At 50.1% G+C, this 113,537-nt stretch carries 110 protein-coding genes and 1 tRNA gene (1 of these 111 only partly in view); 47 read left to right on the top strand and 64 right to left on the bottom strand.

The window, feature by feature from the left end; genetic code table 11:
* Positions 1-277 precede the first annotated feature (277 nt).
* The 7 genes from kdsB to Q0499_RS17150 all read right to left on the bottom strand — a co-directional run bounded on the left by kdsB (position 278) and on the right by Q0499_RS17150 (position 8,248).
* Positions 278-1,042, bottom strand: a complete 765-nt coding sequence (kdsB, locus tag Q0499_RS17180) for a 3-deoxy-manno-octulosonate cytidylyltransferase (RefSeq protein WP_299201838.1) — start codon at positions 1,040-1,042, stop codon at positions 278-280.
* 8 nt (positions 1,043-1,050) lie between these two features.
* Positions 1,051-1,236, bottom strand: coding sequence for a Trm112 family protein (locus Q0499_RS17175; protein WP_299201835.1), 186 nt, complete (start codon positions 1,234-1,236; stop codon positions 1,051-1,053).
* Positions 1,237-1,271: 35 nt separating this feature from the next.
* The gene (lpxK, locus tag Q0499_RS17170; protein WP_299201832.1) at positions 1,272-2,294 is read right to left on the bottom strand and encodes a tetraacyldisaccharide 4'-kinase; all 1,023 of its coding nucleotides are present in this window, start codon (positions 2,292-2,294) and stop codon (positions 1,272-1,274) included.
* Positions 2,295-2,296: 2 nt separating this feature from the next.
* Positions 2,297-2,716 (bottom strand): biopolymer transporter ExbD, encoded by a 420-nt coding sequence (locus Q0499_RS17165; RefSeq protein ID WP_299201844.1) that lies wholly within the window; start codon positions 2,714-2,716, stop codon positions 2,297-2,299.
* 12 nt (positions 2,717-2,728) lie between these two features.
* Complete coding sequence (locus Q0499_RS17160) at positions 2,729-3,349, bottom strand: MotA/TolQ/ExbB proton channel family protein (protein ID WP_299201829.1); 621 nt, start codon at positions 3,347-3,349, stop codon at positions 2,729-2,731.
* A 319-nt stretch (positions 3,350-3,668) separates the two neighbouring features.
* Positions 3,669-5,795, bottom strand: coding sequence for a methyl-accepting chemotaxis protein (locus Q0499_RS17155; protein WP_299201826.1), 2,127 nt, complete (start codon positions 5,793-5,795; stop codon positions 3,669-3,671).
* 149 nt (positions 5,796-5,944) lie between these two features.
* On the bottom strand, positions 5,945-8,248 hold the full coding sequence (locus tag Q0499_RS17150; RefSeq protein ID WP_299201823.1) for a DNA internalization-related competence protein ComEC/Rec2: 2,304 nt from the start codon (positions 8,246-8,248) through the stop codon (positions 5,945-5,947).
* Between the two features lie 78 nt (positions 8,249-8,326).
* On the opposite strand from Q0499_RS17150, the gene Q0499_RS17145 reads away from it, so the two are divergent.
* Entirely contained in the window at positions 8,327-9,025 is a 699-nt protein-coding gene (locus Q0499_RS17145) for a DUF2062 domain-containing protein (RefSeq protein ID WP_299201820.1), read from the top strand.
* A gap of 43 nt (positions 9,026-9,068) precedes the next feature.
* Here Q0499_RS17145 and lolD read toward each other — a convergent pair whose 3' ends face one another.
* Positions 9,069-9,755 (bottom strand): lipoprotein-releasing ABC transporter ATP-binding protein LolD, encoded by a 687-nt coding sequence (gene lolD, locus Q0499_RS17140; RefSeq protein ID WP_299201817.1) that lies wholly within the window; start codon positions 9,753-9,755, stop codon positions 9,069-9,071.
* Positions 9,748-10,992, bottom strand: coding sequence for a lipoprotein-releasing ABC transporter permease subunit (locus tag Q0499_RS17135; protein ID WP_299201814.1), 1,245 nt, complete (start codon positions 10,990-10,992; stop codon positions 9,748-9,750). The genes lolD and Q0499_RS17135 overlap by 8 nt, the downstream gene beginning before the upstream one ends.
* A gap of 96 nt (positions 10,993-11,088) precedes the next feature.
* On the opposite strand from Q0499_RS17135, the gene Q0499_RS17130 reads away from it, so the two are divergent.
* The 3 genes from Q0499_RS17130 to Q0499_RS17120 are packed head-to-tail and all read left to right on the top strand — an operon-like array spanning position 11,089 to position 12,840.
* Positions 11,089-11,658, top strand: coding sequence for a PilZ domain-containing protein (locus Q0499_RS17130; protein WP_299201811.1), 570 nt, complete (start codon positions 11,089-11,091; stop codon positions 11,656-11,658).
* Entirely contained in the window at positions 11,648-12,496 is an 849-nt protein-coding gene (locus tag Q0499_RS17125; protein WP_299201808.1) for a DNA replication terminus site-binding protein, read from the top strand. Before Q0499_RS17130 ends, Q0499_RS17125 begins: the two co-directional genes overlap by 11 nt.
* An 8-nt stretch (positions 12,497-12,504) precedes the next feature.
* Positions 12,505-12,840, top strand: coding sequence for a hypothetical protein (locus tag Q0499_RS17120; protein ID WP_299201805.1), 336 nt, complete (start codon positions 12,505-12,507; stop codon positions 12,838-12,840).
* Between the two features lie 113 nt (positions 12,841-12,953).
* Here Q0499_RS17120 and sthA read toward each other — a convergent pair whose 3' ends face one another.
* The 10 genes from sthA to Q0499_RS17070 all read right to left on the bottom strand — a co-directional run bounded on the left by sthA (position 12,954) and on the right by Q0499_RS17070 (position 23,369).
* On the bottom strand, positions 12,954-14,354 hold the full coding sequence (gene sthA / locus Q0499_RS17115; protein ID WP_299201803.1) for a Si-specific NAD(P)(+) transhydrogenase: 1,401 nt from the start codon (positions 14,352-14,354) through the stop codon (positions 12,954-12,956).
* Between the two features lie 87 nt (positions 14,355-14,441).
* A complete protein-coding gene (gene nqrM, locus Q0499_RS17110) occupies positions 14,442-14,693 on the bottom strand; it encodes a (Na+)-NQR maturation NqrM (RefSeq protein ID WP_299201800.1) in 252 nt (83 codons plus the stop codon).
* Positions 14,694-14,703: 10 nt separating this feature from the next.
* Positions 14,704-15,612, bottom strand: a complete 909-nt coding sequence (locus tag Q0499_RS17105; RefSeq protein ID WP_363317822.1) for an FAD:protein FMN transferase — start codon at positions 15,610-15,612, stop codon at positions 14,704-14,706.
* A gap of 132 nt (positions 15,613-15,744) precedes the next feature.
* The gene (gene nqrF, locus Q0499_RS17100; RefSeq protein ID WP_299201794.1) at positions 15,745-16,971 is read right to left on the bottom strand and encodes an NADH:ubiquinone reductase (Na(+)-transporting) subunit F; all 1,227 of its coding nucleotides are present in this window, start codon (positions 16,969-16,971) and stop codon (positions 15,745-15,747) included.
* Between the two features lie 37 nt (positions 16,972-17,008).
* Positions 17,009-17,617: an NADH:ubiquinone reductase (Na(+)-transporting) subunit E gene (gene nqrE / locus Q0499_RS17095; protein WP_299201791.1), complete on the bottom strand. Its 609-nt coding sequence runs from the start codon at positions 17,615-17,617 to the stop codon at positions 17,009-17,011.
* Complete coding sequence (locus Q0499_RS17090) at positions 17,617-18,276, bottom strand: NADH:ubiquinone reductase (Na(+)-transporting) subunit D (protein ID WP_299201788.1); 660 nt, start codon at positions 18,274-18,276, stop codon at positions 17,617-17,619. Before Q0499_RS17090 ends, nqrE begins: the two co-directional genes overlap by 1 nt.
* Before the next feature lie 3 nt (positions 18,277-18,279).
* Positions 18,280-19,068: a Na(+)-translocating NADH-quinone reductase subunit C gene (locus tag Q0499_RS17085; protein WP_299201785.1), complete on the bottom strand. Its 789-nt coding sequence runs from the start codon at positions 19,066-19,068 to the stop codon at positions 18,280-18,282.
* Complete coding sequence (locus tag Q0499_RS17080; RefSeq protein WP_299201782.1) at positions 19,055-20,266, bottom strand: NADH:ubiquinone reductase (Na(+)-transporting) subunit B; 1,212 nt, start codon at positions 20,264-20,266, stop codon at positions 19,055-19,057. The genes Q0499_RS17085 and Q0499_RS17080 overlap by 14 nt, the downstream gene beginning before the upstream one ends.
* 2 nt (positions 20,267-20,268) lie before the next feature.
* Positions 20,269-21,606: a Na(+)-translocating NADH-quinone reductase subunit A gene (locus Q0499_RS17075; protein WP_299201779.1), complete on the bottom strand. Its 1,338-nt coding sequence runs from the start codon at positions 21,604-21,606 to the stop codon at positions 20,269-20,271.
* A 326-nt stretch (positions 21,607-21,932) separates the two neighbouring features.
* Positions 21,933-23,369, bottom strand: a complete 1,437-nt coding sequence (locus Q0499_RS17070; protein ID WP_299201776.1) for a glyceraldehyde-3-phosphate dehydrogenase — start codon at positions 23,367-23,369, stop codon at positions 21,933-21,935.
* Between the two features lie 275 nt (positions 23,370-23,644).
* On the opposite strand from Q0499_RS17070, the gene mfd reads away from it, so the two are divergent.
* Together mfd and Q0499_RS17060 are read left to right on the top strand one after the other, a co-directional pair.
* A complete protein-coding gene (gene mfd, locus Q0499_RS17065) occupies positions 23,645-27,091 on the top strand; it encodes a transcription-repair coupling factor (RefSeq protein ID WP_299201773.1) in 3,447 nt (1,148 codons plus the stop codon).
* Positions 27,092-27,093: 2 nt separating this feature from the next.
* On the top strand, positions 27,094-27,837 hold the full coding sequence (locus tag Q0499_RS17060) for a CsiV family protein (protein ID WP_299201770.1): 744 nt from the start codon (positions 27,094-27,096) through the stop codon (positions 27,835-27,837).
* Between the two features lie 92 nt (positions 27,838-27,929).
* On the opposite strand, the gene Q0499_RS17055 is transcribed toward Q0499_RS17060, so the two are convergent.
* The 6 genes from Q0499_RS17055 to sohB form a co-directional block, all read right to left on the bottom strand.
* Positions 27,930-28,334, bottom strand: a complete 405-nt coding sequence (locus Q0499_RS17055; RefSeq protein WP_299201767.1) for a DUF2750 domain-containing protein — start codon at positions 28,332-28,334, stop codon at positions 27,930-27,932.
* Positions 28,335-28,396: 62 nt separating this feature from the next.
* Entirely contained in the window at positions 28,397-29,503 is a 1,107-nt protein-coding gene (locus Q0499_RS17050; protein WP_299201764.1) for a mechanosensitive ion channel family protein, read from the bottom strand.
* Between the two features lie 18 nt (positions 29,504-29,521).
* Entirely contained in the window at positions 29,522-30,526 is a 1,005-nt protein-coding gene (gene nagZ / locus Q0499_RS17045; RefSeq protein ID WP_363317821.1) for a beta-N-acetylhexosaminidase, read from the bottom strand.
* A gap of 68 nt (positions 30,527-30,594) precedes the next feature.
* Positions 30,595-31,068, bottom strand: coding sequence for a L,D-transpeptidase (locus Q0499_RS17040; protein WP_299201758.1), 474 nt, complete (start codon positions 31,066-31,068; stop codon positions 30,595-30,597).
* A 20-nt stretch (positions 31,069-31,088) separates the two neighbouring features.
* Complete coding sequence (locus Q0499_RS17035; protein ID WP_299201755.1) at positions 31,089-31,748, bottom strand: TetR/AcrR family transcriptional regulator; 660 nt, start codon at positions 31,746-31,748, stop codon at positions 31,089-31,091.
* A gap of 131 nt (positions 31,749-31,879) precedes the next feature.
* Complete coding sequence (gene sohB / locus Q0499_RS17030; protein WP_299201753.1) at positions 31,880-32,956, bottom strand: protease SohB; 1,077 nt, start codon at positions 32,954-32,956, stop codon at positions 31,880-31,882.
* Between the two features lie 123 nt (positions 32,957-33,079).
* On the opposite strand from sohB, the gene Q0499_RS17025 reads away from it, so the two are divergent.
* Positions 33,080-33,415, top strand: a complete 336-nt coding sequence (locus Q0499_RS17025) for an SCP2 sterol-binding domain-containing protein (RefSeq protein ID WP_299201751.1) — start codon at positions 33,080-33,082, stop codon at positions 33,413-33,415.
* Here Q0499_RS17025 and nudC read toward each other — a convergent pair.
* Positions 33,412-34,185: an NAD(+) diphosphatase gene (nudC, locus tag Q0499_RS17020; RefSeq protein ID WP_299201749.1), complete on the bottom strand. Its 774-nt coding sequence runs from the start codon at positions 34,183-34,185 to the stop codon at positions 33,412-33,414. The genes Q0499_RS17025 and nudC overlap by 4 nt on opposite strands.
* 270 nt (positions 34,186-34,455) lie before the next feature.
* Between nudC and nhaB the strand changes: the two genes are divergently transcribed.
* Positions 34,456-35,955, top strand: a complete 1,500-nt coding sequence (gene nhaB / locus Q0499_RS17015; protein WP_299201745.1) for a sodium/proton antiporter NhaB — start codon at positions 34,456-34,458, stop codon at positions 35,953-35,955.
* A gap of 61 nt (positions 35,956-36,016) precedes the next feature.
* Here the strand turns inward: nhaB and dnaQ are convergent, their stop codons facing one another.
* The 3 genes from dnaQ to Q0499_RS17000 are packed head-to-tail and all read right to left on the bottom strand — an operon-like array spanning position 36,017 to position 37,973.
* Positions 36,017-36,742 (bottom strand): DNA polymerase III subunit epsilon, encoded by a 726-nt coding sequence (dnaQ, locus tag Q0499_RS17010; RefSeq protein WP_299201742.1) that lies wholly within the window; start codon positions 36,740-36,742, stop codon positions 36,017-36,019.
* 15 nt (positions 36,743-36,757) lie between these two features.
* Positions 36,758-37,204, bottom strand: coding sequence for a ribonuclease HI (gene rnhA / locus Q0499_RS17005; protein WP_299201739.1), 447 nt, complete (start codon positions 37,202-37,204; stop codon positions 36,758-36,760).
* Positions 37,188-37,973, bottom strand: coding sequence for a class I SAM-dependent methyltransferase (locus tag Q0499_RS17000; protein ID WP_299201736.1), 786 nt, complete (start codon positions 37,971-37,973; stop codon positions 37,188-37,190). Before Q0499_RS17000 ends, rnhA begins: the two co-directional genes overlap by 17 nt.
* Before the next feature lie 139 nt (positions 37,974-38,112).
* Here Q0499_RS17000 and gloB point away from each other — a divergent pair, with 139 nt between their 5' ends.
* The 7 genes from gloB (at position 38,113) to Q0499_RS16965 (ending at position 46,559) form a co-directional block, all read left to right on the top strand.
* On the top strand, positions 38,113-38,874 hold the full coding sequence (gloB, locus tag Q0499_RS16995) for a hydroxyacylglutathione hydrolase (protein ID WP_363317819.1): 762 nt from the start codon (positions 38,113-38,115) through the stop codon (positions 38,872-38,874).
* A 128-nt stretch (positions 38,875-39,002) separates the two neighbouring features.
* On the top strand, positions 39,003-40,613 hold the full coding sequence (locus Q0499_RS16990; protein ID WP_299201731.1) for a LysM peptidoglycan-binding domain-containing protein: 1,611 nt from the start codon (positions 39,003-39,005) through the stop codon (positions 40,611-40,613).
* A gap of 48 nt (positions 40,614-40,661) precedes the next feature.
* Positions 40,662-40,910 (top strand): hypothetical protein, encoded by a 249-nt coding sequence (locus tag Q0499_RS16985; RefSeq protein WP_299201728.1) that lies wholly within the window; start codon positions 40,662-40,664, stop codon positions 40,908-40,910.
* Between the two features lie 79 nt (positions 40,911-40,989).
* Positions 40,990-42,810 (top strand): extracellular solute-binding protein, encoded by a 1,821-nt coding sequence (locus Q0499_RS16980; protein WP_299201725.1) that lies wholly within the window; start codon positions 40,990-40,992, stop codon positions 42,808-42,810.
* 5 nt (positions 42,811-42,815) lie between these two features.
* Positions 42,816-43,910 (top strand): microcin C ABC transporter permease YejB, encoded by a 1,095-nt coding sequence (locus Q0499_RS16975; RefSeq protein WP_299201722.1) that lies wholly within the window; start codon positions 42,816-42,818, stop codon positions 43,908-43,910.
* A 5-nt stretch (positions 43,911-43,915) separates the two neighbouring features.
* A complete protein-coding gene (locus tag Q0499_RS16970; protein ID WP_299201719.1) occupies positions 43,916-44,968 on the top strand; it encodes an ABC transporter permease in 1,053 nt (350 codons plus the stop codon).
* Complete coding sequence (locus Q0499_RS16965; protein WP_299201716.1) at positions 44,961-46,559, top strand: ABC transporter ATP-binding protein; 1,599 nt, start codon at positions 44,961-44,963, stop codon at positions 46,557-46,559. Before Q0499_RS16970 ends, Q0499_RS16965 begins: the two co-directional genes overlap by 8 nt.
* Before the next feature lie 192 nt (positions 46,560-46,751).
* On the opposite strand, the gene Q0499_RS16960 is transcribed toward Q0499_RS16965, so the two are convergent.
* From Q0499_RS16960 to nfuA, 8 genes are all read right to left on the bottom strand, one after another.
* Positions 46,752-47,876: a hypothetical protein gene (locus Q0499_RS16960; RefSeq protein ID WP_299201713.1), complete on the bottom strand. Its 1,125-nt coding sequence runs from the start codon at positions 47,874-47,876 to the stop codon at positions 46,752-46,754.
* A 4-nt stretch (positions 47,877-47,880) separates the two neighbouring features.
* On the bottom strand, positions 47,881-48,618 hold the full coding sequence (locus tag Q0499_RS16955) for a hypothetical protein (RefSeq protein ID WP_299201710.1): 738 nt from the start codon (positions 48,616-48,618) through the stop codon (positions 47,881-47,883).
* A 69-nt stretch (positions 48,619-48,687) separates the two neighbouring features.
* A complete protein-coding gene (locus Q0499_RS16950) occupies positions 48,688-49,704 on the bottom strand; it encodes a glycosyltransferase family 2 protein (RefSeq protein ID WP_299201707.1) in 1,017 nt (338 codons plus the stop codon).
* 401 nt (positions 49,705-50,105) lie between these two features.
* The gene (locus Q0499_RS16945; RefSeq protein WP_299201704.1) at positions 50,106-51,986 is read right to left on the bottom strand and encodes a SurA N-terminal domain-containing protein; all 1,881 of its coding nucleotides are present in this window, start codon (positions 51,984-51,986) and stop codon (positions 50,106-50,108) included.
* Positions 51,987-52,139: 153 nt separating this feature from the next.
* A tRNA-Asp gene (locus tag Q0499_RS16940) sits at positions 52,140-52,216 on the bottom strand.
* 39 nt (positions 52,217-52,255) lie between these two features.
* Positions 52,256-52,531 carry an HU family DNA-binding protein gene (locus Q0499_RS16935; protein WP_091358245.1) on the bottom strand — a complete coding sequence of 92 codons (276 nt, stop codon included), beginning with the start codon at positions 52,529-52,531 and terminating at the stop codon, positions 52,256-52,258.
* A 127-nt stretch (positions 52,532-52,658) separates the two neighbouring features.
* On the bottom strand, positions 52,659-55,088 hold the full coding sequence (gene lon / locus Q0499_RS16930; RefSeq protein ID WP_299201701.1) for an endopeptidase La: 2,430 nt from the start codon (positions 55,086-55,088) through the stop codon (positions 52,659-52,661).
* A gap of 269 nt (positions 55,089-55,357) precedes the next feature.
* On the bottom strand, positions 55,358-55,951 hold the full coding sequence (gene nfuA, locus Q0499_RS16925; RefSeq protein ID WP_299201698.1) for a Fe-S biogenesis protein NfuA: 594 nt from the start codon (positions 55,949-55,951) through the stop codon (positions 55,358-55,360).
* Between the two features lie 198 nt (positions 55,952-56,149).
* Here nfuA and Q0499_RS16920 point away from each other — a divergent pair, with 198 nt between their 5' ends.
* On the top strand, positions 56,150-57,478 hold the full coding sequence (locus Q0499_RS16920) for an MATE family efflux transporter (protein WP_299201695.1): 1,329 nt from the start codon (positions 56,150-56,152) through the stop codon (positions 57,476-57,478).
* An 80-nt stretch (positions 57,479-57,558) separates the two neighbouring features.
* Positions 57,559-58,728: a cation:proton antiporter gene (locus tag Q0499_RS16915; RefSeq protein ID WP_299201692.1), complete on the top strand. Its 1,170-nt coding sequence runs from the start codon at positions 57,559-57,561 to the stop codon at positions 58,726-58,728.
* A 57-nt stretch (positions 58,729-58,785) separates the two neighbouring features.
* Here Q0499_RS16915 and Q0499_RS16910 read toward each other — a convergent pair whose 3' ends face one another.
* Entirely contained in the window at positions 58,786-59,769 is a 984-nt protein-coding gene (locus Q0499_RS16910; RefSeq protein ID WP_299201689.1) for a glycosyl transferase family protein, read from the bottom strand.
* Positions 59,770-59,966: 197 nt separating this feature from the next.
* Between Q0499_RS16910 and rlmD the strand changes: the two genes are divergently transcribed.
* Together rlmD and Q0499_RS16900 are read left to right on the top strand one after the other, a co-directional pair.
* Entirely contained in the window at positions 59,967-61,361 is a 1,395-nt protein-coding gene (gene rlmD / locus Q0499_RS16905) for a 23S rRNA (uracil(1939)-C(5))-methyltransferase RlmD (RefSeq protein ID WP_299201686.1), read from the top strand.
* Between the two features lies 1 nt (position 61,362).
* On the top strand, positions 61,363-62,001 hold the full coding sequence (locus Q0499_RS16900; RefSeq protein ID WP_299201683.1) for an RluA family pseudouridine synthase: 639 nt from the start codon (positions 61,363-61,365) through the stop codon (positions 61,999-62,001).
* Between the two features lie 8 nt (positions 62,002-62,009).
* Here Q0499_RS16900 and Q0499_RS16895 read toward each other — a convergent pair whose 3' ends face one another.
* From Q0499_RS16895 to dapA, 3 genes are all read right to left on the bottom strand, one after another.
* Positions 62,010-62,963: a 2-hydroxyacid dehydrogenase gene (locus tag Q0499_RS16895; protein ID WP_299201680.1), complete on the bottom strand. Its 954-nt coding sequence runs from the start codon at positions 62,961-62,963 to the stop codon at positions 62,010-62,012.
* Between the two features lie 148 nt (positions 62,964-63,111).
* Entirely contained in the window at positions 63,112-64,509 is a 1,398-nt protein-coding gene (bamC, locus tag Q0499_RS16890) for an outer membrane protein assembly factor BamC (protein ID WP_299201677.1), read from the bottom strand.
* Positions 64,510-64,527: 18 nt separating this feature from the next.
* Entirely contained in the window at positions 64,528-65,403 is an 876-nt protein-coding gene (dapA, locus tag Q0499_RS16885) for a 4-hydroxy-tetrahydrodipicolinate synthase (RefSeq protein ID WP_299201674.1), read from the bottom strand.
* A 226-nt stretch (positions 65,404-65,629) separates the two neighbouring features.
* Between dapA and Q0499_RS16880 the strand changes: the two genes are divergently transcribed.
* A complete protein-coding gene (locus Q0499_RS16880; protein WP_299201671.1) occupies positions 65,630-66,097 on the top strand; it encodes a peroxiredoxin in 468 nt (155 codons plus the stop codon).
* A 94-nt stretch (positions 66,098-66,191) separates the two neighbouring features.
* Here Q0499_RS16880 and Q0499_RS16875 read toward each other — a convergent pair whose 3' ends face one another.
* Positions 66,192-67,271 (bottom strand): AI-2E family transporter, encoded by a 1,080-nt coding sequence (locus Q0499_RS16875; RefSeq protein WP_299201668.1) that lies wholly within the window; start codon positions 67,269-67,271, stop codon positions 66,192-66,194.
* Positions 67,272-67,283: 12 nt separating this feature from the next.
* Positions 67,284-67,520, bottom strand: a complete 237-nt coding sequence (locus Q0499_RS16870) for a sulfurtransferase TusA family protein (protein ID WP_299201665.1) — start codon at positions 67,518-67,520, stop codon at positions 67,284-67,286.
* Positions 67,521-67,640: 120 nt separating this feature from the next.
* On the opposite strand from Q0499_RS16870, the gene Q0499_RS16865 reads away from it, so the two are divergent.
* Entirely contained in the window at positions 67,641-69,071 is a 1,431-nt protein-coding gene (locus Q0499_RS16865) for a M48 family metalloprotease (RefSeq protein WP_299201661.1), read from the top strand.
* A gap of 99 nt (positions 69,072-69,170) precedes the next feature.
* Entirely contained in the window at positions 69,171-69,782 is a 612-nt protein-coding gene (locus tag Q0499_RS16860) for a CBS domain-containing protein (protein WP_299201658.1), read from the top strand.
* A 108-nt stretch (positions 69,783-69,890) separates the two neighbouring features.
* On the opposite strand, the gene Q0499_RS16855 is transcribed toward Q0499_RS16860, so the two are convergent.
* Positions 69,891-71,519 (bottom strand): acyl-CoA synthetase, encoded by a 1,629-nt coding sequence (locus Q0499_RS16855; RefSeq protein ID WP_299201655.1) that lies wholly within the window; start codon positions 71,517-71,519, stop codon positions 69,891-69,893.
* A 224-nt stretch (positions 71,520-71,743) separates the two neighbouring features.
* On the opposite strand from Q0499_RS16855, the gene Q0499_RS16850 reads away from it, so the two are divergent.
* Both Q0499_RS16850 and Q0499_RS16845 read left to right on the top strand, forming a co-directional pair.
* Positions 71,744-73,258: an ATP-binding protein gene (locus Q0499_RS16850; protein ID WP_299201652.1), complete on the top strand. Its 1,515-nt coding sequence runs from the start codon at positions 71,744-71,746 to the stop codon at positions 73,256-73,258.
* Between the two features lie 12 nt (positions 73,259-73,270).
* The gene (locus Q0499_RS16845; RefSeq protein ID WP_299201649.1) at positions 73,271-73,879 is read left to right on the top strand and encodes a response regulator; all 609 of its coding nucleotides are present in this window, start codon (positions 73,271-73,273) and stop codon (positions 73,877-73,879) included.
* A 16-nt stretch (positions 73,880-73,895) separates the two neighbouring features.
* Here the strand turns inward: Q0499_RS16845 and Q0499_RS16840 are convergent, their stop codons facing one another.
* Positions 73,896-74,975, bottom strand: coding sequence for a diguanylate cyclase (locus Q0499_RS16840; RefSeq protein WP_299201646.1), 1,080 nt, complete (start codon positions 74,973-74,975; stop codon positions 73,896-73,898).
* Positions 74,976-75,321: 346 nt separating this feature from the next.
* Between Q0499_RS16840 and Q0499_RS16835 the strand changes: the two genes are divergently transcribed.
* The 3 genes from Q0499_RS16835 (at position 75,322) to Q0499_RS16825 (ending at position 79,898) form a co-directional block, all read left to right on the top strand.
* Positions 75,322-75,510 (top strand): DUF6435 family protein, encoded by a 189-nt coding sequence (locus Q0499_RS16835; protein WP_299201643.1) that lies wholly within the window; start codon positions 75,322-75,324, stop codon positions 75,508-75,510.
* 526 nt (positions 75,511-76,036) lie between these two features.
* A complete protein-coding gene (locus tag Q0499_RS16830; RefSeq protein ID WP_299201640.1) occupies positions 76,037-76,897 on the top strand; it encodes a glycosyltransferase family A protein in 861 nt (286 codons plus the stop codon).
* Positions 76,869-79,898 (top strand): glycosyltransferase, encoded by a 3,030-nt coding sequence (locus Q0499_RS16825; RefSeq protein ID WP_299201637.1) that lies wholly within the window; start codon positions 76,869-76,871, stop codon positions 79,896-79,898. The genes Q0499_RS16830 and Q0499_RS16825 overlap by 29 nt, the downstream gene beginning before the upstream one ends.
* Here the strand turns inward: Q0499_RS16825 and Q0499_RS16820 are convergent.
* A complete protein-coding gene (locus tag Q0499_RS16820) occupies positions 79,831-80,652 on the bottom strand; it encodes a hypothetical protein (protein ID WP_299201634.1) in 822 nt (273 codons plus the stop codon). The two genes, Q0499_RS16825 and Q0499_RS16820, sit on opposite strands and share 68 nt — an antisense overlap.
* 15 nt (positions 80,653-80,667) lie before the next feature.
* Between Q0499_RS16820 and Q0499_RS16815 the strand changes: the two genes are divergently transcribed.
* Positions 80,668-81,609 (top strand): radical SAM protein, encoded by a 942-nt coding sequence (locus Q0499_RS16815; protein ID WP_299201632.1) that lies wholly within the window; start codon positions 80,668-80,670, stop codon positions 81,607-81,609.
* Here the strand turns inward: Q0499_RS16815 and Q0499_RS16810 are convergent.
* From Q0499_RS16810 to Q0499_RS16785, 6 genes are all read right to left on the bottom strand, one after another.
* Positions 81,580-82,383: an alpha/beta hydrolase gene (locus Q0499_RS16810; protein WP_299201629.1), complete on the bottom strand. Its 804-nt coding sequence runs from the start codon at positions 82,381-82,383 to the stop codon at positions 81,580-81,582. The genes Q0499_RS16815 and Q0499_RS16810 overlap by 30 nt on opposite strands.
* A 2-nt stretch (positions 82,384-82,385) precedes the next feature.
* Positions 82,386-82,805 (bottom strand): PaaI family thioesterase, encoded by a 420-nt coding sequence (locus Q0499_RS16805; RefSeq protein WP_299201627.1) that lies wholly within the window; start codon positions 82,803-82,805, stop codon positions 82,386-82,388.
* 30 nt (positions 82,806-82,835) lie between these two features.
* Positions 82,836-83,303, bottom strand: coding sequence for a PaaI family thioesterase (locus tag Q0499_RS16800; protein ID WP_299201624.1), 468 nt, complete (start codon positions 83,301-83,303; stop codon positions 82,836-82,838).
* 2 nt (positions 83,304-83,305) lie between these two features.
* Complete coding sequence (locus Q0499_RS16795; RefSeq protein ID WP_299201621.1) at positions 83,306-84,964, bottom strand: AMP-binding protein; 1,659 nt, start codon at positions 84,962-84,964, stop codon at positions 83,306-83,308.
* Positions 84,965-85,120: 156 nt separating this feature from the next.
* On the bottom strand, positions 85,121-86,260 hold the full coding sequence (locus Q0499_RS16790; protein WP_299201617.1) for a CaiB/BaiF CoA-transferase family protein: 1,140 nt from the start codon (positions 86,258-86,260) through the stop codon (positions 85,121-85,123).
* A gap of 9 nt (positions 86,261-86,269) precedes the next feature.
* Positions 86,270-87,427, bottom strand: coding sequence for an acyl-CoA dehydrogenase family protein (locus Q0499_RS16785; RefSeq protein WP_299201614.1), 1,158 nt, complete (start codon positions 87,425-87,427; stop codon positions 86,270-86,272).
* 272 nt (positions 87,428-87,699) lie between these two features.
* Here Q0499_RS16785 and Q0499_RS16780 point away from each other — a divergent pair, with 272 nt between their 5' ends.
* The 3 genes from Q0499_RS16780 (at position 87,700) to Q0499_RS16770 (ending at position 89,719) form a co-directional block, all read left to right on the top strand.
* Positions 87,700-88,209 (top strand): DUF523 domain-containing protein, encoded by a 510-nt coding sequence (locus Q0499_RS16780; RefSeq protein ID WP_299201611.1) that lies wholly within the window; start codon positions 87,700-87,702, stop codon positions 88,207-88,209.
* Positions 88,210-88,286: 77 nt separating this feature from the next.
* On the top strand, positions 88,287-89,138 hold the full coding sequence (locus tag Q0499_RS16775; protein ID WP_299201608.1) for a mechanosensitive ion channel domain-containing protein: 852 nt from the start codon (positions 88,287-88,289) through the stop codon (positions 89,136-89,138).
* A gap of 128 nt (positions 89,139-89,266) precedes the next feature.
* Positions 89,267-89,719, top strand: a complete 453-nt coding sequence (locus tag Q0499_RS16770) for a GFA family protein (protein ID WP_299201605.1) — start codon at positions 89,267-89,269, stop codon at positions 89,717-89,719.
* A gap of 70 nt (positions 89,720-89,789) precedes the next feature.
* Here the strand turns inward: Q0499_RS16770 and Q0499_RS16765 are convergent, their stop codons facing one another.
* Positions 89,790-90,296 carry a DUF3087 family protein gene (locus Q0499_RS16765; protein ID WP_299201600.1) on the bottom strand — a complete coding sequence of 169 codons (507 nt, stop codon included), beginning with the start codon at positions 90,294-90,296 and terminating at the stop codon, positions 89,790-89,792.
* Positions 90,297-90,443: 147 nt separating this feature from the next.
* On the opposite strand from Q0499_RS16765, the gene Q0499_RS16760 reads away from it, so the two are divergent.
* The 5 genes from Q0499_RS16760 to Q0499_RS16740 all read left to right on the top strand — a co-directional run bounded on the left by Q0499_RS16760 (position 90,444) and on the right by Q0499_RS16740 (position 95,574).
* Positions 90,444-91,859, top strand: a complete 1,416-nt coding sequence (locus tag Q0499_RS16760; RefSeq protein ID WP_299201598.1) for a hypothetical protein — start codon at positions 90,444-90,446, stop codon at positions 91,857-91,859.
* A gap of 138 nt (positions 91,860-91,997) precedes the next feature.
* Positions 91,998-93,719 (top strand): proline--tRNA ligase, encoded by a 1,722-nt coding sequence (locus Q0499_RS16755; RefSeq protein ID WP_299201595.1) that lies wholly within the window; start codon positions 91,998-92,000, stop codon positions 93,717-93,719.
* Positions 93,720-93,824: 105 nt separating this feature from the next.
* Positions 93,825-94,553, top strand: a complete 729-nt coding sequence (locus tag Q0499_RS16750; RefSeq protein ID WP_299201592.1) for a PhnD/SsuA/transferrin family substrate-binding protein — start codon at positions 93,825-93,827, stop codon at positions 94,551-94,553.
* 60 nt (positions 94,554-94,613) lie between these two features.
* Positions 94,614-94,916, top strand: coding sequence for an antibiotic biosynthesis monooxygenase (locus tag Q0499_RS16745; RefSeq protein WP_299201589.1), 303 nt, complete (start codon positions 94,614-94,616; stop codon positions 94,914-94,916).
* Positions 94,917-95,016: 100 nt separating this feature from the next.
* Complete coding sequence (locus Q0499_RS16740) at positions 95,017-95,574, top strand: lytic transglycosylase domain-containing protein (protein ID WP_299201586.1); 558 nt, start codon at positions 95,017-95,019, stop codon at positions 95,572-95,574.
* A 59-nt stretch (positions 95,575-95,633) separates the two neighbouring features.
* Here Q0499_RS16740 and Q0499_RS16735 read toward each other — a convergent pair whose 3' ends face one another.
* Together Q0499_RS16735 and Q0499_RS16730 are read right to left on the bottom strand one after the other, a co-directional pair.
* Entirely contained in the window at positions 95,634-95,903 is a 270-nt protein-coding gene (locus Q0499_RS16735; RefSeq protein WP_299201583.1) for an acylphosphatase, read from the bottom strand.
* 62 nt (positions 95,904-95,965) lie between these two features.
* Entirely contained in the window at positions 95,966-97,189 is a 1,224-nt protein-coding gene (locus tag Q0499_RS16730; RefSeq protein WP_299201580.1) for a YihY family inner membrane protein, read from the bottom strand.
* A gap of 124 nt (positions 97,190-97,313) precedes the next feature.
* Between Q0499_RS16730 and arsC the strand changes: the two genes are divergently transcribed.
* Genes arsC through Q0499_RS16710 form a run of 4 tightly spaced genes read left to right on the top strand, consistent with a single transcriptional unit; the run spans position 97,314 to position 100,433 of the window.
* On the top strand, positions 97,314-97,661 hold the full coding sequence (gene arsC, locus Q0499_RS16725; RefSeq protein ID WP_299201575.1) for an arsenate reductase (glutaredoxin): 348 nt from the start codon (positions 97,314-97,316) through the stop codon (positions 97,659-97,661).
* The gene (wrbA, locus tag Q0499_RS16720; protein WP_299201572.1) at positions 97,662-98,258 is read left to right on the top strand and encodes an NAD(P)H:quinone oxidoreductase; all 597 of its coding nucleotides are present in this window, start codon (positions 97,662-97,664) and stop codon (positions 98,256-98,258) included.
* An 18-nt stretch (positions 98,259-98,276) separates the two neighbouring features.
* The gene (locus tag Q0499_RS16715) at positions 98,277-98,726 is read left to right on the top strand and encodes a DUF2069 domain-containing protein (protein ID WP_299201569.1); all 450 of its coding nucleotides are present in this window, start codon (positions 98,277-98,279) and stop codon (positions 98,724-98,726) included.
* Between the two features lie 15 nt (positions 98,727-98,741).
* Entirely contained in the window at positions 98,742-100,433 is a 1,692-nt protein-coding gene (locus Q0499_RS16710; protein WP_299201566.1) for a SufS family cysteine desulfurase, read from the top strand.
* 21 nt (positions 100,434-100,454) lie between these two features.
* Here Q0499_RS16710 and Q0499_RS16705 read toward each other — a convergent pair whose 3' ends face one another.
* The 8 genes from Q0499_RS16705 to Q0499_RS16670 all read right to left on the bottom strand — a co-directional run bounded on the left by Q0499_RS16705 (position 100,455) and on the right by Q0499_RS16670 (position 106,978).
* The gene (locus tag Q0499_RS16705) at positions 100,455-101,756 is read right to left on the bottom strand and encodes a sensor domain-containing diguanylate cyclase (protein WP_299201564.1); all 1,302 of its coding nucleotides are present in this window, start codon (positions 101,754-101,756) and stop codon (positions 100,455-100,457) included.
* A gap of 111 nt (positions 101,757-101,867) precedes the next feature.
* A complete protein-coding gene (gene tcdA, locus Q0499_RS16700; protein WP_299201561.1) occupies positions 101,868-102,713 on the bottom strand; it encodes a tRNA cyclic N6-threonylcarbamoyladenosine(37) synthase TcdA in 846 nt (281 codons plus the stop codon).
* 15 nt (positions 102,714-102,728) lie between these two features.
* Entirely contained in the window at positions 102,729-102,944 is a 216-nt protein-coding gene (locus tag Q0499_RS16695; RefSeq protein WP_299201558.1) for a hypothetical protein, read from the bottom strand.
* Between the two features lie 29 nt (positions 102,945-102,973).
* Positions 102,974-103,717 (bottom strand): TIGR01621 family pseudouridine synthase, encoded by a 744-nt coding sequence (locus Q0499_RS16690; RefSeq protein ID WP_299201555.1) that lies wholly within the window; start codon positions 103,715-103,717, stop codon positions 102,974-102,976.
* Positions 103,680-103,916: a hypothetical protein gene (locus tag Q0499_RS16685; RefSeq protein WP_299201549.1), complete on the bottom strand. Its 237-nt coding sequence runs from the start codon at positions 103,914-103,916 to the stop codon at positions 103,680-103,682. Before Q0499_RS16685 ends, Q0499_RS16690 begins: the two co-directional genes overlap by 38 nt.
* 32 nt (positions 103,917-103,948) lie before the next feature.
* Positions 103,949-104,653 carry a DnaA regulatory inactivator Hda gene (gene hda, locus Q0499_RS16680; RefSeq protein WP_299201546.1) on the bottom strand — a complete coding sequence of 235 codons (705 nt, stop codon included), beginning with the start codon at positions 104,651-104,653 and terminating at the stop codon, positions 103,949-103,951.
* Between the two features lie 149 nt (positions 104,654-104,802).
* On the bottom strand, positions 104,803-105,855 hold the full coding sequence (locus Q0499_RS16675) for an AI-2E family transporter (protein ID WP_299201543.1): 1,053 nt from the start codon (positions 105,853-105,855) through the stop codon (positions 104,803-104,805).
* Between the two features lie 28 nt (positions 105,856-105,883).
* Positions 105,884-106,978: a DUF2066 domain-containing protein gene (locus Q0499_RS16670; protein WP_299201540.1), complete on the bottom strand. Its 1,095-nt coding sequence runs from the start codon at positions 106,976-106,978 to the stop codon at positions 105,884-105,886.
* Between the two features lie 162 nt (positions 106,979-107,140).
* Here Q0499_RS16670 and purM point away from each other — a divergent pair, with 162 nt between their 5' ends.
* Genes purM through Q0499_RS16645 form a run of 5 tightly spaced genes read left to right on the top strand, consistent with a single transcriptional unit; the run spans position 107,141 to position 110,222 of the window.
* On the top strand, positions 107,141-108,199 hold the full coding sequence (purM, locus tag Q0499_RS16665; RefSeq protein WP_299201537.1) for a phosphoribosylformylglycinamidine cyclo-ligase: 1,059 nt from the start codon (positions 107,141-107,143) through the stop codon (positions 108,197-108,199).
* Between the two features lie 2 nt (positions 108,200-108,201).
* Entirely contained in the window at positions 108,202-108,855 is a 654-nt protein-coding gene (purN, locus tag Q0499_RS16660) for a phosphoribosylglycinamide formyltransferase (RefSeq protein ID WP_299201534.1), read from the top strand.
* A gap of 4 nt (positions 108,856-108,859) precedes the next feature.
* A complete protein-coding gene (locus Q0499_RS16655) occupies positions 108,860-109,564 on the top strand; it encodes a DUF3108 domain-containing protein (protein ID WP_299201531.1) in 705 nt (234 codons plus the stop codon).
* Positions 109,564-109,830, top strand: a complete 267-nt coding sequence (locus tag Q0499_RS16650; protein WP_299201528.1) for a YfcL family protein — start codon at positions 109,564-109,566, stop codon at positions 109,828-109,830. The genes Q0499_RS16655 and Q0499_RS16650 overlap by 1 nt, the downstream gene beginning before the upstream one ends.
* Positions 109,827-110,222, top strand: a complete 396-nt coding sequence (locus Q0499_RS16645; protein WP_299201525.1) for an immunity 22 family protein — start codon at positions 109,827-109,829, stop codon at positions 110,220-110,222. Before Q0499_RS16650 ends, Q0499_RS16645 begins: the two co-directional genes overlap by 4 nt.
* Before the next feature lie 140 nt (positions 110,223-110,362).
* Here Q0499_RS16645 and Q0499_RS16640 read toward each other — a convergent pair whose 3' ends face one another.
* Positions 110,363-110,644: an MGMT family protein gene (locus Q0499_RS16640; RefSeq protein ID WP_363317823.1), complete on the bottom strand. Its 282-nt coding sequence runs from the start codon at positions 110,642-110,644 to the stop codon at positions 110,363-110,365.
* Positions 110,645-111,176: 532 nt separating this feature from the next.
* Here Q0499_RS16640 and Q0499_RS16635 point away from each other — a divergent pair.
* Both Q0499_RS16635 and Q0499_RS16630 read left to right on the top strand, forming a co-directional pair.
* Positions 111,177-111,722, top strand: coding sequence for a DUF3047 domain-containing protein (locus Q0499_RS16635; protein WP_299201519.1), 546 nt, complete (start codon positions 111,177-111,179; stop codon positions 111,720-111,722).
* A 98-nt stretch (positions 111,723-111,820) separates the two neighbouring features.
* Positions 111,821-113,537, top strand: partial view of a DEAD/DEAH box helicase gene (locus Q0499_RS16630; protein ID WP_299201516.1) — the 5' portion only. It continues 50 nt past the right edge of the window; only the first 1,717 of its 1,767 coding nucleotides appear in the window; it begins with the start codon at positions 111,821-111,823; its stop codon lies beyond the right edge, outside the window.

Raw genomic sequence — 113,537 nt, 5'->3', positions numbered from 1 at the left:
TGCTGAAGCCGAATAACTACGTGGGGTGTAGTGGTAGGACTAGGCGGATTCGAACCGCCGACCTCTACCATGTCAAGATAGTAGGGACATACCCACAAAATCGATCTTATCTATCTGTTTCAACTCAGGTAATCAGCACACCATTTTTAAGAGTTCTGAAAAGTGCGAAGGCACTTGCCTGTCATTTATTTTAAATATCAACACCACCCCTCCCGAACGCTGAAAACCAACGTTTCGGGGGGATCTTCATTGCCATCAAAAAAATGCTTTATATTGCTTACTGCTCAAACAGATGACGAATACGCTCAAGGTCTTCAGGTGTATCAACACCCGCAGGAGGCAGTTCATCCGCTTCTTCAACATGGATAACCGCACCATTCCACATCGCCCGCAACTGCTCGAGACACTCCGTCTGCTCAATTGGCGCTGGCGCCCACTGGACGAAGTCATTAAGAAGCTTAACGCGATAGGCATAGATGCCAATGTGGCGCTGAAAATTAACACATGAAGGCATCACTTCACGCCCTGATGGGGTGGCAAACGGATCTCTTGGCCAGGGGATTGGCGCCCGGCTAAAGTAAAGCGCCCGGCCTGCACGATCAGCAACCACTTTAACCACGTTAGGGTTCAGCAGTGACTCGATATCATTGATCGGCTCACACAGCGTTGCAATACTCGCCTCAGTCACCGCACTGAGATTATGTGCTACCTGATTGATCACCCGTGGTGGAATCAACGGCTCATCACCCTGCACATTGACAACAATATCATCCGCATAGAAGCCCAGCGAGTGAACCACCTCCTGCAGCCGGTCTGTGCCAGAAGGATGATCTGCTGACGTCATACAGACCTCTGCACCAAAGCCTTTAGCTACATCCGCAATGCGTTGATCATCGGTGGCAATAATGACCCGCTGAGCCTCGCTCTGAATCGCCCGTTCATAGACATGCTGAACCATCGGCTTACCGGCAATCTCCGCCAGCGGTTTGCCAGGAAAACGGGACGAACCAAATCGCGCAGGGATAACAACAGAAAAAGCCATAGCGTAACCTACTTTGCCAGACGTTCGTCAGTGGTCAATGTACGCGCTTCGCTTTCCAGCATTACCGGAATATCATCGCGAATCGGATATGCCAGACCTGAGCTCCGGCAGATCAGCTCATTGGTCTCTTTGTTCCATTCAACCGGTGCTTTAGATACCGGACAAACCAGGATATCCAGAAGTTTCTTATCCATCGTTAGTGCCTCTGTGTGACGTACTTTAATATTCGTTACTCTGCGCGCTTATGCGCAGCCAGCCAATCGCCAAGCATCCGGTCGAGCGAAGCGCTGAACCCCTCCCCCAGCGCCGCGTTAACCTGCAGGTACCAGGCATTTTCAAGTGCTATATGATCGCATTTTACCGCATCTTTTTCAGTCATTATCAGCGGCAGACTCCGCTCAAAAGATAGATCAGTGTCAGTATAGTGGTGGTGATCCGCAAAGCAGTGCAACCGCGGCTTAAATCCTAAGGCTACAAGAGTATCGCTAAAACGTGCGGGGTTGCCGATGGCCGCAACAGCATTAACCTCTCTGTCGTCCGTCCAGCAATCGGCTGCCACAGCGCAGCCTGTGCTTAATGACACCAGATCGCCGGGCTGCAGCGCCATAGGAAACGCTTTCTCTGCATGACCGGCTTCGAGCACCGTTTTCGGTGACGCCCCATTTACGACAATAAGATCAACCTCATTTAATCGCTCAACCGGCTCCCGCAGTGGCCCTTCAGGCAGGCAGCGACGGTTGCCAAAACCTCTGACGCCATCAATGACAGCGATCTCAATACTACGATTCAGCGCATAGTGCTGCAGACCATCATCGCTGATGATCAGATCGCATTCGGTTTTTTCCAACAATAATCTTGCTGCAGCAACACGATCAGGAGATATGACCAGCGCCACCCCGGTACGACGAACAATCATCAGCGGTTCATCGCCTGCTTCAGCGGCCGATGAGACAGCGGTAACAAAATAGGGAGTTGTCGGTGGCTCAGCCCGATAACCGCGGCTGATCACACCGGGCTTATAGCCCTGCTGACGCAGATGTTCCACCAGCCAGATGACCAGCGGCGATTTACCGGTCCCGCCCACAGTAATATTGCCAACCACGATAACCGGCACTGGGGCGGTCCAGCTCTGGCGGGTACCATGAGCGAATTGCTGCCGCCGACGACGAGCGAGGCTGCGAAACAACAGCTCCAGCGGGCGAAACAGGACCAGCCAGCGGCTACCGTTATACCAGGCCTGTTCCAGCCCCATCGTTACTGCTCAGCCGGTTGCTGAGTGGTAATACTGAGTGCAGCAAACCCCAGCTTCCCGGCGACATCCATAACAGTAACCACAGACTGATGCGGTGTTTTAGCATCGGCAGAGATAATAAAGGGGAGCTTGCGGTTTTCACCGGCCTGATCAATTAGCGCCCGGCGCAGGGTTTCCGGCTGGCTGTTCAGCAGACTCTGACCGTTGACTGTAAATCCGCCATCAACACCGATCAGCACCTCAAGGCTCTCAGCCTGAGTTTCTAAGGCTTCGCCGTCGGCCTCAGGCAGACTGATCTGCAGATGCGATTCATTTGTGAAGGTAGTGGATACCATGAAAAAAATCAGCAACAGGAAAACCACGTCGATCAACGGCGTCAGGTTTACTGCAACCTCTTCCTTTGGCTTACGCCTGAATTTCAATCGACTCATCGGTTACTCGAAATCTACTTCACGTTCACCGTGAACTACTTCAACCAGTTTCTGACACTCCTGCTCCATCTCGATCAGCAGCGTTTCAACACGACGCTGAAAATAGCGATGAAAGACCAGCGTGGGAATAGCCACTGACAAACCTGCAGCGGTTGTAATCAGTGCTTCAGAAATACCACCAGCCAGTACATTGGCATTACCAGTACCCTGCAGCATGATTTCAGCAAACACTTTGATCATACCAATAACGGTACCCAGCAAACCCAACAGAGGAGAGATCGCCGCAATGGTGCCCAGCGAATTCAGAAACCGCTCCATCTGATGCATGACATGCTGTGCAGCTTCCTGGATGCTCTCCCGCATAATCTCCCGACCATGGTTTGAGTTATTCAGTCCGGCGACCATAATCTGGCCGAGCAAACTTTCATTACGGATCAACTGCAACCGCTCAGGGGTCATTTCACCACTGCGAACCAGCATCCATACCTCAGATAACAGATTAGCCGGCGATACCCGCTTCTTCTGCAGCACCCAGAAACGCTCCAGACAAATAGCCAGAGACAATATAGAACAGGCGATAATTGGCACCATCAGCCAACCACCGGATTGTATCAACTCAAACACCAGCATTCCTCCTTAAAACCGGCCCATACTCTAGCATAGAGTCACACGCCAGAGTAGTGATTAACCCGCTGAGCAGTAACGCTTTTTTGTGAGTATGAAATTTGCTGTCACCCTATGGACACAGAAGTTACAAGCCCAGGATAACGGCACCTCAAGCAGCACCATCTTTTCGAAGACAAGACCTGTTTTCGAATTACCCTTATCGAAGATGTCTTTCTGATTCGGCAGCATCATGAAACTACTGCCGAATAAAAAAACCGGGAATACAGCAGGGTAAAAGAGGGAAATAGGGCCCTTATTGAGAGCCCTATAGGAAGAGTCACACTTTGAACTGATTCGCTATCAAATTCAGCTCTTCTGCTGCGGCTGCAACTTCATTGCTGGCACCCGACAGCTGCTCAGCTCCGGATGAAGTTTGCAGTGACAGATCCTTGATATAGGTAATGCTTTTATTTACCTCTTCAGCCACAAATGACTGCTCTTCAGAGGCAGTAGCGACCTGTATCGTCATTCCGCCTATCTGCTCAATAACATTTGTAATCGCGATGAAAGCTTCAGTCGTTTTCTGCGCCTGCTCTGAAGTCAGTAACGCCTTGTCTTTACCACGACTCATTGTTTCAGCTGCAGACTCTGCAGCCGATTGCATAGAGGTAATCATATCGTTGATATTAGACGCAGATTCCTGAGTGCGCTGCGAAAGAGATCTGACTTCATCAGCAACCACGGCAAACCCTCGTCCCATATCTCCCGCACGTGCTGCTTCAATAGCAGCATTAAGCGCTAACAAGTTGGTCTGTTCAGCAATCCCTTTAATCACCTCAAGCACATTACCTACCTCAATACTCTTCTCTTTAAGCGCCGACATCTCTGCGCTCGCCGAAACGACATATTCGACCAGACCGGAAATCGACTGAGTAGCATCGGCCAATGTGCTCATCCCTATATTACTTTGATGCTGGGCCTCTTCGGCAGCACTGGCTGTTTTTGATGTATTTTGCGCAATATCCTGTGTGGTAGCCGACATTTCATTGACAGCAACAGCTACCTGATCAGTTTCACCATGCTGCTGATTAACCGCCAATTTAGTTTGCTCAGACACCGCAGAGGTTTCTTCAGCCGTCACTGCAAGACGCGAACTGGACTGAATTATTTCAGAAATCATTCCCCGCAGGTTTTCACTCATATCTTTCATAGAGCCATAAACACTGTCATGACCCGCTGTAGCGGAAAAACGTTGTGTCATGTCTCCATCAGCTATACAACGGGCGATCTTCATCATCTCCTCAGGCTCTCCACCGAGCGGCAGCATGATAGAACGCGTGATAAGCACGCTGAGAACGATTGCGATAACGATAGAGATCAGGCCTATAGTGATAACCAGGTTGAGAGAACTGGATGAAGCATCCCGTCCAGCCTGTTGAGCAGCCTGCATCTCCATATTTGACAACCCCTCTATCTGACCGATCAGCAAAGATGCCTTTTCTCCTATGGCATCCAGGTTGTTCATAGCGGCCTCTGCAGCGGTCGATGTTTGCAACAAAAGCAATCGACTATCGATCATTTTTTTACCGTCACGCTGCATCGCTGAGTGCTGTTCATCTAACTGTTTTACAAGATCAACAACCTGAGTACCGGGTAGCGCATCAGCATAACTGATCAGCTCAACCGATAGCTCATCAAAGCGTGTAATAGAAGCATCATAAACAGCGACCACGTTACTGATGCTCTCCTGACTCAGAGCGTGAGCAATCTCCTCTAACGCAATACGACTTTCTTGAATGGCAACCTTAATTTCATTAACCGCATCAAGCATTGGAATTCCCTGTTCTATAACCGAAAACTCCCTACTATCTTCTACAGACAAACGCTTAACTATTTTATCTAACTCTGCTTCCAGGTGGTTCGCTCCTGCTAAAACTGCATTAACTGTTTTTTCCATATCTAACATAGCAAGATCAGAACTTTCTTTAGCTTTAACAAGCTGATTACCGCTTTCAAAGAGTGTCTGTGCTGCAACCTGAAACTCATTATTATGTAGCGCATCAGCGTCACGCACCAACTGCGCTAACTCTTTATTATTAGTTGCGATGACGACGCCACCACCGTCGATTGCGCCACCGTTAAGAATGGCTTCGACAAGCTTATCAAACGTTTTTACAGTAACAGCAAAACCGGCTTTGGATTCATCAATAGCGCTGCCCTTCTGATTGAAAATAACAGCGGTTGCACCTTTAAACTCCTCCATTCTGTTTCGACCTTCCATCAATGCAACCTTCATTTCGTTTGCTGCATCAATTAAGGGAGCCTCCTCCTCACTAACAACATGTAATGCTTCTGAAATATTACTGATACCCCTATATCCGGTGAAATTCGTGATAACTAATAAAAGCGCGAGCAGCCCAAAACCGAGCATTAACCGCTGAGAGACTTTCAGAGAACTCAACATAATCCTTACATCCTTGATCACTAAAATATAAGGATAATGAAACCAAGATTTAGCAAGGTATACAACGCCCAGGAGGGTAACAACCTCCCAGTCTGATTACTATTTATATTGATACAAGTCAATACCTTACAATAAAAAATTAATGCTTTTTACTCAGGTGCTTTATCCGCCAACCAATACCTCATTTTTGTGTCTCTATAGCCTTCAGTAAGACACCGCCCTGCTGTGCTCTGAAGCATCAAAGCCCCCTTCTCAGAGGTATTCAGCCAGTTCAGCTGCAGATGTCTCAGCCGCTCGATAACATCGACTGCGGGATGTCCGTATGAGTTATCAAAACCCGCGCTGAACAGTACCCACTCAGGTTTTAATGCAGCCAGCCATTCATGACTACTGGAAAAGCGACTGCCATGGTGAGCAGCAACCAGCCAGTCAACCTGCAGTCCCGGATTGTCGCTGAGGATCTGCTGTTCAACACCACTTTCTATATCTCCAGGAATCAATACCGAGCAATTTTTCGATTGCACCAACAGCACACAGGATCGATTATTCTCATTCACAGGCACTGGCCTGACGGGCTGAATATAACTAAAGCGAATACCGTCCCACTCCCATGTGTCGCCGGATACACAGGGTTTAGCAGCGTCACTACGCCGTACCGCAGGACTACCCGAGTTCAGCTCAGCAACAACAAACGCGGCTGCCAGACTCGGGTAGCCTCCGGCATGATCATTATCTTTATGACTAATAATTACGCGATCCAGATGGCTAATATTTCGACTTTCCAGCAATGGCAACAGGGTAAAACGCGCAGTACTGCTGCCCCTGAAAGCAGCCCCGGTATCAAACAGCAGCACCTTGTTGCGAGTTTCGAGCAACACAGCAAGTCCCTGACCGATATCAACCACTGTGGTACGAAAATCGCCATGCTCAATAGAGGGTTTAGGCTGAAAAATCAGGACTGTGAGAATAAACAAAGAAAAGTATCCCATTCCAGTCCAGCGGGGCAGATTCAGCAGCACTGCGGCCAACACCCCTAAAAAGACGGTCATTAGTGATGGGCGACTGGTAAACAACCCTACACCTTCGGGCGGCATGCAAAGCTGCAACAACCACCAGAATGTATCCGACAAGCCAGAGAGAAAAACCGCCCCAGTATCCGCATCAACCAGACAAAGCAGCATCCCCAACAGCACTCCAGGGATAAGGATAAAACTCAGCAAAGGGATTGCCACCAGGTTAACCAGGGGTGCAAACAGTGCAACCTGTCCAAGCCAGAGCAGCAACAACGGAAACAGGCCGATAAATACCGACCATTGGGTTGCAAAAATGGTCCTGATTCGCCGCTTCTCTCCAGTTTCCGAAACCGCCAGCAGCAGTGCTGCAACAGCCGCAAAAGACAACCAGAAGCCCGGCTGAAAGAAGCTTAGCGGTTGCATCAGCAACACCAGCACCAGGGCGAGCTGATAACGTTTCCAGACCCCCAAATGGCGATTCAGCAGCGGCGGTAACAACATTGCCACAGCCATAATCAGCGCCCGTTGCGTCGGAATACTGAACCCTGCCAACAACGCGTAACCCGAGGCCATAACCAGAGCAGGAATAATTCGACAGGCACGCACATCCACTAATTCTGGAGCATACCGCCCAGCCAACCATAGCACTGGCCACTGGAATAACCAGCCAGCCCAGTACCCGAGCATGCAAGCGATAGCAATATGCAGACCACTGATAACCACCAGATGCACCGTGCCAGTTTGCCGCAACACTTGCCACTGCTGATCACTTAAGTCCTGCTTATCCCCCAATACCAATGCTCTTATGGTCGCATCAGCGTCAGGCCCGAGTGACAATTGTGTCAGCCACTGGCCCAGCCGATATCTCAGATACTCTATCCGATAACGACTGCCAGCTCCGGCTTCGTCTATCAATCGGGCAGTTAACAGATAACCCCGGGCATTTACCCGGTTTGCGAACAACTGTGTTTCATAATCGCTGCCACCGGGATTCATCAATCCCCGGGGTGGTTTCAGCCTAACCCTGAACGCCCACTGCTGACCAGGAATGATCTCTCTTTCAGGGTTATACCAATTTAATTGTAAATGCTGCAGATCAACCCCAGACATTAACGGGGAATACTGATCGACTTCAAAGTTGAAACGCACCATCCCCGGGCGGTATTCTGGCAAGCGACTCACGGTTCCGCTTATATTTAATTCCTGAGCAGACATATACATGGGCATTCGCTGACTCAGATTAAGATAGCCCCAGCCGGAGGCGAAAACAGTTCCAAATAACAATCCGGCAATTTGAATCCGTACTGGCGCGGCTAACCAGCGCCCGGAAACAGGCATAAAACACAGTAATAGAGCGACACTGAGGATAGTGAGAAATGAATAAGAAAGCAGTTGCGGCAGGCAAGCCACCAACAATACGCCAAAAGCGATACCAATCATCCTTGATTTCCGGTTGGCTTAACGGTTTTAAGGGGGCATAATTAGCCCCTCCCATCAGCTAACTATAGTTTCTCCCTGATGCCGCGCAAACTTATCAAGAAATTTATGCCAGACGAGCGTAAGCTCAAGTCCAATCGCTACCTTAGCTGGTTGGGAAGTCATATACATGATCCGAACCTCTGGCATCTGTCCCGCAAGTCTGTCAGCAAAGCGTTTTTCGTGGGACTGTTCTGTGCTTTTATCCCTCTACCATCACAGATGCTGATTGCCGCAGTTGTGGCTCTGTTTGTGCGCAGCAATCTGCCGATCTCTGTCAGCCTTGTGTGGCTGACCAACCCGATAACGATCCCCCCCATGTTCTATTTTGCCTACTGGATTGGTACGCTTATTCTCGGCGGGGATGTGGTAGCGATCGATTTTGAACTAAGCATGGAATGGATTAAGGCAGAACTGGAGTACATCTGGTTACCGTTACTGGTAGGCTCAATGGTCTGCGGTATTGTCAGTGGCGCCCTGGGTTATTTCCTGATGCAACGCTTCTGGGTATGGCATGTCAACAAGAGCTGGCACAACCGTAAAAAACGTAAGTTTATACTGCGTAAATTAAAGCAGGCTATAACGCCACAGGAAAATACTGAGAGCGGTGAGCAGAATAATCAGGAGGACGCAGCACGCGACCCTTCAGACCCTACTTTAAACTCTACTTCTTCAAGCACTACCTCTTCAAACACTACGCCAAAACCTTCTTCAGATTCAGATAGCAAAAAGCCAGAATAAATTCCGGCTTTTTAACACTGAAGGCTTACCTGACCCGCCAATATCAGAGCGTTATCGGTTGTAGTAAACCATCCTTTAACTCGACAACTCTTCCCTGCCTTTCAGCCAGCTGAAGATCATGGGTTACCACAACAAACGAAATACCAAATTCGCTATTGAGCTTATCCATCAGGGCTTGTACCTCTTGCCCGGTATGCCGGTCCAGATTGCCAGTAGGTTCATCCATCAGCACACAGGCAGGGTTAGTGACCAGAGCCCTGGCTATCGCTACCCGCTGTCGTTCACCACCACTAAGCATGGAGGGTTTATGTTCAAGCCGGTGTGACAGCCCCACTGATTCTAAAATGGCAGCAGACTGCTCACGAACAGAGCTGATCGCCTCCCCTCTGATCAACAAAGGCATCGCCACATTCTCAAGGGCAGTGAATTCCGCTAACAGGTGGTGAAACTGATAGACAAAGCCCAGAGAACGGTTACGCAGCCTGGCCCGTTCCTGCTCACTGATCGCAAACAGTGACTGATCATCGACTCGCACATCGCCAGCGCTGGGGAGATCCAATCCACCCAGCATATTCAACAGGGTACTTTTACCCGAACCCGAACTGCCGACGATCGCCAGGGTTTCCCCGCGCTTAACAGCTAGTTCAACGCCTCGCAGAACCTCAACAACAACCTCACCATCCCCGTAATGCTTTTTCAGGTCGATGCATTGGAGTACCAGATCACTCATAGCGCAATGCCTCCGCCGGTTGTGTCCTGGAAGCCCGCCAGGCGGGATAGATGGTTGCCAGAAAACTAATTCCCAGGGCAACAGAGATTATCACCAGCACATCCCCTGACTGCAGTTGCGAAGGCAGGTAACTGATAAAGTAAACATCGGCACTGAGGAACTGTATACCGAAGGTATGCTCTACCCAGGCGATCAGATCAGTAATTGTCAGCGCCAGAACGATACCCAAAAGGGAACCGAGCAGCGTCCCCATCACGCCGATAACAGTCCCCTGCACCATGAAGATCCGCATAATACAACCGGGCGTAGCACCCAGGGTTCTGAGTATAGCGATATCACCTTTTTTATCGGTAACGACCATAACCAGAGTCGAAACAATATTGAACGCCGCAACAAACACAATCAGAAACAGCAACAATCCGATCATTTTCTTTTCAAGCTGAATAGCCTGAAACAGATTGCCGTGAGTACGGGTCCAGTCACTGGCTCGGTAAAAATCACCGAGCTCAGTAATAATCTGTTTAATCCTGTAAGGCGCTTCGAACAGATTATCAAATTCAAGACGAATACCATCGACACCACTGGGCATCCGCTTAATTCGCGCCGCATCATCAATATGGATATAAGCCAGATTCGCATCCAGCTCGGCACCGACCTCGAATATACCCACCACGGTAAAGCGCTTCAATCGTGGAATAATTCCTGCCACACTGATCGATGCCTCTGGAAGTACCAGGGTTATTTTGTCACCAATGCCCACACCCATTGAACGAGCAAGAAGTGAGCCCATGACAATACCGTAACTCTTAGACTGCAATGCGGCCAGGCTCCCCGCTTTTATGTGGTCACCCAGTATTGAGATCTTTTGTTCTAACTCTGGCTCGATACCATTAATCAATACACCACGTACAACACCCCGATTAGTCAGCATACCCTGTGCCTGAATATAGGGGGCAGTGCCAACAATGCCTGATTGCGCATTAACCTTATCCGCGACTTCCTGCCAGTTTCCCAGTGGTTTACCATAATCAGAAATCGTGCCATGGGGAACCATCCCCAGAATGCGTTCTTTCAACTCCCGGTCAAAACCATTCATTACCGAAAGCACAACGATCAGCGCAGCGACACCCAGCATCAGCCCCAGCATCGAGACCAGCGAGATAAACGATATAAAATTATTGTTACGCTTGGCGGCGGTATATCGCAGGCCAACGTAGAGAGAGAATGGTCTAAACATGGCGCGAATTAAATCACAGACTGGTGAATTTCTCTAACAAAATCAGAATAATATTAGTTATACTCGGATAAAGTGAAAATTCACGAGGGCCGTATTTTGAATCAGGAACGTCGCCAGTATTTCCGCATCTTTGGCAAGGTAGCGGTCGACTATAAAGTCATCACGGAAGATGAGATGTGTCATAGCCGTTTGCCTTCGCAATTTCAGGTATCTCACTTCTTTTTACTGCTCACTGAGCTTCAGGCCTTTGGGCACGATAGCAGTTACCAGTTACGCAAAATAGCCCAGAAAGACCCCATGGTGGCGTCGTTTCTGGAGAACATGAACAATAAGATTGATGCGATCGCCCACGCCATTGCCAAAAGTGATGTTGAATTCGAAAACCTGTCTACTCAGAAGATCAACCTGAGTGAGGGAGGGATGAGCTTTAAAAGTAAAGAACCTATCCCGCTAGACAGCTATGTAGCGCTCAAAGTGGTTTTCGAAGAGACTTATACCGGCTTACTTCTTTATGGTCAGGTGCTTTACTGTGGAGAGCAGGAAGAAGACGGCCAGTATAAGATAGGCATCGAGTTCAGTGATATGCCGGAAAGCAGCCGGATGACCGTCGCCCGGTACATTCTTTCCAGCCAGGCCCGGGATCGACAGCTCAGTGATGAGCAGTAGCAGCGCAACCGAGCTGGTCGAAAGCCTGAACCAACTTAACCGGGAACTGCTGAGTTTTTCAGCACTTTTACAGCTAAGTAAACTGCCCTTCTGGCTCCCCGGGGCAACCGCAAAAACACTGCAGCAGGCGGCAGAGCTGTATACTGATATATGGTATCGGGACGGTCAGGATGGACGCACAACCATAAGCCAGCACGGCATGATTGGCGCGACCCCTGAGCTAATTAAGGCCACTCAGAGACTCAATCATGCTAAATCAGTGTTTCAGACCGTAGCCACCCATTACCGTTTAAGTGAATCGGCTGAACTTCAACATGAATTGCATAAGAGAAGCGAAACGATCGCAGGCCTGCTGCATCGACAGGGCGCATCAAGAATTCATCTGAAGCAATGCTACCGCCAGATACCCGTTTTCGAAACCTGCCCGACTAAGATCGGCTTCAGCTGGTATACCAGCGGCCGCAGTATACGCAAGCTGACAGCACGGGAAGCGGAAGAGAAACTGCTCAAAATGGACACCAGCCAAACCCATATTCAGATGCAACTGCAGGCGGTTGGTCAGCTTCGTCCCGGCGATATGCTGGCACAGATCCAAAAGCAAGTGCCGGTTATGCGTGCCAATCCCGTCTGGAAGCAGAAAGACAGCACCCTGCGCAAGGCACAAAACACATCACTACCGATTATTATCGCTCTGAACAGTGATAATCCCTGCCTGCCTGCGTATAATGAGCCTCCGCTGAACCCTCCTGAGGCTCGCAGCCGGGTGGAACGCAGTGATCTGAAAATAGATCCACAACCGTTTTTGCCAAGCCTCAGAGCACACCGATACCTTGGATAATCAACCCTATGTCCGAACGCCCTAAAAACAGTGTTGAAAAAAACTCTGACACAACAACATCTGAAACCACCAGTTCTCACAACAAACTGTTACATCACATCGGCACAGGGGTTGGTTTACTGTTCCTGGCCGGTTATTACCTGGTAATCGAAAGCACCGGTTTTTATGATTGGGTTATCGCACAGCTGCCTTCAGACTACGCTGGTGCTGGTCTTATGCTGGGCATTATCATCGGCATGACCCCCGCTTTTTTTATCTGGAAGCACTACAACCGATGGGTAGAAAGGAAACTCGGCGTCACTGGCAAGTATTATGAAGATGGTTTTTTTAAAGACCCGGAGTGACCTGCAATTAAAGCACCAGACAAGCAACAACCCAGCAAATAGTCAGACAGATAAAATAGAGATTATAAAAAAACCGCCAGGCATGGCGGTTTTTTTTTAGCCGGAAGATCAGCTCAGAGATTTGAGATACGGTTCAGACCCGCAATCGCCGCCACCCGATAAGCTTCAGCCATAGTCGGATAGTTAAAGGTAGTATTTACGAAATAATTGATCGTATTCGCCTCACCCGCCTGGTTCATAATCGCCTGCCCGATATGCACGATCTCTGACGCCTGATCACCAAAACAGTGAATACCGAGAATAGCCAGAGTTTCACGGTTAAACAGTATTTTCAACATCCCGATTGGCTCACCAGAGATTTGCGCCCGGGCAGTATCTTTAAAAAATGCCTGTCCTACTTCGTAAGGCACTTTCTCCTCAGTCAACTGCTCCTCTGTCTTTCCGATAGAGCTGATCTCTGGAATGGTGTAGATACCAGTTGGTACATCATTGATATAGCGGAAATCATCAGCATTGAGCATATCAGACGATGCTGCACGACCCTGGTCAAGAGCGGCGGATGCCAGTGCAGGCCAACCTATCACGTCGCCACAGGCGTAGATCCCTTCTGACTTGGTCCGATAATGCTCGTCAACCTCTATCTGGCCCCGGCCATTCGCTTCAAGACCGACATTTTCAAGCTTGAGCATATCAGTGTTACCGCTACGGCCATTACACCATAGGAATGCATCTGCACGAATCATTTTACCTGACTTGAGCGTCAGAGTTACGCCCCGCTCATCAGCAGCTACCTTTTCATACACCTCATTATGGCGAATTTTGACTGCATTATTCCTCAAATGATAACTAAGGGAATCAGAGATCTCTGCATCCAGAAAAGACAGTAGTCGGTCCATAGAATCGATCAGATCTACTTTTACCCCCAGGCCACTGAAAATAGACGCATATTCAGAACCGATAACGCCAGCACCATAAATAATCAATGTCCGGGGCGTATGACTCAACGTCAGAATTGTATCGCTGTTATAGATGCGGGGATGCGTAAAGTCGATGTCGTCAGGCTTATATGGACGGGAGCCAGTAGCAATAATGACGTTTTTAGCTCGCAGGGTTTCATTACCCTTGACGGTTCCGGTCACCAGTACGGTATTCTTATCAACAAACTGAGCTTCACCGAAAAACAGATCAATACGGTTTCGAGCATAAAAGTTAGTACGCATCATAACCTGGTTGGAGATGACCTTTTCCGCACGCTTAAGCACTTTAGGAAATGAGAACCAACGCGGCTCACCGATATCACGGAACATAGGGTTGGTGTTAAACTCGATGATCTGCTTAACTGAGTGACGCAGCGCTTTGGATGGGATGGTGCCCTTATGGGTACAATTACCACCCACAGAGTCCTGAGACTCGATAACAGCGACACGACGCCCCTTCTTCGCTGCATTCATTGCCGCGCCTTCACCGGCAGGACCGGATCCGATTACAATGACATCATAGTCATATACAGCCATCACTTTCCCCTATTACCTGTTAGTTTTTAACTTTTTTATATCTGATACACTGATCAGTAATGATATCGGCTGTGCCTAACGACGAAATTAGTCTTTAGGTTGGTGACCGGATTTAGCATCGTATGCCAGATCAGCCAGCTCATTTTTACGCGTCTGCTTGTCCTGTTCATCATCGCACTTGTTCTGATCGCCGCCACAGATAGGACACTCTTCATCAATACCAACCGCGGCCAGACCACCACAGGAACCTGCAATCGGTTTACGGCCCATAATCACTCCGATAGACATACCTGCAATCACAAGACCCAGAACAATAAATGTCAAAATCATAGTACTCATAGAACTCCCCTCACTCCACCAGGTAGTTTGAAAAACCCGGGGTCATCTTCTCAATAAAGCCGTCGTCCGACTTTATTATCAATAATGCTTCAACACCCTGCTGTTCAGCATAGGTCTCTGCCTGATCAGGCCCCAACACCATCATTGCAGTCGCCAGGGCATCCGCTTCAGCACAATCCTCTGCTAATACCGTAACAGATGCCAGCCGGTGATTAATAGGCTTGCCTGTAGCGGGATCTATTGTATGAGAAAAACGGATACCGTTTTCCTCAAAATAGTTTCGGTAATCTCCGGACGTCGCAATACCGACATCCCTGACCTCAATTATACGCTGAACTATACGCTCACCGGCAACAGGGGCCTCTATAGCAATTTTCCAGTGACTGCCATCAGGCTTATTTCCCCTGGCCCGAAGCTCACCCCCTATCTCGACCAGATACGCATTGATGCCCGCTTTTTCAAGCAGGTTTGCCACCTGATCAACACCATAGCCCTTGGCAATAGCGGACAGATCGATATAAACATTTCGCTCCCGGTTTAGCTGGTTACCTGAAAGCTTAATATAGTGATAGCCGACCCGCTGCCGAAGCGCTTCAATCTCAGCATCATCGGGTGCCCGGATAACGCGGCCATCCGGACCGAAGCCCCACAGGTTAACCAGCGGACCAACAGTGACATCAAATGCACCGCCAGATGACTGACTAATCTCTAAAGCTTTATTTAAAACCTCTGCAAGACCATCAGATAACATCGCAGAATCCCCAGCCGGCATCTGGTTAATGCGACTTAATTCTGAATCTTTCTGATAGGTAGACATGCTGTTATTCACTTCAACCAGCAGCTGGTCGATCTGAGCTGGCAGAGAAGTGTCTCGGGAGTTGTCAGAAGATACCCACTTTACAGTGAAGCTGGTACCCATTGTCGGCCCTTGATGACTGACAATTTGTGGTTGTTTACTACAACCTGACACTAGTAATAGTAGAAACGAAACGGCCAGCAGCAAAGCTGCCGGCCGTTTAGAAGTTTGTCTGGTTAAATCAGACATCGATGATCAGCCGCCAAAGTCGTCGAGGTAAATATTCTCGCGCTCGACACCCAGATCAAGCAGCATCTGGATCACGGCAGAGTTCATCATGGGTGGCCCACACATGTAGTACTCACAATCTTCAGGCGCTTCGTGATCCTTCAGATAGTTTTCGTACAACACGTTATGGATAAAGCCTGTCTTACCGTCCCAATTATCTTCAGGCTGCGGATCAGACAGCGCCAGGTGCCACTGGAAGTTGTCGTTTTCAGCCTGTAGCTGATCGTACTCTTCATTATAGAAGCACTCACGCAGTGACCGCGCGCCATACCAGAAAGATATCTTACGCTTGGAGTTAAGACGCTTCAGCTGATCAAAGATATGAGAGCGCATCGGCGCCATACCTGCACCACCACCGATAAAGACCATCTCATTATCGGTATCTTTGGCGAAGAACTCACCAAATGGCCCGTATACGGTAATCTTATCGCCCGGCTTCAGACTGAATACATAAGATGACATGATACCTGGAGGAACGTCAGTTCCCGGAGGCGGAGACGCGATACGGATGTTAAATTTAACCACCCCACGCTCTTCCGGATAGTTTGCCATAGAGTATGCACGAATAGTGTTTTCAGTCACCTTAGATACATAACGCCACTGGTTAAACTTATCCCAGTCACCCCGGTATTCCTCTTCAATATCGAAGTCTTTGTAGTGAACTTCGTGAGGAGGACACTCCAGCTGCACATAACCACCGGCACGGAAGTCTACGTTCTCACCCTCAGGCAGACGCAAAGTCAGCTCCTTGATAAAAGTCGCAACGTTAGGGTTGGAATCAACCGTACATTCCCACTTTTTAACACCAAAGATCTCCTCTTCCAGCTCAATGCTCATATCCTGCTTTACAGCAACCTGGCAGGACAGACGCCAGCCATCTTTTGCTTCACGCATAGTGAAGTGAGATTCCTCGGTTGGCAGCATAGAACCACCGCCGTCGAGAACCTGACACTTACACTGCGCACAGGTACCACCACCACCACAGGCCGACGGTACGAAGATACCCGCACTGGACAGCGTTTGCAGCAGTTTATCACCAGCAGGAACAGTCACGCTCTTGCTCGGGTCATGGTTAATGGTGATGGTAACATCACCACTGCTAACCAGTTTAGAACGGGCTGCCAGAATTACTGCGACCAGTGCAAGCACTACCGCAGTAAACATGACAACGCCGAGAACGATTTCTGCATTCATTAGCTTAATCCTTCTTTAGTTGATCATGCGACAGCAATTACAGCTGCACGCCGGAGAAAGACATGAAACCCAGGGACATCAGACCAACAGTAATGAAGGTTATGCCCAGGCCACGCAGACCTGCCGGTACGTCGCTGTATTTCAGTTTTTCACGGATACCTGCCAGAGCGGTGATCGCCAACGCCCAGCCAATACCCGCACCAGTACCATAGACAACAGACTCACCGAAGGAGTAGTCACGCTCTACCATAAACAGTGCTGCCCCCATGATGGCACAGTTCACTGTAATCAGCGGCAGGAACACACCCAACGCGTTGTAGAGTACAGGCACATACTTATCCAGGAACATCTCCAGAATCTGTACAATCGCAGCGATTACACCGATATAGGAGATATAGCCCAGAAAGCTGAGATCAACTTCAGGATAACCAGCCCAGGCCAGCGCACCTTCACGCAGTAACAGATTGAAAATCAGGTTGTTGATCGGTGTCGTAATAGCCAGTACTACGATGACCGCAACACCCAGACCGATAGCTGTCTGAACCTTCTTAGAGATCGCCAGGAATGTACACATCCCCAGAAAGAAGGCCAGCGCCATGTTTTCAACAAAGATCGCCTTAACAGCAAGGCTGATATACTGTTCCATTATACAGCCTCCTTCTGAGTGTTCTTAGCCAGTTCGAACTCAGGTGCTTCGACCTGATCTTTCTTAAAGGTACGAACCAGCCAGATGAACATACCGATGATAAAGAACGCACTTGGCGGCAGCAGCAGCAAACCATTAGCCTGATACCAACCACCATCATTAATCAAAGGCAGCACTTCGATACCAAACAGTTTACCTGCACCCAGTAGCTCACGAATAAAGCCAACAAACAGCAGCACCACACCATAGCCCAGACCGTTACCGATACCATCAAGGAAGGAGATCCCCGGAGGGTTCTTCATCGCGAAGGCTTCAGCTCGACCCATTACGATACAGTTGGTAATGATCAGACCGACAAATACCGAAAGCTGCTTAGAAATTTCATAAGCGTAGGCTTTTAGTATCTGGTCAACCACGATTACCAGAGATGCAATGATCGCCATCTGACAGATAATCCGGATATTACCCGGAATCTGATTACGGATAATAGAGATAAACAGGTTCGAAAACGCCGTCACCACTGTTACCGCCAGAGCCATTACAAAAGCTGTACCCAGATTTGAGGTTACCGCCAGAGCGGAACAGATACCAAGGATCTGCAGACCGATCGGGTTGTTGTTAAAAATTGGTCCCAACAGGACATCTTTAACTTGAGACATAATTTACGCCCCCCCTGCTTTCAGATTTGCCAGGAATGGCGCATAACCATTCTCACCCATCCAGAATCTAACCAGATTGGTGACACCGTTACTGGTCAAAGTTGCGCCGGAAAGCCCATCAACCTGAAACTTAGCATTGGCTGATGCAGGATCGACATTACCTTTAACCAGGCCCAGTGCGGGTTCCATAGACCCGGCAGGATACACCTGCTTGCCAGGCCATAGCGCTTTCCAGCTTGGATTATCAACTTCACCACCCAGTCCCGGAGTTTCTGCGTGAGAATAGAAGCCGAGACCAACAACTGTATTAAGGTCAGCTTCCAACGCCAGAAATCCGTACAAAGTAGACCAGAGGCCATAACCATGCACTGGAAGGATCATTTTATCAAAGCCTTCGCCGCTCTGCTTCTTGACCAGGTATACCGGCACCACTTTCGCCTGATACTTGATTGAAGCGATATCTGCACTGCGCTCCAGAGCAACACCTGTGTCGCTCTCTTTCGCCGCTTTACGTGCATCATAACGAGCCGGGTCAGCCACCTGAGTGTACTTCCCCGAACGCAGATCGACAAAACGCTTTTCGATTACTTGTTCGAACAGAGCCGGAATATCCTGACCTGCAGTGGCGATGCCAGCCGCAGCAAGAATATTGGTCTGACGGTCAAGGTTCTTATTAGCTACCTGTTTTGGCTTAAGCAGAACTGCTGACGCTGATACAACAACGGAGCAGACCACACAAAGCAAAACAGCAACGGCAATGGTTCTACCGATGGAATCTTTACTTGCTGACATTGCGTAGAGCCCTCCGCTTGATGTTCGCCTGAACGACAAAACTGTCAATCAGTGGCGCAAACAGGTTACCGAACAGAATTGCCAGCATCATCCCTTCAGGGAATGCCGGATTAACTACCCGAATCAGAACAACCATCACACCGATCAGCGCGCCAAAGAACCATTTACCGGTATTCGTCATTGAAGCCGAGATCGGATCGGTTGCCATAAAGAACATACCGAAGGCAAAGCCACCCAACACCATATGCCAGTAGAACGGCAGAGAGAACATAGCATTGGTGTCAGAACCGATGATATTCAGCAGCGTTGCCATCGCGGTCATGCCCAGGAAAACACCTGCCACAATCCGCCATGCAGCGACTTTAGCAAACAGCAGCACCAGACCACCCAGAGCGATAGCAAAGGTTGATACCTCGCCGACAGATCCCTGAATATTGCCGATGAAAGCGTCAAACCAGGTAATATTCTGCGCCAGGATAGCATCAACACCACCTGCTGCAGCAATACCCAGAGGCGTTGCACCTGAGAAACCGTCGACTGCAGTCCAGATCGCATCGCCAGACATCTGCGCTGGGTATGCGAAGAACAGGAAAGCACGACCGGTCAGAGCTGGGTTAAGGAAGTTTTTACCGGTACCACCGAAAACCTCTTTACCAATCACAACGCCGAAACTGATACCCAGTGCAACCTGCCATAAAGGAATGGTTGGCGGCAAGATCAGGGCGAACAGAATAGAAGTAACAAAGAAACCTTCGTTGACTTCATGACCGCGCTTCATCGCAAACAGCACTTCCCAGAAACCACCGACAATAAAGGTAGTCATATAGATAGGCAGCCAGTACGCAGCACCGTGGATAATATTATCCCACAGACTATCCGGACTAAAACTTGTCAGCGCACCCGCAATAGCACCCTGCCAGGTTGACGGCTCTGTGATTCCCAACGTTGCCATTGCAGTATTTGCCTGCAGACCAACGTTGTACAAACCAAAGAACACAGCAGGAAAAGTACACATCCATACCAGGATCATGATTCGTTTAAGATCAACTGCATCACGCACGTGGGCAGCAGTCTTAGTCACATGACCCGGAGTGTAGAAAATAGTATCCGCAGCTTCATACAGCGCATACCAGTTTTCATACTTGCCGCCTTTATGGAAATGCGGCTCCATTTTATCAAGAATATTTCTTAAGCTCATGATCAGGCCTCTTTCTCGATACGCGTCAGATTGTCGCGAAGGATTGGGCCGTACTCATATTTGCCAGGACAGGCAAATGTGCACAGCGCGAGGTCTTCTTCGTCCAGCTCAAGACAACCCAGCTCCATCGCATGAACGATATCGCCGGTTACCAGAGCACGCAGCAACTGAGTAGGAAGAATATCCATTGGCATCAGTTGTTCAAACTGACCCACTGGAACCATGGCACGTTCTGAACCGTTAGTCGTCGTAGTGAAGTCAAACTTCTTCGACGAACTCAGGAACGAGGCGAAGATATTCAGTACAGAGAACTTATTGGTACCCGGGACAAGCCAGCCCATCAGCTCACGCTGATTACCCTCTTCCAGCACAGTAACCTGACTGGCATAACGGCTCAGATAACCCAGAGGTCCGGCAGAAGCACGTCCATTCCAGACAGAACCACTGATAACCCGGTTATTTGTACCTTCGGTACGTCCTGCCAGCAACTCATCCAGATTGGCACCCAGACGGGTACGTACCAGTACAGGCTGCTTAACCTGAGGACCTGCTAACGATACCACGCGATCGGTGTAAAGCTCACCGGTCGTGAACAGCTTACCAAACGCGATTACATCCTGATAGCCGACAGTCCAGACAGTTTTAGAAGCTGATACCGGGTCCAGGAAATGGATATGGGTACCTGCGTTTCCTGCCGGATGCTTACCGGCAAACTCTTCAACCGTCACGCCATCAGTGGTCGGTATATTTGCCCCATCAGCTTTACACAGGAACACCTTACCTTCGGTCAGACGGGTCAATACTGTCAAACCGTTAACAAAGGCTTCTGTCTGCTCAGCGATAACCACTTCCGGATTTACCGCCAGAGGGTTTGTATCAATCGCAGTCACAAAGATCGACGCAGGCTTAGTGCCCGGCTGTGGAACCTTGCTGAATGGACGCGTACGCAATGCGGTCCAGGCACCGGATTTAACCAGATTATCCTGCACCTGCTCAGCAGTCAGCGAAGACAACTGAGATACTTCATACTTTGTAAACTGTTCTGCTTCGTTGCCATCTATTTCAACAACAACCGATTGCAGAACCCGTCGATCACCACGGTTGATCTCTTTAATCACACCCGCAGCTGGTGCTGTAAAATCAACACCTTCCGTTTTCTTATCGGAAAAGATCACTTGACCGAGTTTTACCCGATCTCCCACCTTGACCCGCATCGTAGGCTTCATGCCTGGATAATCGAAGCCGATCACGGCGACAGACTTAACCTCAACAGCTGCCGAAACAGTCTGTTCAGGGGTGCCTGTTATAGGTAGATCCAGACCCTGTTTGATCTTGATCATCCGCCTCACCCAATCTCTATTATAATTTTTTCAGGACCCCCTCCCGCAGAGTGCTATGCCTCAAACTCTGCGACATTGTCCCCTGATGTCACAAACCAAAGCAAAAACTCTACTCAGGACGGGATAACCCCAACCCAAAAACCGGTTAAGTATAAAGATCGGGAGGTAATTTTTCTACAAGAGCGACACCTAAAGGATGCTTTTAGGTCACTATTAGCAAAGCATAAATAGAACTTTTAGATCTAAACAAATTACTTTTTAGAATATAAACAAAAAACCAATAAAAAACCGCCCCTTAGGGCGGTTTTCTTAAGCCTAAAGTCTTATCAAACCTTAGCTTTCGGGAAAGCTGGCAAAGTACACTTAGCCATGCGCTGAGCCATACGGATCACCTGACAGCTGTAACCGAACTCATTGTCATACCACACATACAGTACGCAACGGTTACCTTCAGCAATGGTCGCCAGGGCATCAACAACACCGGCAGCACGGGAACCAACGAAGTCAGAAGAAACCGCCTCAGGTGAGTTGCTGTAGTCGATCTGCTTCTGCAGCGGAGAGTGCAACGCCATATCCCGCAGATAGCTGTTCAGCTCTTCCTTAGTCGTGCCATTATCCAGATTCAGGTTCAGTATAGCCATTGAAACGTTTGGCGTAGGTACACGAATCGCATTACCCGTCAGCTTACCTTCAAGCTGAGGCAGAGCCTTAGAAACCGCTTTCGCAGCACCCGTCTCGGTGATAACCATGTTCAGGCCGGCAGCACGACCACGACGATCACCTTTATGATAGTTATCAATCAGGTTCTGGTCGTTGGTATAAGCATGAACAGTCTCAACGTGACCATTGGTTACACCATACTTAGCGTCAATTGCTTTCAGCACAGGCGAGATAGCGTTAGTCGTACAGGATGCAGCTGACAAAATCCTGTCACTGTCTTCAATATCACCATGGTTAACACCCATAACGATATTTTTAATGCCTTTACCCGGCGCTGTCAGCGCAACCTTCGCAACACCTTTAGATTTCAGGTGCAGAGAGAGGCCTGCCTCGTCACGCCAGATACCAGTGTTATCCAGTACCAGTGCGTTATCGATACCGTACTGAGTATAATCAATCTGGTCAGGGCCGTTTGAGTAGATAACCTTAATCAGGTTACCGTTCGCGATAATCGCCTGATTCTCTTCATCAACCTGAATAGTGCCTTTGAAAGAGCCGTGAACAGAATCACGACGCAGCAAACTGGCACGCTTTTCCAGGTCGTTAGATGCACTTCCCTTACGAACAACAATTGCGCGCAAACGCAGAGACTGCCCACCACCGGTACGCTCAATCAGCAGACGCGCCAATAGTCGACCTATACGACCAAAACCATAGAGAACAACATCTGTTGGTTCTGAAGCGGCACCGCCAATCGCAGGCGCCAGCTCTTCGGCCAGAAAGTCTTCCAGGGACGCGCCATTTGCTTCCTGCTGAAATTTGACTGCCAGTTTGCCCAGATCTACATGAGCATTCTTAACATCGATCTTATCCAGCGCTTTCAGAATAGGGTGAGTGTCACAAACGGACAGTTCCTGTTCTTCAACCTGACGCACATAGCGGTGTGCTTTTATCACATCAACAACTGAACGTTTGATGATAAGACGACCATATACGGAAGTCTCAACGTTCTTGTCACGGTATAAACGACCAACTAAAGGGATCATCTCTTCAGCTAATGCTTCGCGACCTTTCCAGTCAGCTAACACTTTATCTTGGCTCACGGCTCACTCCAAAAAGGTAGTAGTCAATATAACACTCTATTTTGCTGGGGCGCATTATCACCTTTTAGTCCCCACTGAGCAAATCAGAAACACTACACTTTAGGGCTATATGTCAGATTAATGTTACAAACATGACAGATTAAGACAAATCCCTCGCGCCTTAGGACAGTGACAATATAGGGTGTACTTTTGCCCCACGCTCCGTAAGATAAGCGGCCAGATTAGCATTAGGGCTTCGGGCAGAAGCCGGTATCAGTTCATGGAGTTTGTTGTCAGTGTTTAAACAAGAATATCAGCTACCCCAGTCAGCCGGGGATATCCGGCGGATCGGCAATCTATCCGGCAGTAGCCGCGGCATGCTGGCAACAGAGATTGCCGACCAGCACACAGGCCTGATACTCTGCATCACTAATGACAGCGACAACGCTACCCGCTTAGAGTCTGAAATCCGCTTTTTTGCCAGTGATAGCATCGAGTGCATGCTGTTTTCTGACTGGGAAACGCTGCCTTATGACAGTTTTTCGCCACATCAGGACATCATCTCACAACGACTTAACACCCTGTTCAAGCTACCGCAGATGCAGCGCGGTGTGTTGATCATTCCGGCCAGCACGCTGATGCAGCGCGTCGCGCCCCAGCGCTTTCTCGATGGCAACTCACTCATTCTTGACCAGGGCCAATCGTTCAATATTGATGAGATGCGCCATAAGCTTACTGATGCAGGTTACCATCTTACTGAAACGGTCTATGAGCATGGCGAATTTGCCATACGCGGCTCAATCATCGATATTTTCCCGATGGGAAGCACGGTACCTTACCGCATAGAACTGTTTGATGATGAGGTCGATACACTGCGCAGCTTTGATCCCGAAACCCAGCGCTCTATCGACAAAGTTGACAATATTCGCGTATTACCAGCAAAAGAGTTTCCGTTTGACGAAGCTGCTATCCGCAACTTTAAGCAGCGCTGGCGGGAAACCTTCGACGTAGACTACAAGCGTTGTTCTGTTTACAAGGATGTTAGTGACGGCATCAGCCCACCCGGCATTGAGTATTATCAACCACTTTTTTTTGATGCCAGCGCTACTCTGTTTGAGTACCTGCCCGACAATGTCCTCATTCTGACTGAAACGGATCTGGAAGATCACTGCAATCAGTTCTGGGGGGAAGTACTGGAGCGCTATGAAGAGCGCCGCCATGATATTGAACGCCCGATACTGGCCCCGGACAAACTGTTTATTCCCGCCAATGAGCTGTTTGGTACTCTGAAAAAAATGCAGCGTATTCAGCTGCAACAGAGCAAAACCCAGGCCCGACCCGAATCCGGACGCTACAATCTACCCCTGACAGAACCACAGGAACTCACTATCAATGCTCAGGCCGCGCGTCCACTGGCTGCTGTAGATAGTTTTCTTTCCCACACGAGCGACAGGGTATTGTTCTGCGCCGAATCTGCCGGGCGACGTGAAGCACTGATGGAACTGCTGGCTCGCATCAACATAAAGCCCCATCCGGTCGACAATCTGCAACAGTTTTTCGACGATGGCTATCCGGTCAACATCTGCATCTTTCCCCTTGAGCGCGGACTGAGCGCACCGGGAAAGTTTCACCTGATTACCGAGACACAGCTGTTCGGACACCAGGTTTTCCAGCGTCGACGGCGCTCCCGGGAACAGGAGCAGTCCGACCAGATCATCAAAAACCTTACCGAGCTGAACATCGGCGCACCGGTGGTCCATATTGATCATGGTGTGGGGCGCTACCGGGGTCTGGTAACCCTGGAGCTGGATTCGCAAACCTCCGAGTTTCTTAAACTTGAGTATGCCAACGACGCCAATCTTTATGTCCCGGTCACCTCGCTGCACCTGATCAGCCGATACTCCGGCGCAGGCGATGAACTCGCCCCGCTGCATCGACTGGGCACCGAACAGTGGAGTAAAGCCCGCCGCAAGGCCGCTGAAAAAGTCCGCGATACCGCCGCCGAGTTGCTGGACATTTATGCCCGGCGCGCCGCTCGCCGTGGGCATCAGTTTGATTCTCCCGATGAGCATTACGCCAGTTTCAGTGCCGCATTCCCGTTTGAGGAGACCGTCGACCAGGCCAACGCAATTCAGGCGGTGATCAAGGATATGCAGTCGCAACAACCGATGGATCGACTCATCTGTGGCGATGTCGGTTTTGGCAAAACCGAGGTGGCCATGCGAGCCGCATTTATGGCGGTGCAGAGCAACAAGCAGGTCGCCATACTGGTACCGACCACACTGCTGGCACAACAACACTACGAGAACTTCCGTGACCGTTTTGCCGACTGGCCGGTCAATGTCGAACTGATCTCGCGGTTTCGCTCCGGTAAAGAGAGCAATGCAGTAATCGAATCACTGCAGCAGGGCAAAACCGATATCGTTATTGGCACCCACAAGCTACTGCAGGGTGATATCAAGTTCAGCGACCTGGGGCTGCTGATCATTGATGAAGAGCACCGCTTTGGGGTACAACAGAAAGAGCGCCTGAAATCGCTGCGCTCCGAAGTCGATATTCTCACCCTGACTGCGACACCGATCCCCCGCACCCTGAATATGGCAATGTCCGGTATCCGGGACCTGTCGATCATCGCTACCCCGCCTGCCCGACGTCTGTCGGTTAAAACCTTTGTACGCCAGGCTGACAAAGCACTGAAAAAAGAAGCAATTCTGCGGGAGCTGCTGCGTGGCGGGCAGGTTTACTATCTGCACAACGAAGTCAAGGATATCGAAAAAACCGCCGCCGAGATCAGCGAACTGGTGCCGGAAGCCCGCGTGGGTATTGGTCACGGTCAGATGCGCGAGCGTGAACTTGAGCAAGTGATGTCTGACTTCTACCATAAACGCTTTAATCTGCTGGTCTGCACCACGATTATTGAAACCGGCATCGATGTACCCAATGCCAACACCATCATCATCGACCGGGCAGACAAGTTCGGCCTGGCACAACTGCATCAGCTACGCGGCCGGGTCGGACGCTCTCACCACCAGGCTTACGCTTACCTGATGACCCCTCACCCTAAAGAGATGACCACCGATGCGGTAAAGCGACTCGAAGCTATTACCAGCGCAGATGAACTGGGGGCAGGCTTTACCCTTGCCACCCATGATATGGAGATTCGCGGCACCGGGGAGCTGCTGGGCGAAGGCCAGAGCGGTCAGATTCAGAATGTCGGTTTTTCACTTTACATGGAGATGCTGGAGCAGGCGGTTGAAGCGATTCGTGAAGGAAAAACACCTAATCTGGACGCACCACTGAAACAGGGCATCGAGATTAACCTACGGGTACCGGCACTGATTCCTGATGACTACCTGCCAGATGTTCACAACCGCCTGATCATGTACAAGCGAATCGCTAATGGCAAAACCGAAACTGATCTGAAAGAGTTGCAGATCGAAATGATTGATCGGTTTGGCATTCTCCCTGAACAGACTAAAAACCTGTTCCGCCAGACCCTGCTAAAACTTCACGCAGAACAGCTTGGCATCTGTAAAATAGATGCTGGCGAAAGCAGCGGACGAATCGACTTCGATGCAGATACCGTGGTCGATCCATTCAAACTGGTGCAACTGGTGCAACAACAACCACAAAAATTTCAATTTGGCGGGGCCAGTCAGCTGAAGTTCACGATGAAGATGGATAAAATAGAGCAACGTTTTATAGCTGTGGAACAGCTACTTCAGCAATTGACCGGGAATTGATAATGACCAAGCTCATCTCAGGGATCGTAATCGCTCTGACCCTGATTCTGTTTAACAGCACGATAGCTCAGGCTGATACGTCCAACTATAAGGTCGAATTGCTGATCTTCAGCCACATAGCCTCAGACACCCTGACTGATGAAATCTGGCCAGCTATCGACTCGATTCCTCAACGCAGAAGCCGCGCCCTGGAATATAACCAACAGGGCCAGAAAACTGGCTATTTCACGCGCTTACCAAAAGCCTCACTGTCCCTGAGCAATAAGCAGGCAAGCCTGAGACGCAGCTCACTCTATCGTGTACTTTTCCATGAAGCCTGGGTACAGCCAATCGGCGGAACAAAAGACCAGAACGTAGTCAGAATTAACGGCGGCGATATTCTCGACAATGGCTTATACGAACTGGATGGTTATATCTCCATCGAAAAGGGCCGCTACCTGCATTTTCGCAGCGACCTGTTTCACAGCCGCCGGCTTACGCCTGCTGAAAGTCAGATGCTGCTAAAACCTTCACCGGGACCAGCCATCTTATCCGCCCCCCAACTAGCAGAAGCAACCACTACCGATGAGACTCTGACACAATCCGAGAACGACAGCGCTAACGGCAACCGCTATCTGAACCAAACCACCATTCCGGACTTTCTTACAGTAGAGATGGATACCGCCAGACGGATGCGCAGTAGTGAGCTGCACTATATTGATCACCCACTGTTTGGCATGCTGGTCATAATCACCCCGATTAAATAGCTAATCCGCCTCCAGCAGCTTTACATCTGAAAAAGGCATAAAAAAACGGAGCCAGCGCGCTCCGTTTTTTCTTTGAATCAGAACTGAATTGCCTATTTTTTACGCGACCGTTTCACTTCCCGGGTGAGCATCATATCCAGCTCTTCAGGCCAGACCACCAACCCGTCCTCATCATCGCCCTTACCCGGCAGCGGGAATACCACCACCGCAAAGCCATCCTCTTCCAGCCCCGGAGTCCAGCGATGATTCCACTGCTGTAATGTTATAGGCATCGCTTCACAGACAGACCACTCGCCGGTTGCCCACTGCTCAGCAAACTCCAGATTAGGCCATACCGGCACACAATCCTCATCATCGGTATTCAGCATCACACTGCCATGCTCATCGGTCAGGATCCAGATCTCGCCGGTTTCAACAACCCGGCTAATCATATAATCGAAGCGCTGCTCCGCATCATATCCAGCAATCTGGTCCAGTTCACTCTGCTCAACAGCCACACAACCTCCAACGCCCAGTCGGGCAAACAATAAGCACCAGCATGAGGTGCCTCAAATAAGTATTATTGAGCCAGCTCTGCCTGAGACTCGCCGGTTTCAAGATGAATCGTCTGAGTCGGAAAGGCAAAATCGGCCCCATGCTCATGAACAATTCTGATAATCTGTGCCATCACATCCTGCTTCACTTCGTGAAAATGCACCCAGTTAGTGGTTTTAGTAAATGTATAGATAAAAAATTCCAGTGAATAAGGCGCAAAGCTATTCAGGTTAACAATCAGAGTCTGATCACTGGCGATCTCAGGATGGTTTAACAGCATCTCCCTGACATCATCAATCACACCAGCAATCAGCGCGGAATCTTCATAGCGCAGACCAATTTTTTCATAGATGCGTCGATTCGTCATCCGCGAGGGATTTTCCAGCGAGATGCTCGCGAACGTTCCATTGGGCACATAGAGCGGCCGCTTATCAAATGTTCGGATACAGGTCAGTCGCCAGCCAATACTTTCTACAGTGCCCTCGATCTCTTTGTCCGGCGAACGCACCCAGTCACCTACTTTAAACGGCCGGTCAAGATAGATCATCAGACCACCAAAAAAGTTAGCTAACAGATCTTTGGCCGCAAAACCGACCGCGATGCCACCGATACCACCGAAGGCAAGCACCCCGGATATACTGTAGCCAAAAGTCTGTAGCACGACCAAAACTGAGGTAATAATGATCGAAAGCCGCAACAACTTACCCAACGCCCCGACGGTGGTTTCATCCATCGGATTTTTAACTTTCTCATCAGAGACAAGCACCCCTTCCGCCTGATTGATAAAGCGGATAAGGAACCAGGCAATCATCACAATCACCAACCCTCTGCGAAGCGGATCAACCAGACCCACCAACACAGAATCTGCGCCGGGATCGGTCAGCTCGAATGCCAGACTAAGCCCCAGCACCCAGATAAGCAGCGCAATGGGACGGCGCGCAGCATACAGCAGAATGTCATCCCAGACATTGCGGGTCTTTGCCAGCTGAGCTTCTAGCCGGCGAAACACCCGGTTAGAGACAAAATTAGCCAGCATGGTAAGAAACACAACCACAAATACCTGTAAAATCCAGGCGTCTGCGTAGCCGGACAATCCCAGCTCAGCGAAAGTTTGCGAAATCTGCTCCTGCATTGAATCGCTCCGATAGGTCTATTGAGTATTTATTAGCTGACTAGCTGAATCTGATGCTCGCTGCCAGCGCTCAGTGCTGCGAATCTGATCGGGATGGTAACAGCCTGTAGCGCTCATCCGTTGAATACGTGCGGATCCTGGATGCTCTGTCGCTTCCAGGTAGCGCAACACCTGCAGTGCAGCAGGACGATTATTACATACCAGCAGCATGTCGCAACCCGCTTCCAGTGCCTGAGCCGCCCGGGCTTCAAAACTACCGGCAACACTAGCACCCTCCATGGTCAGGTCATCGCTGAAGACAACCCCATCAAAGCCGATCTCCTGGCGCAACCGCTGACCGATCCAATAGGGTGAAAAACCGGCTGGCCGGTCATCCACCTGACGATAGATAACATGGGCGGGCATCACCGCATCCAGCCCCTGCTGCATCAGCGCGATAAACGGCACCAGATCTTGTGCTTCAATCTCGCTCAGACTGCGCTCGTCAACCGGGATCTCCAGATGAGAATCCGCCACCACCCAGCCATGACCAGGAAAATGTTTACCCGTCGATGCCATACCGGCTTCGCGCATCCCTTGTATAAAGGCGCCCGCCAATTCGGCTACCTCTTCAGGTTTCGCCGAGAAAGCCCGGTCACCAATCACCTGACTCACGCCAAAATCAAGATCAAGAACAGGCGCAAAACTGATATCAACACCATAGGCGATCAACTCAGCCGCCATCAGCCAGCCAATATCTGTAGCTACAGCCAGCGCATTATCTCGACTTTCACGGTAAAGCGACCCCAGCACCGCCATCGGCGGCAAACGGGTAAACCCTTCACGAAAGCGCTGCACCCGGCCACCTTCCTGATCAACAGCGATCAGCATCCGGGGAGCGCAAGCCCGAACCTCCTGCACCAGACTGGCAAGCTGTTCAGGTGACCGGTAATTTCGACTAAACAGGATAAGACCACCCACCTGAGGATTCTGCAACAGGGTTTTATCCTCTGCGGTCAGACTCAGACCAGCGATGTCCAGCATCAGTGCTCCAGACATTGGTATTGTACTCTTCTATTGAAATTCTTTTGTGACGCTATTCTATCAACACGCTATTCTATCAACACAAAGGTACCAACACTGATGCGTTCAAACAGATCGACAACATCAACATTGCGCATGCGGATACAACCATGAGACAAAGGCTGCCCCATTGGTTCACTGTCCGGTGTACCATGAATGTAAATATAGCGCTGCATTGTATCAACGCAGGACAGCCGATTGCGACCTATTTCACAGCCAGACAACCAGAGAATGCGGGTTAAAATCCAGTCGCGCTGAGGATAGCGCCCAGCCAGTTCGGCAGAATAGACTTCCCCGGTATCACGCCGACCCATAAATACCGTATTAAGCGGTTTACCGGCACCAATCTTGGCACGAATCAGATGTTTTCCACGGGGAGTACAACCACTGTTTTTTTGCTCGCCAGCACCCTTGAGGGCAGTTGAGACAGGGTAAGTAATAAGACACACAGCATCCCGCCAAAGCTCAAGACTCTGACGGCTTATTGATATGCGGATATGCATAGAAGGGTTTACAGCGTCCGTCATAGACGGGTAAAGGGCGTATGTTCTGCACGCGCCTGCAGACCAGCCACCAGCACGGGAATCATCCGATGCAGTGTCCGTTCAATCTCAGCAGATCGCTCATACTCACGCATCTCAATCGCTACCAGTGTCTGGAAATTTGATAGGGTAAAAATGATTGAACCGAGCAGAAAGTGCAGTCGCCAGAAGAACTCCTCATCATCCATCACGGCACTATCCTTGCGCACCAGATCGATGAAAGCGGTAAAAGAACCACGGTAACGACTGACCATAGCCTCCCGCAGCTCTTCCTGATTCTTCATATAGATTAGTTCCAGCAAGCGCATAAATACCGGTAGTGCAAACTGCTTGGACTTGCCTACCTGAAGCAAGGTGCGCATCAGAATCTCGAGCAACTCTTCAGCAGTAATGGTTTCACCACTACCGACGACCTGCCGTTCACTCAGGGCATCCTGAAGATGCGACACCAATGGGGTCAGATATTTTTCAGCAACCGCCGTAATCAAACCTTTCTTTGAGCCAAAATGATAATTTACTGCCGCAAGATTTACCTTGGCAGCACTGGTAATCTCCCGCATCGTCGTTTCCGCGAAGCCCTGTTCAGCAAACAGAGATTCAGCAGATAACAATATTTTCTTTGCGGTTGCAGACTGTCTCATCGACGCTTCCATTTCGTGTTTATAACTCTAGCCGTTTTAAACAGCGAAACTCGCTTCACATGTTTAAAACTTTTACAATATTATTATAAGCTTCAATGAGACAAATGCAGGCATTTCCCTTACCATTTTGGTTACTTAGCCAATAAATGCGAATTTAAAATGCGCCCTGCCCACTTTGTAAAGAGGGTGTCAGTCGTTTTAATTGACATCTCGGAGATGCGATCCTGAAGAGTCTTTTTATACTCATAACGCACCAGAAAAACATCCGCTTCCTCGCAGGCTTTTGTCAGATATTCATCGCTGGTCGAGATCTCATCGATCAGATTGACCTCCAGCGCCCGCCGACCAAACCAGATCTCTCCGGTAGCTACTTTCTCAAGGTCGATCTGAGGACGATACTCGCCGACAAACTCTTTGAATAAACTATGGGTATCTTCCAGATCTTCAATAAACTTCTGCCGGCCTTTTTCGGTATTCTCACCCATGACAGTCAGGGTGCGCTTATACTCGCCCGCGGTCAGAATTTCATAGTCGATATCGTGTTTTTTCAACAAACGATGAAAGTTTGGCAGCTGAGCGACAACACCAATAGACCCGAGAATGGAGAATGGCGCAGCCACAATTTTATCCGCCAGACAGGCCATCATGTAGCCACCACTGGCCGCCACTTTGTCCACACAGACCGTCAGCGGCACGCCGTGACGTTTAATCCGTTCCAGTTGCGATGATGCAAGGCCGTAACTGTGAACCATACCACCCGGACTCTCCAGACGAACAACCACCTCATCCTTTTCTGTGGCCAGTGTCAGCACTGCGGTAATCTCTTCGCGCATCGGCTCAAGCTCTGAGGCTTTGATATCACCATCAAAGTCGAGCACAAATACACGCTTCCGCTCAGGTTCGGGCTCGGCTTCAACTTTGCCTTTTTTCAGCGCTTTCTTACGTGCTTTGGCGTCCAGCTTATCCTGTTTCTCTTCAGCTTTAAGCTGATGTTTATAGACCTCCGGGTCCAGCACCGCCTCTTTCAGAGCATGCTCCATATCCTCCAGCGTTTCATTCATACTGTGAATATTAAGGTAGCCCTCCCTACTATCTTTCTTATTCCGTGATGCGACCGCCGCCATTGCCACAACAACAAGAAGAATGGCACCGACCACTGTCAGCGCTTTCGCCAGGAACAATCCGTAACTTGCCAGAAAATCGACCACCAAACACTCCAGATCCGTAAGCCCTTTTGGGCAATTCAATATATTGATTTATGGTCGGGTAATGTACCATACAACCTACTAACTCAATAACATTGAATGAAGAATTGGAGAGCTGAATCAAACATGTCTGATACAATCACTGTGACCCGGGTTATCGAAAAGCTTTCCAGCCGTTTTTTACCGGAAAACACCAGCAACATATCAGCCACTTTTCAGTTTTTACTGAACGATGCGGATGATTTTTACTTCACCATTGAGAACCAGCAACTGACCGTTGCGGTCGGTGAACACGCCGACCCGGATATCACCCTGATCACCGCCAGCGACACCTTCATCAAAGTGGTGACCGGCGAAAAAGATGGCATGAGCGCTTACCTGACCGGTAAGCTCAGGGCCGAAGGAAACGTGATGCTGGCTACCCAGCTGGGCAAGTTTTTCAGTAAAGATAAGCGGAATTAATCCTCCGCTATCCATTTTTGTTTAAATGCATCGATCAGATGACGGGATATGGTAAAGGGAGGCGGAATCGGCGCATCATCCAGTTCGCTGTAATGAAACCAGCGGGCATCGACAATTTCACCCGGCTCCGGCACGATCTCTCCGGAAACATAATCCGCAAAAAAACCCAGCATAAATGAGTGAGGAAAAGGCCAGGACTGACTGCAGAAATAGCGAATATTGTTAACTTCTACACCCACCTCCTCCCTTACCTCCCGTGAAAGCGCATCTTCAGCACTCTCTCCTGCTTCAATAAACCCGGCCAGCGTACTGTAGCGGGTTTCAGTAAAGCGTATCCCATGAGCCAGCAGACAATACTCCCCCCGAGTCACCAGGGTGATAATACAGGGAGATAGTCGCGGATACTGCGTCAGTCCACAGCCATTACACTGCTTAGCCAGATCCTGGTGATGGTGGACCAGCGCGTCACCACAACGGGGACAAAAACAGTGGTCCCGACTCCAGGTCGTAACCTGTGCGGCCCTCGACAGCAACGCAAAGCTGGACTCATCAGAGCGGGACAACAACTGCCGCAGATGCAAACCCGACAGGGTATGATCCAGTAGATCTTCAGGCATAATAATCAGCCGAATCCGCTGCTCAGGCAGCAAGGTCAGGTCATACTCTTCCAGTGCGAGACTATGATCACAACAGGCTTTAGCAAATAACCAGCGCCCCTGAGGGTCAGACCAAATTCGATGACCGGATGAATAAATGTATTCAGTTTTCATATTATTTATTGAACCCAAAATAGAACCTAAAGTAGAAACCAAACAAAAACAGACCACAAAACAGTGATTTCAGGCATATATGTCACCCGAAAACTAAGGTACTCTTAGCGAGTTAAGCAGGCTTTTGCTTTAGCATAACTCCTGCTAACCTACGCCCGAATTATAACGACTTTAACTACTGAAGTTACTCTGGAAAGACTGTTATCACTACATCTATCATGATGCACAGAAACTTTCCATAGGCCCGAATTGGCACAGGACCCCGTATCGATGACCACAACGCAGGCGCTTATTAAGAACTTCCTTGGCAACTCACCCATCTGGTATAAGCAGGCCATTGTATTCTTTTTGATTCTAAACCCTATTCTCCTATTTACAGCAGGTCCCGTTGTAACTGGCTGGATACTGATATTTGAGTTTATCTTCACCCTTGCGCTGGCACTCAAATGTTATCCGCTGCAGCCCGGCGGCTTGCTGGCCCTTGAAGCGATCATTATCGGACTGGCCAGCCCTGAAACGGTTTACCATGAAGTGGCTTCGAATCTGGAAGTTATTCTGCTACTGATGTTTATGGTAGCAGGCATCTACTTCATGAAGAACATGCTCCTCTGGGTGTTTACCAAACTACTGCTTAAAATCCACTCCAAAGTCCTTCTTTCACTGACCTTTTCACTGTTTGCTGCACTGCTGTCGGCATTCCTCGATGCCCTGACGGTCACGGCTGTATTGATTAGCGTCGGGGTTGGATTCTATGCGGTCTATCACAAAGTAGCTTCGGGTAAGCAGTCTCAACTGGGATCTCATGATCATGGCGATGATGAAAACGTTCATTTAGATCATCATGAAGCGCTGGCACAGTTTCGCGCATTTCTGCGTAGTTTACTGATGCACGGTGCTGTAGGTACAGCGCTGGGGGGCGTTTGCACCCTGGTCGGGGAACCTCAGAATCTTTTGATTGCCCAGAAAGCTGGCTGGGATTTTGTCGAATTTTTCATCCTTATGGCGCCAGTCACCATGCCGGTTCTGTTTGCTGGTCTGGCAACCTGCATGTTACTGGAAAAGCTAAAATGGTTTGGTTACGGTGCTGACATCCCCCCGTCAGTTAGAACCATTCTGGAAGATTTCTCCGCTGAGCAAGACAGAAAACTGACTAAATCAGACAAGCTGGCTTTATTTGTACAGATTCTGGTAGCTCTGTTTCTGGTGCTCGCCCTGGCATTCCACCTGGCAGCCGTAGGTCTGATTGGCTTAACCGTGATCATTCTTCTAACCGCCTTTAACGGCATTGTAGAAGAGCATCAGATTGGCAAAGCGTTTGAAGAGGCGCTGCCATTTACCGCACTGCTGGTGGTATTTTTCTCCATCGTATCGGTTATTCACGAGCAACACCTGTTCCAGCCGATCATCGCTTCAGTTCTGGCGATGGACACTCATGTTCAGCCCGGGATCTTCTTTATCGCTAACGGCTTGCTATCAGCGATCTCAGATAACGTGTTTGTTGCCACCGTCTACATTAACGAAGTGTTGGCGGCTCTGCACGAAGGATCTATTACCCGTGAACATTTTGACCTGCTGGCGATTGCAATCAATACCGGTACCAACATTCCCAGCGTGGCAACACCGAATGGACAGGCGGCATTTCTATTTCTGCTAACATCAGCTCTGGCGCCATTGATTCGTCTGTCGTACGGAACAATGGTGTGGATGGCGTTACCCTACACTGTGGTAATGAGTATCACAGGCTATCTTTCGGTAACCTTCCTCCTGTAAGAAAACTAACAGATAAAAAAAGCAGGCGTTTTCAGCGCCTGCTTTTTTTATGCGAAACGTCTTAGTCCGTTTCCGGGTTGGAGCTTTGCCCGCTTATCTGACTCCAGATACTGCCACCCTTCGCATCCAGGTGCGCAATATAGCCATTATGAGCCTGCAACTCAGCCTCCTCCGCCTGCACAACGTTTAAATTCAGAGCTGAAGTATCCATCCGGCGAACCTGATCAACACCATCATGGCCATCCTCTTCACCCGCCAGCATCAGATTTTTCTGACCACCGGTGAGCATCAGATAAACATCGGCAAGAATCTCCGAGTCCAGTAATGCGCCGTGCAGTTCACGATGACTGTTGTCTATACCATAACGACGACACAGTGCATCGAGGTTGTTTTTCTGCCCGGGATGCTTCTTACGGGCAATCGCCAGGGTGTCGGTCACCTGGCAAAAGTCATGCACCCGTTCCTGATGATTATTCAGTCTCATCTCGTTGTCGATAAAGCCAACGTCAAACGCGGCATTATGTATAACCAGGTCCGCCCCGCGGATAAAGTGTAAAAATTCATCCTGAATATCTGCAAAGCGGGGCTTGTCATCAAGAAACTCGTTGGTGATGCCGTGAACCTGAATCGCCTCCTCTTCAATCTCACGATCCGGTTTGAGGTAGCGATGATAGGTGCGACCCGTCAGTCGACGGTTCATCATCTCAACACAACCAATCTCAATAATCCGGTGTCCCTCTTTCGGGTCGATACCGGTAGTTTCGGTATCCAGTACAATCTGTCTCATAATTTATCTGTTCACTTACGCCAGTTGCAGGGCCTGTTCAACGCCCCGGTTAGCCAGCTGATCCGCCAGTTCATTCCCGGGATGACCGCTGTGACCCTTTACCCATTTCCACTCAATCTGATGCCGTGCCGTTTGTGTTTCAAGCCGTTGCCACAGATCAGCATTTTTCACTGGCTTTTTCGCTGATGTTTTCCAACCATTACGCTTCCAGCCTGCCAGCCATTCGGTAATCCCTTTCCGGACATACTGTGAATCCGTCGTCAGCACTATCTCACAGGACTCTTTGAGTACGGTCAGCGCTTCAATCGCTGCCATTAACTCCATCCGGTTGTTGGTGGTATTCATCTCGCCGCCAAACAATTCTTTAGAGTGATCACCATATTGCAATACCGCTCCCCATCCCCCTGGCCCCGGATTTCCCTTGCAGGCGCCATCGGTATAGATATTAATTTTTTTCTTCACTAACACTTCCTCGGGCACCACGGGTTGAGGGCTCAACCAGTGGTATATTAATCAACTTTCGTTTTTTCCAAACAGGTTCAATCGGGGTCATACCACCCACATCTTTGCGGGCAACCTGCAACATAAAAGCGCCGCAATGAGATGAGCAACGTCGGGTCATGGCATCAATCAGCCGTCCCCGCTGCCGCCAACTCTCTTTTTCAAACGGCATGCGGTAGTAGTCTGACAGCTCTTTTACCACGGTCAGCTCAAGCAGAGCTAACCAGTCATGCATCCGCTGCGGCCCGATGAAATGCCCTTGCCAGGGCACCGTTTCTTTATCAAATTTAAGCTTCCGGTACAGCCCCCACCAACTGATCGGATTAAAACCAATATTCAGCAGGTAACCACCGGGGCGTAAAACCCGGGCTGACTCTCTGAGTACCTGATGAGGACTTTGGGCAAAATCAAGACCATGATGAAGCAGTACCACGTCGACGCTGTTATGCTCAAAGGGTAGTTCTTCATTACGGGCAATCACTGCACTATCCGATAAGCCAAGTTCAAAAATGGGGTTTACCGGAATCTGGTGACGTACAGGGCTTTCCCGGGCAAGGTCAAGCCGGTTATCAAAACTTATCTGCAGTAGGTGGTAACCAAACATGGTCGGCAACAAACGATCCAGCAGCTCCCGCTCCGAGGCTAGCAACTGTTGGCCTAATTCCGTTTCAAACCAACTGCGCAGTTCTGGTATCCACTCGCCAAGCGATGGCTGTCGTTTAAAACCCATACATTATTAGCCCTTAACGCTCCGGTTTGAATAGGTTAATCTTGTAGCCGAAGAGATGCACACCCGCACCTCATCTGGTCATTATGTACTACTATATCTGACAAATCCGATACAGCCGAGGCCTAAAATGTTTAATGTCATGCCAATTCCCGCTTTTAATGATAACTATATTTGGGCTCTGACTGTACCCGGCGGTAACGAAGTTGCGGTTATAGACCCCGGTGACGCCAATGTTGTAAACCGTTACCTGAAGGAAAACAACCTGCAACTAACAACCATTCTTATCACCCACCATCACCAGGATCACACCGGTGGTGTCATGCAACTGTGTCAGCAACACCCAGTTAAAGTATACGGTCCGGACAACTCACCTTTCGAGGGGATCACCGATAAACTCACCGATGGCGATAAAGTTGAACTACTGGGGCTGACCCTGAACATAAAAGAGGTTCCAGGACATACGCTGGATCACATCAGCTATTACCTCGCGGGCCCCGACCCGCAGCTTTTTTGTGGTGACACACTTTTCCTGGCGGGCTGCGGCAGACTGTTTGAGGGCAGTGCTGAGCAGATGCATCGAGCGATGGAATATTTCAGAAGACTACCCGATACAACTCAGATCTACTGCACCCATGAGTACTCACTGGCCAACCTTACTTTTGCTGCAGCGGTTGAACCGACTAATACTCACATCACTGAGGCGATAGAACACTGCACCCGCCTGCGCGAATCAGGTCAACCGACGCTACCGACAGATATCGCAACAGAAAAACAGATCAACCCTTTCCTGCGTTATAGTGAAGCACCGGTTCGACAATCCGCAGAGCTATTTGCCGGTGGCCCACTGACGTCAGAGGTAGCGATATTCGCTATGATCCGGGAATGGAAGAACCAGTTTTAATAGCGCAGCAGACCTGCTGCTAGCAGGGTTAATATTGATGTAGCTCAGACTGGGGGCATTAACGGTTGACCCTCCGTAAACTGCCCCATAAAATGCATCCTTTTATATTTAACAGGGCGCATTAGCCGATGCAGCTGGTCAGAAAAATTATTGTACTCACCGCTGCCGGGCTTGTTCTTGCCGGCTGTCAGACGAATCAGCTTATCAGCCAGCAGTCGGCAACTGATTCCGGCACACCCTCTCAGTTGCAAAAAGAGCCGCCTGAGCGGTTACAGAAGCCGCTGGTTATTCAGCCCACCGCCGATGAAAAGCAGGCAGATCATCCTGAATTTATTGACGATCTTTGGCAACTGACACGCCAACATATGCAGCTGAACCTGGATAATAATAAACCCCGTTTACAAGCCCAGTTCGACTGGTATAAAAAACATCCTGAATATATGCAGCGGGTGGCCACACGGGCCAGCCGATACTACTACTTCATTCTCGGCGAAGTTCTCAAGCGTGATATGCCCGCCGAGGTTGCTCTGCTGCCCATCGTGGAAAGTGCCTACGATCCTTTTGCCTATTCTCACGGACGCGCCGCAGGCCCCTGGCAGTTTATTCCCGGTACAGCCAAACATTTCGGCCTGAAGAACAGTTGGTGGTACGACGGGCGACGCGATATTGTTGCATCCACTGATGCTGCACTGAACTACCTGCAGCAACTTCATGACCGGTTTGATAGCTGGGAACTGGCGCTCGCAGCATATAACTGTGGTGGCGGCACCGTTTCTAAAGCGATCCGTCGTAATGAAAAAAAAGGACTTGATACCGATTTCTGGTCGCTGGATCTACCCAAAGAAACCCGAGCCTATGTGCCCAAACTATTGGCGGTATCACGGCTCATCCGCGACGCTGAACAACATGATCTGATCCTTCCTCCACTGGCAAATGAGCCAGTGTTTGAAGAGGTACAACTGGGTAGCCAGATTGACCTGGCTCAGGCAGCTGAACTCAGCTCGATCACCACTCAGGAACTCTATCAGCTAAACCCTGGCTTTAACCGCTGGGCGACTGACCCCGACGGCCCCCATCGACTGCTGGTTCCGGCAGAGTCCGCAGAGCAGTTCCGCAGTCGTCTGGCAGCACTGCCCTCTGGGCAGCGGGTTAACTGGGCACGACACAAAATCAACAAGGGGGAAACTATCAGCACCATCGCCCGTCACTATAAAACAACGTCAGACGTCATTCGCAAAGCTAACCAGTTAAGCAGCAATAATATCCGTGCCGGTAAATACCTGCTGATTCCCAGCGCTAAGCATGACTCCAGTGAATACTCCCTAAGCCAGTCTCAGCGCTTCAATCGTAAACAAAACCAGCTAGCTCAGAGCGACCGGAATAAATCCAGCTATGAGGTTAAAGCCGGTGACAGTTTCTGGAAGATCGCTAACGCAAACAATGTCAGTGTTCGTGAGCTGGCCTCATGGAACCAGATGGCCCCCGGGGACCCTTTACGGGTTGGTCAAACCCTGACTATGTGGAAAGCAGACACGAATCAGGGCCTCAGTCGCAGTGATGAGCAAATGATCCGCAGGGTCGGTTACTCTGTTCGCAGTGGCGACTCGCTGTATACTATCGCCGACCGTTTTCGTGTAACCATCAGTGACATCAAGCGCTGGAATAAACTGGAAAAAAGCAAATATCTTCAGCCTGGACAGCGCCTCACGCTCTATGTTGATTTAACCAAAGCCCATTAGTAAGTACGCTGGATAAATAAGCACAGCCCTCAGCCACTGGAGTCAAACATGGACGCAATCAGCATTGGTATCATTATCTTCGCAACGGCGACAGCGCTTCTGTTTAAATTTATCCTCTATCACAAGATATGTAACTGGATGGATAAAGACCTGATCTCGGGCCTAGCCGATGGCGACAATGAGAAGCGTAACTATCTCACCGCACAGCTTAACAAAATGAAAACCGACAAGGTCAAACGTAAACTGCAGCATCAGCGCCTGACTGAACTGGCCACTGAATTTGAACAAAACCACTGATCCGTACTCATATAACTAGCTATAACCCAATCTGCCTGTTATAAATTAACAGGTTATCAATCTGGCTGGATAATTACGGATGAATTTCAAACAGTTATCTAAGCAGATATCAACGCTTTGCCTGTTATCTGCAACTCTGATCTGCACACTCACCTCACCGCTTCAGGCTGCCACACCGCAGCACGGCATTTCCATGTATGGAGACCTGAAATACCCTCCGGGTTTTCAGCACTTCGATTATGTTAATCCCGATGCGCCCAAAGGCGGTAGTGTTTCTGAGGATGCGCTAGGTACCTTTGACAGTTTCAACGGATTTATCATTAAAGGGGCTGCAGCGGATGGTATCGGCCTTATCTATGACTCACTGCTGACTAAAGCACAGGATGAACCGTTTTCACTCTACGGTCTGTTGGCTGAGTCTCTGGAGGTCGCCGATGATCGCAGCTGGATAATATTCAACCTGAACCCTGATGCCCGTTTCAGCGATGGCCAGCCGGTCACCGCTGAGGATGTGGTGTATAGCTTTAAGCTACTGCGAGAGCAAGGCTCACCGTTTTACCGGTCGTACTACCGGGATATTTCTAACATCGAAGCGCTTTCCGATAAGCGGGTTAAATTCAGTTTCAGCGCCACTGAGAATCGTGAACTGGCACTGATCGTCGGCGAGGTGAGCATTCTGCCGAAACACTACTGGGAAAGCCGTGACTTCAGTCAACCCGGACTAGAGATCCCAGTCGGCTCCGGCGCTTACCTGATCGACAGTTTCGATGCAGGACGCACCATTACCTATCGCAGAAACCCGGACTACTGGGGAGCGAATCTACCGGTTAACCGTGGACGTTTTAACTTCGATACCATCCGCTATGACTATTACAAAGACGGCAATGTTGCCCTCGAAGCTTTTAAGGGTGGCGAATACGATTTCCGTCAGGAAACCTCATCCAAACAGTGGGCCACCGGTTATACCGGAGCAGTATTTGATGAAGGCAAGATTATTACCCGCAACCTGACACATCAGAACCCCACCGGCATGCAGGCGTTTATACTCAATACCCGCAAGCCCTACTTTTCTGACAGCAAGGTAAGAGAGGCACTGGCATACGCCTTTGACTTCGAATGGACCAACCAGAATATTTTCTATAACGCCTATACCCGCACCAACAGCTATTTCTCCAACTCAGAGATGGCGGCCACCGAGCTGCCCACTAAAAAGGAGATGGAGATCCTTGAGCCGATCCGTAACCAGGTGCCACCCGAGGTGTTTACTCAGGTCTACAAAGCCCCAACAACCAACGGTGATGGCAATACACGTGGACAGCTACGCACCGCCCTGCGGCTACTTAAAAGTGCTGGCTGGGCATTGAAGGACGGCCTGCTACTCGGTCCTGATGGCAAACAGATGACCTTTGAGATTCTACTGGTGCAACCCGCGTTTGAGCGGGTAGTGGCACCCTTTGCCCGCAACCTGGAGCGCATGGGGATTAAGCCCTCAATCCGCATTATTGATGCATCCCAGTACATCAACCGGGTTCGCAGCTTTGATTTTGACGTCATCGTCAGCGGTTTCGGCCAATCGTCTTCACCGGGTAACGAACAGCGGGAGTACTGGCACTCATCTACTGCAGATCAGCCCGGCAGTCGCAATATGATCGGCATTAAAAATCCGGCCGTCGACTATCTGATCGAACAACTGATTCAGGCGCCTGACCGGGAGCAATTGGTGCTGCGTACCCGCGCTCTTGACCGGGTGCTGCAGTGGAACCACTACGTGATTCCGCAGTACCACATTAACAGCTACCGAGTAGCATACTGGGATAAATTCGACTTCCCTCAGATCCGGCCCCAATACTCGCTGGGATTTGATACCTGGTGGGTTAAACCGGAAAAGATGGAGCAGTGATCTGAATGGCAGCCTATATCCTGCGGCGCTTGCTGCTGATTATTCCTACACTGCTGGGTATTCTGACCATCAACTTTCTTATCATCCAGGCCGCACCCGGCGGCCCGGTTGAACAAACTATTGCTAATCTGCAGGGGTTGAATGCCAGCGCAACCTCCCGCTTCGACGGCTCGGCCCAGTCAGACTTCAGCAACGCATCAACAAGCACGAACGACAGCAGCTATCGCGGCGCCAGAGGGCTCGACCCGCAATTGATCAAACAGATAGAGGCCCAGTTCGGCTTCGACAAACCCGCCCATGAACGCTTCTTTCAGATGCTGAAAAACTATCTGGTGTTCGATTTTGGCGAAAGTCTGTTCAGTGGTAAAAAAGTCACCGACCTGATTATCGAGAAACTACCGGTTTCCATCTCTCTGGGGCTCTGGACCACGCTGATCACCTATCTTGTCGCTGTGCCGCTGGGGATCAAAAAAGCGGTGCGCGATGGTACGCCCTTCGATGTCTGGACCAGCTCAGTTATCATCGTCGGCTATGCCATACCCAACTTCCTGTTTGCCATTCTGTTGATCGTACTGTTTGCCGGAGGAACCTATTTCAGCTGGTTTCCACTGAGGGGGCTGACCTCTCCCGATTTTGATCAGATGACGATGTGGGGACAGATTAAAGATTATTTCTGGCATATCACTCTACCCGTCCTGGTATCTGTTATCGGTAGCTTTGCTACGCTATCGATGCTCACCAAAAACTCCTTTCTTGATGAGATAAACAAGCAGTATGTCGTCACAGCCAGAGCAAAAGGACTGACTGAAAATCAGGTACTCTATGGCCATGTATTCCGCAATGCAATGCTGCTGATTATTGCCGGGATGCCCGCCGCTCTGATCGGTATTTTTTTCACCGGTTCCATGCTGATTGAGGTGATATTCTCCCTCGATGGCATCGGTCTGCTGGGTTACGAAGCGGTGATAAAACGGGATTACCCGGTGATCTTTGGCACCCTGTATATCTTCACCCTGATCGGCCTGTTACTGAAGCTGGTGAGTGATCTGACCTACGTCGCGGTTGACCCTCGAATCGATTTTGAAAGCAGAGAGAACTGAGCAGTATGCTGACACGGTTCAAACCTAAAAAAATAAGCCCCATCAACCAGCGCAGATTACAGAATTTTCGCAACAATAAGCGCGGTTACTGGGCGCTCTGGCTGTTTCTGATTTTGTTTGTCCTCAGCCTGTTTGCCGAACTGATTGCCAACGATAAACCCCTGTTAGTCAGCTATAAAAACAACTTGTATTACCCGGTTGTCATCGATTATTCCGAACTTGAGTTCGGCGGTGAGTTCGACACTTTCGCGGATTACAAAGACCCCTATATTCAGGATCTGATCACCAGCAAGGGCGGCTGGATGATCTGGCCAGCAATCCGCTTTAGTTATCAAACGATCAACCAGGACCTGCCAGTCCCCGCCCCCTCACCGCCCAGCACGGACAACCTGCTGGGCACCGATGATCAGGGCCGGGATGTGCTTGCCCGGGTGATATACGGCTTCAGGGTGTCGGTACTGTTTGCCATCACCCTGACGCTGATCAGCTCCGTTATCGGTGTTGCCGCAGGGGCAGTTCAGGGCTATTACGGTGGCAAGGTAGACCTTATTTTCCAGCGTTTTATTGAGATCTGGTCCGGCATGCCGGTGCTCTTCCTGCTGATCATTCTCGCCAGCATTGTTCAGCCCAACTTCTGGTGGCTGCTGGGCATTATGCTGCTGTTCTCCTGGATGCAACTGGTTGATGTGGTACGTGCCGAATTCCTCCGCGGACGTAACCTTGAGTATGTCCGGGCGGCCCGGGCGCTAGGCCTGAGTAACCGGTTGATTATGTTCCGCCATATACTCCCCAACGCGATGGTCGCAACCCTGACCTTCATGCCATTTATCTTTAACGGCTCACTGGTCACCCTGACCGCACTGGATTTTCTCGGCTTTGGCTTGCCGCCAGGCTCAGCTTCACTCGGTGAACTTGTCGCACAGGGAAAAGCCAATCTCCATGCCCCGTGGCTGGGATTAACTGCCTTTATCTCACTGTCAGTTATGCTGACACTGCTGATATTTATTGGCGAGGCGGTTCGTGATGCTTTTGACCCCCGGAAGGTGATGAATGACTGAAACCCTGCTGTCGGTTCGTAACCTGTCGGTCCGCTTTGGCCAGAACAGCCATGCGGTGGATGCGGTCAAAAATGTCAGTTTTGATATTGCCGCGGGCAAAACCCTGGCACTGGTTGGCGAGTCTGGTTCAGGGAAGTCGGTCACCGCGATGTCGATTCTTAAACTACTACCCTACCCTAAAGCCAGTCACCCTGGAGGGGAGATTCTATACAAAGGCAAGAATCTGCTGCAGAACAGTGAAGCCGAGATGCGCTCGCTGCGGGGGGACCGCATCAGTGTGATCTTCCAGGAACCGATGACCTCGCTTAACCCACTGCACAACATCTCCCGTCAGATAGGCGAGACGCTGCTGCTACATAAAGGCTTAACAGGGCCTCAGGCACGCGAGAGAACGCTGGAACTGCTAAACCTTGTTGGCATCCAGGAACCGGAAAAACGCCTTAACAGCTACCCTCACGAGCTTTCAGGCGGGCAGCGCCAGCGAGTGATGATCGCCATGGCACTTGCGAATGATCCGGAACTGCTGATCGCCGACGAGCCCACCACGGCACTAGATGTCACCATCCAGGAACAGATACTCGACCTGCTTCGTTCACTGCAGCAAAAGCTGGGAATGGCGGTGCTGCTGATCACCCACGATCTGAATATCGTGCGCCGCTATAGTGATGATGTCTGCGTCATGTATCGGGGTGAACTGGTCGAACAAAGCAGCACTGCACAGTTATTTGCAGAGCCACAACACGCTTACACCCAGACACTGCTGAATGCAGAACCCCGCGGCCTGCCACAGGCGGTGGAGAAACAGGGTACACCGATCCTTGAAACCGATAATCTGAAAGTATGGTTTCCCATCAAACGGGGACTATTGAAGCGTACAGTCGACCACATCAAAGCAGTTAATCCCTGCAACATCCAACTCTACACCGGCCGGACGCTGGGCGTGGTTGGCGAAAGCGGCTCAGGTAAAACCACCCTGGGACTGGCGATACTCCGACTGCTGCGCTCCGAAGGGGGCATCTGCTTTGCGGGCGAGCCTATCGACCAGCTGAATCAGAGCGAGATAAAACCGCTACGGCGAAAAATGCAGATCGTCTTTCAGGACCCTTACGGCAGTCTGAGCCCGCGAATGTCCGTGGCTGAGTCGATCAGCGAAGGGCTGGAGATCCATAATATCGGTTTACCCGCCGAGCGGGAGCAACTGATTATTGATGTACTGCGGGAGGTGGGTCTCGACCCGGCTGACCGGCATCGCTACCCCCATGAGTTTTCCGGCGGCCAGCGGCAACGGATCGCTATTGCCCGTGCGGTAATTCTTAAACCCGAGCTGATCATCCTCGACGAACCCACCTCAGCACTCGATCGCACCGTACAGGCACAGATAATCGACCTGCTGCGCGAACTGCAGCAACGATACAAACTCAGCTATATCTTCATCAGCCACGACCTGGCGGTCATCAAGGCGCTCAGCCATGACCTGCTGGTGATGCAGCATGGCGATGTGGTTGAGCAGGGCGAAGCGGCTGATATTTTCAGCAATCCGACGCAGAAATACACCCGCCGATTGCTCGAGGCTGCCTTTACTGCGGAGTAAACACATTCATAACACTGCTCAGACCAATGCCAGAGTGCCGATTAAGTCATTGAAATCCGCAGATCTGCAGGCCAGAGCTCTGCCACAGTTGTTATCCGAAATGTCTGATAACCGTTAAACAATATCAGCTTTACTCAGACCTGAGGCTTTAAGAAATACTGCATATATCTGACAGGTTGCTCAATTCATTCATCATGCACCGCCACTGGACCCCAGAGTAACAAGCTCGTCCAGCCAGATATCAAGCCGTCTGAGCGCTCTGTCATAACCACGACTATCAGCCTTGTCAGTAACAGCAAACTCAACATCTGTAGACAAAGCTACGCAGGCGGCATAAATACTGGCCGCAAACGTTGCTGAATCACCCTGCCAAACGACAATACGGTGCCGTAAGCCAAGTTCTTTTGCTCGCTGTGCGTTTCGCTGCTGCTCAGGCTGATCTGTCAGCACCAGTATGATAGGACGATCATAAACATGGGCTATCGATAAGGCGGCCATACCCGGTGCTGATATGATCATCGAACTACTGGCAGCGCGGGTTACCCAGTCAGTATCCTGGGTCACCCAGCCAGACCGGCTGGCCATCCCTTCACCAACGAAGTGTGTAGTTAGGTTTGCGTCAGCAATGCCGTGCTCCAATGCTGCGGCCAGAGCCGAATCACAGAAGTGTGGATTGAGATACACCGCAACTTGCGCTGAACCTTGCTCAAACTGATTATTTCCCGGTTTTACCACTGCCACCGGAGTCGGTATACGAGTACTGTCACCGGTTTTCTCTGCCTTGGGCGGATAAGCAAAATCATGTTCCAGACGTGCTCCGGCACGGTTGATCTGGAATGAAACAATATGGCTGTATAACCTCGCAATAAAATCGGGAAGGCGTCCATTGAAGTTAGTTTCCAACGCCTGCCGCAGGCTGGCACCATAGATGTGAACCACCTTGTGTCGCCAGATGGGTAAACACCCCATAAACAACAGAGCGGGATGAAATGAGTCATTAAGAATAAGGTCATTTTCACGCAGCACATGGCGCAGTTTGAATATATCCCGAGCCATGCGCCTGGGGTTAAAGATATAGCCTGCAACATTAGCATCCGTTGCATCACGCAACATATTTTGCTGGGTATCGAACTGCACCGAGTAATGACGCGACAGTACGGTCGCAGTCAGACCAAAGCCAGCTAAAAATCGCTGACCCTCATCTGATGTTGTAATGAGTTGTACGTTGATTCCCCGAGCTTGCAGTGCATGAGTGAGCAACTGTGACCGCATCAGGTGACCTCTGGCATCGGCAGTGGCCAGATACGCAATCCGCATCCACTTAACTCCTTTGCGGCAACAGGCGAAGCGCCAAACCCATTAATAAAAGCCCAATGGCGCCAGTTACTGACCAGGAGCGATCAATAGCACGGATTTCAGCCAACATCTTACTAAACGCCGGTTGCTCGTGCGGTTCTAGCAGACGGGCTAAGGTATCGCTGCAAAGTTGCACATGTCTGCCCTCATCCGCCAGCACGCGCACCAATAGCGGCTGCAAAGGGTCTGATTCGGGCTGTTGATTGAGCCATTGTAGGTGGCGCTCAAGCACCCGCGTCGCCATCTGTTCCGCACATAATCCGATGGCAAAGGCGGGCACCAGTAAGCCGCTGGCAAATGACGCCTCATAGCGATGAGCTATCGTATGCCATTGGGCTATTTTACGGCGACTTAGCCAGTCTGGCTGCGCATGATGCTGGGTAACATTGATCTCACCACGTTCAGCCAGTGCAGCACCAAACGCCCGGACATGCTCCTGCTCTTCAGCTAAATGCTGATCCATTTGACGCACCAGCCAGTCTGGAGGCTCGGTGACGAGTTCACGCTGCAGCGCTATCTCAGTTGCTTGTTCCCCAATAAGATAGATACGCAGCAACAGCCGCTCACCCGCATTACTGGCATGAAGCTGGCGCAGCGCAGCTCGCTTGATATAGTTCACCCATTGCGCCTGCACACGGGGCCATCCGCGCAACACTGGAGGGGCTAAGCGGGTATGCAAAAGCGATGAAGTATCAATATTCATAAGCCTCACGCTCCAATTCTGCTAGTTTAAAAGCGTCAATCTGACTAACAATGACAGGCTGCTTAAGGATCATTTTGATGGCCCATGATAGGACAAGGCCTGAACGTCACCACCGTCTTTGCCTCGCGGTAGACGCAAGCCTAAACCGCGCATCAGAGCGCCGGTCATATCCAAAGCAGAAAAGCAGATAATTAAGAGGACTGCCGCCAACCAGCGAGGCCCATATAGCGGCGGCAGATTCTGGTGATTCAGGGCGCGCATGCTATAACCTAATCGGGCAAACAAAACAGATAACGGTCCGATAGGGCCACTTCGCGACAACCATTGCAACTTTGCAGGCATGTAGCTTTTTACCAGGAATGGTGTAAGCCCATGAGTATCCTGCCCCCGCAGCCACCTCAGTTTAAGTATGTCGCCCAAACTGTCAGGAAAGCGATGAACGGTATGCGCTTTAGCCGCGTAATGTAGCGGGATACCCTGTGATTGCAGCTGCAGACCGAGAACCTGACAATGCGCCCGATAGACACTGTCTAGGTTCTGGTAATGATATTCAGCAAAAATATCACGGCGAAAAACAACGTTATTGGCGTAGAAATTACGTGTAGCCCCCTCTGCCAAAGGGCTTGGAAAATACATAAAATCAAGTGTTGTCAGTGCTGTGCCAGCAAGATTAGGTGCATAGCTGGTACGGCCCGCCACTGCGGCAAGAGTATCATCCTCGATAAACGGAAACAGCAGCTCAGCTAACCAGTCTGCTGCTGGCACACAATCCGCATCAGCAAAAACAACCCATTTACAGCGTTCTGGATCCGTGGCAGTAAACCCTGCATTCTTAGCATGATAGTAGCCCGTACCTGAATCAATCAGCACGAAATCAATCTGATGCCCGGCGATATCTTCGAGAACCTTACAGGAAGGCTCATCCAAACCATCGTGTGTAATGACTATTTGCGCAAGAGCCACCAGTGGAATGCTTTGCTGGGCCAGTAGTCCGGTCACCCGCTTCAGGCTGCTCACGACCTGCTCAAAACTTTCACCACCGCGCAGGTTATTCGTTTCTAATACGAGCGCTGTTTGACTTGCCACATTATATAGCGCTGTGTTTTTGCCTGCTGAAATGCTGCTAATGCTTTCCATTTGCTTGAAATACTCCCTGTATATAAGCAGTTTACGACGATACATATCTATGCCAATAGGCGATTATATCTAAGAACACAGACCCCGCTTCAATAAGTCAGCTAAGGCCAACATAGAATCACCAGAATTCAGCGCCCGAACTGAGCAAACTCTGGATTGAGCTGAACTATTGAATACTGCAGGACTTAAAAACACCTTCCATAGCCTGTGGCTGCCTTCTGATCTCCCTGGCACAGGATGAATATTACACAATTAAGTCAGGGTTGTAACGCAGGGATTTAACACCCCGATGACAGCAATAAAAAAGACTGCATCAGCAGCCTTTTTTATTTGAACTTAAAACAAAGCGATTAGAGCCTTTCGACTTCCGCAGCGTTTTTACGCGCTTCCATCATCGCCTGGTAGTCAAACTGACCTGAACGCTGACTGAGGATGTTGCGCATCGCCTCTTTCTCTTCAGCAGCCACAGCTGACAGGTCTGGCTCGTTCACTGCAGTCACAGCAACGATAGCCTGAGAGCCATCATTCAGTTTAATCAGACTATAAGAAGCACCCTGAACAGGCTCTGGCAGCTTAAACGCTGCAGCCATGACATCCACAGGCTGGCTGCGGTCGGCACGACCTACTGCGTCTGCAGTTTGCCACTCAGCGCCATTGATCGCACTGCGCTCACCACCCTGCTGCAGTTTTTCAAGTTCTGATTCCAGAGAAGCTTGTAGCGCTTCGCCCGCTTTCTGCAACGTCAGGATCTCAGTGATCTGAGGTTTAACTTCCTCTTCACTCAACTGACGGGGACGGATATGCTCCTTAATACGCAACACCAGAGTCCGGCCGGAATCCAGCTCAATCGGATCACTGTTCAGACTATCGCGAATCAGCTCTTCGTTGAACGCTGCACGAACAACCCGTGGATTAGCGGTAATGTCATCATTACCACCTTTACGACTAAAAGGTTCCGCTGCAACAATATTCAGCTTCAACTCTGCAGCCGGTTCCTGCAGATCTCCGGAAGAGAATGCCAGATCGGTCAGTTGCCCGACCCGCTCAACGTAGATCTGCTCAACTTTGTTGTCCATCTGCTCAGCGATCAGCTGATCCCTGACCTCGTCGAACACCGGGGCCTCAGACTCGGACAGACCGGTCAGTTTGATGATGTGATAACCAAATGCAGTTCGCACAGGCTCTGATACCTCTCCAGCATTCAGCGAGTAAACAGCCTGTTCAAACGGACCATCCAGCATCCCCTTCTGATAGACACCCAGATTACCACCGACAGAAGCGGAACCCGGATCATCCGATTCAGACTGAGCCAGTGCAGCGAAATCTTCACCTGCGGCCAGTTGCTTTTCCAACGCCTGAGCTTTCGCCAGGGCAGCGGCATCATCAACTGTATCCGATACTTCGATCATGATGTGGGATACGGTCCGCTGCTCTTCAGATCTGAATGCAGCTTTCAGCTGATCAAACTGAGCCTGTAGCTCAGCATCGTCCACACTTACCTCTTTCAGCAGATCCGCTTTATTGACTAACAGGTATTCGATAGCCACCTGTTCTTCGGTCATAAAGTCCTGCTGATGCGCATCGTAGTATGCGGTCAGATCCGCAGGTGTAAGCGCTACATCTTTCATGTAATCCTGCAAACCGACCTTCACATAGGCAAGGTCACGGGTTTCACGATCCAGTTTAATGATTCTCTCAGCTTCGTCATTGAGAACGAATGCAGAAAGCATATAACCCGAACGCTCGTAGTCGATCAGACTCTCTTTGCGCAACAGGTCTTTATACATCATCGGCGTCAGACCCGCATTCCGCAGTACCGCCTGGTACTGGTCTGGATTGAAAACGCCATCCACTTTGAAATCCTGGGTGTTGATGATCATCTGATCCAGCACCTGATCAGCGATAGCCATATCCTGATTAGCCGCAGACTGCACCAGAATCTCCTGTTGAATCAGGTTATCCAGCGTAGCCTTACGAATAAGATTATCATCCAGCAGGGTTGGATCAGCATTTTCGCCCATCTGTGCCAACAGCTGACGACGTTGCAGGTCAGCGCCCTGCAACAGATCGCGCTCACTAATTTCGACACCGTTAACCGTTGCAGGGGCGTTTGAACCTGAGGTCAGGCTGACCAGGGACTCCACCCCAAACAGTGCAAAGGTGACGACGATAAGACCAACAATGATCTTGGCGACGATTCCCTGGGAGTTATCTCGGATATTCTGAAGCATGATGCCTCTTGGCCTCTAAGGTAGTGTACAAATAGAAAAAAAGGCGCATCCCTGACAGGATGCGCCTTTTATATGTTTGGCAGTACGGAACCATGGTTGCTGGTTACCGTTACCCAGAAAAACACTGACAATAATGGTCAGCGATCTCACATTTGGCGGAACGGACGGGACTCGAACCCGCGACCCCCTGCGTGACAGGCAGGTATTCTAACCAACTGAACTACCGCTCCGGGTGCCAGCGATCCTTTCGGATCAGGCGCTAGCTTTTATTACTTGTTGACAGCGTCTTTCAGAGCCTTACCAGGCTTGAAAGTTGGCAGAGTCGCAGCAGCGATCTGGATTGGCTGACCAGTCTGAGGATTACGACCAGTACGCGCAGCACGCTCTTTAACACCAAAAGTACCGAAGCCTACCAGAGCAACAGAGTCACCCTTTTGCAGAGCGCCGGAAATAGATTCCAGTGTAGCGTCCAGTGCGCGACCAGCAGCGGCCTTTGGAATATCCGCAGATGCTGCGATTGCGTCGATTAGTTCAGATTTATTCACATTGTTCCCCTTATATGAATCATTTTTATATTCTGTAGCCCATGCCCAGTAAGTTGACGGACAATTTATACCAAGCCTGCAAATCAGGTGTCAAGCGGGTTGCAGCCTGATTTGCCACTATTTCGTGTTAATGCGGTTTTATTTGTCCCCGCTCATTTTTTGCTTGCTTTTTCTTCTCAGAAAAGCTTGCCTTTTGCTCCTCAGTCAGGGGTTCCGGACTGTATTTCAGAGCAATTTGCAATACCTCATCGATCCATTTTACCGGACAAATTTTAAGGTCTGCTTTGATATTCTCAGGAATTTCTTTCAGATCTCGCTTATTCTCATCCGGAATAATCACTGTTTTAATTCCACCGCGATGCGCTGCCAGCAACTTCTCTTTCAACCCTCCGATAGGCAGAACCTGTCCACGCAGAGTGATCTCCCCGGTCATTGCCACATCAGAACGCACCGGAATACCAGTGAGCACAGATACTAATGCAGTACACATCCCGATACCAGCACTTGGTCCATCTTTTGGTGTCGCACCTTCAGGAACATGGATATGAATATCGCTCTCTTCATGAAAATCCGGATTAATACCCAGAGACTCAGCACGGCTTCTCACCACCGTCATCGCCGCCTGAATCGATTCCTGCATCACCTCGCCCAGAGAGCCAGTTCGAATCTGGCGTCCTTTACCAGGCACAACCGCTGATTCGATAGTCAGAATATCACCACCAACCGACGTCCATGCAAGGCCAGTAACCTGACCAATACGATCCTCCTCTTCTGCCACACCGAAGTTACACTTGCGAACACCGGAATAATGCTCAAGATTTTCGCTATTGGCGACGATTGAAACGTTCTTATCCTCACTCAGAGCGATCTCTTTAATTACCTTACGACAGATCTTCGCGAGCTCCCGCTCCAGCCCCCGCACACCCGCTTCACGGGTGTAGTAGCGGATCAGATCGGTCACCGCTTCATCGGCAATTACCAGCTCGTTCGCTTTCAGACCGTTAGTCTTAATCTGCTTAGGAATCAGATATTTGCGAGCAATATTTAACTTTTCATCTTCGGTATAACCGGGGATGCGAATGATCTCCAGACGGTCTAGCAACGGGCCTGGAATATTCATCGAGTTAGAGGTACAAACAAACATCACATCAGACAGATCGTAATCGACCTCCAGGTAGTGATCATTGAAAGTACTGTTCTGTTCAGGGTCCAACACCTCCAGCAGCGCCGAAGCAGGATCACCGCGCTGATCCATACCCATTTTGTCGATCTCGTCGAGCAGGAACAGAGGGTTTTTAACACCCACTTTAGACATCTTCTGAATCAGCTTACCCGGCATCGAACCGATATAAGTGCGTCGATGTCCGCGAATTTCTGCCTCATCTCTGACACCACCCAGAGCCATTCTCACATACTCACGGTTCGTCGCCCGGGCAATAGACTGTCCCAATGAGGTTTTACCCACACCCGGAGGACCCACCAGACAGAGGATAGGACCTTTCAGCTTACGCACCCGGCGTTGTACTGCCAGGTATTCAAGAATGCGGTCTTTAACCTCTTCAAGGCCATAATGATCTTCATTAAGAATCGACTCAGCTCGCTTCATATCATGACGCAGCTTAGAACGTTTCGACCAGGGAATCTGCAACATCCAGTCGATATAACCACGCACCACGGTCGCTTCCGCTGACATTGGAGACATCATCTTCAACTTATTGTATTCGTTGAGAGTTTTATCCAGCGCTTCCTTAGGCATACCGGCTGCATCGATGCGCTTTTTCAGCTCTTCGATATCAGTCGTACCGTTTTCATCCAGGTCACCCAGCTCTTTCTGAATCGCTTTCATTTGCTCATTCAGATAGTACTCGCGCTGGCTTTTCTCCATCTGTTTCTTAACCCGGCCACGGATCCGCTTTTCAACCTCAACCAGATCAATCTCAGATTCCATCAGCGCCATCAGGTGTTCCAGACGCAGCTTATCGTCCAGAATTTCCAGAATTTTCTGTTTTTCATCCAGCTTAAGAGACATATGCGCAGCGATGGTATCAGCCAGACGGCCAATCTCATCAATCGAGCCCAGGGAGGTCAAAACCTCAGCGGGAATCTTTTTGTTCACCTGAACGAAACGTTCAAACTGATCCAGTGCAGTGCGTTTATAAATATCCGCTTCACTGTCACTGACCTCACTGATCGGCAGAATAGTCACATCTGCGGTGAAGTGAGCTTCAGTGGTATGCAGCTTCTCTATACGAGCACGGTAATCGCCCTCTACCAGCACTTTGACAGTACCATCCGGTAGTTTCAGCATCTGCAGCACACTGGCGACGGTGCCGATAGAGAACAGATCACCACCGTCAGGTTCATCATCAGAGGCATTTTTCTGTGCAATCAGCAGAATCTCTTTATCCTGCAGCATCGCTGCTTCGAGGGCCTGAATCGATTTTTCTCGGCCGACGAACAGCGGGATCACCATATGAGGGTAAATAACAACATCGCGCAGCGGCAAAACCGGCAAGGTAGTGGTAGTGATCTCTTTATCATTCTCGAGTGGTGCCATAATGGACCTTACTCCTTTTTCGAAAGAAACTGCGGGAGATACAGCAGTTACGGACTGTACGACATATCGTTCTTACTGATAAATGGGGCTTAGACAGCAAAATACAAGCACACCACAATAAAAGTTACATAAAAATGTAAAACCATTAAATAGCGTTATATCAGTTCGCCCGAAGGGTAACAACGTATCAAAATGGTGGGTATTGTTATGGCTTCTGTTTTTTCATTAAAAAAGCCCGGACATGCCGGGCTTCCTGAAACCATAATGCCTTATTTGTAATAGGCGTTATCGGTGACGGTGTGATCAGTCACATCCCGCACACCCACAAGGCCCTTAATCCGCTCTACCAGGGTTTTTTCAACACCGTCTTTAAGCGTCATATCAACGGCACTGCACCCCTGGCAACCACCACCAAACTGCAGGATAGCAATATGACCTGCCTGCTCTTCGACCAGCTCAATCAGTTTCACTTCACCACCATGGGATGACAGACCCGGGTTGATATCAGAGTAGAGAATATAGTTAATCTGCTCATCCATCGGACTATCATCAGAGACCTTAGGCACTTTGGCGTTCGGCGCTTTAATCGTCAACTGCCCACCCATGCGATCAGTGGCGAAATCAACCGTTGCTTCTTCCAGATAGGGTAAACTGGTTTTCTCGAAGTAAAACTTCAATTTCTCCTTCGGCATCACTACGTCGTCTTCTACAACTTCTTCGGGACGGCAGTAAGCCAGACAGGTTTCAGCGTAAGGCGTACCCGGCTGGGTTACGAACATCCGCACAGCAATACCTTCAACATTCTGCTTCTCCAGCAGCTCAGCAAGGTAGGTTTCGGCTGATTCAGTTACGGTAATATTCATCAAAATTCCTGTTAAATCACTCTCTCAATATGGCTTTCAGGATACACGCTTTCTAATCCCGAGTAAATTGCTCAGCTATTATCCGGAACATCGCCTTTTCAATTCTGTTAAACTGCCCCGTTTTACACCTTTGTGGCTGACTTCACAACATTCAGACAGCCATTCATCCATCGATTCCGGCCAAAGGAAACTGTCTTTTTGAACCGCCCGCAGCGCTTTCGAACCATTCTAGCCCTGGGCCTGCCCATCATTGGCGGTATGTTATCACAAAGTATTCTCAACCTTGTCGATGCTGCAATGGTGGGCCGCCTGGGTGAAACCGCATTGGCCGGAGTGGGTATCGGCGGCTATCTCAATTTTCTCGCTATCAGTCTGATTCTGGGACTGTCATCCGGAGTACAGGCACTGGTCGCCCGCCGCCGCGGGCAAAACCTGTCTGACGAAATCGCTACCCCCCTTAGCTGGGGAATAATCCTGGCCTTTATCATAGCGATTCCGCTGACTATTCTTTTTTTTATCAACGCCGAGTGGCTTATCGCTCTGATGAGTGACGATATCCAGGCGCAGACCATTGCGGATGAGTACTTCAAATACCGTATACTGGCGTTACTGGCGGTCGGCCTGAATCTAAGTTTTCGCGGCTACTGGAATGGTACCAATCGGCCGATGGTTTATCTGCGCATTTTGCTTGCAGTCCAGATTCTGAATATTCTGATTAGCTATCTTCTGATCTTTGGCTATCTGGGGTTTCCGGCGATGGGCGCACCCGGCGCGGGACTGGGAACAACGATCTCGCTGTACATCGGAGCACTATTATTTGCACTGGTAACACTGCCATCCGCGGTTAATAAAGGCCTGTTTTGCTTCAGTCTGGCTGACAGGGCCGGATTAGCATCAATCCTTCGCCTGGCGATTCCTCACTCAATTCAACAGTTCTTTTTTGCCGCAGCGATCGTGGTACTTTTCTGGATCATCGGTTTACTGGGGACTGCGCAACAAGCAATCGGACATGTACTGATCAATCTGGCGTTACTTCTGATTCTGCCGGGCGTCGGCCTGGGAGTCGCGGCAACCACCCTGGTCAGCCACTCACTGGGGCAACACAATCCCACGCTGGCAAGCCGCTGGGGCTGGGATGTTATCATTACCGCCACCCTGATCATGCTATTGCTCAGCCTGCCAATGTGGCTTTTCCCCGACCCGATACTCAGGTTGTTTCTGGCCACAGATCAGGCCGTTAATGCGGCACATACACCGTTAATGCTGACATGCCTGGCTATCTGCCTGGATGCAGCCGCTATCGTATTAACCCAGGCACTGCTGGGTGCGGGCGCTAACCGGGAAGTGATGCTTATCACCACACTGAGCCAGTGGGGTTTCTATCTCCCGCTGGCCTGGGTGATAGGCCCCTGGTTAGGCTATGGCCTCACAGGCATCTGGCTATTACAGGTGTTTCATCGGGCCGGATCATCCCTTATCTTTATTTATATCTGGAAGCGGGGAAACTGGGTTCATATACGCATATAGATTGGTTAGACTAAGGTTGATATATCGATTGGTTTCACCTGACCTCCCGAGCCCTAACTTACCGGATTTCGCCTAACGCTATGATGCAACAGAGCCTGGTTTTCTCATTTTTTCTTATTTTTACCGGGGCCGCCGTGCTGGCCTCTGTGGCTCTCTATACCCGCCAACCACTGCTGGTCGCCTACATCGTGCTGGGCGCGGCGCTGGGGCCTTATGGCTATAGTTTTATACAGGACACCGCCCTACTGGCAGATATCTCCCATGTGGGCATCATCTTTTTGTTATTCCTGCTGGGGCTGGATATGCAGCCAGGCCACCTGGCCCATATGCTTAAAAAAGCCACCCTGGTGGCCATTTTCAGCGCCATTATTTTTATGGCTATTGGTTATAGCGTGGGTATCGCCTTCGGTTTTACCCGCACTGAAGCGATCATTATCGGTGTCGCTTTGATGTTCTCCAGTACTATCATTGGTATCAAATTGCTCCCAACGACGGTGCTACATCACAAGCATACCGGCGAACTGGTGGTGGGTTTACTGCTACTACAAGACGTTATAGCGATTCTGGTGCTGCTGTTTCTTAACAGCGGTGAGAATGGCGCCAGCCAACTGATGACTTTCCTCAAAACAGCCGTTGCCTTACCTCTCATCATCGGCGGCGCCCTGCTCTTTGTCAGGTATATACTGCTACCGCTGATACAAAAATTCGATCGTTTTCATGAGTATATCTTCCTGGTAGCGATTGGCTGGTGCCTCGGCTTAGCCGAACTGGCGCACGCGGTAGGCCTGTCTGCTGAAATTGGCGCATTTATCGCCGGCGTCAGTCTTGCAACCAGTCCTATTGCCCAGTACATCGCCACCAGTCTGAAGCCGTTACGGGACTTTTTCCTGATTCTGTTTTTTTTCTCCATCGGCGCCAGCTTTAACCTCGGGCTGCTGGGACAGATCATTATCCCGGCATTGATACTGGCGATTCTGGTGCTGGTGATCAAACCGATCGTGTTCCGCTTTCTGTTACAGAGCATCAGTGAGAGCAATAAACTGGCCTGGGAAGTAGGCTTCCGTCTGGGCCAGATCAGTGAATTCTCACTGCTGATCGCCTACATGGCCACCAGCGCAGCGATGATCGGACAGGAAGCCTCTCACGTTATTCAGGCCACCGCGATCCTGACCTTCCTGCTATCAACCTATATCGTAATCTTCAACTTCCCCAGCCCAATTGCCGTATCGGACAAGCTGAGAAGGGATTGAGGCGACGTTGCTCGTTGCTCGTTGCTCGTTGCTCGTTTGTGACGTTCGAGCTACGAATTAATACCGCTCCTTATCCCTACTCTGCCACATCTGTTCTGCCAGCGAGAAGCAGGCGGCATCGTTATCCGCTTTGTTTAACAATTTAAGTATCAGCGCAAGGGTTGAGATAACGGCACCTTCGCCGTACTCATCCGCTGTTTTACCGCGCCACAGTCCCAACAGATCAGCAGTATCCAGATCCTGTTTAACCAGGCGACGGGGATAGTACCGGCCCCATTGGGAGGTACTGTAGTCGCTACCGCGGGTCCACTGTAGATCGCATTCGGCGTCGGGCTTTACCTCGGCTTCACCGCCATCGCCTTTAATCGTCAGGCCGTTCTCAACGCCAAGTAGCTGAGCCGTTTTCTGATGCATAGGACCGTAAGCAGGGTGAAATACGCCATCCACCGTGTGCTTTGCCAGCAGCGGATTAATCAGTCGACACAGAGTATGTACCGGCGAACGCAGCCCCAGCACCGGCCGCAGGTTGATAATCCTACTCATCTCCGGGCTGAGCATCGCAATTGGCATAAACGCGAACTGAGTAGTGTCCAGTGATTCACTCACCTCATCCCAATTGGTACAAAAATCAATACCAAATAGCGCCAGACAGTCTTCGGTATAAATTCGGCCCGGTGTATGCCCTTTGGCACCATGCATAAACACACGAATACCATTTTCAGCTAATAGAAGTGCGACAAGAATAAACCAGGGTAGCTGACGCTTCTTACCCGCATAAGTTGACCAGTCCAGATCGACGGTTAAAGCCTGGGGGGCGCCACAACGTCCGCGGACCGCCTCAATAAAACCAGCTAACTCTTCCGGCGACTCCTCTTTAACCCGCAGCAGCATCAGAAATGCGCCCAGTTGTTCAGGCTCAACCTGTCCATCCAGAATCATCTCCATCGCTTCACGGGCTTCCGCCTGAGTCAGGGAGCGCGAGCCTTGTTTACCTTTACCAAGAATTCGTACAAAGGGTGCAAACGGGTGTTCCTGTGACATAGATCGACTCTGATAATTGGAAGAAATTAGGCTCATTTTATACCCTGCCCCCCAATCCGATGAAGCATTTAGTCAGAAAAACACGTTTTAGCGGCAGGCTCATCTGCTGAATAGGCTTTACGGGCCGATGTAATGCTCCGTCAGGATGCTTTAATCCCCCCGCACTGGTAGAATCCGCCCTTCGTCAGGAGAAGCACATGAAACCGAACAGTTCCCGCACTATAAAACAGCCTCCGGCCCGCAGGCCGTCGCACCCTTTACCCGTTGAGCCGGTAGAGCTGAATATCAGCTCCCTCAGCTATGATGGCAGAGGGGTCGGTCGCTATCAGGGCAAAACGGCATTCATCACTAATGCACTGCCCGGAGAACAAGTTCTGGCACGACTGACCGAAGAGAAATCCCGTTTCTACCAGGGACACACCGATTCTGTTATTAGCCCCTCCAGCCACCGCATCGAACCAGTCTGCCCTCATTATCAACAGTGCGGCGGCTGTGATCTGCAGCATCTGGACAACCAGGCACAGCTGGAGCTGAAACAAACTCAGGCTCTCGAACAGCTTGAGCGAATAGGTCATACAAAGCCCGTCAGCATCTCCACTGCACTAACCGCTACCAGCTGGAACTACCGGCGCAGCGCCCGTATCGGCATCAACCAGCTTGCGGATGGAGAACCCATCGTTGGTTTTCGTCGTCGCGGCAGCAACCTGCTGACCCAGATCGATAGCTGTGCGGTACTGGACTCACGGGTCAGCGATATCTTCAGCCAGGTGAGGAACGGTCTAAGAGACAGCGGCGATATCAGATACATCACCCAGCTTGATGTAAACCTTGGCGATCAGGGCGGCTATCTGTCACTACGACTGAAACGGCCATTAACCGAGCAGCATCTGGAGATTTTCACCGCACTTGCCGATCATTATTCCTTGAGTCTGCAATACCACATTATCGAATCTGAGCAGAGCGAGGCCCCTGCTCAGCTAGCGAGCTATCAGTTAGGTGATCAGGTGCTGGAGTTCTGCCCTGGCGACTTTATTCAGGTGAATGCAGCCATCAACCAGCAGATGATCAGCAAAGCCTGCCAGTTACTGAACCTGAAAGCTGAGGACCGGGTACTCGATATGTTCTGCGGCCTGGGCAATTTCTCCCTGCCAGTGGCACACTCCGGCGCATCGGTAACCGGGGTTGAGGGAAGCATGAGCATGGTGCAACAGGCGCAACGTAATGCCCTGCAAAACCAGCTGGATAACTGTCGTTTCTTTTGCGCCAACCTGGCTGATGATCTGAAGGGACTGCAGTGGTTCAAACAGGGCTATAGCAAGATTATTATCGACCCGCCCCGTACCGGAGCCGCCTCACTGATCCCGCAGATCTGCAGCCTCAAACCCGAACTGATTCTTTATATCTCTTGCAACCCGGGTGCCCTTGCACGGGATAGCCAACTGCTGAATGAAGAAGGATACAGTTTGCAGGAATTTCTGGTGATGGATATGTTCCCACAAACCCATCATGTCGAATCGATGGCACTGTTTGTTCGCGGCAAGAAAAAATCACAGAAGAAGAAACTGTTTAACGGCAAGGGTATCAGTCGCTGAAATGATTGTCGCAATCGATGACAGGGATCTCCTCTTCGCTGACGATGAGATTGTCGTCGTAAATAAGGCCGCAGACTTGCTTTCAGTGCCGGGCCGCGGCGAAGATAAACAGGACTGCCTCTGGAGCAGAGTTCAGCTGTCGTTTCCAACCGCCAGAATTGTACATCGACTTGATTATGCAACCTCAGGGTTGATGGTGCTGGCGTTGAACGCGGCCAGCCATCGACATCTGAGTATTCAGTTTCAGGATAGAAAAACCGCTAAAACCTATCAGGCGATAGTGGCTGGCTTACTTCATCAGGAAAACGGCACAATCGATCAGCCGATGCGTTGTGACTGGGACAACCGGCCACTACAAATTATTGATCATGAACAGGGCAAATCAGCGCAAACCCACTGGCGGGTGCTTGAGACTCTGAATGATGCCTCCCGGATAGAACTCACCCCAATTACGGGCCGCTCGCATCAACTCCGGGTACATATGCAGTTTATGGGTCACCCGATTCTGGGCGACCGATTTTATGCCGGGCCGGAGCAGATCGCCCGTTCAGAACGTTTACTACTGCATGCTCAAACCCTTAGCTTCAGCCATCCGGTCACCGGTGAGGCGTTATCGTTTAGCTCGCCGGTGCCCTTTTGACGCCCGCTTTAATTGACCTGACGGATCATCTCGCCGCGCTTAAACCCGGCAATACTTTCAGTGACCTGATCAACAATCCGCTGCCGCGCCTGTACACTCCCCCAGGCACTGTGAGGCGTAATAATCAGATTGGGAATATCGTCTGCCAGCAACGGATTGCCATTCACCGGGGGTTCTTCACTGAGCACGTCAGTTGCCGCACCGGCAAGTTTACCCCGACGCAAAGCATCAGCCAGATCGTTCTCATTGACGATACCGCCACGGGAAGCGTTAATCAGAAAGGCGCCGGTTTTCATCTGATCAATGGCATTCGCATCAATCAGGTCCCGAGTCTCCTCTGTGAGCGGACAGTGTAAACTGAGCACATCAACCTGCGGCAACAGTTCCGCCAATGCAAGCCGACCACCAACGGTATCACCACCGATGCGCTGAGCGATCACGACATTCATACCGAATGCCCCCGCCAATTGCGCAACCCCGGCCCCCAGATTGCCATAACCCACAATCCCCAATGTCTTACCGCTGAGTTCCTGAATCGGATAATCCAGCAGGCAGAACTGTTCAGAACGGGCCCATTTACCATTACGAGCGGCTTCATTATAAGGGATCAGATTTGTATGCAGCGCCAGCATCAACGCCATAACATGCTGCGAAACAGAAGCCGTTCCATAGGCCTGACAGTTAGACACACTGATACCCAGTTCAGAAGCTGTCTGCAGGTCAACATTATTCGTGCCGGTTGCAGCGATACAGATATGCTTCAGCTGAGTAGCGGCAGACAGAGTCTCTCTGTCCAGAACCACTTTATTCACAATAACCACATCAGCACCCGCTATTCGCCCTGCTACCTGCTTGGGAGCAGTCGCCGGATATCGCGTGAAACTGCTGAATTCTGCTTCTAATGCTGCAAGATTAAGGTCATCACAGTCCAGACTATTCAGATCAAGAAATACGGCTTTCATCGCTATTTACTCCCAATTCCTTAAATAAAACCAGGCTTCTGAATAATCAAAGAACCCGAATCAAATAAGTTCATATAAAAAAAGGCCCGCTATAAAGAAGGCCCTTTCATCACAAATCTATCAACCGGGTTCAGCCCAGGCTAGACATTCAGATCTTATCTTTGATCTCCCAAAGGATCTCATCCGCAATCACCGCGGGTGCAGATAAACCATCCGGTGTTTTAACCGTCAAAAACACTCCGTTAGCGGTCCGGTTCATATGCAGCTGGTACTGACCAACATGCTCAAATTTACCTGATTCATTATTATAGACGCCATCCTGTTCGCTACCGAACACATAGATAACTCTACCTGCAAACCAGATTTTATAACCATTGCTGTTGGCTGCATCAGAATCACCCTCAATGCTGTACTGATCAGCCGCACCAGCTACCGTTTGATCACCTTCGGCAATCGCATACTGCTTTGAGCTGTATGAAGGACCATCAGTTACTTTTTCGCCTCCACCGAAACCTAAGACCTCACCTACGCGACCGGTATCAAAGCTAAACGATTTACGATCAGAGTGCAGCCACTCAAAGAAACCCATTGTTTCGGTATCTTCAAACGGCGTCGAAGTGGTGTACGTCATATAGATCACACCGGTTTGCTGATCACGTGTCCCCACATCCAGAGTCGTGTTATCGATAGCCTTATTGATCTGCCCCCAGGCCTGATCAACCGGCACCGTAATCTTCAGCGCAGGGAAGCCCTTGGAGTCACGCCCCATCTGAGGCTGATCATTATGCTGGCGCTTGAGCTCCTTCATACTGAGGCTGCCGTTCGCATTACTGCTTGATTTACTCAGGTAGCGCAGCATCTCAAACATCATATCGGTCTTATAACCCACATCTGCAGCGTCAGCAGTCCAGTTCACAGGCTGATCTTTCTGATCCTGAGCAACCCGGATATGCTGCATCGAGATGCTGGTGCGATCAAAATTATTGGCGACCGGACGCACAGACACACGCAGTTTATCACTGACAGGCCCCTCAATATCCTGGAAGGTCAAATGCTTGATCATACTATCGACAAAGCTTAACTCTTCCCCTGCAGTATCGATCCAGTTGGTTTCCATGACTCCCTCTTGCGGGGCCGATTTTGCCAGACCAACATTGTTAAAACTCCAGAAGTCCTGCAACTGAACCCAAACATCTGCGATGGGCTCATCCACAATCAGAACTTTTTCATCACCCTGGCGCTTCAGGTTAACGCTACCATTGCCTGCATCAGCGTAGAAGAACTCAGGACGAGGAACTTCAAAATCAGCGGTTCGTTGTGAGGCAGTCTGACCTGCACTGGGAATTTCCAGAGCTTCCTGCATCGCTTTTGAACGGGTTTGAATCGCTGGTGGCAGTTCGAGCCGTTTTGCTGCCTTGGCCTCTTCATAGTTCTGGCTGCGATCGTTGATAAGTCCATTCTCGCCGTAAATCGGGTTTGAGTATGAACCACATCCGGCAACACTCAACACAGCTGCTGCCAGAGGCAACAAGGCAATTATTCTCATTATGCTCGTCCGTTAGTTTCAGATAATTTCGCAGGTTTTCAGGGCATCTCGCACCTGACTGTGATACTGCTCTGACAAAACTGTCAGCGGTAACCGGATCGCCTGACCGATCAAGCCCATCTCCGCGACGGCCCATTTCACCGGAATCGGATTCGCCTCAACAAACATCGCTTTGTGAAGCGGCATCAGCGACGCCTGCAGTGCACGGGCAGATTCGATCTCACCAGCAATCGCCAGGCGACACAACTCGCCCATCTGCGCAGGTGCGACATTGGCGGTCACTGATATGTTTCCATCACCGCCCAGCAGCATCAACTCAACGGCTGTTTCATCGTCGCCGGAATAGATAGCAAACTCTTTGGGTGCCGCCTCAATCAATGCTTTGGCACGCTCAAGATTACCCGTAGCCTCTTTAATACCCACAATGTTAGAGATCTCTGACAATCTCAACACCGTCTCTGGCAGCATATCGCACGCGGTACGGCCAGGAACATTATAAAGAATCTGTGGAATATCAACCGCTTCAGCAATGGCTTTAAAGTGCAGATACAAACCTTCCTGGGTTGGCCGATTGTAGTACGGGGTCACCAGCAAACAGGCATCAGCGCCCACCTTTTTCGCCGCTTGAGTCAACTCAATCGCTTCCCGGGTAGAGTTCGCGCCGGTACCGGCAATAACCGGAATAGCGCCGCCCACACGGTCAACAACCCGTTTGATTACCTTGCAATGCTCATCACAACTCAGGGTCGCAGATTCGCCACTGGTACCGACGGCGACAATTGAGTCGGTGCCCTTCTCCAGATGAAAATCTACCAGTTTATCAAGCGCGTCCCAATCGACATCACCGTTAGAATTCATCGGGGTAACAAGAGCAACAATGCTGCCAGTAATCATCATGGTCTCCATCAAGAGGTATACAGAATGGCCTATGGTACTTGCCTGCGATTTGCGGCTCAACCCATTTAAGCTCAATAAGTTAGCGTATTCTGAATATTCAAAAAACGATATTTTCAGGGGCTGCCAAATCTGTGTAATCTGTTATCGTATAAAAAGCGTATCATTCTAACTGATCTCAGTCAGATAAGCGTAGTTTTTAAGACAGATTTTTTAAGGAATAAGTATGAGCCAGCCAACGATTGATCAGCCAGTAGCCAACTTCACCGCGGTAGCCACCAGCGACACCTCTGTGACGTTGTCCGAACTTAAAGGTTCCAACGTTGTAATCTACTTCTACCCAAAAGACAGCACCCCCGGCTGCACCACTGAAGGCCAGGACTTCCGGGATATGTATAGCGAGTTTCAGGCAGCTAACACTCAGATTTTTGGTGTTTCCCGGGACGGCATGCGCGCCCACGAAAATTTCAAAGCCAAACAGTCCTTCCCGTTTGAACTGATTAGTGACCCGGATGAAACACTGTGCAAACTGTTTGATGTTATCAAACTGAAAAAGCTCTATGGCAAGGAACATCTGGGTATTGAACGCAGTACCTTCCTGATCGATGCTGACGGCGTACTTCGAAAAGAGTGGCGTAAGGTGAAGGTCAAAGAACATGTCGCCGAGGTGTTAGAGGCAGCCAAGGGACTATAAAAACAGAACTTACAATCCAGAACATACAAATCAGAGTTTAGCTCCTGAAACAATAAAGCCGGCATCAGCCGGCTTTATTGTTTCTTGCTGATTACTACTCTGCTTTATTACCATCCTGAATAAACGCATGGCTTTTCGGCCAGGCATTCAGAATAGCTTTAATCAATGTGGCCAGCGGAATAGCGAAAAATACGCCCCAGAAGCCCCAGATACTGCCAAACACCAACACCGCGATAATGATAGACACTGGGTGAAGGTTAACAGCCTCAGAAAACAGCAGTGGCACCAGCACATTACCATCCAGTGCCTGAATAATGCCGTAGGCCAGCATCAGATACCAGAATTCATTGGTCCAGCCCCACTGAAAAAAACCGATCAACGCGACCGGCAGGGTTACCAGTGCTGCACCGATATAGGGTATGAGTACCGATAAACCAACCATGATGGCCAGCAGTGCTGCATAGCCGATTCCCAAAAAGGCAAACGCGACATAGGTTACCGACCCCACGATAACAATCTCAATCACTTTACCCCGGACATAGTTGGCAATCTGCTGATCCATCTCCGTCCACACCTGCGTCAGCATCGCTTTCTTTTGCGGCAAAAATGAAATCCACCAACGTACCAGGTTACTGCCATCTTTGAGAAAGAAAAACACCAGTATCGGCACCAGCACCACATAGATTAGCAGTGCAATAAGCCCGGTAATGGAGCTCAGCGAGTAAGTCACCACCATCTGCCCCAGCTGTCTGAGCTCGGCTGTAGCCAGATCAATAATCTGCGTAATCTGTTGCTCTGAAAACACTTCAGGGTATTGCTGGGGCAGCAATAACAAAACCTTTTTCGCCTGCGCCACCATCCCCGGCAACTCATTGAAGAGGTTAACTGACTGTTTCCAGGCCAGCGGCATAATAAACAGCAACAGTGACAGCAGTACACCAATAAACAGCGTAAATACCAGCAACACTGAAGCAAAATGTGGTACGTGGTGCTCTTTGAGCCAGACAATCATACCCTGCATCAGAAACGCAAGGATAATACTGGTAAACACCGGCGTCAGCGTTTGCCCCAGATACAGGATAACCCCCAGAGCACCCGCCAACAGCACCAGCAACAGCATCACCTCCTCATTTGAGAAGTAATCGTCGATCCATCTACTGAAAATTTTTCTCACGCTTTGCTCCTGTTAGCCGCGCTGGATAATATAGGTATACTGATCATCATTGCTGAACGATTCCAGCATTTGGTGGTCAGATTGATCGACAAAAGCCTTGAAATCACGCTGAGAGCCGGCATCAGTTGCTACCACTTTAAGGATTTTACCCGGCTTTAGCTTATGCAAAGCCTGTTTCGCTTTCAATAGCGGTAAAGGGCAATTCAGACCGCGGGCATCGAGTTGTTCATCCCAGTGGATCTCAGTCATAGAGCTACTCCTGATGCAGATAAGAGGCCAGCAATATATACCAAAAAGTGGGTTATTATAATCCATAATTGCGCTTAACTGTTTTTGTTACTGCAGTAACTCAGTATAAGGATTAACAATTTGCGAACCGGACTTTCATGTTATCTGCTAGGCAGTATTCTGGCGCTCAGTCCTGTCCCCATAACACAGGCAGATGAGCTGCCGGTCATCGCCAACAGCTCGGCGACTATATCACTGGAACAAGAGTTCCAGCTGGGGCGAACCTGGGCCCGCTTGCTACGCGGAAGTGTCCCGGAGTATGGTGACCCACTTACCGTTAATTACATCGACAGCCTGCTCTGGCAGATTGCGGCCAACAGTCAACTGCAGGATCACCGCCTCGAACTAATCGTCCTCGACAGCCCGGTTCTCAATGCCTTTGCTGTACCTGGCGGCGTCGTTGGTATTAATGCCGGCCTGCTGCTAGGTGCTAAAGATGAGGAGGAACTTGCCTCCGTTATTGCCCACGAACTGGCGCACCTCTCCCAGCGTCACTACGCGCAACAGCTGGAAGAGAGCCGCCGCAACACCCCATTAATGCTGGCGGGTATTCTCGCCAGCATTCTGGTCGCCACGGCCGACGCTCAGGCGGGTATGGCAGGCATCACCTCATCAATGGCGGCCGGGCAACAAGCAGGAATAAATTTCACCCGCCGCAATGAACAGGAAGCCGACCGCATCGGCATGCTCAATCTGGTCAGCTCCGGCTTTGACCCCTATGCGATGCCGCGCATGTTCTCCCGGATTCAGCGTTCCAGTCGCTTCCTCGGCCAGAAACCACCGGAATTTCTCCTGACACATCCAGTCACCGAATCCCGTATTGCTGATGCAGAAAACCGTGCCAGCCAACTATCTAAACCCGCGTTTAAACCCCAGCGTTATGATTTTCAGTTGATTCAAAAACGTATTGAAGTCCATTATGCCAGCGATATTAAACAACTGATCAAAACCTACCAGGAAAGCGCTGACAGCAACCCATTAAGTCGCTATGGCCTGGCGCTGGCACTGATACAGAACCGCGAATATAAACAGGCCAAAAGCGCACTTGAGGGCCTGCCTGACTATCTGCAACAGCATCTGTATATCCGCCTCAGCTATGCCGAACAGGAACTAGCGGCCGGAGAACCTGGAAACGCCGGACAACGACTGGAGCTGCTTAACCAGATCTACCCGGACAGCTACCCGGTACAACAGCTTTACGCGAAAGCGCTCAGAGCGAATAATCAGTTCAAAAAATCCGCGCGGGTTCTCACTGATCTAAGCCAGCAATACCCTGCCAATAGCTATATCTGGTATGAACTGGCTGAGACACAGGGACTTGCCGGAAACACCCTGGGGGTTCACGAAGCCCGTATCGAATACTTCCTGCTCATTGGCGCAACTGATAAAGCCCTGCGACAGATAGACTTCGCCATGCGCGAAAAAGATCTCACCAATAGTGATATAGCCAGACTTGAAGAGCGTAAACGCGAAGCTGAAGCGATAAGAGATCAGATTAAGAATTCGTTATAACCTGACAATAGCTGATCTGAAATACGCCAGAGATCGTAATGTTAAAGCCTGACCTTACGCGGTTCTTTATGATTACTGACTGGCGGTGGAGGTATAAACATGTTCTCAATATACGGGCCTGACGGACGTGCATTTCACGACACGCTGGAGGCACTCTATCGCACCAGACCCAAAGCACAAAGCCACAGCGAAGCGGAACAACAACAGAGTCCCCAAACGCCGCAACCGCCTCAAAGCATCAACCAGAACGCCGTGGCTGCTTACCGGGAGCTTATCCATGCGCAACCAAAAGACGAACTACACCATCTCTATGAAGTGATGAGCCGATCGTTCACCAATCTGCCTGAAGAGATTTCAGCTTATAGTGCTCTGCTGAAAATACATGAGAGCCCGTTTAACGAATTACCGGTCGTTAATAGTCAAAACTGTATTATCGGGATGATCTCCTATAGATCTATTTTCGAACAACTCAGACAAGAGAGTGAGGAGCTGGGATTGCTGAAAATAACCGCAGCAAAGCAGTATATTGCCAACGATGTTATCACCGCTGAACCGGTTACCAGTATCCGCCGCGCCGCGCAGGTCATGCACCACTACAATCTTGAAACGCTTCCCGTCGTGGACAGCTATGGCGCCACCGTCGGCATCATAACCTGTAAAAATATTGTGTCAGCGGTGTCGAATGAGCCGCCACTGAGCATCTGGAGCTGAGCATCTCCCGTATATAAAACCACTTAAAAAAGAGACCCGGAGGTCTCTTTTTATGATTGTTGCTGATTTATTATCGTTGCGGACAAACACAACCCTAAGGTTGCAGATTTAAGAGTTAGCCTTGTCCCGCAGCACAAATTTCTGAATTTTTCCGGTGGAGGTTTTCGGCAAAGGGCCAAAAACAACTTTCTTCGGCGCTTTAAAATTCGCCATATTCTCCCGACAAAAGTCGATAATCTCCTGTTCAGTAACCTCAGCGCCATCTTTCAGACTGACAAAGGCACAGGGCACCTCGCCCCACTTTTCATCATCCCTTGCAACAACCGCCGCTTCCATAACACTGCTGTTGCGATACAGAACATCTTCCACTTCAATCGATGAGATGTTCTCGCCGCCGGAGATAATGATATCTTTGGAGCGGTCTTTAATTTCAATATAACCGTCCGGATGCCATACCGCCAGATCGCCTGAATGGAACCAGCCACCGGAAAAGCTCTCTTCGGTGGTGGTCGGGTTTTTCAAATACCCTTTCATCACCAGATTACCGCGCATAAAGATCTCACCCATGGTCAGACCATCCTGAGGGACCGGCACCAGAGTACTCGGATCAGCAACCATCAGACCATCCAGCATCGGTGCGCGCACACCCTGACGGGATTTAAGACGGGCAATCTCTTCATCAGAGCGATCGTTCCACTCCTGATGCCACTCACATACCACCGACGGACCATAGGTCTCTGTCAGCCCATACACATGAGTGACACCAAAACCCATTTTCTCCATTCCCTGAATCACTGCAGCTGGTGGCGCTGCACCCGCGGTCATCACTTTCACCTTGTGACTGATGCCCTGCTTCATCTCATCCGGTGCGTTGTTGAGCATATTCAGTACAATCGGTGCACCGCAGAAATGGTTCACCTTCTCCTGCTTAATCGCTCCGTAGATATCCTCAGCACGGACATGACGCAGACAAACACTGACACCCGCTGATGCAGCAAGACTCCAGGGAAAGCACCAGCCATTGCAGTGGAACATCGGCAGTGTCCAGAGGTAAACCGGATGCTGCCCCATATTCCAACAGACAATATTACTCATCGCATTCAGATACGCTCCACGATGGTGGTAAACAACCCCTTTTGGATTACCGGTTGTACCGGAGGTGTAGTTCAGACTGATCGCGTTCCACTCGTCATCCGGCATCTGCCAGTCAAACGCAGCATCACCCGTAGCGATAAATGCTTCATAATCACAACTACCGATCAGTTCACCTCCTGCGTAATAGGGGTCATCAATATCGATAACCAACGGTTTATGGACGATCATTTTCAGGGCCTTGCCGATCACTTCAGAAAACTCCCGGTCGACAATCACGACTTTCGCCTCACCATGTTGCAGAATAAAAGCAAGCGCTTCGGCGTCTAAACGGACATTCAGCGCATTCAACACCGCACCACACATCGGCACGCCGAAATGGGCCTCAAACAGCTCTGGCAGGTTCGGCGCCATAACAGCAACCGTATCGCCCTCGCCGATCCCTTTCTGACTCAGAGCACTGGCAAGCTGACGGCAGCGATTGTAGGTTTCAGACCAGGTTCTCCGGGTTTGCTGATGCACTACCGCCGTGTGATTTGGAAATACCCAGGCTGATCGTTCAATGAAGCTTAAAGGACTCATCGCACAGAAGTTCGCGCTGTTTTTATCCAGTCCAAACTGATAGGGATTAGAGTGTGTTGACATAGTAGTTAGCCCTGAATATCGCTGCCACTGAATTAAATCCGCGGACACAGCGTTATTATTTTAATAAATGGTTGTTAAAAACTCACAGCTAAGTGTTTACCCTTATTGCATCAACTATAATACGTAATTACCCTGACGAAACAAGTTAGCCTTAAGTCAAAACCAGACAGGGCTACGTACTAAACAACAGATTTTAAGGGTTTTTCCCTGATCAGCGAGCATCAATGAGTATAGAACAAGATCTGAAAGCGATCAGTGAAATGGATGAGGGAGAACGCTCCCGCTTTCTGGTGGAACAATCCACCGACATGATCTCCCGCCATACCCCGACAACTGAATGGACCTTTCTGGATGTCAGCCCGGCGGTAGAACGGATGCTGGGCTACACCGTCGAAGAGATGATCGGCACGGCGGGCTATGATCTGTTTCATCCGGAAGATGCCGACAATCTGATCAAACGCTCCGATTCTGTTCGTTATCGCAAAGGGATGTACACCAACGTATATCGCTACAAACATAAAAACGGCCACTATATCTGGCTGGAAACCACCAGTCGCACCCTGAGAAATACTGAAGGAAAACCGATTGAGGTGGTCTGTGTTTCCCGCGATGTGACCGAACAGACACTGGCACAGCAGGCTACCCGTCGTCTGGCACGAGTGGTTGAAGCCTCATCCGATATGATTATGTTCTGCAATCATAAAACCATGCAGCTAACCTATATGAACGAGGCCACTTACATCACTCTGGGCACTGAGAAAGAAAACCCGATGGTTTTCTATCTGGAACAGATGTTTGAACCCAGAGTATTTGCCTCACTGGTTCAGGATGCCCTCAGCCATGCAGCGGCCCACGGCACCTGGTATGGCAGTATAAAGATGCAACTACCCTCGGGACGTGACCGCACCGCTGAGATCCGGGAGGTGATCGCCCACCGCAACCTCAACGATGATATGCAGGTCGAGTATTACTCGATCATTGGCCGGGATATCACCCTGCGCCGTAAAGCGGAAGAGGAGATGAAGCGTAATCAGCTGGAGATGGCCCATATCGCCCGCCTGCTCTCCGTGGGAGAGATGGCGTCGGGCCTCGCCCATGAGATCAATCAGCCGCTGGCGGCGATTCTTAATTACTGCCGCGGGTCGATGCGCCGTATTGAAGAGGGACGCATTACCTCCATTGAGGAGATCAGTAAATCGATGGAACTGATCACCCGGCAGGCAAAACGGGCCGCTGAAATTGTTAAACGGATGCGCAGCTTCGTCAAAAAAACCGAGTATCAGCGAATGGAGTTCTCCCTCAATGAGAGCTGTCAGGAGATCGCTGAATTTCTCAAACAGGAAGCCCTGGACCACAACACCACATTCGAGTTTGAGCTAGAGCCCGGGGATCTGCCAATCGTAGCGGACAAGATCCAGATTGAGCAGGTGCTGGTCAACCTGATTCGCAACGCGATTGAGGCCTATAACGACTGTGAAGCGACTCACCGTCCCGTTATGATCAGCACCCGCAAAGTAAAAGATTGCATCTATATCTCAGTCGCTGACCATGCCAAAGGCATCACCACTGAAATATTAGATAAGCTGTTTGAACCGTTCTTCACCTCGAAGTCCACCGGACTGGGGATGGGATTATCGATCTCCCGCACCATTATCGAGACCCACGGGGGACAGTTATGGGCAGAAAGCGACGGCAAAACCGGCACCCAGTTTTATATTAAAATTCCAGCAAAAGGCTAGGACCTGACAACCATGACCAGATACAGCGGCACCGTTTTTATTGTGGATGACGATGATGATTTTCGTGATTCCATGCAATGGCTATTAGAAAGCGACGACCTGCCCGTTCAGAGTTTTGCCTCTGCCCGGGAGTTTCTGAATAACTACAAGGGCGACAAAGGCTGCCTGCTACTGGATGTGCGAATGCCCGAAATCAACGGTCTGGCACTGCAGCAAATTATGCTGGAACGGGATATCCGCCTGCCTATCATCGTCCTCAGTGGTCATGGAGATATTCCCATGGCTGTTACCGCGATGAAAAACGGCGCGATCGACTTTCTGGAAAAACCCTTCGATGATGAAGTGCTGATCCCGCTGGTGCAGAACGCACTGAAAAAAGCCGATGAGATGTTCGCTGACCGTCAGCTTGAAGAACAGGTACGCAAACTATACGAAACCCTCAGCCGACGGGAACGGGAAGTGATGGCTCTGGTGGTTAGCGGCAAGGCCAACCGGGAGATAGCCGAAGAGTTAGGTATCAGTCCGAAAACCGTCGAAGTACACCGTTCACGGGTGATGAGCAAGATGCGTGCAGAAAGCCTTCCCGATCTGGTAAACCAAGCCGCTCAGCTGGAAGGCTGAGCAGTTGTGACGAGCGTCAGACTGAATCGCTGTCCTCCAGCTGTATACAATTACGTCCGGCAAATTTAGCGCGATAGAGTGCGTCATCGGCCATGCGCACCAGCTCCAGAGGCTGCTGTTTCATTGATGGAAGCACACTCGCCACGCCCAGACTTACGGAGACAATCCTGTGAGACGACTTAGCGTGAGGGATCGCTAACGATAAAACCATCTCCTTAATCTGCTTTGCCACCTCCACTGCAGTCTGTTTATCCGTGTTAGGTAAAAGGATGACAAACTCCTCCCCGCCATAACGTGCAACTAATTCACCAACGCGACGTGCTGACTGAGACAGTCCCTGCGCCAGCTGCTGCAAGCACGCATCACCAGCAATATGTCCATACAGGTCATTAAATTTTTTAAAATGATCGATATCCAGCATTATAACCGCCAAGGGTAAGCGGCTGCGCTGGCATCGATTCCACTCCTGGCTAAGCACATAATCAAAATGACGGCGGTTACTAATATTCGTCAAGCCATCGGTATTACTTTGTATTTGCAGTAGCCTGTTGGCTTCAGCCAGCTCTTGAGTCCGAACATTAATGATCTGCTCCAGTTCGAGGTTGCGCTCTTCCATGGCTGACATCGGATAAATTTCGTTGCCACTCGCCAATCCAAACGGAATGGATATTCCGCTATGAACTATTTTCCAGGCATCCTGCTCCTGACGGAAAATCAGCACCAGCCGGGCAACTTTATTCGATAGAACCTGTTCAAAAGACGGCAGGTGAATATGGAAAAACGCGGTAGCGACAACAACATCGTCGGCCAGGTCTTGCAGTGACAAGTCCAGCATCTCAATACCAATTCGCTCAGGGACTTGTGCGAAGTCTTGCCGTGTAATGCGCACCCACTCTGCTTTATCGGTGATAAGAAGATCACTACTCCCTGCGTAACCACTAAAATTATCGCTAAAACGTGAGGTTAACCGATCATCACGGGAAGCATACATCTCGATGTATTCTTCAAATAACTGACAGATCAGGTGGTGACGATCAGGGCACATAGAGCCAACGCCATCACGCGCATGTGCGACTATCTCATTAAATTTATTCATAGGATAAACTCACCCAATAACGCGACAGGCCTGCCGTAGATTTACCTGACATATCGACCTCACCTACCAAATACTGACCCGATATGAAAACCACCTGTTTAGCTTTACCTGATATCTAAAGTTTACCCCGCATGCGGTAAAATACTATCTTATTTGTCACTAACCTGACCTGTAACATAAGGCCTCTGAATTTCACTTCCAGGTTAACGCAGTCATACATAACCAAAGCGTCACGACGAATCGCCCGTACTCAAACGGACTATATTTTCACTCAATTAAAAAGATTAAAAACTAAAACAGATTCATATGCGTATAGGACTGAAGACACACTTAAACAGAGCTTTATATGTTCTCAATATTTAAGAAAAACCCTACCAAGAAGTTAAACAAACTTTACCTGGATACGCTTCAACAGGCTATGCAAGCGCAGCGTAACGGGGATATTGCTACCTACTCTGCCCTGACCGCTGAAGCCGAGACTATCAGAGCAGAAATTCTGGCGTTAGAGGGACCGTCTATGGAGAATAACTTTTAAAAGCTAGAGGTCGTAGAGAACACTGAGAGGCAAGCCGAAGACGATTGTTCGCAGGTAAACAAAAAAAGAGCGTGCGTCTTGTATTTTGCAGTTGAGCGGCCGTTCTGCAAAACGCAAGACCTGACCCCTTGATCCCAGTTGAGCGGCCGTTCTGCAAAACGCAAGACCTGACCCCTTGATCCGAATCGCATCGGCCCAGGTGGCAGGCATCACCTATCGCCTTGAGCCACTCCGTGACCGGTAGCTGACTGGTGATCAGGCTCGAACAGTTTCCATGTCGATCCTCCATGCTCTCCAACTGATTGTTACGCGTCCCAGGGTTAGCTTCTCCAACCCAGTCATCCAGTACGTCTATATGCAATGAAAACTGATTAAGGTAGTCTTTGATAAATTCTAGTTCTAGGCATAAACCATTCTTAATTTGGTGAGTGAATTGCCACAAGTTTGATAGACGGTATAAACAGATGTACTGCTCATGCTCTAATTTCGTTAACTCTTCAGAATACAGACTCACAATCAAAATCAGATGAAACCGACAAGAACCAAGGACGCGGCTCTTACTATTGTTGCTTTAATCGCAACATTGCCGGAAAGAGAGGTACTTCTTCATCGCGCAGTGACATCAGTCTGTGCGCAAAAATTATTTCCTAGTAACTTAGTCATTGTCGTTGATAGCGATACAAGTACTTCAAGCTTCATTCCCAATCTCCCTACCTCTGAGATACCAATCCATATCATTGAGAATAAGATTTCATCAGGGGCAGCATCCAGCTGGAATAAAGGTATTCGGTTTATACAGGAGCACTGGCCTGATTGTTATATCGCGATTCTTGACGATGATGATACTTGGGATTGCAATCATATCTCTTTATGCAGCGCACATGCCTATGAGCACGACTGGCCTGATGTAGTTTTATCTGGTCTTCGCCTCATAATCGACGGCCATGAGCAGAACCGTGAGCCAATTTGTAGAGTCTGCGTGGATGATTTTTTAATTGGGAATCCAGGTTGGCAAGGCTCCAACACTTTTATTCGCCTTTCAGCACTTGTAAGTTCTGGCTGTTTTACAGACAACTTAGCCAGTTGCAATGACCGGGACCTGGCCATTCGAGTACTTAATCTAAAAAATGTAAAAGTCGCCTTCACTGAATCTCATACATCAAACTGGATTCTAGATACTAAGCAGCGATCACTATCAACTAAGTTAAGCGAGAGTAAGCTAGATGGGCTCGGCCATTTTTATCACTTACATAAACATCTGATGACAGATGACGTTAAACTTAAATTTTTTCTAAGAGCCTATTCACTATTTGGATGGTGCAAAAAGGATATTCAACAACGTGCAAAGGAATGGAAGCATGCATACACCAGCCCCACGGACAATTGATACTGTTTTGTCTTCTCGCTTCTATCAGCTTCGATCACCATTAAGCAATGAAGCCCTGAATGCTTCTATTATTATAGGTATCTGCGTCAGGAACCAAGGGAAACATTTAGTATCAGCACTCAGTTCCGCAATGGAGCAAACCGCCATTCAGCAGGGAGATGCTGCTATCGTTATATTAGATGACGACTCATCTGATGATTGGATTTCCGATATAGAAGACTGGCTGAATGACCCCCGTGTAATCATTATTCATGCACTCTGTGGTACAGCTGCAAGAGCAAGAAATGCTCTACTAGACTGGGTTGATTCTGAATTACCTGCTGCATCTTGGATCGCACGATTAGACGCAGATGATAAATTTGCCGCTCAAAACTCCGTATCAACAATGGTCCAAGCCGGTGTGGGTGATGACGCACTATACGTTCTCGGGAGTAACCACCTGGAAAAAGGTGGACAGTTACTCGCATGGAGCAATATTGCCGACCCGGATGTATTACAAGACAAAAATAGATTACTTAACTTTATCGATGCTTTCTGTCTTAAAGGAGCCGAGCAAGAACTGCCCTCATGCAATCTTGTGCTTCACACAAATAGCGGGATACGCTATCCAGATGTTAAAAGCGCCGAAGACCATTGGCTAGTTGCAGAGCTGTTGATGTTACAGCCAGAACGAGGAACCGTACAACCTTACCCAATATATTCAATATACTCTCTTGATGGTGAAGTTAGTGAACAGAACAGACGTTCCGCTCAATGGTCACAACAACGAAAAAAATTGGCTACGGCAACTAAACATTGGCACGAAGCCTTACACCAGGAAGGAACCTTGCTCGGGGTCGGCCAAGAAGGTGTCGTATGGAGAGATGAGCATTCGGTTTACAAAAGCTTTTACCCTCATGCAATGAATGACACCGATGTGAAACGACTCCAGGCAATCACATCCCAAGCCCTAGGACCAATCCCTGATGCCGATTGGAAGGAAAAAGAAAATGGTACCTGGTCTTGCCAGTACCCATGGTTTGAAAGTGAACCAATACCGACTTTTCTTTCGGCTGAAATTGCGAGGCAATTCCTCAAGTGCTTACACTCTAGTGGCTATGTAACTAGTAATATTAAGCGCGCAAACCTGAGACTAGTTGATGGCGAACTTATATACATCGATATTGGCAAGGACATCGCTCCATTATCACCATCACGCTTTCTAGACGCTTCAGCGCGGCTTTACAGCATTACTGTACTCGGCCAATCGGACTATGAATTAGCCCGAAGAAAAACGACCATGCGTTTGCATGAGTCCCTGGAAAAACTGGAGGGTTTCTCTACTTTTTACCGAGAATTGATCGAAGAGATTTTTCCTCATTGCCTCAAAGTAGATGGAACACCTATACAAGCACCCAGAACAGAGAGTGATGTAACACTGCTTATTAAAAGCTGTCCCCAGGACTCTGACCTGCTGTACGATCAAGTACAGCATATTGTTAGTCATTTATCCTATCCGGCATCCTTTAATCAGACTGTTATTCTTATCGACACATATAACGGCCCATTTCTTCGCCAATACGCCAAGGGAGATCTTGATAAAGTGAGGTCATTAGCCCAGCTCTTATTATCTGAAGGGGTTCTGGACGAAGTCTGGGAAGCACCAACAGCCGAAAACGAGATCCGTAACACGTATCTGAAATGGTTTGGAAACAGCGATATTTGCTCTAGTCACACCAGTATCTGTGCCCCATTGTTTCCCCAATTATGGGCTTTTGATCAGATAAAAACATCTCATGTACTGCAATGTGACTCAGATGTTTTAATCGGCCGCCACGACTTTCAGCATAACTACTTGAAAGAGATGCGTGAAGCGTTAATGAGAAAAGGCGTTGTATCTGTAGGTTTCAACATTCCTCAACTACAAACAAACTTCAAGCCATATCAAGGTGAAGCGGGTCAGTTCCCACCTGAAATAAGATGTGGATTACTGCACCTTCCACGCCTACGAAGCCTATGTCCTCTTCCCAATACTATCGACAAAGATAAATATAAACTGATGTGGCATCGGAGTGTACAGAGTACGAATTCAGAAAACGGTTTGTCCGTTCGCGGTGGTGATCATCGCACTTTTTACCTTCACCCAATGAATACTGATAAAGACAACCCTGATTTCCCAATATGGCGTGACCTGATTAGCCAAGGACGAGAGCCATTAGCTCAAAAGGGGAAGTGGGATTTATTGGCAGAAACGGATTGGGGTTATCCGACACGTAATGAAGTATTGATCTTTTTACTTAAAGGCCGTGATACCAGTATCGGAAAGCTACGTCGCTGCTTTCATTCTTTAAGCATGCAGAACAATCAACAGTTTGGTTTGATAGTCATTGATGACGGAAGCCCTCTTTCTAACAATTGGCATCTGCCGTTATTACTGGGCACATTAAAAGAGCGCACTACTCTGATACGTCGCACAAAAAGGCATGGACACATACAAAACTTTCATACTGCTGTAAGGGATATCTGCACAAATCCAGAAACCATGATTGTAACCCTGGATCTAGACGACGCTTTAATGTCTCAAGAGATTGCATCAAAATTACATGAATCTATTAATTCAGGCGCAGACCTGATTAATGGGGGAATGTTTCGCCCAGACAAACCACTACACCTTTACACTCCAAACTTCCAGAATCCACGTGAAGTAGGTGGTGGCAACGTTTGGGCACACCTAAGAGGTTTTCGCAAAAAGCTATTTGATCAATTACCTTCCCAATATCTCAAATACAATGAAAATTGGGTAGAAAGCGCTACTGACTACGCACTTATGCTGCCATTAGCAGAAATGGCTGAATGCCCAACTTTTATCGATGAAGTGTTCTGCTACTACCATCAGCGATCTCCGTACTCCAGCGAATACAAAGCCAATCAGCGAGACATCCTCAACAGCTTATTTAGTTTGCCAAAGGCAGATTACTCAGATATTGCTGAACCTGCATTAGACGTAGCTGAAGATCATTGATGACAGAAGATAGATTATTGCGATACAGCCACCAGTTCGGAGTCGCCCGTTTGTATCTGGAAAGAAAAAAGAAACACTCAAGCTCTCGCAACTTTTGGTCATCTGCCGATAACAGCCAAGAGGCTAAGGGCAATTCTGAAAGCCTGTTTAACTCATCTGTATTTCCTGATTCCGGCTGGCCTTCACTCGAGGTAAACCATTGCAACAGTTCAGATGCCGGATCACCGCAGCCACTTTCATTTTCTGCGTTATTTTCTAACGGAAAATGCAATTGTGGCCAGTACAGACTATCCGCTGCATTTTGCCACAACTGCAATGCTAAACGACGCTCACCTAACCAATTATGGAAGGCTGCTGGTAGTGGCTTACGCTGTGACATTTCTGGCTGCCTCATTAGACTAGGGCAAAGTGTCATTCGGTATATACACAATGGCATTTTCATTCCTGATAACACTCTTAAACTGACCAACCCGGTGGAAGGTACACAATTTAGCTCTGCTTTTAATTCCATAGCTGTTAGGAGAAGCTGGGCTTGGAACTGCCTACACCACTTACGCGAAAAGTGCTCACTACTTACCAGGAACTGCAAATCAGGCCCCAACCTTCCTGCCGTTTTGCTATTCATAACCCGTATCTCATTAGGCTCTGCCAAGGTGTTATTTACTGCGTTAAATGTTACACGCGGCCATTTACCAACATCCATTGGTAAGTCACCCGGTCCATTACCTATAACCAGCAATTTTTCTTGATCCATAGGCTATCTGTACAAATGAAAAAGTATGATTCGTCCCAAAGCTATAAATACCATCAGGACTATCCTCGTCGTTTTATAGGTATCGTTCGTCTTGGGTTTGCTTTAAAAAGTGTATGGCGTTGGCTTCGAGTCCAACGTCCATTGACCCGGTTACTTGGCTATCAATACAAACCGGCAACCACACTAATAGAAATCGATTTAACTTATCTCTGCAACCTCAGATGCAATAACTGTAACCGTTCTAGTGCGCAAGCCCCCGAGGCATCACACATTAGCCTCAGCAAAATTAGCCAATTTGTTAATGAATCCATCGAGAGTAAAAGGCATTGGGAGCGGATTCGCCTCTTGGGCGGTGAGCCTACGTTACATCCAGATTTCTTGAGTATATTGGATGAAATGGAGCGTTATATCGCATACAGCCCCTCAACCTTAGTTGAGGTAGTAAGCAATGGTCATGGCAAAAAAGTAAACCGCATGCTTGATCAAGTCCCAACATCAATCAGCATTGAGAACTCAGAAAAGAACAATAACATTCAGCCCTCTTTCGGACCTTTTAATCAGGCTCCTCAGGATAGTCATTGGTATCGATTTGCAGACTATCGAAATGCTTGTTCTATAGCCACCTCATGCGGGATTGGACTCACGCCACAGGGCTATTACCCATGCGCAGTTGCCGGAGGTATAGACCGGGTATTGGGGAATAAAAGTGGTCGAATAAATCTGCCATCTACTGATGACGAAATGCGTGATCTAATGGTTGAAACTTGTGCACTGTGCGGTCGCTTTCACGATGGTCACTATGTACCACCAAAACTTCGTCCACCATTGTATGAGCAAAAAATTTCAGTTTCCTGGAGACGGATTTATCACACATGGCAACAACGTAAATCAAGCTCCATTAATATTAAAAATATCGATCAAAACACCTCATATACCCAACGACTCAAGAAACCCTGACATTGCATCGAGGGTTATCTGTTGTGCCTGCAAATGAGGCACATGGCCACAGTTTGGCAGAAACAGCGCTTCGGCGCTCGCCCCTATACCGCTGACAATATCGTCGACCTGTGCCCTTTCACCATACTGATCATCCTCTCCCTGGATAATCAGCGCCGGGCAGCGGATATCGTTTAAATAACCGCTCAGATCCAGCGGCTGAAAGCGTTCCCGCAGCCAGGTTTCATGCCAGGCGCGAAACAGCAGATCGGTGCGCTCACCATGATAACGTTCTAACTTTTTCGGCAAATCGGTAGCGTTGTACAGCTCAACCGCTTCGACAATCCCTGCAGTCGTTAGCGAATCAATGCGGATATGAGCCGCTTCGGTGATAATGGCTACCACCCTATCCTGCAGACAAGCCGCACCAATCAGTGCAATGGACCCGCCGTCGCTGTGTCCCACCAGCACAATCTGATCGAGCCCTGCGGCATCCAGCACCGGTTTCAGCCAGTCCCGTCCCTCCTGTTCCAGATAGTCATCCGGACGCGGCAGGGTTATTGAAGATGAACGGCCATAGCCGCGGCGCTCATAGACAAACAGATCCAAACAGGTGTTATTTGCGAGTTGCTGCGGAAAATCCTTCCACATATCGATATGGCCGAGGGCCTCATGCAGTAACACCAGCGTGGGTCTGTCCCAGCCTTCGTTATGTTTATGCCGACCATGCAGAGCAAAGATCTCGGTTCCATCGTGAAGCGTCAGCAGCCGCTCCTGCCACTCGATCAGATCCACGGTTAACGCTCCGCAGGAATGGAATAGGTCAGCGTGGTATGGGCCACCAACTCTTCACAACCTTCAGAGCGAATCCACACTTCACCCACCGCCAGTCGCTTGCCCACTTTCATCAGATTACAGCGGGCAACAAGATCCCGGCCGGCCTCAGGTTTACTCATGAAGTTGATATTCAGGTTGGTCGTTACAGCCAGTGCCACCGGACCGATCTGCCCCAGCAGTGCCGCATACATACAGACATCTGCCAGAGCCATCATTGATGGTCCGGAGACGGTACCGCCGGGACGCAGATGTTCATCATCCACCGGCAGTTTCATCTCGGCCCAGCTATCCCCCAAACCGATCAGCACGCCAAATTTTTCACCCTGAGGAAAATGCTCAGCCAGAAAGCCGCTCATCTGTTCTATTGTCATCACCGGCATAGAAAAAACTCCGCCTTATCGTTGTCATTATTATTGTTTGCGACTATCGACCACCGCCAGCGTCACCGTCGCTTTAGATACCAACTCGGCGGTATCGCCGCTGACACAGTAGACCTCAGCTTCGGCAATGATCAGGTTTGCACCAGGCTTCAACACCCAGGCCCGGCAACTCAGTTGTTCACCCTTTGCTGCCCGCAGCAGATTAACCTTAAACTCAGCCGTGAGAATAATCTGACCCTCGGCTATCAGGGTTGCTGCCGCAGTGCCGGCTGAATGATCCGCCAGCGTTGCCTGCACACCCGCATGCACATAACCATCCTGCTGCAGATGTTTCTCTTGCAATATCAACCCGGTTTCGCAGCGGCCAGCCTCAAAGCTGACCAGCTGAAATCCTAGATCCCGGACAAACGGGGCCTGGTAAAAAACCCGTTCAACTTCGGCCGCGAAGTCCGGGTTGCGAACCCGGTACTCCGCTGGCAAAGCATTTAGCTGAACCACCCTTACGCCATCCCATCGGCTTCATCTTTCGCCCGGTTGCGAAGAATAAACCGCTGAATTTTACCACTCGGGGTTTTTGGCAACTCCGCCATAAACTCGATCTCACGGGGGAACGCATGGGTCGACAGACGACTGCGCACATGACTCTTCAGCTCTGCAGCCAGTTCTTCGCTGGGATCATACTGTGATTTCAGCACCACATAGGCTTTGATGATCGCACCCCGTTCCGGATCTGGCTTACCGATAACACCACTTTCCGCAACCGCCTGATGCTCCAGCAACGTGCTTTCAACATCCGATGGCCCGACACGATATCCGGCGGTGGTGATAATATCGTCATCCCGGCCATTGAAAGAGTAACTGCCATCACCGTGGCTGATCACCACGTCACCGGTGAGATAGTATTTTCCCCGGAACGGGTTTTTCTCGCCCCAGGTATAACCCGGAAAGAAGAACAGCGGGGATTTTTCCATATCCACCGCTAATTCACCAATCTGCCCTTCGCCCAGCTCATTCAGATCATTATCCAACGCAACAACACGGTGGCCAGGCATTGAGAAGCCCATCGAACCGACCCGCACAATGCGCTGTTCAAGGTCATGATGGTTGCACGCGGTCATACCGGTTTCAGTCTGACCATAATGATCCATAACCGGGCAGCCTAAACGACGCTCAACCCAACCGATCACCTCGGGATTAAGTGGTTCACCGGCGCTGCTCGCCAGTCGCAAATCGAAGCTATCAGCCTTGTCGAGCAAACCATCATTGGCCATCAGTAAACGATACGCGGTTGGCGCAGCAGCCAGATTAGTGATTTTGTACTTGCGCAACATCGCGTACGTTGTTTCAGGGGTGAAGGCGTTCTCATTAAAATGGGTGGTATTACCCAGTAGCAGCGGCCCGACTACCGCGTAATACAAACCATATGCCCAACCCGGATCGGCAACGTTCCAGTAACGATCTTCGGGGTGTAGCCCGATGGCATAACGCATGTAAACATAGAACGACAACAACGCCCGCGCAGGCACGGCGACCCCTTTCGCTTTACCCACGGTACCTGAGGTAAACATCTGCAGAAACGGATCATCGGCGCCGATTCTAACCGGCTCAAAGTTTGAATCCTGAGCGCTTAACTCAGTCTCAAAATCATCTAAAGCGGCATACTTAGCATCGGCATTGTCCCGATTAAACAACAGAATTGGCGGGCAGCCATTGACCGTATCCAGTTTGGAGATGTTATCCGGATCGGTGACCACCAGTTTCGTCTCAGCCTGGGTAACCCGGTACTCGATAGCTCCACCACCAAACGCTGTAAACAGTGGTTGGTACACGGCACCGGCACGCAATACGCCTAATACCACCACCAGCAGCTCCGGCGTTCTTGGCATCAGACAGGCCACCCGGTCACCCTTACCGATACCACGGGCGCTGAGCATATTGGCGAATTGAGCCGCTTTGCGTTGCAGTTCAGCGAAGGTGTGGCTGGAAGCGGGTCTGCTGACGCCCTCGTAATTGAGCGCCACACGGGTTTCGTCTTTAGCCCAACGATCGCATATCTCTTCACAGACATTGAACCCCTGTTTCAGGTCACCAAGCAGCTGTTCCTCAATCATGGACGGAGTAAAGGAATCGTAAAATTCCTGATAGTTAGCAATAGTCATTATTTGCCTCGTTATTATGTTTATTAAGGCCTTGCCGCAGGAAGGCGTGATTATCTTCTCCCGGCAAGTTCATCCCTTTTAGTTGTACTTACTTAATTTAAGCTTTTTGAATTCGATCTTTTTAATCTGAATTTTCAAGCATAATGCTTCAGCTTTTTAATCAAACAGACCCGACAATCTGAGCTTGTCAATCTCGCTGGCGCTATAGCCTAATCCTTCCATAACCTGCCACCCCTGTTCACCACAGCGGGGCGCCGGGCGGATCGCTTGCTTTTCAAACCCCAGTGCAGAACCGACCTGCCGCTCACCACTCTCTCGAGTTACGATTAGTTTACGGGCGCTAAACTGCGGGTGTTCGGCGGCTTCTGAAACGGTTAATACCGGCTCAACACAGATATCCAGTCCATCCAGTTGTTCACACCAGTGATCCAGATCCTGATGGATAAATTTTTGCTGTAGCAACGTCTTAAACTGCCGGTCTTCCAGGGGCGGACTATCCTGGATATTCAACGCCTGCGCCAGACGCTGACGAAACTGAGGTTCCAGACTTCCTACGGAAATAAACCGATCATCAGCAGTGCGGTAGTAATCATAAAATCCAGCGCCGTTGAGGAAGTTACCTTCCGGTTCGGGGTCACCACCACCATTAAGCGCACCCGGTGTCATCAACGCCTGCAGCGCCAGAGTGTTATCCGCCATCGAAATATCCAGATAACAACCCTCGCCACTGCTATGCCTGCCAATAACCGCAGCCAGAATGGCCATCACCGCAGGGTGAGAGCCCGCCGCCACATCGGCTACCTGCATTCCCATCGGGGCAGGCCCGGCGGACTTTCGCCCCATATGACTGGCAGCGCCGGACAGCGCCAGATAATTTAGATCATGCCCTGCCCGGTCACGGTAGGGACCGGACTGCCCATACCCGGTAACAGAGCAGTAGATCAGTTGCGGATTGGATTGTTTCAGGGTTTCATAATCCAACCCTAAGCGAGCCATGACACCGGGACGGAACTGCTCAATCAGAATATCGTATTCAAGCACCAACTGGCGGATCAGTCCTGCAGCTTCAGGGTGCTTAAGGTTTAGTGCCAGTGATTGTTTGCCCCGATTCAAATAACTGAAAGCCGCAGACTGACCATCAATCTGCGGTTTCATATTACGCACCAGGTCATGCCGCGAGGCAGACTCAACCCGCAACACCTCAGCCCCCAGATCAGCCAGCAACATAGTCGCATAGGGGCCGGGTAACAGGGTTGAAAGATCAAGCACTTTCAGGCCTTTCAATGGCGCTTTCACAATAAGACCTCAGCCTGCTGCATTGAGTATTTCACGGGCGATGATCAGTCGCTGGACCTCGCTGGTACCTTCATAGATAGAGGTAATCCTGACATCGCGGGTCATCCGCTCGAGGGGGTATTCCTGCATATAGCCGTAACCACCCAGTAGTTGCAGAGCGGTATAACAGGCCTGATTGGCTTTTTCGCTGGCGAACAGTTTTGCCATCGACGCTTCTTTAGCAAAACTCAGCCCACGCTGTTTACGGTCTGCAGCACTCATGAGCAACAGACGAGCGGCTTCAAGCTCAGTCATACGGTCGGCAATCATCCACTGCAAGCCCTGGAAATCAGCAATGGGCTTGCCAAACTGCTGACGCTCTTTGGTATAGCCAATCGCATAATCCATAGCAGCCAGCCCCACGCCAAGCGCCAGAGAACCGATACCAATACGTCCGCCTGCCAGTTCCGCAACAGCAATTCGGAAACCATCATTTAGCTTACCCAGAATGGCGCTATCCGGCACTTCACACTGATCAAAATGCACCTCGTTGGTGGCCGAACCATGCTGCCCCATCTTCTTTTCGGCGGGACCGACAGTGATACCGTCAGCATCGGCAGGCACCAGAAAACAGGTGATCCCTCTGCCTTTTTTAGCCTCAGGATCGGTCACCGCCCACACCACAAAGACTCCGGCAAACTCCGCACTGGTAATCCACTGTTTAGTACCGCTAATAGCCCAGCCGTTATCTGTCTTCACCGCTTTAGTGCGCATCGATGCAGGATCCGAACCGGCGCCGGCTTCAGTCAGACAAAAGCTTCCGCTGAGATACTCACCACTACAAATTTTTGGCAGGTATTGCTGTTTCTGCGCTTCACTACCCACCACCTGAATCACCTCAGCTACCATATTGGTCACTGACATGGTCACGGCGGTGGAGGCACAGGCTCTGGCGATCTCGGTGATAGCCAGGCTAAAAGCCACCGCACCGGCTTCAGTGCCACCGTATTCCGCATCGATGTTCAATCCCATGAATCCCAGCTCGGCAAGCTGACGGCAATGATGGGTAAGAATGGTTTTATCTTTGGTTTGATCCAGCTGCTCTGCAACAGGGGCCAGTTCACTTTCCGCAAAACGACGGGCAGTGTCCTGTATCATCTGTTGCTCTTCGGTAAGACTCAGATACATCGGGAATTCCTGGTTTTTATTATCAGTTCCCTATCGCGCTATTGATTCACAATGCAAACATAGGGGTATTCCCCTAAGTATATACCCCAAAACCCCTTAATTCGTAAACAGTAAATTGAAAATTTTTCGCTTTTAGGTAGTACGAGCAACGGATTCAAACTGCCCTGGATCATACAAATGTCACCTTTAAGCATTAGTTTAATGGTACAGCCCTGTTTTGCTGTTAGAATTCGCACCGTCAAACACTGTCACACATATGCACAAGCTGAATTATGAATAAAAAAAATAAAATACTGATCAGTGCATGTCTGTTAGGTTGTAAAGTCCGTTACGACGGCAAAGACAATCTGATAGATAGCAATTTCATCCACCGCTTGCAGCAGCAAGGACGCCTTGTATCTGTCTGTCCTGAGCAGGAAGGCGGGCTCCCTACCCCGCGGCATCCCGCAGAGATTCAGGATAAATTCCCACTGCGAATCACCGACATTAACGGTGAAGACGTTACGCCACAGTTTCTCTCCGGCGCTGAAAAAACCCTCGAGATTGCACAGCGTGAAGGCTGTTGCTGTGCCCTGCTGAAGTCCCGCAGCCCCTCCTGTGGTAACCTCGAAATTTATGATGGCAATTTCACCGGCTCCATCAAGGCAGGCTCTGGTGCAACCGCTGATGAGCTTATGCGAAACGGATTTCCGGTATACAATGAACGACAGCTCGATCAGCTGATCGAATTTATTGAGTTACTGGACGGTTGCGAACCAAACTATGGTCGCCGCGCCAGTTAGCTGTACCGCCGTATTTAGTAAAATATGCATAGCGATGTCTCTATAGCGAAGAGACAACAGATACAGGAGACCCGTCCATGATCAAGGACGAACTGGCCACTCTGACACAGTTTTACACTCTGATTATCGATTTCTTTGTTAACTACAGTTTCCAGGTGATCGGGGCTATCATCATTCTCATCATTGGTCTGATCGTGGCCCGCTGGATTGGTAAGCTGACCCTCCGGCTCTGCCTGCGTAATCATGTTGATGTCACACTCAGCAACTTTATCAGCAGTACCATTAAGCTATTGCTGGTAGCGATGGTAGCCATCATCTGCCTGGGTAAGTTCGGCATCAGCGTAGCCCCCTTTATCGCAGCCATTGGCGCGATCTCCCTCAGTATTGGTCTGGCACTACAGGGAGTCTTCTCTAACTACGGAGCGGGTTTCACGATTATCCTGACGCGCCCCTTCGTCGTCGGTAATACCATTCGTTGCAATGATGTCTGCGGCGTAGTGGAAGAGATCCGACTGGCCTATACCCAACTGTCGACTGAAGATGGTGAAATTATCACCATCCCCAACAAACATATTGTTGGCGAGGTGCTGGTTAACTCCTTTGAGAACACCATCGTTGAAGCGTCTATCGGCATCAGTTACTCCGCCAGCCCTGATAAAGCGATTGAACTGATCAGCGAGCAACTTAACGCTAATGCCACTATCGTGCAGAACCCTGCACCGCAGGTGGGCATTGCAGGCTTCGGTGATTCTTCAGTGAATATTGCCTATCGCTACTGGGTGCCAACAAAGCAGCAGTTTGAGTTACAGTTCCAGATTAATGGGGCAATTTACAAAGCGTTCAGAAACGCGGGGATTGAGATTCCGTTCCCACAGCGTGAAGTCACGCTAAAAACGCCCCCCTCGGAGCAGGAACCAAAATTGCTATAGCCCTTCAACACAACCCTTCAACACAGCACTTCAACATAGATCTTCAACGCAACCCTTAAAAAGAGCCCTGCAGCTAAACGGCGATAAAGCGCTGAAGGAAGAATAATAAGAAATAAAGAGGAACCGTTATGAGCAGTTTGACCCATGAAGAAAACACTGCAGATAAAACCATCACCGGCAGCTGCCTCTGTGGCGCAGTAAAATATCAATACACGGGAGACCCCAGAGGTTTTCAATACTGTCACTGCAGTCGCTGTCAAAAAAGTTCTGGCAGCGCCCATGGCTCATTCATGTTTGTTGCATCGGAACAATTCAAGTGGCTCAGCGGGGCAGATCTGGTAACCCGTTATGAAGTGCCTGATGCACAGTTTTATGCCTCCTGCTTCTGTAGCCGGTGCGGATCATCTCTGCCCTGGGAAGTGAAAGGCGCCAATACTATAGCGATTCCGGCAGGTACACTTGATCAGGATCCGGGCGTTCGGCCCCGCCGCAATATATTTTTTGACTATCGCGCCTGCTGGTTTGAATCCAGCAGTGAGCTGGAGTGTTTTCCCGAAGGCCCGGTGCGAAATAAGGCGTAGCGGTTAACGTCAACCATGAAAAAAGGCCCGATGGGCCTTTTTTCATAAACGCACATAACGTCTGCCCGAATCAGAACTTATCCAGCATAGCCGGCTGAAAATCTTCCATCGTCACCGTAAACCCGCTTTTCTCGATCGTCTGTTCCAGCGCTTTCTTTGATCGGTGCAGATCGTCCATGGTAATAGTATTGTTATCCAGATTGTACAGCTGCTCTGAACCGTTGTAACTCCAGTTCATGATGACCATCGCCTCCCGGTCACCGGTCTCTACCGCTGCCATGATTTTTTTCTGCTTACGATAGATTTTATTGAGCATCTGCTTCAACTCCCAGACATAGACCACTTCATACATATAGTCATGTTCACGGTAACGCCGTAACAAGGAGAGCACCACCACACCCCCTACCACAACACCGGACAGGTTAAGCCAGAAATTGCTACCCTCAGGATTGCCTATCAGTTGGATCAGCAGAGTAGACAGGGTTAAGGCGATCGCGGCAACCACAACCACTGCACCGATCATAATCTGTTTGTAATGCTTAGCGTAACGCTCTTTGTTAATCTGTTTCAGCTGCATATCGGTTTACCGGAATAATAGAAGGCGAGATTATAATGCCTGCGGTGAGTAGCTCCAAGGCGACAGATCAACTATCTTCCATATGTTCAGTCACTAAAGACTTTAATCTATACGAAAGCCAAACGGGTAACAGAATTCATGATGCGCATGGTGATACTGACTCTATTGCTCCTCTTTGCTTTTGTTGCCTCTGGCTGCAGTCAGAACCTACAGCCAACACTGCCTGACAACAAACTATCCGCTAGTTGTATTCCGGCACTGACCGCGTTGCAGCAGCTTAGTATCCGTCACATCGGCATCCAGCAGGGTGAAGTGATGCCGGGTGCCCCCTGGTTACGCAGCAACCGGCTGGTTGATCACTTCGCCCACCAGACTGAACTGTCCGACCCGCAACTGGGTGACCTGCTGAGCTACATGTCGCATCTGGCATCAGCCAGTCTGACACGGGAAAGCCAGCTTCTTCCGGCCAGCCAACGACAACAGTGGCAGCAACACTTTAATGTTGCAGATCCCGGCAGTTATATCGATGGATGCAGTGAAGAACTGGTGCAACAACAACTACTTACCCCCGATAACACCCGCCAATGGTTAGATAGCCTACCTGCGGACAATGATTATCAGCCCCTTGCCCGTATAGCCGGACTATACCCACTGACGGCCCTGCTATTTAAACAGGGAGTTATTCGGGAACATCAATGGCTGCAACAGCAACCTGACGAGTTGCAAAACAGCGCATGGCAGACTTACACACCTCAGATCATACAAACAAGCGCACCCGACCTGAAAGCAGCCGCGCGAAACAGCCTGGGCATAGCAACACTCCCTCCCGCTATCGAACAAGCTCTGTTTGACTATCACGCCCCGCTATGGCGGTTACCCGACAATCAACCGGTTAACCGGCCGGGACACCCTTACTGGGATGAAACCGGTCTTCAGGTGAATCAGTTGCCGGTCAGCTTCACCTATCTTAGTCACGGTATCTATCATCAGCAGACCACCCTACAACTCAACTATTTGATCTGGTTTCCTGAACGTCAGCCCACTGGCCTTTTCGATCTGGTCGCCGGTAAGCATGACGCAGTTATATTCCGGGTTCATCTGACTCAATCCGGGGAGGTTCTGGCCTATGACAGTATCCATCTGTGTGGTTGCTGGTACAGCCTTATTCTGCCAGAAGAACAACGTTATACAGCGACTACCGAACTTTATCGGGAACCTACCTTTGTCTTACACACCGACAAAGGGCGGCAACTGATCTCTCTGACATCCAACTCCCACCTGCTGATCGCAAGCCAGAAGAGTGATCTGACACCGTCTGGTTCAAAGCAGTATCAACTTCTGCCATTTACCGACCTGCTGCAGCTAGCCACGAAAGATAGCCCGCGTTCAGTATTCAACCCTGAGGGTTATGTAGCGGGCTCTGAGCGCCCCGAACGCTGGTTGTTCTGGCCCATGGGGATCAGTAATCCCGGAGCTCTGCGCCGCCCCGGTGATCATGCGATCCGCTTTATCGGCACACTTCACTTTGACGATCCGCTGATCCTTGAAAAGCTCGGCCTGTAGATGCCAGCGTCGCTGGCAATTAACCGTATTTCAACCGCTTTTATGCTTTTTACTTCCCCCTGACCCTTGTTCCAGACCTGAGGGACACATACAATGTTTGGCTAAAATTATCTATCCGATTTCAGGTTTATAAAATCTATGCGAGCCAGCCAATTTCTGATTGCAACACTGAAAGAAACACCATCTGACGCGGAAGTTATCAGCCACCAGCTGATGCTGCGCTCAGGAATGGTCCGTAAAGTCGCCGCCGGCCTGTATAACTGGCTGCCAACAGGCCTGCGTACCCTGCGTAAAGTTGAACGGATTGTGCGCGAAGAGATGGACAAGTCGGGTGCCCAGGAAGTTCTGATGCCTGCGATTCAACCCGCTGAACTTTGGCAGGAGTCAGGTCGCTGGGAAAAATACGGCCCTGAACTACTAAGAGTGCATGACCGTCACAACCGTGAATTCTGTGTTGGCCCGACTCACGAAGAAGTGATTACCGATATGGTGCGCAACGAGATTCACAGTTACAAGCAGTTGCCCGCAAACTTCTACCAGATTCAAACCAAATTTCGCGACGAAGTGCGTCCACGCTTCGGCATAATGCGTTCACGTGAATTTATTATGAAGGACGCATACTCCTTCCACTGCAACCTAGAGTCGCTGCAACAGACCTATGATCTGATGCACCAGACCTACTGCAAAATTTTTGACCGTATCGGTCTGGACTACCGTCCAGTGCTGGCAGACAACGGCTCTATCGGGGGTAATTCATCTCACGAATTCCATGTACTGGCGGACTCTGGTGAAGATGATATCGCCTTCTCCGACAGCAGTGACTTTGCCGCTAACATTGAAAAAGCGGAAGCACTGGCACCGGCAGGCGAGCGTGCAGCCCCCACAGAAGCGATGACACTGGTTGAGACGCCCAATGCCAAAACCATCGCGCAACTGGTTGAACAGCATGGACTGCCCATCGAGAAAACGATTAAAACCCTGTTTGTCAAAGCCTCTGAAGAGTGCGAAGCCGACTTCGTTGCACTGCTGGTGCGGGGTGATCACGACCTGAACGAGATTAAAGCTGAAAAGCTATCTCAGGTTGCTGAACCTCTGGAGATGGCCGATGAAGAATCGATCAAAGCACTGATCGGTGCGGGTCCGGGTTCACTGGGGCCGGTAAACCTGCCAATTCCCTGCATCGTTGACCGCACCGTCGCGCAGATGTCAGACTTCGGCGCTGGCGCTAACATCGAAGGCAAACACTATTTCGGCATCAACTGGGAGCGTGATGTTGCCCTGCCTGAAGTGGCAGACCTGCGCAACGTTGTCGAAGGCGACCCAAGCCCATGTGGCCAGGGTAAGATCGTTATCAAACGCGGTATCGAAGTCGGTCATATTTTCCAGCTGGGTCAGCAGTATGCCAAAGCACTGAACGCCACTGTTCTGGATGAAAATGGCAAAGCGGTCACTATGGATATGGGCTGCTATGGTATCGGTGTCACCCGCGTGGTGGCTGCGGCAATTGAGCAAAACTACGATAGCAACGGCATTATCTGGCCAGAGGCTATTGCTCCTTTCAGCATCGCGCTGGTCGCGCTGAAGTATGAAAAATCTGATGTGGTGCGCGAACAGGCTGACAAACTCTATGCAGAGCTGACTCAGGCTGGCTACGAAGTCATTCTGGATGACCGTCCTAAGGTCAGCCCTGGCGTGAAAATGGCCGATATGGAACTGATGGGCATCCCACACCGCATCGTCATCTCCGACCGGGGTCTGGAAGCAGGCACGCTGGAATACAAAGGTCGCCGGGATTCTGAAAAGCAGGAGATCCCGTTGGCTGAGTTGAGCGGGTTTATCGAGCGCACAGTGACTAAGTAAACCCGATAAGCAGGCCTCAGGCCTGCTTTTTTTGGTCTGTAATTAAGCGCTGAGTGTCATTCAAGGCTCACGGTCTCTCAGTAAAACCTGCACTGGTATCTGTTCATGGATAAAATCCGTCTTCTGGTTCCCCCAAGTGATACGGCTCAGAACTCCGAACGCTGGTATGAGTTTGCAATCTACCTGAGCCGCGCAACCGGATTAGCCCTGAGTCCGGTCATCAGCGGCACTGCTGAAGACTACCAACAGGAATTTTCTCAGGCTGAGATCATCTACTGCACTCCCGAACTGATCCCGACACTGATCCGCGAGTTTCGCTTTATCCCTCTGATGCAACCGGCCGGGATCTACGAAGAGGTTGCCATCGTATCCGGCCCTGCAGCGACGCTACATCGCCTCAGTGGTATTCAGGACAGCCCACTCGGCGGCATCAAAGGAACCTTTGCTAACCGCCTTGGCCTGACGACACTGACGCAGAAACAGATTCGCCCCGCTGCGATGGCATACCGCGATAACTGGCTGCAACTGCTTAAAGCGGTACAACAGGGAGATCTGCCCTACGCCCTGCTAAGTAAACAGTTTATGGAGCAACTCTCTCCATTGAGCCTGTCCTCGGTTAATCTTCTGGCCCGCAGCAATCTACATAAAGCCTATCCGTTGCTGCTAGCTGCACCACAGCTTAAACCGCATATCAGCATAATGAGACAACAGCTTCAGGCAATGAGTGACGATCCGAAAGGTGCACAGGTTCTGGAAATACTGAAAATTCAGGGCTGGAAAAAACCGACTGAGCAAAGCATTATTGATATGGTTAAAATACTCCGTGGAAAATAGCTCCACCGGCGCAAGGCTGTAACCAACCAATGCCACGTTAATCAAAGGATACCCATACCTATGTATATCGCTATGAACCGCTTTCGGATTAAGCCAGGCCATGAACAGGACTTTATTGAGATCTGGCAAAACCGTGACAGCCACCTTGAAACAGTACCCGGCTTTATCTCCTTTAATCTACTGCAGGGAGAGAGCAAAGAGGATCACACCCTGATGTCATCCCACGCAGTATGGGAAGATAAAGCGGCATTTGAAGGCTGGCTTAAATCCGATGCATTTAAAAAAGCTCACGCCAATGCAGGCTCTCGCAGAGATATCTATCTGGGTCCGCCACAATTTGAAGGATTTGAAGCCGTGATTTAAAATGACCCGGGGCATGATAAACAAAGTGAGTGGCGATTTTAGTTTAACTGTCCCGACTAATACTCTACTTTGACTGATTTATGATGGATGGAAGCTGTCTGTGCGACTGACAATAACTCTGCTACTGTTTTTTTCACTGTCACTGCCTGCGATGGCTGCAGCAGAAGAAGTAGACCCTGCGTTGCGGGATGCGCTAAAGCAGGCATTTGCACAGAGCAATAGCTTCACCGACCGGTTTGACGCAGAAGTATGGCTGACCGATATGTCCGGACGAACAAACCGTTATGTCAAAGATGATCTCGAACGGATTGACATTTTGCGCACCGTTCATGCCGAAGCCGACCGGGTTGAGTTACCTGTGTCATTAATCCTGGGCGTTATCCATACAGAGAGTCGCTTCAACCGGTTTGCAGTATCAGTGGTGGGCGCACAGGGACTGATGCAGGTGATGCCTTTCTGGAAAAAAGAGATCGGCCGCAGCGATGATAATCTCACCAACATTCAGACCAACCTGCGTTACGGTTCGACTATTCTCAAATACTATCTGCAGCGTTCAAAAGGCAATATGACCGAGGCCCTGGCACGCTACAACGGCAGCTACGGAAAAGTATGGTACCCGGAAAAAGTGTACCGCAATCAGCGTCGCTACGAAGACTAAACCTGAAAACGCAGCATCTAGCCGGTTTTATCCAGGGCAGTACACATTATAAGAAACCATCAGCGAATCACAAAACCGTCAAACGCTTCCGCCGTTTCAGCCCGTTCGCTTTTAACCTCTGCAACAGAGGCCAGTGCAGGGCCTAAACTCAACCACGCTTCAAGCTGCATCAGCCCATGCTCGTTACCGCAGGCCATGACCTCTACCCGGCCATCATCAAGATTACGTACCCAACCGGTTAAGCCATGTGCCTGAGCAGCCTCAAGTGTGGACTGGCGAAACCAGACCCCCTGCACACGGCCACTGATAAATGCGTGCAAACACTGCATAGTTTCGATTCCTCTACAACACTGTAATGATAGCTGCTCACTACGAGCAGTGGTTAAATGTCTCAGGTGGTTTCAGCAAACAACTGTTCAAGCGTCAGGCTGAGTTGCTCCTGGCGCTGCTGGCTCAGATTTTCTAAGCGCTGATCCAGTTCATTCTGCCAACCATCTTCAGTCTCTACGGCAGAGCGTTCCGGCAGCGGCCAGGGCAGCAGCTGATTCAGTTGCTCCAGGGTAAAGCTCCCCATATCACGAGCCAGTATATAGCCCCCTCTATCAGTACGGCTGATCACCGAAGCATCCAGTAAAATCGTGCTATAACTGTCCCACTCATTTTGTTCAAGCCCGCTAACCTGCTGCAGCAACTGTCGGTCAGACAGTGTCTCGCCAAGCTGCTGAGCCTGCCACAACCGTTGCAATACCGCCACCATGGTATGCAGATGAGAATAGTGTCTGCCCCGCCGATGGTCACGGTAAACCGACAGCGCCCGACTCAACTCGGCCCCCAGCAAAATAATTGTCCAGGAGATGAATATCCAGGCCAGAAACAGGGGTACCGCAGCAAAGGCACCGTATATCAGCTCGTAGGAGGGAAACTGGGTGACAAAAAACGCAAATGCACGCTTGGCCGTTTCAAACAGGAGTGCAACCACCAACCCGCCGATCACCGCATTACCCAGCGGCACCTTACAATTAGGCACGGCAGCATATAACAGAGTAAACGCAGCGGCAGACATCGCAACCGGCAACACCGACAATAGCCGAGCCTTACCCACCAGCTCCGTCGCACTGGTGAACAGTGACATAGACGCGATATAGGAACTAACCAGCAACCCTACACCGATCAGAATCGGCCCGAGACTCAGTACCGCCCAGTACAGTAGAAAACTGGACATCCCCTTACGCGGTTCACTGACTCGCCAGATACGGTTAAATGCAGCTTCAATATTTTTCATCATCATAATCGATGTAACAAACAGAAAGATCAAACCGACAGCAGTCAGTTTGCTTGCCTGGGCGGCAAAATCACTCAGATATTCCTGCACCACCGCGCCGGTTGCCGGGACAAAGTTTTCAAAGATCCAGCCTTGCAGTTGCGGCCCGGCTTCCTGAAATGAGGGAATAGCCGCCAGCATTGCGTAGGAGACAGTCATCAATGGAACCACCGCAAACAACGTGGTATAGGTCAGGGCAGAAGCGTTCAGCACCCCCTTATTGATGACGAACTGGCGGGCAAGATAGAGAATGAAATGCCAGACGCTCCGCAGGGTTAACAGATGATTACTCATCACAACGATCCTGTGTTGATGAATTAAACCGATATAATACCCTGCTGCTCTTTAGGCTGGTAGCTAAGCTGTATACAATATCGCACTAACCATACTATCTGCCGTTACTAACAGGATACGTTTCATGACTGTTGAGATCTATCACAACCCACGCTGTTCTAAATCCCGTGCAACCCTGGCGTTGCTGGAAGAGAATAATGTCATCCCTGAGGTGCGCCTCTATCTGGAAAATCCACCGACCGCCGCACAACTGACTGAGGTGATCACACAGCTGGGTATCGCGCCCCGTGAGCTGCTGCGCAAGGGTGAAGATGAGTATAAAGAGAACAATCTTAAAGATGACAGCCTCAGTGATCAGCAGATTATCGACCTGATGGTGCAGTTCCCCCGTTTGATTGAACGCCCTATCGTTATCACCCAGGGTAAAGCCCGTATCGGTCGTCCGCCTGAATCTGTTCTGGAGATTCTCTGAGTGTCGAACCCTTACGTTCTGGTGCTTTACTACAGTCGCCATGGTGCCACCTGCGCCATGGCGAAGCAGATATCCCGGGGAATCGAACAATGCGGCATCGAAGCCCGTCTGCGCACCGTTCCGGCGATCTCTGCAAACTGCGAAGCCACCGAAGACAGCATTCCGGCCAGCGGCGATCTGTACTGTACCGCTGACGATCTGGCAAACTGCTCCGGTCTCGCGCTGGGCAGCCCAACCCGGTTTGGTAATATGGCAGCGCCGTTAAAGTACTTCATTGATTCCACCAGCAGCCTCTGGCTTAGTGGCGCACTGATCGACAAACCCGCCGCGGTATTCAGCTCCAGCTCCAGCCTTCATGGAGGACAGGAAAGCACCCTGCTAACGATGATGCTGCCGCTGCTTCATCATGGCATGGTAATCTGCGGCCTGCCCTACAGCGAAGCTGGGCTGATCAGCACCCAAACCGGCGGCACTCCCTACGGTGCAACCCATCTGGCAGGCCAGAACAGCGACCGGCCTCTGGACGAAACTGAATCTGCACTCTGCCTGGCGCAGGGTAAACGACTTGGCCGCCTGGCCATTCAGCTACACGCTTAAATATTGCAGGATCAAACAATGCAGAACACACTCGCAAAAAAGGTTGCTATCAGCCGCGCCGTTACCCTCTTCAGCTATTTTGGTCTGATTCTGTTATTAACGGCATGGCATCTGATCATCTTTCCACATGAGATAGCCAACCCTTACAGTATCTGGGCATTTCAAACCGTACCACTACTGCTGTTTTATCCGGTCATACTCAAGAAACATCTGCGGGGCCATATCTGGCTATGCTTTTTTATTACAGTCTATTTTATGCACGCCGTCACCATAGCGATGTCGGCACACAGCAGCGCCGCTCTCGCGCTGGCAGAAACACTGCTGGTGGTAGCGTTGTTTATCGGTGCGATGATGTTTGCCCGCTGGCAAAGTCAGCTTAATAAGCTGCTGAGTAGTACCGCTCAGAATGGCGCTGATCAAAATAGCGCTTCTGAAAAGAGCTCGTCTCAAAACATCTCTGCAGGCTGATAACAGGAAAACGTTGTGGATCTACACTCAGTCAGACAACAGTTTCCGGCGCTGCAACAGCAGATCAATGATCACCCGCTGATCTATCTGGACAATGCGGCCACCAGCCAGAAACCGGAAACGGTGATTCGGGCTGTTGAACAGTTCTACCGTCATCAGAATGCCAATGTTCACCGGGGTGCGCATCAGCTCAGTGAGCGCGCTACCAGCGCCTTCGAAGCAGCACGCACCACGGTAAAAACATTTATCAATGCAGCATCTGAGCAGGAAATCATCTGGACCCGGGGCACCACCGAGGGGATCAACCTGATCGCCCAGAGTTATGCCCGCCCGCTGCTGCAACCCGGCGATGAAATTCTGCTGACGGAACTGGAACACCACGCCAATATCGTCCCCTGGCAGATTGTCGCGGAGCAAACCGGCGCGCTGATCACTGTCGTCCCCATCAACGAAAACGGCGACCTCAATCTGCAGCGCTTTGCTGAACTGTTGAACGATAGGACCCGCATCGTCAGCCTGACCCATATCTCAAATGCCCTGGGCACCATCAACCCGGTTGCCGGACTGGTGCGCCAGGCTAAAGCAGTTGGCGCGGCGGTGGTGATCGACGGTGCTCAGGCAGCGCCCCATCTTGAAATCGATGTGCAGCGGCTGGGATGTGATTTCTATCTATTTTCCGGGCACAAGCTCTTTGCTCCCACCGGCATCGGCGTACTTTACGGCCGTCAACAGCTTCTGGGAGCGATGCCCCCCTGGCAGGCCGGTGGTGAGATGATTAGTCGCGTGGCGTTTAGTGGCACAACCTATAACGCCCTGCCTTTTAAGTTTGAGGCGGGCACACCCAATATCAGCGGTGCACTGGGGCTGGCTGAAGCGATTCATTTTCTCAGCGCACTGGATCGCAAAGCACTGGCACGTCATGAACGGGCACTGATGAGCAAAGCACTTGAGCTATGCTCAGCTATCCCGGGCTTCACCCGTATCGGCAGCCCAACAGCCTGCACCTCGATTCTATCTTTCCAGCTGAGCAGCCATCATCAGCAGGATGTTGGTCTGATGCTCGATCAACAGGGTATCGCCCTGCGCACCGGTCACCACTGCGCAATGCCATTGATGGAACGGCTTGGGCTGCCCGGCACAGTCAGAGCATCGTTCTGTTTCTACAACACCCTTGAAGAGGTTGAACGCTTTGCCCAGGCACTGGAGCAAATTAGCCAGATGCGCAGCTTTGCAGTGGCCGAAACCATATCGACACAATCCATCTTTGACAGTTCTCCGTTTGGCCGGGAAGTCCGCGACAGTGATATCCTTGCTCAACTCACCCCTTTAAAACACTGGAATGATCGTTATCGGGAGATCATGCAGCTGGGTAAGCAACTGCCAGCGTTCACCACCGCAATGAAAACAGACGAGCATCGTATAAACGGCTGTGAAAGTGACGCATGGTTACAGGTGAGTCAGGACGCTGAGGGCAGGCTGTGGTTTGCGGCGGATTCAGATGCCCGCATCATTCGCGGACTCATAGCGCTGGTACTTGCGGCAGTCAATGGTCGCCAGCCAGAACAGATTCTGGCATTTGATATGAAAGATTATTTTGATCAGCTGCAGCTAACGCGTCACCTGAGTCCATCCAGAGGCAACGGCCTGAATGCGATTATTCAAGCGGTTAGCGAGCGGGCATTACAGCGCGCGCATAACCCGGAATGATGCGGTTAAAAACAGCTCGGGCTATACACCATCCCCCTCACGACTGATATAAATCCGGTTGCGTCCCTCTGCTTTAGCTTCATAGAGGGCGTCATCGGCACATTTGATCAAACTATCCAGAGACTGAGAGTGAACCGGAAAGCTGGCAAGCCCGGCACTAAAGGTATAATTAATCTCACGGCCTTCCAGCTCCAGCACCACCGGGTTGTCTCCCAGCTTTTCTTTTAGCTGTTCGATCAGCTGCTGAGCACTACAGATCTCGGTGTTCGGCAACAATAGCAGAAACTCCTCCCCGCCCCAACGCATCAGCGAATCCGACTTACGCAGGGTAGTACTCATCAGCTCAACAAAGTGCTTCAACACTGAATCCCCCACCAGATGGCCAAAGGAGTCATTAATATTCTTAAAATGATCCAGATCGATCAGGCAGACAGCCAGGCTCTGGCTATAGCGCAAAGCAAAACTAAGCTGCTTAGAGAAGTGTATATAGCCTGCACGCCGGTTCAGCAAACCGGTCAGGTGATCATGACTGGCCTGCTCTCGCAACTGCTCTTCCAGATCTTTACTGCGGGTAATATCATGCACCATTCCCACGACCCGTAAAGGGTTACCTTCATCATCCTGTTGGCAGATGCGGCCCCGATCTCTGACCCAGATATAGCTGCCATCGCGTTTTCGTATCTGATATTCCGCACTATAACTCCCGGCCCGTCCTTCAAGGTGATCGTTCAGCGCTGCAATCACCCGCTCACGATCTGACTCATGTACCGCTTGCGTCCAGGTATCCAGATTCGGTGTCATTTCATGGGGAAGGTAACCTAACATCTGCTTCAGCTGTGGCGAGAAAAACACTTCGTTACTACCTATCTCCCAATCCCACAGCCCGTCCACTGCTTCATTCAGGGCATAGGTCAGGCGGGCATCCCTGGTACGAAACTCCTCGCGCTGGGATGAGGTTCGATCAAGGTTGCGAGCCACCGACAGAAAAAGTGGCTGACCTTCGAACTCGATCACACTGGTATAGACTTCCACCGGGAAAGAGGTACCGCGCTGATGATAGTGACGACCAATAAAGGTAAATGCATTCGGGTGAGAAGCAAAAACAATCTCCACAATCTGCGCCCAGTGCTCCTCATTTTCAACGCCTTGTTGCAACGAGATAACACTGTGTTCTAACAGTTGCTCACGACTCATCCCAAGGTCTTGCCAGGCACAAGTATTTGCATCGAGAATACGCGAGTTTTGCGGATCTATAACATAGATCGCATCACTGCAGCCCTCAAAAATAGCTTTATAAAATCCTTCTGAAAAGCACATTGACATTGATAAGCCGGATATCCGTTTGCGAGAGAATCAAGACACTTTAGACTGTTGCACTAAAAGGTCAACTGCAATAGTCAGTCAACGCCTCATATCAGGGAGTTTAAAGCATGATTATAACGATTTCCCCTCTAGTTCAACGCTCTCTAGTTCAACGCTCTCTAGTTCAGCGCTCTCTCGGTCAGCTCTTTCGAGCATCTTTTGCAGCACCCGGGATACCGCAACAAAGCCAAACGTAGCAGTGACACAGGTAGACGCACCAAAACCGCCACTGCAATCAAGACGGGTATTACCTTCCGCAACCGACTTCATCTGACAGACACTGCCATCCGCCTGAGGATAAACCAATTGTTCAGTAGAATAGACACAATCAACCGCAAACCGCCGGCCGCTCTTACTGAAGTTGTAATAGCGGCGCAACAGTGAACGGGTTTTAGCCGCCAGAGGATCATGGTTAGTTTTGCTCAGATCGACGATATTAATCTGCGTAGGGTCTGTTTGCCCTCCCGCCCCCCCGACGGTGATAATCGGAATTTTATTACGCTTGCAGTGCGCAATCAGAGCCGCTTTCTCTTTCACGCTATCAATACAATCGATCACATAGTTGAACCGACGTCCGATCAGCTGGGGAATATTTTCCAGAGTGATGAAGTCATCAACGATCTCAACCTGGCACTCAGGGTTTATATGGCGTATCCGTTCTGCCATCACCTCTGTTTTTGGCTCACCAATCGTGCTATCCAGAGCATGTATCTGCCGATTGGTGTTGGTAACACAGATATCATCCAGATCGATCAGGGTGATATTACCAATGGCTGAACGTGCCAGCGCTTCAGCAGCCCAGGAACCCACACCACCTATACCGATCACACAGATATGGGACTGGCGGAACAGCTCAGCTCCGGTTAGGCCATACAACCTCTGAGTACCACCAAATCGCTGATTAAAAGAGTCGTTCATATAAAAAAAAAGGCCTTAAAAGTCGTCTTCTGTGAGTTCGGTCAGCACAACGTTTTCGCAGCGTTCACACTCACCTTCAATAAAAATAACCCCCTTATGGAGGTATTCCCGCGGATTTTTCATTCCCAGGTTGGCTTCCTGACAGTTATCACACCAGGTTTCCTGAAGAAACGCCTGCTGCTCTTCCTCACTACGGGCATGGAAATCCCGTTCGGTTCGGTCATCTTTCATTGAAACACTCTTATTACGGTTGGGTCATGTTACGCTTTTGGCCAGGCAAGACTGCCGGGCGGTTTCCAGCTTTCAAGCTGCTGTTTTACAGCATCCTGAAGAAACAGCTCACCAATATCCGGATCACACAGATACTCTCGTCGCTCACCTTGCCAGTCAAATGCCAAACACCAGGCGTGCAGATACCCCCGGTCGGCAGATTGCTCTGATGCGCTATGGTAACGCTGATCGCCGATAATAGCCGCGCCGACACTCTTCAGGGCAACGCGTAACTGATGAGTTTTGCCGGTTAAAGGGCGCAGCAAAAACAGACGCAGCCCGGGCGATGCTGCGCAACTGAAAAAACGGGTCACGGCGGGATTGCTCATACCGGTGGTCAACTTCCAGCTGCCTCTGCGGCTGCGTTCCATATCACCTTTAATCAGCCCCTGCTTTTTACGGGGCTTTTGATCGGACAACGCAATGTAGTATTTTTCTACCGTTCGTAGCTGAAACTGCTGGGAAAGAATAGAGGCGGCCTGTGCATGACGCCCCAGTAATAATAAACCTGAGGTCATTTTATCCAGACGGTGAACCAGATACAGAGGGCCACAACTCAGGTCAGTAGCGATCTGTTGTAAAAGGCCAGTCTCCGCCTCATCACGATGTACGGAGACTCCCGGTGCCTTATTAATAATCAGATAATCGTCTGTCTGAACGACCAGTGAGTACCCCTTCATAGCGCCGCTATCCACTTTAGAAAAGCGACACATACGCCCGCAGTGAGTGTCCATGCCAGTACAACCCGGTTAGCCGTCGGGTAACCCAGTGCGCTTCAGCATTGCTGCCTTCAATAGTCAGCACTGCAACAGTCTGTTCAGGAAGATCACCCGACATAATGCTCAACTCATCTACTTCAGCATAATGAGATAACATCTCTCTTAAGTCCTTTTCAGACACGTCCGATGTAAAACCTGCCAGAATAATATTCATAGTCCGCCGTATTAAGGGGTCATTTAAATGGATTAAAGACCCAGAACCTGTTTAACAAATGGAATTGTCACTTTACGCTTGGCACTCAGCGATGCTGAGTCAAGTTTATCCAGCAACTCAAACAGGTCAGCCATACTGCGACTGGCCCGGTGGATCAAAAACCAGGCAACCTCTTCACTAATGGTAAAACCACGCCCACGTGCACGCAATTGCAACGCGCGCACCTTGCCTTCATCGTCCAGATTATGCACCTGAAACACCATCCCCCAGCTCAGGCGCGAAGCCAGATCAGGCAGATTGAGGTTTAATTGTCTGGGGGCGCGGTCACCGGCTACCAGCAATCGGTTATTTTCAGCGCGTATACGATTGAAAAAGTGGAATATTCCCTCTTCCCACTGTTTATTACCCGCAATAATCTGAATATGGTCAAGACAGACCAGATCAAGATGCTCCATGCCTTCGAGCACACCTGGCCCCATATCAAGCAGTTCATCCAGGGGCAGGTAAACAGCGGTGCGGCCAACCGGGTCAGAGGCGTGACAAACCGCCTGCAACAGATGGGAGCAACCACTATCACTGTTACCCCAGATGTATAAATATTGCTCCCCTTCACCCTGGGCAGCCTGATCCAGCGTGTTGCACAGCAACTCATTCCCCTGGCAAAGGAAATTCTCAAATCGGGCATCATCCCGCAGAGTGATACCCAGGGGTATCTGAAAGGGCTCAGGACTACTCATCTATCAATATATATATGGCCTGCAGTTGGACACCGGGCCTTTTCTCATCGTTTAAAGTTTCTGGATTTTTAAGCTTTGCGGTACAGCTTAAACTCACTATTTTCTCAGCGCCGGACATTAAATCGCTGCATCATCTGTATACACACTGCTCAGCAGTCATAAAGTTTACTACTTTTGTATCCCTGATGCAGATGTCGAAGGAGCACCATAATAACGGCAGCAACGGGAAGTGCAATCAAAATCCCGACAAAACCGAACAGCTGTCCACCCGCCATGATGGCGAATATTACCGCCACGGGATGCAGCCCGATTCGGTCCCCTACTAAAAGGGGCGTCAGCACCATCCCTTCCAGTGCCTGACCTATGGCAAATACCACACCAACCCATGCCAGCATCGTCAGATCATTAAATTGCAGCATTGCAGCAACACCTGCCGCTACAATACCGACAATAAACCCCATATAGGGCACAATACTGGCCAGACCTGCCAGCATACCTACTAGTAAGGCCAGGTCCAGACCAACGCTCCAGAGTCCGAGGGAGTAGATCACCCCAAGCGCCAGCATGACCAGCAATTGCCCCTTAATGAAGGCACCCAGAACCTCATCACATTCCTGAGCCCAGAGGGTTACCTTTTTTTCCACATTCCGCGGCAACAGGAAACCTATTTTATCCATCATCACGTCCCAGTCGCGTAACAGATAAAACATCACCACAGGAATCAGCACCAGATTAGCCACCCAGGCAGCCACTGCCAATCCTGACTGACCGACACTGCTGAACAGCCCTTTAACCAGACTACCGGTCTGTTGCCAATGACCACTCATGAGCTCTTTCAGGCTTTGCAGATCAAACCCGGCAAGCGATATGCCAATATTCTCTTCCACCCAGGGGATCCACACAGTCTCAACCATGGTAAGCACCTGGGGCACCATTTTAACCATCACCTGCAGCTGCGAACCTAGTTTCGGTAACAGCCAGACCACCAGCAACAGCAACACGGAGGTCATCATCAAAAACACCACAACCACAGAAAACGTCCGGCTTAGCCCCCTCGCTTCCAGCCTGTCGGCCAAAGGATCGGTGAGATAAGCCAGTAGTGCGGCAACGATAAAAGGCGATAAAATCGGCTGCAACAGGTAGAGCAGAAACCCTAAAACCAGTGTAAAAATAAGAAAAAACCACCGCTGCGAATCGCTCATAAGCACTCCCTTTCGACCACTCTTTGATTCACTGTTCCTGCTGCCAGCGATATGAATATACCGTTTCAGCATTACCGCTGCTAAAACGGGGTGTTGGCGACATACGCTGATTCAGGCGAACTGCCTGCTCAAGCGCCTGCACCCCTCCCTGAAGCTCGACCCGGAACAATACCCGGTCGGCATCAACACCACTGACGCGCACCGCCTCGACCGGAGGTAACTGACGCAGATAATCCACTAACTGCAGATAATCTTCTATTTCGACTATATTAGCGACTTCAAGTTGCAATCCTGTTTCGACGTAATTAAAACGGGAAGCCCCCAGGGAGGCCAGAGCAAAATCAGCCGATTCATTGATGACCTGCTTTAACTGCTCTGACAACGAACCGGACGGCGTCATCGAACGGGCTTGCCCCTCTTTTAGCAGCAGCCACTCTGTTTGCCAGCCACCGCCATTGCCCTGCAACAGCCGCCCAACCAGAATGCCGTCGGGCTGGTATCGCTCAGAGGCTTGCTGAATCGGTTCACGAAAAAAGCCCCACAGATCACTGACATCGAGCGCATTCTGATCATTAAGATCCAACAAAGGCAGACTCAGGGGCAAGCCCCGCAGATCGGCCTGCTGCAGCAGCTCAGTATAAATCTGGCTCTCCTGTGAGACAAAATCACGGGCAGCTGCGCCCCGTTGCTGAGCCAGCCATACCAACAATACTGGACGGGCATGGCCGATTGCTCTCATACCTGATTGCTGCAACAACTGATCGATCAGCACCGGATCGAACTCCAGCAGCAACCGCTGCCCCAGCACTTCCCGACCATCGCCTGCGGCTACCGGAATCTGAGTGGCCTGATAACCAAACTGATTCAGCCAGGCCGATGGCTGTTGTAACGCATTCACCACCGCAGGCTTGTTAACCACATTGCTACGACCGGATACTTTAATCAGCACCGCTCTCAGACCTGCTTGCAACTGATCGACACCCGGCTGAGCCAGCTGCTCCGGCACCAGCATCTCTGCGGTATAGAGTCCTTTGACAGTAGCAGCCTGCGCCAGGCCGCATACACCGGTTAATAACAACACCAGCAGACAGTTACAAAGATTGCGCATCATGATCGTTTTCATACCCTGTTTTACTCCCAGGACAGCAACCCTGGCAGTCTGAAAAAAATGTCCTTTAAAACGGCATAAACTTTAACACACAATAGCCGCCCCACCATCAACCTGATAGAATATGCGTCAAATTTTTTCCTATCAGTAATCAGCCCGAACAGGTTCACACATACTATGTCTGCAACTGACAATAACACTCCTATCAGCTACAAAGACGCTGGTGTCGATATCGACGCTGGTAACGCACTGGTTGATCGTATTAAAGGCGTTGCTAAACGCACCGCACGCCCTGAAGTTATGGGCGGCCTGGGTGGCTTTGGCGCCCTGTGCGAAATCCCTGAGGGCTATAAAAAGCCTGTTCTGGTATCCGGCACCGACGGCGTAGGCACCAAATTACGTCTGGCAATGGATCTGAATAAACACGATACCATCGGTATCGACCTGGTAGCGATGTGCGTCAACGACCTGATTGTCGCCGGAGCAGAACCACTGTTCTTCCTTGACTACTATGCTACAGGCAAGCTGAATATCGACATCGCCGCTGATGTTGTAACCGGCATCGGCGCTGGCTGCGAGTTAGCCGGAGCGGCTCTGGTTGGCGGTGAAACCGCTGAAATGCCGGGCATGTATGAAGGCGAAGATTACGATCTGGCAGGTTTCTGTGTCGGCGTAGTGGAAAAAGATGAGATTATTGATGGGTCTAAAGTCAGCGTCGGCGACAAACTTATTGCACTGCCCTCTTCCGGCCCACACTCAAACGGTTACTCACTGATCCGCAAAATCATCGAAGTGCGCAATGCTGACCTGAGTGGCACCGTTGATGGCAAACCACTGACTGAAGCCCTGATGGAACCAACCCGGATCTACGTCAAGCCGGTGCTGGAGCTTATTAAGAAAAGCCAGGTGAATGCGCTGTCGCATATTACCGGTGGTGGCCTGCTGGAAAACATTCCACGAGTGCTGCCGCAGAGCGCTAAAGCCGTTATTGATATTAACAGCTGGCAGATGCCTGAAGTATTCCGCTGGATTCAGACACTGGGCAATGTGGATTCACGCGAGATGTATCGCACCTTGAACTGTGGTATCGGCATGGTTATTGTAGTGCCTGCTGACACAGCTAACGCTGCGCTACAGATTTTGAAAGATGCTGGCGAAGCCCCGTTTATTGTCGGTGAGATCGCTGCAGCGTCTGCTGGCGAAGAACAGGTACAGCTGCTGGGCCTGGAGGCCTGATAATGGCGGAAAAAAGCATTGTTGTTCTGATCTCCGGCAGCGGTTCAAACCTGCAGGCGATCATTGATGCTATCGCGAGCGGCCAGATTAATGGCCGCATCGCTGCCGTTCTCAGCAATAAAGAGGACGCTTTTGGCCTTGAACGCGCCAGAGCAGCCGGCATTTCTGAGATTGTTATCAGTCACCAGAACTATGACAGCCGCGAGCGCTTTGATGCGGCAATGGTCGATGCGATCGATGCCCACAATCCAGACCTTATCGTTCTGGCCGGCTTTATGCGCATTCTCTCTGCCGTTTTTGTACGTCACTACCGGGGGCGGATGTTTAACATCCACCCATCCCTGCTGCCGAAATATAAAGGCCTGCACACCCATCAGCGAGCGCTGGAGGCAGGTGACTCACGGCATGGATGCACTGTCCACTTTGTCACCGAAGAGCTGGATGGAGGGCCACTGGCACTGCAGGCACCGATCGATATCCTCGCAACGGATACGACTGAGAGCCTGCAACAGCGAGTTCACAGTTTTGAGCATAAGATCTACCCACTTGCTGTTGAGTGGTTCTGTGCTGATCGTCTAAAACTTTCTGTTTCAGGATCAGTTCAGCTGGACGGGACTACTCTGGCACCTGAAGGATACCAATTCACTCAGGAGTAAACTGATGCGTATCAGCACACTACTTATCTCAGCATTACTGCTCGTTTCATCGCTGCCTGGACACGCGAGTGAGTTATTAAGACCCTATAAAGCCATCTACAAAGCCCAGTGGGACATGGGTATCTCATTCGGTGGAGATGCAATAGGACAGCTGCAGCGTAAAGGTGATCGCTGGATAACATCCCTCAGTGCTGAAGCACTGATAGCCAAAGTGCATGAATTCTCTGAGTTCACCGTTAAAGATCAGACCATCCAACCTCAGCATTATGAATATCACCGCAAGGTTATCGGCAGCAATAAAGATGCGGTGCTGCAATTTAACTGGAACACCGGCACCGTGCTGAACGACGTCGCCAAAAAACCCTGGACCATGGATGTGACGGAAGGCACCCAGGACAATCTCAGCTATCAGATACAGTTGCGACTGGACCTTGCTGCAGGCAAGACTGAACTTAGCTATCAGGTTGCTGACGGCGGCAAGATCAAAACCTATCCGTTCATTATCGTCGGCACTGAGACCGTGACAACGGCTCTTGGCTCTTTTGAAGCGGTAAAAATACAACGCGACCGCGGTCCGGACAGCAAACGCGAAACCTTCATCTGGTGCGCGCCTGAACTCGACTTCATGGTCGTCAAACTACAACAAGTTGAAAAAAGCGGCAAAGAGTACAGCCTGCTAATCGACAAACTGGAATTTATGGACCCCTGATGAACCCATACGAACAACAGGCCGAATCAATCTATAACCGTCTGCTCGAAATGGAAGTCAGTGCAGATCCGAACCAACTGTTTCTCTGTAGTTACCTGCTGGGTCACATTAGTCTGGTGAGCGCCGAACAGGGCGACAACGAACTGCAGTTCAACCAGCGGGTAGAACACAGCCTGGACGATGCCTTTAAGATAGATAAGCTCAGTGATGATGATGTCAGCGATATCCGTTCACTCTGGCTCCAACTTAGCGAGACTGCCAAATGAATTTTGAAAAAGAGGGTATCGTATCGGTCTGGTACTCAACGACTGACTACTCCAGCATTCCGGACAGCTATTTTGAAGAGGATGAAGAGGGACTCGATCGCTGGGCAAAAAACTTCGAAATCAGCGAATATGACCCGGAAAACCTTGAAACTAATGGTGTTGATACAGGTAAAGCAGCAGTGCTCGACATTATCGGCCCCTGCTCATGGTCGTACTCATACGGCGCTGCGGTGATCAAAAAGATTGAAAAGCTCGGCGACACTCAGATCAGCTGGCTGATACTTGTGTTCGATTTCGAATACCGCGCTAAAAAGACCCATATTTTTGAAGATGAATATGTGCACTTTGTCGGCTGCTTTCCATACGATATGGATGCGGGCAATTTAGAATAAACAGATCTTGATATTTAAAGAACAGACAATAGACTGACGGCACCTCTACTCCAGCGACGAGTAGAGCGACCGCCCCCCGACGTTAGGGATTAAGGTCTTATACAGCGATAATGATGCGCCCCTGACGAAGTCCATTTTACTCACCAGCGAAAATCAGCCAGACGAATCTTGCCATTCAGTACAGCAACACCCTCCTCCTGCAGCAACTTAACCTGCCTGTGATACCCCTCACTACCAACCGGCAGAGATATTCTGCCACTCGCATTAATCACCCGAAACCAGGGCAAGCGACTACCTTCAGGTAACTGACTGAGACAGCGCCCAACGAGCCTGGCAGCACCGGGCACTCCAGCCAGCTCAGCGACCTGCCCATAGGTTGCAACTTTGCCGACAGGGATAGCAGCCACTACCTGCCAGATCATTTCATAAGCGGGATTCTGTGCCACACACAAGTCTCATCAAAAAGATCAATATAGTGGATAACAGGAACAGCGGGAAGCCTGCAACAGTATACGGGGAATAAAAGAGGCTGAAAGAGAGACATGAAAGAGATCAGTGAAAACTTTTCGATTAAAAAACAAAAAGGGGCCTGGCATAAACCAGGCCCCTTGATGAGCGAAGAATATAACGATGAATAGCTGCTACGATGAGGGGAACACTGCAACAACCCTTTCGCTCGCAGTTACAGACCAGTACTTTCTGTTGCAGCTGCATAAGATAAGCAGCAACTGACAGCAAACCAAATCAGAGAACAGCCAGAAGGGGAAATGAGCTTTGAAACTCTGATACACTGATCTAAAACATAAATTTAGTATAGTCGAATCTGATAAGTGTAAAGCCAAAATGCCTAAATTTTGCTCAATTGTCTCCAGCAGCATACTAACTCTATTACTTGCCACTGCAGCTGCTCAGGCTTCACCGCCACCGATTCCTGCCTTTGACCCACAAGGAATAATGCAGTGGGAAAACGAGAGCTTTGTCGGAGAGACCCGTTACACACTGATCTCTGAAGGCGAAAACCTGTTGCTTGAAGCCCGCTCTGACAGCTCAGCATCCGGACTTTATTATAAAAAAACCATCACCATCAACAGCAAAACTAACCTCAGCTGGCGTTGGAAAATCAGTAAGACATGGCCATCAGCAACGGAAACCACTAAAGCCGGTGACGACTTTCCGGTACGCATCTATATCATTGTCTCAGATGGCCCTTTTTTCTGGCAAAAACGCACGCTGGTCTATGTCTGGTCTAATAATCAACCTATTGACTCCCGCTGGCCTAACCCCTTTACCGACAAAGCACAGATGTGGGCGGTCGACAGCGGTAACGACCTCGCAGGTCAGTGGACTAAGCACATGCGCAATCTGCAGAACGACCTGAAAACAGCTTTTGGCAAAACCTACACAGAGATTGAAGCAATTGCCATCATGACCGATAGCGATAATGGCGGTACAAACTTTTTAAGCTGGTATGATGATATAGAGTTAACAGAGGCGAGATAGGGTCACTGCAAAGCTCTCCAATAAAAAACGGGCTTTTATTCGACAATAGGCGTATAATTTCGCGTTTTACAATTCCATTCCTTCCGGTACCTTCAAATATGTCAGACACACAAGTCGCATTCAGCGACCTTGATCTCCCCTCTTCCGTTCTTAAATCCATTATTGAGCTTGGCTATGAAACACCATCCCCCATTCAGGCAGCGTGCATTCCGCTTCTGCTGAAGGGTCAGGATGTTCTGGGGATGGCGCAAACAGGTACCGGTAAAACTGCTGCATTTGCCTTACCCCTGCTTAGCCGTATCGACCTGAAACTAAATAAGCCTCAGGTTCTGGTGCTTGCACCAACACGCGAATTGGCCGTTCAGGTGGCTGAAGCGTTCCAGGCTTACGCACGTCATATTCCTGGTTTTCATGTATTGCCTATCTATGGCGGTCAGAGTTACACCCTGCAGCTTAAACAACTGCGTCGTGGACCACACGTTGTCGTAGGTACTCCAGGACGGGTCATGGATCACCTGGATCGTGGCACCCTGGTTCTCGATGAACTGAAAGCAATGGTGCTAGACGAAGCAGACGAAATGCTGCGCATGGGCTTTATCGATGATGTTGAAACCATCATGGCTAAAACGCCTGCTGAGCGCCAGACTGCTCTGTTCTCTGCAACAATGCCAGAACAGATCCGCCGCATCACCAAGCGTTATATGCGTGATCCACAAGAGATCAAGATCGCATCCAAAACCACCACCATGGAAAATATCGACCAGCGCTGCTGGATCGTTTCCGGTGTTAATAAACTGGATGCGCTGGTTCGGATTCTGGAAACGGAAGATTGTGGTGGTATTATCATCTTCGCCCGCACCAAGACTGCCACGACCGAAATCGCCGAAAAGCTCGAAGCACGTGGCTATGCCGCTGCGGCCCTGAATGGCGACATGAACCAGCAACTGCGTGAGCGCACCGTGCAGCGCCTGAAAGATGCCAAACTGGACATTCTGGTTGCCACCGATGTTGCAGCACGTGGACTGGATGTAGAACGCGTGGGTATGGTTATCAACTACGATATCCCATACGACACCGAAGCCTACGTCCACCGTATCGGCCGTACCGGTCGTGCTGGTCGTGACGGCAAGGCAATTCTGTTCGTTGCTCCCCGTGAACGCCGCCTGCTGAAGCAGATCGAACAGGCTACCCGCCAGCCGATCAAGCAGATGGATCTTCCTTCCCGGGACATGGTACAGAATAAGCGTCTGGAATCATTCCGCGAACAGATCACTACAATCTTCAATGATGAAGATATGGCTGTTTACCGTGAGCTGATCGATCAGCTGGCTGTGGATACTGAACTGGAAACACTGGATCTGGCATCAGCCCTGCTCTACATGGCACAAAAAGAGAAGCCTCTTATCCTGCCACCAGAACCAGAATTCAAGCCTCGTCGCGACAAAGATAGCGACCGCGACAGTGACCGGGATAGTGACCGGGGCGCTAAACGCGAGCGGATCAACTATGCTGATCTGGATGTCTACCGTATGGAAGTCGGTCGCAATGATGGCGTACAGGTTAAAAACATCGTCGGCGCTATCGCTAACGAAGCAGACATCAACAGTCGCCATATCGGTGATATCCGTCTGTTTGATGACTACAGCACCGTTCAGCTGCCAAAAGGCATGCCTGTCGAGGTTCTGCAGCAACTGAAAGGCGTATTTATCTGCCGCAAGAAGATTGATATCAGTCTTATGGAAGGCGAAATTGCCCGTCCGGCTCCACGCAAACCACGTACGGAGTTCAAAGGTAAAGGACGCAATGAACGCGGCA

Origin of the sequence: uncultured Amphritea sp., from assembly GCF_937127095.1 — a bacterium.
GTDB lineage: Bacteria > Pseudomonadota > Gammaproteobacteria > Pseudomonadales > Balneatricaceae > Amphritea.
This window is presented reverse-complemented; position numbering and strand designations above follow the sequence as displayed.

Bases quoted from the DNA above. Each gene is read 5' to 3' on its own strand.
- kdsB (WP_299201838.1), bottom strand. From the start codon at position 1,042: ATGGCTTTTTCTGTTGTTATCCCTGCGCGATTTGGTTCGTCCCGTTTT.
- Q0499_RS17175 (WP_299201835.1), bottom strand. From the start codon at position 1,236: ATGGATAAGAAACTTCTGGATATCCTGGTTTGTCCGGTATCTAAAGCA.
- lpxK (WP_299201832.1), bottom strand. From the start codon at position 2,294: ATGGGGCTGGAACAGGCCTGGTATAACGGTAGCCGCTGGCTGGTCCTG.
- Q0499_RS17155 (WP_299201826.1), bottom strand. From the start codon at position 5,795: ATGTTGAGTTCTCTGAAAGTCTCTCAGCGGTTAATGCTCGGTTTTGGG.
- Q0499_RS17150 (WP_299201823.1), bottom strand. From the start codon at position 8,248: ATGATTGGTATCGCTTTTGGCGTATTGTTGGTGGCTTGCCTGCCGCAA.
- Q0499_RS17145 (WP_299201820.1), top strand. From the start codon at position 8,327: ATGCCGCGCAAACTTATCAAGAAATTTATGCCAGACGAGCGTAAGCTC.
- lolD (WP_299201817.1), bottom strand. From the start codon at position 9,755: ATGAGTGATCTGGTACTCCAATGCATCGACCTGAAAAAGCATTACGGG.
- Q0499_RS17135 (WP_299201814.1), bottom strand. From the start codon at position 10,992: ATGTTTAGACCATTCTCTCTCTACGTTGGCCTGCGATATACCGCCGCC.
- Q0499_RS17125 (WP_299201808.1), top strand. From the start codon at position 11,648: ATGAGCAGTAGCAGCGCAACCGAGCTGGTCGAAAGCCTGAACCAACTT.
- Q0499_RS17120 (WP_299201805.1), top strand. From the start codon at position 12,505: ATGTCCGAACGCCCTAAAAACAGTGTTGAAAAAAACTCTGACACAACA.
- sthA (WP_299201803.1), bottom strand. From the start codon at position 14,354: ATGGCTGTATATGACTATGATGTCATTGTAATCGGATCCGGTCCTGCC.
- nqrM (WP_299201800.1), bottom strand. From the start codon at position 14,693: ATGAGTACTATGATTTTGACATTTATTGTTCTGGGTCTTGTGATTGCA.
- Q0499_RS17105 (WP_363317822.1), bottom strand. From the start codon at position 15,612: ATGGGTACCAGCTTCACTGTAAAGTGGGTATCTTCTGACAACTCCCGA.
- nqrF (WP_299201794.1), bottom strand. From the start codon at position 16,971: ATGAATGCAGAAATCGTTCTCGGCGTTGTCATGTTTACTGCGGTAGTG.
- nqrE (WP_299201791.1), bottom strand. From the start codon at position 17,617: ATGGAACAGTATATCAGCCTTGCTGTTAAGGCGATCTTTGTTGAAAAC.
- Q0499_RS17090 (WP_299201788.1), bottom strand. From the start codon at position 18,276: ATGTCTCAAGTTAAAGATGTCCTGTTGGGACCAATTTTTAACAACAAC.
- Q0499_RS17085 (WP_299201785.1), bottom strand. From the start codon at position 19,068: ATGTCAGCAAGTAAAGATTCCATCGGTAGAACCATTGCCGTTGCTGTT.
- Q0499_RS17080 (WP_299201782.1), bottom strand. From the start codon at position 20,266: ATGAGCTTAAGAAATATTCTTGATAAAATGGAGCCGCATTTCCATAAA.
- Q0499_RS17075 (WP_299201779.1), bottom strand. From the start codon at position 21,606: ATGATCAAGATCAAACAGGGTCTGGATCTACCTATAACAGGCACCCCT.
- Q0499_RS17060 (WP_299201770.1), top strand. From the start codon at position 27,094: ATGACCAAGCTCATCTCAGGGATCGTAATCGCTCTGACCCTGATTCTG.
- Q0499_RS17050 (WP_299201764.1), bottom strand. From the start codon at position 29,503: ATGCAGGAGCAGATTTCGCAAACTTTCGCTGAGCTGGGATTGTCCGGC.
- nagZ (WP_363317821.1), bottom strand. From the start codon at position 30,526: ATGCTGGACATCGCTGGTCTGAGTCTGACCGCAGAGGATAAAACCCTG.
- Q0499_RS17040 (WP_299201758.1), bottom strand. From the start codon at position 31,068: ATGCATATCCGCATATCAATAAGCCGTCAGAGTCTTGAGCTTTGGCGG.
- Q0499_RS17035 (WP_299201755.1), bottom strand. From the start codon at position 31,748: ATGAGACAGTCTGCAACCGCAAAGAAAATATTGTTATCTGCTGAATCT.
- Q0499_RS17025 (WP_299201751.1), top strand. From the start codon at position 33,080: ATGTCTGATACAATCACTGTGACCCGGGTTATCGAAAAGCTTTCCAGC.
- nudC (WP_299201749.1), bottom strand. From the start codon at position 34,185: ATGAAAACTGAATACATTTATTCATCCGGTCATCGAATTTGGTCTGAC.
- nhaB (WP_299201745.1), top strand. From the start codon at position 34,456: ATGACCACAACGCAGGCGCTTATTAAGAACTTCCTTGGCAACTCACCC.
- dnaQ (WP_299201742.1), bottom strand. From the start codon at position 36,742: ATGAGACAGATTGTACTGGATACCGAAACTACCGGTATCGACCCGAAA.
- Q0499_RS17000 (WP_299201736.1), bottom strand. From the start codon at position 37,973: ATGGGTTTTAAACGACAGCCATCGCTTGGCGAGTGGATACCAGAACTG.
- gloB (WP_363317819.1), top strand. From the start codon at position 38,113: ATGCCAATTCCCGCTTTTAATGATAACTATATTTGGGCTCTGACTGTA.
- Q0499_RS16990 (WP_299201731.1), top strand. From the start codon at position 39,003: ATGCAGCTGGTCAGAAAAATTATTGTACTCACCGCTGCCGGGCTTGTT.
- Q0499_RS16985 (WP_299201728.1), top strand. From the start codon at position 40,662: ATGGACGCAATCAGCATTGGTATCATTATCTTCGCAACGGCGACAGCG.
- Q0499_RS16980 (WP_299201725.1), top strand. From the start codon at position 40,990: ATGAATTTCAAACAGTTATCTAAGCAGATATCAACGCTTTGCCTGTTA.
- Q0499_RS16975 (WP_299201722.1), top strand. From the start codon at position 42,816: ATGGCAGCCTATATCCTGCGGCGCTTGCTGCTGATTATTCCTACACTG.
- Q0499_RS16970 (WP_299201719.1), top strand. From the start codon at position 43,916: ATGCTGACACGGTTCAAACCTAAAAAAATAAGCCCCATCAACCAGCGC.
- Q0499_RS16965 (WP_299201716.1), top strand. From the start codon at position 44,961: ATGACTGAAACCCTGCTGTCGGTTCGTAACCTGTCGGTCCGCTTTGGC.
- Q0499_RS16960 (WP_299201713.1), bottom strand. From the start codon at position 47,876: ATGCGGATTGCGTATCTGGCCACTGCCGATGCCAGAGGTCACCTGATG.
- Q0499_RS16955 (WP_299201710.1), bottom strand. From the start codon at position 48,618: ATGAATATTGATACTTCATCGCTTTTGCATACCCGCTTAGCCCCTCCA.
- Q0499_RS16945 (WP_299201704.1), bottom strand. From the start codon at position 51,986: ATGCTTCAGAATATCCGAGATAACTCCCAGGGAATCGTCGCCAAGATC.
- lon (WP_299201701.1), bottom strand. From the start codon at position 55,088: ATGGCACCACTCGAGAATGATAAAGAGATCACTACCACTACCTTGCCG.
- nfuA (WP_299201698.1), bottom strand. From the start codon at position 55,951: ATGAATATTACCGTAACTGAATCAGCCGAAACCTACCTTGCTGAGCTG.
- Q0499_RS16915 (WP_299201692.1), top strand. From the start codon at position 57,559: ATGATGCAACAGAGCCTGGTTTTCTCATTTTTTCTTATTTTTACCGGG.
- Q0499_RS16910 (WP_299201689.1), bottom strand. From the start codon at position 59,769: ATGTCACAGGAACACCCGTTTGCACCCTTTGTACGAATTCTTGGTAAA.
- rlmD (WP_299201686.1), top strand. From the start codon at position 59,967: ATGAAACCGAACAGTTCCCGCACTATAAAACAGCCTCCGGCCCGCAGG.
- Q0499_RS16900 (WP_299201683.1), top strand. From the start codon at position 61,363: ATGATTGTCGCAATCGATGACAGGGATCTCCTCTTCGCTGACGATGAG.
- Q0499_RS16895 (WP_299201680.1), bottom strand. From the start codon at position 62,963: ATGAAAGCCGTATTTCTTGATCTGAATAGTCTGGACTGTGATGACCTT.
- bamC (WP_299201677.1), bottom strand. From the start codon at position 64,509: ATGAGAATAATTGCCTTGTTGCCTCTGGCAGCAGCTGTGTTGAGTGTT.
- dapA (WP_299201674.1), bottom strand. From the start codon at position 65,403: ATGATTACTGGCAGCATTGTTGCTCTTGTTACCCCGATGAATTCTAAC.
- Q0499_RS16880 (WP_299201671.1), top strand. From the start codon at position 65,630: ATGAGCCAGCCAACGATTGATCAGCCAGTAGCCAACTTCACCGCGGTA.
- Q0499_RS16870 (WP_299201665.1), bottom strand. From the start codon at position 67,520: ATGACTGAGATCCACTGGGATGAACAACTCGATGCCCGCGGTCTGAAT.
- Q0499_RS16860 (WP_299201658.1), top strand. From the start codon at position 69,171: ATGTTCTCAATATACGGGCCTGACGGACGTGCATTTCACGACACGCTG.
- Q0499_RS16855 (WP_299201655.1), bottom strand. From the start codon at position 71,519: ATGTCAACACACTCTAATCCCTATCAGTTTGGACTGGATAAAAACAGC.
- Q0499_RS16850 (WP_299201652.1), top strand. From the start codon at position 71,744: ATGAGTATAGAACAAGATCTGAAAGCGATCAGTGAAATGGATGAGGGA.
- Q0499_RS16845 (WP_299201649.1), top strand. From the start codon at position 73,271: ATGACCAGATACAGCGGCACCGTTTTTATTGTGGATGACGATGATGAT.
- Q0499_RS16840 (WP_299201646.1), bottom strand. From the start codon at position 74,975: ATGAATAAATTTAATGAGATAGTCGCACATGCGCGTGATGGCGTTGGC.
- Q0499_RS16835 (WP_299201643.1), top strand. From the start codon at position 75,322: ATGTTCTCAATATTTAAGAAAAACCCTACCAAGAAGTTAAACAAACTT.
- Q0499_RS16830 (WP_299201640.1), top strand. From the start codon at position 76,037: ATGAAACCGACAAGAACCAAGGACGCGGCTCTTACTATTGTTGCTTTA.
- Q0499_RS16825 (WP_299201637.1), top strand. From the start codon at position 76,869: ATGCATACACCAGCCCCACGGACAATTGATACTGTTTTGTCTTCTCGC.
- Q0499_RS16820 (WP_299201634.1), bottom strand. From the start codon at position 80,652: ATGGATCAAGAAAAATTGCTGGTTATAGGTAATGGACCGGGTGACTTA.
- Q0499_RS16815 (WP_299201632.1), top strand. From the start codon at position 80,668: ATGAAAAAGTATGATTCGTCCCAAAGCTATAAATACCATCAGGACTAT.
- Q0499_RS16805 (WP_299201627.1), bottom strand. From the start codon at position 82,805: ATGCCGGTGATGACAATAGAACAGATGAGCGGCTTTCTGGCTGAGCAT.
- Q0499_RS16795 (WP_299201621.1), bottom strand. From the start codon at position 84,964: ATGACTATTGCTAACTATCAGGAATTTTACGATTCCTTTACTCCGTCC.
- Q0499_RS16785 (WP_299201614.1), bottom strand. From the start codon at position 87,427: ATGTATCTGAGTCTTACCGAAGAGCAACAGATGATACAGGACACTGCC.
- Q0499_RS16780 (WP_299201611.1), top strand. From the start codon at position 87,700: ATGAATAAAAAAAATAAAATACTGATCAGTGCATGTCTGTTAGGTTGT.
- Q0499_RS16775 (WP_299201608.1), top strand. From the start codon at position 88,287: ATGATCAAGGACGAACTGGCCACTCTGACACAGTTTTACACTCTGATT.
- Q0499_RS16770 (WP_299201605.1), top strand. From the start codon at position 89,267: ATGAGCAGTTTGACCCATGAAGAAAACACTGCAGATAAAACCATCACC.
- Q0499_RS16765 (WP_299201600.1), bottom strand. From the start codon at position 90,296: ATGCAGCTGAAACAGATTAACAAAGAGCGTTACGCTAAGCATTACAAA.
- Q0499_RS16760 (WP_299201598.1), top strand. From the start codon at position 90,444: ATGGTGATACTGACTCTATTGCTCCTCTTTGCTTTTGTTGCCTCTGGC.
- Q0499_RS16755 (WP_299201595.1), top strand. From the start codon at position 91,998: ATGCGAGCCAGCCAATTTCTGATTGCAACACTGAAAGAAACACCATCT.
- Q0499_RS16750 (WP_299201592.1), top strand. From the start codon at position 93,825: ATGGATAAAATCCGTCTTCTGGTTCCCCCAAGTGATACGGCTCAGAAC.
- Q0499_RS16745 (WP_299201589.1), top strand. From the start codon at position 94,614: ATGTATATCGCTATGAACCGCTTTCGGATTAAGCCAGGCCATGAACAG.
- Q0499_RS16735 (WP_299201583.1), bottom strand. From the start codon at position 95,903: ATGCAGTGTTTGCACGCATTTATCAGTGGCCGTGTGCAGGGGGTCTGG.
- Q0499_RS16730 (WP_299201580.1), bottom strand. From the start codon at position 97,189: ATGAGTAATCATCTGTTAACCCTGCGGAGCGTCTGGCATTTCATTCTC.
- arsC (WP_299201575.1), top strand. From the start codon at position 97,314: ATGACTGTTGAGATCTATCACAACCCACGCTGTTCTAAATCCCGTGCA.
- Q0499_RS16715 (WP_299201569.1), top strand. From the start codon at position 98,277: ATGCAGAACACACTCGCAAAAAAGGTTGCTATCAGCCGCGCCGTTACC.
- Q0499_RS16705 (WP_299201564.1), bottom strand. From the start codon at position 101,756: ATGTCAATGTGCTTTTCAGAAGGATTTTATAAAGCTATTTTTGAGGGC.
- tcdA (WP_299201561.1), bottom strand. From the start codon at position 102,713: ATGAACGACTCTTTTAATCAGCGATTTGGTGGTACTCAGAGGTTGTAT.
- Q0499_RS16695 (WP_299201558.1), bottom strand. From the start codon at position 102,944: ATGAAAGATGACCGAACCGAACGGGATTTCCATGCCCGTAGTGAGGAA.
- Q0499_RS16690 (WP_299201555.1), bottom strand. From the start codon at position 103,717: ATGGACACTCACTGCGGGCGTATGTGTCGCTTTTCTAAAGTGGATAGC.
- Q0499_RS16685 (WP_299201549.1), bottom strand. From the start codon at position 103,916: ATGAATATTATTCTGGCAGGTTTTACATCGGACGTGTCTGAAAAGGAC.
- hda (WP_299201546.1), bottom strand. From the start codon at position 104,653: ATGAGTAGTCCTGAGCCCTTTCAGATACCCCTGGGTATCACTCTGCGG.
- Q0499_RS16675 (WP_299201543.1), bottom strand. From the start codon at position 105,855: ATGAGCGATTCGCAGCGGTGGTTTTTTCTTATTTTTACACTGGTTTTA.
- Q0499_RS16670 (WP_299201540.1), bottom strand. From the start codon at position 106,978: ATGAAAACGATCATGATGCGCAATCTTTGTAACTGTCTGCTGGTGTTG.
- purM (WP_299201537.1), top strand. From the start codon at position 107,141: ATGTCTGCAACTGACAATAACACTCCTATCAGCTACAAAGACGCTGGT.
- purN (WP_299201534.1), top strand. From the start codon at position 108,202: ATGGCGGAAAAAAGCATTGTTGTTCTGATCTCCGGCAGCGGTTCAAAC.
- Q0499_RS16655 (WP_299201531.1), top strand. From the start codon at position 108,860: ATGCGTATCAGCACACTACTTATCTCAGCATTACTGCTCGTTTCATCG.
- Q0499_RS16650 (WP_299201528.1), top strand. From the start codon at position 109,564: ATGAACCCATACGAACAACAGGCCGAATCAATCTATAACCGTCTGCTC.
- Q0499_RS16645 (WP_299201525.1), top strand. From the start codon at position 109,827: ATGAATTTTGAAAAAGAGGGTATCGTATCGGTCTGGTACTCAACGACT.
- Q0499_RS16640 (WP_363317823.1), bottom strand. From the start codon at position 110,644: ATGATCTGGCAGGTAGTGGCTGCTATCCCTGTCGGCAAAGTTGCAACC.
- Q0499_RS16635 (WP_299201519.1), top strand. From the start codon at position 111,177: ATGCAGTGGGAAAACGAGAGCTTTGTCGGAGAGACCCGTTACACACTG.